Source organism: Streptomyces sp. NPDC042201 (assembly GCF_055582185.1).
In genome coordinates this window covers 230,687-344,364 of the sequence record NZ_JBVJDS010000006.1, presented here as the reverse complement: position 1 = coordinate 344,364, position 113,678 = coordinate 230,687, and the positions used below count along the sequence as shown (strand labels likewise).

Sequence of the window (113,678 nt, the reverse complement as noted above, 5' to 3'; positions counted from 1 at the left end):
TCATACGTGGTTGACAGCCGGTCGGCCGGCGCCCACGGTGGTGGCGAGCTGGTACTCGCCCAGGTCGAAGTGCTTGGTGCCGTTGCGGAACCGCCAGGTGTACGTGGGCCAGATCGACGGGTTGCGCCCGCTGCTGTCCAGGTACCAGCTCTTGCAGCCGCCGGCGCTCCAGACCGCGCGCGCCTGCCGCTTGTCGAGCTTGGCGTTGTACGCCTCCAGCGCCTCCGGCCGCACCTCGACGCTGGACAGGCCGCGCTTGTCCATCTGCTTGAGCGCGTCCATGACGTAGGCGATCTGGGACTCGATCATCACGGTCTGCGAGGAGTGCCCCAGCGTCGTGTTGGGACCGAGGAGCATGAAGAGATTGGGGAACCCGGCGATGGTCGTGCCGCGGTGCGCGGACATCCCGTCACTCCAGGCCTCCCGGAGCTGGACCCCGCCCCGGCCCCAGATCCGCCGTGCGACCGGACGGTCCGTGGCGAGGAAGCCGGTGCCCATGATGATGGTGTCGACCTCGCGCTCCTGGCCGTCCTTGGTGACGATGGACTTGGCCCGGACATGGTCGATGGAGTCGCTGACGATCTCCACGTTCGGCTGCTGGATCGCCGGGTACCAGGTGTTCGAGAACAGCAGCCGCTTGCACGCCACGACATAGTCGGGGGTGAGCCGCTTCCGCAGCCCCGGGTCCTTGACGCTCTTCTCCAGATGGTCGGAGGCCATCTTCTGGACCTTCTCCGCGACCTTGGGCCGGGCGAAGGCGAAGGCCAGGACCTCACGGCCCCACATGTTGAAGTTGCGCCGGAAGCGCTGGTAGCCGGGGAAGCTGCGCAGCATCTTCGTGTGGAACGCGGTGTTGGGCTTGTCGTTCTTGGGACCGACCCACGGAGGCGTGCGCTGGTACAGGTCGAGCTGCCCGACCTCGGGCTGGATCTTCGGCACGAACTGGATCGCCGAGGCTCCCGTACCGATCACGGCGACCCGCTTGCCGGTCAGATCGTGGTCGTGGTCCCAGCGGGCCGAGTGGAAGACCTTCCCCTCGAAGTCCGCCAGCCCCGGCACATTCGGGATGGACGGCTCGCTGAGGTAGCCGGCGCCGGCGACCAGAACCTGGGCGGTGTACTCGCCGCCCGAGGTCTCGATGTGCCAGTACCGGGTGTTCTCGTCCCAGCGCGCCGCGATCAGCTCGTGGTTGAAGCGGATGTGCGGGCGTACCCCGAAGCGGTCGGCGCAGTCCCGCAGGTAGTCGAAGACCTCGTCGCGCTTGGCGAACGTGCTCTTCCACTCCGGGTTGCGGGCGAACGAGAAGGAGTAGAGGTGGGCCTGGACGTCGCAGGCACACCCGGGATACGTGTTGTCGCGCCAGGTGCCGCCCACCTCGTCGGCCCGCTCGAAGACCAGGAAGTCGTCGATCCCCTGCTGGAGCAGCCGTACAGCCGTACCCAGGCCGGAGAAGCCGGTACCGATGACCGCGACCCGCAGGTGACGGGTGGGGCCCCGGCCGGCCGGCCCCTCCGTCCCGTTGCTCGCGCCGCCCCCGTGGGCGGGTTCGAGAATGCTTGTCACGGTGGCCTCCTCAGCCCCTGCGCTCGATGGTGACGCGGAAGTTGTTGAAGAACTTGTCCTCGAGCGTGTACGCGAAGATGTCGAGGTAGCGCTCGAAGCGGGCCACGACCTCCTCGCCCTCCAGGGCGACGGCCGTCTCACGGTCCGCGGCCAGCCGCTTCAGCCAGGCGCGGCACGCCATGGCGAAGGACTCCCGCTCGTTGGTGATCTCCACGATGTGGAAGACGCCCTCGGCGGCGGCCGTCAGCTCGTGGAGATGCGGGATGTGCATCCCCTCGAACTCGGAGCGCTGGAGGAACTTCAGGTCGGCGAGCAGCTCCCGGTTCATGGGCTGCGCCTCGGCCGTCATCGTGTGCAGGACGAACTTCGCACCCGGGTTCAGGGACTTGGCCACCTGGTTGAAGAAGAAGCGGTAGCGCTTGGTGCGCTCACGCGGCGGCAGGTTCGAGGAGACGAAGTGCTCCAGCGCGTTGATGCAGAACGCCGCGTCGTACTTGTCGTCCGTCTCGTGGTCCGCCCAGCTCTCCACCCGCGTGGTGATGCGCGGGTTGTCCAGGCCGGCGATGAACGCCTCCTGGGTGCGGCTCAGCGTGAGACCGACGGCCTGCTCCACACCGTGGACGGTGGTGAGGCGGTTGAGCATGGTGCCCCAGCCGCAGCCGACGTCCAGTACCCGGCGGGTGCCCGCGGCCCCGGCCAGCTCGGCGAACGTGTCGAGCTTGCGCTCCTGTGCCTCGTCCAGTGTCGCGACGAGGTCCTCGCCCTGCTCCCAGTAGCCGCCGGAGTACATCATGGTCGGACCCAGCAGGAGCCGGTAGAAATCGTTGCTCACCTCGTAGTGGTGCCTGACCGCGTCGACCTCGGGGTCTACGGATCTGGGGGCGACCGTTGTCATGCTCGACCTCTTTCCTGTCGTTCTCGTCGCTGCGCCGCTCGTTCCGACCGTTGATTCGGCCACGAGCAAACCGTGTCGCTCGCAACAGATGTGCAAGACGTCCGTGCGTCGGCGGTGTTGCGCCTGGGTTGCGCGGCCCGCGCTTCCATGCCTCTCGAAACCGGATGCACCGCGAGAGAGGACCGAAGCTCATGACGCTGCCCACCATCGAAGAACTGGCGAGCCAGCTCGAGGCCGTGTCGGGCGCCCAGGAGGTCAGCCCCGATGCACCGCTCCAGCACATCGCGGACGTGGACTCGCTGGACCTGATGGAGTGGCTGTACGGGTTCCAGAACCAGTACCCGGACATCCCCGCCGACGAGTCGCTGTTCGCCGACCTCGACGACACGACCACGCTGCGCCACGTGTACGAGCGGATCCTCGCGCTCGTTCCGCAGCCGGCGCAGGCGTAGCGAGACCGCCTGTGAACGGCTTCGACATCACCGGGTGGGGCATGGCCGTACCCGAACGCAAGGTCACCAGCGTGGAGTTGGCGGAGCGTTTCGGCGTCGACGAGAACTGGATCGTCAGCCGATGCGGTATCCGCGAGCGCCGAGCCGTGGGACCGGGACAGACAACCGCCTCACTGGCTGTCGAGGCCGGCCGGCGCGCACTGGAGAAGGCGGGCCTGACCGGCGGCGACATCGCTCATCTGATCGTCGCCACCGCCACGCCCGAGCAGCCCTCCCCGGCGACGTCCGCGTTCGTCCATCACGACCTGGGCATCGCCGGCGGGGCGCACGACGTCAACTCCGAGTGCGCGGGCTTCATCTACGCGCTGGTGTCGGCGATGGCGCTGATCGCCATCGACCCCCGGCCGATCCTGCTGATCGGCTCCGACACCCACACCCTGACGGCCAACCCCGCCGACCGTGACCTGTCCATCCTCGTCGGCGACGGTGCCGGCGCGGTGGTGCTCCAGCCGGGGCCCGAGAATCGGGTCAAGGCATGGAACCTCGGTGCGGACGGCTCCTGTGCCGGCAGTCTGAAGGTGCTGGCGGGCGGCAGCAGGATGCCGACCACCGAGGAGACGGTCCGTCAGGGTCTGCACTACGCGCAGATCAACGGCAACGAGATCTATCTCAACGCCGTGCGCTACACCGTCCGTACGGTCCGGGAGACGCTCGAGAGCGCCAAGGTCGACGCGGCCGACATCGACCATGTCATCCCGCACCAGGCCAATATCCGGATCATCAACTCGATCCTCAGCCACACGGGTCTGCGGAAGGAGGCACTGATCACCAATCTGGAGCGGTACGGCAACACCGCTTCCGCGTCCGTCCCGATCGCTCTCACCGAGGCGCTCGACGAGGGCCGGATCAAGAACGGCGACAAGGTGCTGCTCGCGGGCTTCGGGGCGGGCATGACCTGGGGATCGATGCTCATGGAGTGGGGCGGGGTGAGGAAATGAGCAACAAGCCGCAGGGCAGCCGTCCCGAGAAGCCGGTCGCCCTGGTCACGGGAGCGTCCGGCGGACTCGGACAGGCCCTGGCCCTGGAACTGGACGCGCTCGGCTGCCGGGTCGCGGTCCACTACAACAGCTCCGAGGCTCAGGCTCGGGCTGTTCAGGAGAAGCTCAGCAACGACTCGGTCGTCGTGACCGGTGACGTCGGCTCCTGGGACGCCGTCACCGCGATGTACGCCCGGATCAGCGAGGAGCTCGGTCCCGTCGACGTACTCGTCAACAACGGCGCCATCCGCAAGGACGCGCTGATGGCGATGCAGTCGCCGGCGGACTGGCAGCAGGTGATCCAGACCAATCTGGTCGGTTCGTTCCACACCGCCCGGGTGTCCGTGCCGTACATGCTCAGGCAGCGGTGGGGACGGATCATCAATGTGGTGTCGCCCTCCGGCCTGATCGCGACAGCGGGCCAGACGGCGTACTCCGCCTCCAAGGCGGGTCTCATCGGCTTCACCCGCACCCTGGCCGCCGAGTGCGGCCGGCGCGGGGTGACCGTGAACGCCCTGTCACCGGGCTTCATGATCACCGGTATGACGAAGGACCTGCCCGGCCGTGTCATCGAGGGGATGGAGGACAAGGCGCCCATTCCCCGCTTCGTGACGGTCGAGGAGGTAGCCCGCAGCGCCGGTCTCTTCCTGGACCAGGACTGTATGACGGGCCAGGTCATCAGTATCGACAGCGGCGTCTCGATCACCTGAGAGACCGCTCCGGTACCCGCAGGACCCGTTCGGCCGGTGCGCGTCCCTCAGCGCTCCGGTCGTCCGGCATGCCCCGGCAGCACGGCAGGCACTCGGTGCCCCGACCGGCCGGCAGGCGAAAAAAGTGGCGGCCCGGCTCAACTGCCGGGCCGCCCACGCATGTTCCCCCGCCGTCGGTCAGGCCACACGCCGGTCCGGCGCGGCTCGCGCCGGACTCACCGGGTGGGTGAGACAGCCGTCCGCCGTCAGTGAGCACGGCCGCGGCGCGGCGGGCCGGGGATAAGGGGCTTCGAACATGCCCATCAGCACCGGGTCCAGCCGCGTGACCGCCCTGGGTTCGGGACGCCGTTGCGGATCGGGAGTGCGCAGCAGCTCCAGATAGGCCGCCTCGCTCTCCGGCGCCGGGTCGATGCCCAGCTCCTCGGCGAGCACCTCCCTCAGCTGCTGGTACGTGCGCAGCGCCTCGGCCCGGTTGCCGGCCGTACGGTGCGCGGCCATCCGGCACCGGTAGGCGCTCTCCCTGAACGGCGCACGCCGTACGGCCTCTTCGGCGTACCGCAGCGCGTGGTGCTCGTCGCCCAGAGCGGCCGAGGACAGACTCGCGGTCTCCAGGGCGCACAGGCGCAGCTCATCGAGCCGCTCCCGCATGCTGTTGACCCACTCGCCCTCGTGCGCGGGCAGAAATGACCCGCGTAGATTTGACACGGCGGCCGCCGCGAGCTGCTGCGCCACGGCGTAGGAACCGGTCGCGAACGCCTCGGCGGCCTCGGTCGCCGCCGCCTCCGCGCACTCGATGTCGACGGCCGCGTCGTCGGGAAGGCGCAGCAGGTAGCGGCCGCCCTGGGCGACGAGCGGGGTGACGCCCGGCTGCTGCTGGGGGAAGGTGACGAAGGTACGGACCCGGCTGACGACACTGCGCAGGGCCGAGGCCCAGGTGTCGGGCAGGCCGTCGGGCCATACGGTGTCCGCCAGTTGGTCGCGGCTCGTACCGCCGGACCGTTCAAGGATGAGCCGGGCGAACGCGACTTGCGCCTGTGCGCTGGACAAATGCTGTGGCGGAACCCCTTCGGGTTCGATCGTGACGAGACCAGCAAGTCTGATGAGCAAGCTGTACTCCCCGGTGCGGTCGGCTGTCTGCCGGTTGCACCGGCGGCGGCTGCCGCCGGCGAGGTGTCGGAATCACGCCAGGGGGTCCGTCACATCGGGTCCTTGTGAAGGAGATCGGGACACGGTGTGCATGCCCCCTGCACAAGAATTGGACGATACCGGTCGGCCTTCTTGGTATGTCAACAGTGGCTGAGGAACATTCCCCGGGAATTGGGCGGAGGAAGGGATTCCGCTTCCCGGGCCGTGTCGCGTTCTTGTTGCGTTGACTGATTTCCGCATTTCAAGGTCGTGTTGCGCGCGGCTTGCGCGGCTGTCGTTGAATTGCGTCGCACTTTGAGTCCAGGGTTGAGCGGACTCCGGTAATTGTCCGAAACGTGGATGAGGAGACGCACGTGAACACATCCGGAGGATGGGAACGTCTGGCGCCGAAACTGGACGCGACACGTCGTCGTGTGCAGTCCCTCGAGTGGGAGCCCGCCCGACGTAACAGCTTCGTCACCTACACGGTCGAGCGCGACTCCGCGTACGCCGACCTCGACGGCGAACGCCTCCTGATGATGTCGGGCTACAGCTATCTGGGCCTGGCCGGCGACGAGCGGGTGGTCGCGGCCGCCAAGGCCGCGGTCGACCTGTACGGCACCGGCAACCACGGGGTGCGGGCGCTGGCGGGTTCGATCCCGCTGCACGAGGAACTGGAGGCTGAGGTCGCCCGGTTCGCCGGCCGGCCCGAGGCCCTGGTCTTCGGCTCCGGCTACGCCGCCAACGTCGGCACGGTCGGCGCCCTGGTCGGCGCCGGCGACACCGTACTGATCGACAAGTACGACCACGCGAGCATCGTCGACGGCTGCCGGCTGAGCGGTGCGACCGTCACCCGCTTCCGTCACAACGATGTCGACCACCTCGACCGGCGGCTCGCCGCCGCGAGCCCCGACGGGATCAGGCTCGTCATCGTCGACAGCGTCTACTCCATGGACGGCGACATCGCCCCGCTGCCCGAGCTGCGCGCGGTGTGCGACGCGCACAACGCCCTCCTGATGGTCGACGAGGCCCACGCGCTGGGCGTCATCGGCGCCACCGGCAAGGGCATCGAGGAGCACTTCGACTACACCGCGAAGGTCGACGTCAAGCTGGGCACCCTCTCGAAGGCCATCCCCTCCATGGGTGGCTGGGTGGCCGGGCCCAGCGAGCTGATCGGCCATCTCAAGTACGCGGCCAGGCCGTTCCTCTTCTCCGCGGCCCTCGGCCCCGCCCAGTCGGGCGCGGCGCTGGAGTCGCTGCGCATCCTGGAGCGCGAGCCCGAGCGCGTCACCCACATCCAGCAGGAGTCCGCGCGGTTCCGCCGCATGCTGAACGACGCGGGGATGCGCACCGGCGACAGCGAGACCGCGGTCGTCCCCGTCATCGCGGGCTCCGACGACGCCGCGTACGACTACGCGACCGCCTGCCGCAGGGCCGGGGTCATCGGACTGCCGGTGGTCACCCCCGCCGTCCCCAACGATCTGGCGCGACTGCGGATCGCCATCACCGCCCGCCACACCAAGGCCGACATCGACTTCGCCGCGGAGGCCTTCGTCAAGGCCGCCCACGAGTGCGGTCTGATCACGGCCTGACCCTCCGGGCCGGCTCCCCGCCGGCCATCTGTCCGCCCTCCGCCGTTCGCACGGGATACGGGATCCGAGATGCCAACCTCACCGAGGCACGCACAGTCGAAAGCACCTGTCGCGATCACCGGCATGGGCGTCGTCACCCCGGCCGGCTGCACCCCTGACGACCTGTGGGCCACGCTGCGCGCCGGCCGGTCCACCGCCGCCGAGCTGACCCACCTCGATCTGGACCGCCACCGGGTACGCATCGGCTGCCGGGTCCGCGGGCTCGACGCCGTCGGTCTGGTGCCGGCCAAGGACGCCCGCCGGATGGACCCGTTCGCCCTCTTCGGGACGACCGCGGCCCTCGCCGCCCACCGGGACGCCGGCTCGCCCGCCGCCGACCCGGGCCGTACCGCGATCGTCGTCGGCAACGCCGTCGGCGGCCGGGCCACCAGCGACGAGGAGTCCCGGCACTTCACCGAGTCGGGACCGCACCGGGTCAATCCGCTGATGCCGCTGATGACGATGCCCAACGCGGCGGCGGCCCAGATCGCGATGCGGCTCGGCTGGCAGGGCCCCGCCCTGACCATCGCCACCACCTGCGCCAGCGGGGCCGACGCCATCGGCCACGCGCTGATGCTGCTCCAGACCTACCGGGCGGACATCGTGCTGGCCGGCGGCTGCGAGTCCACCATCACGCCCGTCACCCTCGCCGGGTTCGGCAACCTCAACGCCGTATCGATGCGCAACGACGACCCGGAGCACGCCTCCAGGCCGTTCGACATCGACCGCGACGGCTTCGTGATGGGGGAGGGCGCCGGCTTCGTCGTACTGGAACGCCTCGACGACGCACGGGCGCGCGGCGCACTGACGTACGCGACCGTCGCCGGCTACGCGGCCACCTCCGACGCGTACCACCTCGCCATGCCGCTGCCGGACGGCGCCGCCGCCATCGGCGCCATGCAGGGAGCCATCGCCGACGCGGGCCTGGCCCCCTCCGACATCGTCCACATCAACGCGCACGGCACCTCGACGCCGCACAACGACCGCGCCGAAGCGACCGCCCTGGCCAAGGTGTTCGGCACCGACGGGCCGCCGGTGACCGCGAACAAGAGCGTCATCGGCCACCTCATCGGGGCCGCCGGCACCGTCGAACTGATCGCCACCGTGCAGGCCATGCGCCACCGCGAGGTCCCGCCCACCGCCAACCACGAACAGCTGGAGCCAGGCATGGAAATCGACGTGGTCCACGGCGCCCCGCGCGCCGTCGCATCCGGTCCCGCGCTGTCCAACTCCTTCGGTTTCGGCGGCCACAACTCCAGCCTGGTGGTGGCGCCGGTATGACGACCGCCCCCGCCCCCGCGGCGACGCGCACCGTCACCGCGGAAGAGATCGCCGCCTACCGCGGCGCGGTCCGCGCCGGCCTGGCCGCCGCGCCCGCCGAGCAGGCCTCCCCCGTCCACGCGTTCGTCCTCGCCCACATGGTGGCCGAGCGGACCGTGGCCGCGCTGACCGCGGACGAGCCAGGACCCGTCTCGGTCGTCCACCTCGGCCAGGACATCCGCTGCCGGCGGCTCGTGCTGCCCGGCGAAGAGGTCACCGTACGGCTCGATGTGCTCGGCGCCCGCCGCGAGGCACGCGGGGTACGGGTCGCCCTGCGCTCCCGGCTCACCGGCGACGGCGCGGGTGCCGGCCCGGAGGCCGGCGGCGAGGAGCCCTTCGCCGAACTGGTCACCAGCGCCCTGCTGGTCGGCGCCACCGTCCTCGAACCCTTCGGGGAGATCTCGGCGGGCGCCGCGGCTCCGGCGCCCTCCGGCGCGGGCGAGCCCGCCACCGTCGTCCATGAGCCGACCGTGGAGTGGATCCGCCGCTACGCCCAGGCCTCCGGCGACGAGAACCCGATCCACCTCGACCCCGAAGCGGCCCGCGCGGCCGGATTCGGCTCGGTCATCGCCCACGGCATGAGCGTGCTGGCCCTGGTCGTCGAGGAGGTCGTCGACCGGTACGCCGACGGCGACGCCTCCCGCGTGCGGGGCATCGGCGGCCGCTTCTCGGCGCCGGTGGCGCCGGGCGAGCCGCTCCGGTTCGACCTCCAGCCGGACGCGGCCGGCCGGGTCGTGCGCTTCACCTGCAGGACCCCGGCAGGACCCGCCGTCAAGAGCGGCTGGATCGAGCTGGCGGGAGCCGGGGACAGCGAAGGACACAGCGACGGAGGCGGCGATGACGACTGACGGCCTCGGCCTGGTGGGCGGATTCCTCTCCCAGGTCCGCGAGCGGCCCGACACGGTCGCGCTCCTCTGGAACGGCGAGGAGACCACGTACCGCGAGCTGTACGAGCACGCCGGACGCCAGCGCGAGCGGCTGGCCCAGCTCGGTCTCACCGCGGGCGAGCCCATCGGTGTGCTGGCCACCAAGTCCCCGGCGGCCATCGCCCTGGTGCTGGCGTGCCTGCTGGCGCGGCGCCCCTTCCTGCTGCCGTCGCCGGCGCTCGCCGACTCGCTGCTCGCGGACCTCTTCGCCCAGGCGGGCTGCCGCCGGGTGATCACCCCCGAGGGCGACGACGCCGGGGTCGTACCGAACCCCGAGGTCACCCCGCAGCCGCTGACGCCGCGCGAGGCCGCCGAGGTCTCGTTCATGCTCACCACCTCCGGCTCCACCAGCCTGCCGAAGATCGTGCCGCTGGGCCGGGACGCCGTGAACCGGTTCGTCGCCTGGGCCGGCCCGGCCTTCTCGATCGGGCCCGGCAGGACCGTACTCAACTACGCGCCGCTCAACTTCGACCTGTGCCTGCTGGATGTCTGGACGACGCTGGCGCGCGGCGGCCGTGTCGTCCTGGTCGACCCCACCCTGGCGGCCCGCGGCGGACATCTGCTCGACCTCCTCGTCCGCCATGACGTGGACGTGGTGCAGGCGGTGCCGATGTTCTACGGGCTGCTGCTCGACGCCGCCCGGCGGCGCGGCGAGACCCTGCCCGGCGTCGGGCACGTGATGTTCAGCGGCGATGTCATCCCCGACCGCACCTTCGCCGCACTGCCCGAGCTGTTCCCCAAGGCGCGGATCCACAACATCTACGGCTGCACCGAGACCAACGACAGCTTCGTCCACGAGGTCGACACCAGCACCACCGCGTTCCCGCCGGTACCGATCGGCGTCCCGCTGCCGGGAGTCGAGGCGCTGATCCTCGACGTGGACGGCGCGGCCGTCGAAGGCCCCGGCTCCGGCGAGCTGTATGTGTCCACGCCCTTCCAGGCGGCCGGCTACCTCGACCGGAGCCGGCACGCGGACAAGTTCACCAGCCATCCGCTGGGCCTCGACGACCGGAGCTGGTTCCGCACCGGCGACCTGGTACGGCGCGACGCGGACGGCCGGCTCCATCTCACCGGGCGCGGCGACCACCAGGTCAAGGTCCGTGGGGTCGCCGTGAACACGGCGGAGATCGAACGGGTCCTGCTGGACCATCCCGCGGTGCTCGAAGCGGGAGTGGCCGCCGTACCCGACCCGATCGAGGGCCGCCGGCTCGTCGCCGCCGTACAGAGCGCGCCCGGCAGCGGACTGAGCAGCCTGACCCTGCGCCAGCACTGCGCGCGCAGCCTGCCCAGGGCCGCCGTCCCCTCGACGCTGCGGATCGTCGACGAGCCGCTGCCGAAGACCGCCACAGGAAAGGTCGACCGCAAGGCGCTCGACCGTCTCCACGAGTTGTCAACAGCCAAAGGAAGGACGTCATGAGCCACGTCGGCACCATCAAGCAGTTCGTCATCGAGGAGTTCCTGCCGGACGTCAGCGCGCAGGAGCTGGCGGACGACCACGATCTGCTCTCGGACGGGGTCATCGACAGCCTCGGCGTGCTCAAGCTGATCGCCTGGGTCGAGCACCGCTTCGAGGTGGCTATCGGCGACGAGGACCTCGACCCGAACAATTTCCGCAGCGTCGCGGCGATCGACGCGTTCATCGCCGGTGCGCGCCGTCCCGAGGTGGCAGGTAGCTAGCGGTGCATGACGCACTCATCGGCCTGCTGGAGCAGCGCGCACCGGTAGGACGCGAGACCTGGCGGTCACTGTGGGACCAGCTCGGCGACGGCAGCCTCGACAGAGCGCAGGCCCTCGCCCTGCTCGCCTCCCTGGCCACCAGGTTTCCCGACCACGAGACGCTGCGCCATCTGCTGGACTCGCTCGCCGAGCGGCGGCCCGCCGAACCGGCGGGCCGCTGGGCCGGCACGGTCAACGTCGTGGGCACCGGCGGCGGACCGAAGACCTTCAACATCTCCACCGCGTCGGCGTTCGTCGCGGCCGCGGCCGGAGTACGGGTCGTCAAGACGGGCTCGCGCGCCTACACCAGCAGCCTCGGCTCCGTCGATCTGCTGGAGCGGCTCGGCGTCCGGCTGACCTCGTCGTACGAGCAGACCGCCGAGACACTGGACCGGCACGGGATCGCCTTCGCGGGACCGTTCGTCTACCCGGCCCAGCTGACCCGGCTGGCCAGGACCATCGTGCCGACGAGCATGAAGCCGTTCGGGCGCTTCCTCAACGCCCTCGGACCCTTCCTCGCCGATCTGCCCGTCACGGCGCAGGTCACCGGGGTCTCGGCTGTCGCGCCGCTGGCCGAGCTGCGCTCGCTCGCCGCGACCGTCACCGGGCGCACCCTGTGGCTGACCACGAACGACCGCGGAGCCGACGAACTGCTCGGCTTCGCCGACAACACCATCCACACCAACGACGGCCGCGAACTGCGCTTCCCGGCAGGCGAGCTGGTGGCGGCCGACGGCGGCTTCGACGACCTCCAGCCGGCCACCGACCCCGCGTCGGCGCCCGCGCACTTCCTGTCCGTCCTCTCTGGCACCGCCGGCGAGGTGGCCACCCGCACGGTCTGTCTCAACGCCGCGGCGCTGGCCGTCGCGAGCGGTCACATCACCGACTGGACCAAGGCCGTCGCCACCGCCCAGGAGGCGGTACGCGGCGGAGCGGCCCGCGATCTCGCCGAGCGCGTACGCGCCGAAGGACCGCGGCTGCTGACCCGTACGAGAGGGGTGTCCGGTGGATGAGCTCCGGGCCCCGGCCGGCACACCGTTAGCGGGACCACGCATGCAGGACCGACCCGAGGCGGTGACCCATGGCTGAATTCTTCGACCGCGTCCGGCCGGGCGAGGGACCGGGCCTGGCCCTCTTCCTCAACGCGGGGGATCCGCCGCTCGATGTCCTCGCCGACCTGGTGCTCATGCTCGACGAGGAAGGGGTCGACTGCCTCGAACTGGCCGTGCCCTTCCCGGACTCGGTCACCGACGGGCCCGTGATCCGCCGCTCGGCACGCCGGGCTCTCGACCTTGGCACCGGGCTCGACGAGGTCCTCGCCTTCATCGCCGACGTACGCCCGCGGCTGCGCCGGCTGCGGATCGCGCTGCTCGCCGACTGGAGCCACTCGCTCAAGCACCGCGACCCGGACGCCGTGCTCCGTACCATCGCGGCGTCGGGCGCGGACGGGCTGCTCGTCCACGCGCTGCCGCCGCGGCTGCGCACCGCCCACTACGCGGCGGCACGCGAGGCGAAACTCCCCATCGTCACCACCTGCTACCAGCAGAGCCCGCCGCCGACCATGGCGGAAGCGGCGGCCGAGGCCACCGCGTATCTCTATCTCGTCGCCCACTACGGACGCAGCGGCACCGCCCCGGTCGCGGGGCACGCCGCTCTGGCCGGCACGGTCGCCGCGCTCCGGGCGCACACAACGTCCCCGATAGCCATCGGCTTCGGGGTCAGGACCAGGCAGGACGTGGAAGCCGTCGGTGCCTGCGGAGCCGATGCCGTAATCATCGGCTCCGCAGGTGTCGCCCGGATCGAGCAGTCGCTCGACCAAGGGGGCGACGTCGTCGACGACTTCCGCGCGTTCGTCAGGTCCGTCTCGCCCACCCGTTCCACCACACCTGAGAGAACAGGGAGTTGAACATGTTCATCCGTGACCTGGACACCGTCAAGACGGTCGAGTGGGGCAATGGCCTGAGCCGCCGCTTCATCGTCGCCGCCGACGGCCTCGACTACAGCATCACCGACACTACCGTGCGTGCGGGCACCAAGTCCCGGCTGGAGTACCGCAATCACATCGAATCCTGCTACTGCATCGAGGGTTCGGGAGAAGTGATCGAGCTCGACGGTACCTCGCACCCCATCGTGCCCGGCCGTCTCTACTCCCTCAACGAGCACGACGCCCACTACCTGGTGGCCAGCCCGCACGAGGACCTGCGCCTGGTGTGCGTCTTCTCCCCGGCCCTCCAGGGCGACGAGGTGCACCAGCTCGACGAGCAGGTCTCCTCCGCGTACTGATCCGCCCCGAACCGCCGCTACTGATCCGTATACGGAAAGGCTCGCCGTGATCCGCTGGAACGCCGACCAGGCCGCACTGCGTGAGGGCCTGGCCCGGTGGGGCGAGGCGCTCAGCGCCGGCCACATTGAACAGGACGAACAGGCCACGTTCTCCTGGGACAAGTGGAAACTGATCCGGGAGACCGGCATCCTCGGCCTGCCCTTCGACGAACGGTGGGGAGGCCTGGGCCAGTCCCTGCTCACCACCATGTACCTGCTCGAAGGGCTGGGCGAGAACTGCCGCGACTCCGGGCTGAGCTTCTCGGTCACCACCACGATGGCCAGCACCGGCGTCCCTCTGGAGCAGTTCGGCACGGACGCGCAGAAGGACACCTATCTGGCGCGGATCTGCTCGGGCGAAGTGATCGGCGCCCATGCCATCACCGAGGCCGAGGGCGGCTCGGACGCCATGGCGATGACCACGCGGGCGGTACGGGACGGCGACCAGTTCGTCCTGACCGGCTCCAAGATCTTCGTCAGCAACGGACCGGTCGCCGATGTGTTCGTCGTCTACGCGCGTACGCGTCCGGACGGCGGCGCGCTCGGTGTGACCGCGTTCCTCGTGGACCGGGACACCCCCGGGCTCACGATCGGCAAACCGACCAAGAAAATGGGACTGCGGACCTCGCCGCTGAGCGAGCTGTTCTTCGACGAGTGCCGAGTCCCCGCGACCCAGGTCCTGGGCCGTGTCGGCGGTGGGTTCATCGTGCTCGACTACGTGATGAAGCGGGAGATCCTCTTCTCCTTCATCGTCAACGTGGGGGAGATGCAGCACCGGCTCGACCGCTGCGTCGACTACGCGAAGACCCGCCGTTCCTTCGGCAAGCCGATCGGCTCCTACCAGTCCGTCGCCAACAAGATCGTCGACACGAAGATCCGACTGGAGACGGCCAGGAAATGGCTGTACGACACCGGTGAACGCCTCGCAGCCGGCGAGAACGTCACGGTGGATCTGGCCATCGCCAAACTGGTGACGAGCGAGAGCAACGTGGCGACGAGCCTGACCGCCGTACAGATCTTCGGCGGTCACGGCTACATGACCGAGTACGGGCTCGAGAAAGACGTGCGCAACGCCGTGGCCGGCACGATCTACTCGGGCACCAGCGAGATCCAGTACAACCGCATCGCCTCGATGCTGGGTCTGGGCAAATGAGTCCGGAACCCGGCTCCAGGCTCCCGGCGGGACACTCGGCCGCACCCGAGACCCGCCGGGTTCTGAAGGTATGCGGGGCCACGGCCCCCGATGACATCGCGACACTCGCCGCCGCCGGAGCCGACCTGGTCGGCCTGTGGCACGGCATACCCGGCGGCCACGCCGAGCTGCCCGAGGAGCGGCTGACCGGTCTGGTCGCGGCGGCCCACGCCACCGGCCGGCTCGAACCGGTCCTCGTCACGTTCCTGAGCGACCCCGACACCCTTACCGGCCTGGCCCGCCGCACCGGGCTGCGCTGGCTGCAACTGCACGCCTACCAGCCGCCCGCCGTGGTGAAGGCGCTGCGCGCCGCCCTGCCCGACGCGGTCCTCGTCAAGGTCCTCCATCTGCGCGGCGGCAGCTGCCTCGAACGCCCCCTGATCGGCGCGTACGAACGGGCGGGCACGGACCTGTTCCTGCTCGACACCGCCACCGAGGACGGCCGTATCGGCAGCACGGGCCGCCAGCTGCCGGAACAGGACGTCCTGAGCCTGCTGCCCCGGCTCACCCGGCCGTTCCTGCTCGCGGGGGGCATCTCCCCGCACAACCGTCCCGACTACCCGCGCGTCACCGAGCACCCCGGGTTCCGCGGCATCGATGTCGACACCGCGGCCCGGGACGGACACGGGCGCTTCTCCGCGCCCGCCGTCACCGCTCTGGCCCGCACCTGGCGGACCGTCACATCCCTTGAGGAGAGCACATGACCGCCCGGTTCCTGGAAGCCCTGCTGGCCGCCGAACGCCCCCTGGTCATGGAGGTCAAACGGCGCGACGCGCACGGCTACGACCTGCTCGGCGGCCGCACCCCGGCCGCGATCGTCGAGTCGTACGAGACCGCGGGCGCGCCCTGCATCTCGGTGGTCACCGGACGCTGGTTCGGCGGCACCACCGCCCTGCTGCGCGATGTCGCCGCGCTCACCGACCTGCCGCTGCTCCAGAAGGACTTCATCACCCGCCGGGACCAGCTGGGTACCGCCAAGGAACTCGGCGCCTCCGCCGTGCTGCTCACCGCCGCGCTGCTGCCCAGGTCCAGCATGCGCACCCTGATCACCGCCTGCCTGTCCACCGGCCTCACCCCCTTCGTCGAGGTGACCGAGGAGGCCGAACTCGACGGCCTGCCGCACGCCGACGAATGCGTCGTCGCCGTCAACAACAAGGACATCAAGACGAAGGAGAAGGACCGGGGGGACATCGACCGCAGCCTCGCGCTGCTGCCGGCGCTCCGAGCCTCCGGTACGCGCTGCCCGGTCAGCGCCAGCGCGATCGACGGCCCGCTCGCCGCCGCGAAGCTGCTGGACGCGGGCTTCGCGGGCCTGCTGGTCGGCACCTCGCTGCTGCGCACCGAGAGCGCGAGCGCCTGGCTCGACACCCTGGACCGTGCCCGGACCCGCCCCGAGGCCAGGACGGTCTGACCGGCCCCGGCCCACCCCCGCTCCCCAGGAGAACCGCCAGCCATGACAGCTCCCGCCCCTGCCGCCGTCCCCGCCGGAAGCCTGCCCGCCGCCCCGGGCGCCACCCTGCCCGTCGAAGCGCCGCCGGTCGAAGCCGTGCCCGTACAAGCCGTGCCCGTACAAGCCGTTCCGGTCGAAACCGCGCCCGCCGGTGTCGCGCCCACCGTTCCCGACGGCGCCCTGCCCGCCGCCGAGGTGGCGCCCGCGGTCCGCCCCGTCACCCTCGACGCCGACGGCGTACAGGTGTCGGGTCTGCTCGCCGAGCCGGCCGGCGGAGAACCCCGTGCCGTGATCGTCGCCATCCACGGCCGCGGCATGTGCGCCGACTACTTCAACGGGCTGACCGATCCGGCCAACTCGCTGCTCACGCTCGGCGCGCGGCTCGGCCACTCCGTGCTGGCGCTGGACCGTCCCGGCTACGGCCTCTCCACTGGGCAACTGCCCGAGGGCCAGCCGCTCGGCGAGCAGGCGACCACCCTGCACGCCGCGCTCGCCGACTTCGCCCGCACCCACGAGACCGGGGCGGGCTTCTTCGTCGTCGCCCACTCCGACGGCGGCAAGGTCGCGCTGCACATGGCGGCGGAGGAGGCGGGCAAGGGGCTGATCGGCCTCGACATCAACGGCTGCGGCTGGCTGTACGCCCCCGAGGCCCGGCACTTCCCCGACACCCTCGGCGGCGGCGCCTCCAAGCTCAACTGGGGTCCGCTGCGGCTGTACGCACCCGGTACGTTCCGGGCGAGCCGCACCCTCCTGATGCCGGTGCCGAGGCGGGAGGCCGCCCAGACGGCGATCTGGCCCGCCCAGTACCCGCGCCTGGCCGGCCGGATCACGAACCCGGTCAGGCTCACCTTCGCCGAGCACGAACTCTGGTGGGAACTGGACGACGACGCGCTGGCCGCGATGCGGGACCGGCTGACCGCCGCCCCCCTGGTCACGGTGGAACGGCTGGCAGCCGCCGGCCACAACATCAGCATCGGCCGCGCCGCCCGCACCTACCATCTGCGGGCGCTGGCCTTCCTGGAGGAATGCCTGCTGCGCGAGCGGGACAGCCCCGCGCGCACCTGAATTCCGGCTTCAGAAGCGACGGTTACCGGGCTCCGCCATGCCGGTGATCAGTCCGTGGTCATGCCCGCGGAACCGCCGTACATCGCGGCTACTGTGTGCGGACCGTGCCCACCCACGCACCGAGCGACTCCAGGAAGGACCCCTGCCATGGCGGCAGAGACCGCAGACCGTCCGCAGTACCCCGGGCCCGGGCGGCGCGTCCTGCCGGGCGACGGCCGGCGCTCGTACTCCTTCGAGTTCTTCCCGCCGAGGACCGAGGCGGGTGAACGCACGCTGTGGAACGCGATCCGCCGTATCGAGGCGCTCGCGCCCTCCTTCGTCTCCGTGACCTACGGCGCCGGCGGCTCGTCCAGGGACCGCACGATCGAGGTCACCAAGCGCATCGCCGCCGAGACCACCCTGCGCCCCGTCGCCCATCTCACCGCGGTCGGGCACTCGGTCGCCGAACTGCGGCACATCATCGGCCAGTACGCGGACGCCGGCATCCGGGACGTCCTCGCGCTGCGCGGCGACCCGCCAGGTGACCCCCGGGGCGAGTGGGTCCGCCATCCGGAGGGCTTCGCCCAGGCGAGTGAACTGGTCTCCCTCATCAGGGAACTGGGAGACTTCACCGTCGGCGTGGCCGCCTTCCCCGAGCGCCACCCCCGCTCGGCCGACTGGGACAGCGACATCCGCCACTTCGTCGCCAAGTGCCGGGCGGGCGCCGACTACGCCATCACCCAGATGTTCTTCGACGTGGACGACTACCTGCGGCTGCGCGACCGGCTCGGCGCCGCCGGATGCACGACCCCGATCATCCCGGAGATCATGCCGGCCACCGACGTACGGCAGATCCGCCGCTTCGCCGAACTGAGCGACGCCCGCTTCCCCGACGCGCTGGCCCGGCGGCTCGAAGCGGCCCGCGACCGTCCCGCGGACGGCCATCGCATCGGAGTCGAGTACGCCACGGCCATGGCCGAGCGGCTGCTCGCCGAGGGAGCACCGGGGCTGCACTACATCACCCTCAACCGCTCCACGGCGACCCTGGAGATCCATCAGAACCTGGGCGTGGGCGGACGGCCCGACCGGACGCTCGCCGCCACCCCGTACTGAACCGCCGCGGCCGGGCCGCGGCCCGTTCCGTACCCGCTGGAGACCCGGTCGAGGATGCGTCCAGACGGCCTGGCAGGCCGTCGTAGCGGCTGTCTATGATCTCCGGGCTTGCCCTCCCGTGGACAGGCTCCGACGGGGGGAGCGGGAACACCGACAGCGGCTTGGACGCAGAGACATGGACCTGAGATCCATGGCTATGTACCGTCTCACCGCGCTGGACTTGACTGGTTCCATGACGTTGAGCAGGAGATGTGCCCAGGGGTCCGGACAGGCCGTGCGGACCGTCTGAGAACAGCGGGCGTCGACGGATCCCGGCAACGACACCGTGGCGGCCGCCGGATCACCTCGCATCGGACGGCTTCGACCACCAGACAAGGAACTCCCATGAGCTTCAACCCGACCGGAACCCCCAACCCCTACGCGGCCTACCCGCCGGCCCCCGCCGCCGCACCGCCCGTGCGCCAGAGCAAGGCCGCCGGACCGCTGCTGATGATCGCCACCATCACCATGGGGCTCATGGCCGGCCTCTTCTTCGCGTTCGACGTCTCGGTCATGCCGGGGCTGGCGAAGACGGACGACCGCACCTATGTGGCCGCGATGCAGAACTTCAACGCACTGATCGACGGCAGCGGTCTCTTCGGCATGGTTTTCGTCGGAGCGCTGCTGGCCACGGGGGTCGCGGTCGTCCTGGAACACCGTCAGGGCCGGCGCGGCGCCGCGCGCTGGGTCGGCGCGGCCGCCGTGCTCTACGTGGTGGCCCTGATCATCACGGTCAGCGTCAACATCCCGCTCAACAACGAGCTGGCCCAGGCCGGTGACCCGTCGAAGATCACGGACTTCTCCATCGTCGACAAGTTCAAGGACACCTGGGTGGCGACCAACATCCTGCGGACCCTGGTCTGCACGGCGGCGCTGGGCTTCCTCGCCCGTGCCCTGGTGCTGCACGGCCGCGGCACCACCGCCCCCGCGATGCGCCCGCACGGCGTCTGATTTCCGGCGGCCGCACCCGCCTCACGAACCGCGCCCGTCCTCCCGAGAGGTTCCCCCGGGGAGAGGCGGGCGCTTCGTCGTTCCCGCTCGGCCGAATGGCACAGGGACGGTGACGTGGGCCCGTGCTCCTCGTTGGCGTGGCGAATCAGGCCGTCGGCGCCCGCGGACCGGGCGCCGACGGCCTCCGAGGGACAACCGGAGAGAGCCATGACGACTGCCCACGCCCCCCACCCGAACCACACCCACCAGCACGGTGAGGGCTGCGGCCATGTGGCCGTCCCGCACGACGGCCATGTGGACTATGTGCACGACGGCCATCTGCACCAGGTCCACGACGACCACGTGGACGAGTGCGAGCCCCGCGACCACGCCCCGCACAGTGGTCATGCGCACCAGCACGGCGCAGCGTGCGGTCATGTGGCGGTGCCCCACGGAGACCATGTGGACTACGTGCACGAAGGCCACCGGCACGCCGAGCACGACGGTCACTGGGACGACCACTGAGCCGCCCTGTTCATGCGGATGGCCCCTGGAATCCCAGGGGCCATCCGGCTACGCGGCGTGGTACCGCGCGGTGCGCGCGGACGCGGGTCAGACCACCGGGGCGGGCGGCGCCGCCTTGGCGTCCTCCTGGGACTGCTTGCTCTCCTCCTGCTTGCTCTCCTCGATGAGGCGCTCCATACCGCTCGTCGTCTTGAGCGGCTTCTCCTTGATGAAGATCACCGCGACCAGTGCGAGAGCGGCGAACGGGACGGCGACCAGGAAGAGTTCCGCCGTGGCCAGCCCGTAGGCGTTCTCCACGATCTCCCGCATCGGCTCGGGCAGTTTGGACATGTCCGGTACGGAGGTCTCCCCGGAACCGCCGGAGGCGGCCTGGCCGGCCGTGCCCAGGCTCTTGGAGATCTCGGCGGTCACCTTGTTGGCCAGCACCGCGCCCAGCACGCTCACCCCGATCGTGCCGCCCATGGAGCGGAAGAACGACAGGACGGACGTGGCCGCGCCCAGCTCCGACGCGGGGACATCGTTCTGCGCCGCGAGGACCAGGTTCTGCATCAGCAGGCCGACGCCGATGCCGAGGACGGCCATGTAGACGCTGAGCAGACCGAAGCCGGTGTCCGTGTCGATGGTGGCCAGGAGCCCGAGGCCCGCCGTCATGATGACGCCGCCGGCGACCAGATAGACCTTCCACTTGCCGGTGGCGCTGATGATCTGGCCGGCGATGGTGGAGGACACCAGCAGACCGAGGATCAGCGGCAGGCTCATCAGCCCCGCGATGGTCGGGGACTTGCCCAGCGCGATCTGGAAGTACTGCGAGAGGAAGACGGTGCCGCCGAACATGGCCACACCGACCAGCAGGCTGGCGAGGGTGGTCAGCGAGACGGTGCGGTTACGGAAGATGGTCAGCGGGATGATCGGCTCGGGTACCCGCGCCTCCACGAAGACCGCGGCCACCAGCAGCACCGCACCCGTACCGGTCAGGGCGGCCGTCTGCCAGGACGCCCAGTCGAACTGATTGCCCGCCAGCGAGGTCCAGATGAGCAGCGAGCAGACGCCCGCGACGATCAGGAACGCGCCCAGGAAGTCGATCTTCACCTCACGGCGGACCGTGGGCAGCTTCAGCGTGCGCTGCAGCATCAGGATCGCGGCCAGCGCGAAGGGCACGCCGATGAAGAAGCACCAGCGCCAGCCCAGCCACGAGGTGTCCACCAGCACGCCGCCGACCAGCGGTCCTGCGACCGTACCGACGGCGAAGACGGCGCCGAAGATGCCGGCGTACTTGCCCAGCCGCCGGGGCGGGATGACCGCGGCCATGACGACCTGGGCGAGGGCGGTCAGACCGCCGGCGCCGATGCCCTGGACGACACGGCTGAAGATGAGCAGGCCGACGCCCTGCGAGAAGCCGGCGAGCAGGGAGCCGACCACGAACATGGCGAGCGACAGCTGCAGCAGCAGCTTCTTGTTGTAGAGATCGGAGAGCTTGCCCCAGAGCGGGACGGTCGCCGTCATGGCGAGCAGCTCGGAGGTGACGACCCAGGTGTACGACGACTGGGTGGCGCCGAGGTCGGCGATGATGCGGGGCAGCGCGTTGGCCACCACCGTGCCGGCCAGGATGGCGACGAACATGCCGGCCATCAGCCCCGACATGGCCTGCAGTATCTGCCGGTTGGACATGGAAGTCGGCGCCTGCTCAGGCGCCTCTGTTGCACTCAAGGTGTCCTTCTTCAAATCCATGGACTCGGATGCTCAGGAAAGAAAACAAGGGATCAGCAGTCGGAGGGAGATACCGGCGGTGACACGGGCCGGGCCGGCGCCGGCGGTTCGGGAAGTCCGGCCTCGAGATGGGCGAAGACGCGCTGGAACACGTCGGGGAAGGCCTCTGCGGGGGCCTGGGCGCACCAGTGCTCGACACAGACCCGTACGGCGGTCCCCGCGACGGCCGCGAGCAGCCGCGGATAGAGTTCGAGAGCCGCCGGATCGGGGCCGTCCGTCCCCCCTGAACCGAGCCGTTCCGCGATGGCGCCGGCCAGGTCGAGTTCCTGGGCCATGTGCGCGCCCAGGCCGCGGACCAGCAGATGCGGAGAACGCTTCAGCACCGTGGCCCGCAGTTTCCAGATCTTCTGGCGCTCCTCCACATCGGCCAGTTCGGTGGCCAGCGCCTCACGCACCACATCGAGCGGGGACAGGGCGGCCGGTGCCTCGCGCACCGCGCGCCGTACCCGCTCCCCGATCTCCGGGTCGAGCATGACGAACGCGTCGTCGTGGGTGTCGAAGTAGTTGAAGAACGTACGCGGCGAGACCCCGGCGGCCTCGCTGATCGCCTCGACGGTGACGTTCTCCGCGCCGTGCTCGGCGGCGAGCCGCACCGCGGCCTCCGCCAGGGCCGTACGCGTCGCCTGCTTCTTGCGCTCACGGAGTCCCGGCGCGCCACCTTCGGTTTTCACATCTTGCAGAGTATGCAAAAGTGCAGGATCTGCAAAATTAATGGCGCCCGGCGGGGGACGTAGCATGATCCGTATGGAGCAGCGTGTATTGGGCAGGACAGGAAGAGACGTCTCCGTCGTAGGACTGGGGACATGGCAGCTCGGCGCCGACTGGGGTGATGTGACCGAATCGGACGCGTTCGCCGTCCTGGACGCGGCGGTCGAGTCGGGGGTCACGTTCTTCGACACGGCCGATGTGTACGGCGACGGGCGCAGCGAGCAGCTCATCGGCCGGTATCTCAAGGACCGTCCGGACGCCGGGGTCTTCGTCGCGACGAAGATGGGCCGGCGCGCCGAGCAGCTGCCCGAGAACTACGTCCTGGACAACTTCCGGGCCTGGAACGACCGTTCGCGGGCCAATCTGGGTGTGGAGACCCTCGACCTCGTGCAGTTGCACTGCCCGCCCACGAGCGTCTACACCTCCGACGCGGTCTTCGACGCGCTCGACACCCTGGTCGCGGAGCGGCGGGTCGCCGCCTACGCCGTCAGTGTCGAGACCTGCGCCGAGGCGCTCGCCGCCATCGCCCGTCCCGGCGTCGCCAGTGTGCAGATCATCCTCAACCCGTTCCGGCTGAAGCCGTTGGAAGAGGTGCTCCCGGCCGCCCGTGAGGCGGGCGTCGGCATCATCGCGCGGGTTCCGCTCGCCTCCGGACTGCTGTCCGGCAAGTACACCAAGGACACGGTCTTCGCCGCCGACGACCACCGTACGTACAACCGGCACGGCGAGGCCTTCGACCAGGGCGAGACGTTCTCCGGCATCGAGTACGGGACGGGCGTCGCGGCGGCCGCCGAGTTCGCCGGGCTGGCTCCCGAAGGGGCCACCTCGGCCGGCACCGCGCTGCGCTGGATCATTCAGCAGCCCGGCGTCAGCAGTGTCATCCCCGGCGCCCGCTCCGTCGAGCAGGCCCGCGCCAACGGTGCGGCCGCCGCGCTCCCGGCGCTGGAACAGCCGGTTCTCGACGGAGTGCGGGAGCTCTACGACCGCCGCCTGCGAGCCTCGATCCATCACCGCTGGTAGGAAGCGGGGCACGGGCGGTGCGGCGGAGATGTCACGATTGTCGTCGTTCGAGTCGACTGAGCAGATTGCCTGATAATGGGAACAGGCGATGATGAGACAATTGCGGCCCGAGGGGCGGCACAGACGCAAGAGTTGCCGGTTTCTGTGGCTGTATCGCGCCGCGCACTGTAGCGTCTTGATCAGCTGTCGTGGTTCCGAAGTACCGCTCGCCCGTGACGTGCAGTCACGGGCGTTTGTGCTGTTCAGCGTCTCTGCGGACCAGGGCGATCACCTCCGGTTCCCGCGCCGTGCGGGAACCACGCGTCCCTCTAAAACGGAGACTGAACATGGCCAGTGGAACAGTGAAGTGGTTCAACTCGGAAAAGGGCTTCGGCTTCATCGCGCAGGACGGCGGTGGCCCCGACGTGTTCGCGCACTACTCGAACATCGCGACGTCCGGCTTCCGTGAGCTGCAGGAGGGCCAGAAGGTGACCTTCGAGGTCACGCAGGGCCAGAAGGGCCCGCAGGCGGAGAACATCCTCCCCGCATAACACAGCCGTCCGCCGAGCCTGCGAAGGCATGGACGACAGGGCGCCGGTCCGGTGGAATTCCCTTCCACCGGACCGGCGCCCGCCGCGTTGTCCGGCCGGTGCGGCCGGTGCGGCCGGTGGGGTCAGAGGGCCGAGGAACCCGCCGTGTCCCCGTCCTTGGCCCCACGGGCCGACAGCGGCGTGGCGATGTCCTCGAGCGACTTGCCCTCGGCGGCGACGGCGAAGAACACCGCCACCAGACCCGCGAGCACCATCAGCGACGCACCGACGCAGAACGCGATGACGGCGTCGGCGACGACTCCGCTCTCGGTCAGACCCGCGAACAGCAGCGGTCCCGAGATACCGCCCGCCGCCGTACCGATGGCGTAGAAGAAGGCGATCGACATGGCCCGGGTCTCCATCGGGAAGATCTCGCTGACCGTGAGGTACGCGGAGCTGGCACCGGCCGAGGCGAAGAAGAGGACCACGCCCCAGCACACCGTCATGGTCGTCGCGGTGAGCCAGCCGTTGCTGAAGAACCACGCGGTGACGAAGAGCAGGAGCCCGGAGAGGATATAGGTGCCCGCGATCATGGGCCTGCGGCCCACCGTGTCGAACAGCCGCCCGAGCAGCAGCGGGCCGAGGAAGTTGCCGAACGCGATGGCGGCGAAGAAGTAGCCGGTCGAGCCGCTGGAGACGTCGAAGAAGGTCACCAGGATCGAACCGAAGCCGAAGGTGATGGCGTTGTAGAGGAACGCCTGCCCGACGAAGAGCGAGAAGCCGAGAATCGCGCGCTTGGGGTAGTCGCGGAACAGCGTCCTGGCGATCTCTATGAAGCCGATGGAGCCCCGCTGTTCGATGGTGATGGCGCCCGCGGGCTCGGGCAGCTTCCGGCCGGTCTCCGCCTCGATCTCCCGTTCCGCGCCGGCGACGAGCCGGTCCGCTTCTTCCGCCTGCCCGTGGATGTACATCCACCGCGGGCTCTCCGGTACATGACGGCGGACCAGCAGGATGACCAGCCCCAGGACCACGCCCAGGGCGAAGGTGAGCCGCCAGCCGACGTCCTTGGGGAAGATGTCGGTGTTGAGGGCCAGGACCGACAGCAGCGCGCCACCCATGGCGCCGAGCCAGAAGCTGCCGTTGATGATGAGGTCCACGCGGCCGCGGTACTTACTGGGGATCAGTTCGTCGATGGCCGAGTTGATGGCCGCGTACTCGCCGCCGATACCGAAACCGGTCAGGAAACGGAAGAGGAAGAACCACCAGACCGAGAAGGACAGGGCCGTCGCGGCGGTCGCCGCGAGATAGACCGCGAGCGTGATGAGGAAGAGCTTCTTGCGGCCGTACCGGTCGGTGAGCCAGCCGAAGAACAGCGCGCCGGAGCAGGAGCCGGCCACATAGAGCGCGGCGGCCACGCCGGTGACCTGCGTGTCCGAGATCGGCAGCCCGCTGCCGTCCTCCGAGAGACGGCTCGCGATATTGCCGACGACCGTCACTTCCAGGCCGTCGAGGATCCATACGGTTCCCAGGCCGATCACGATCATCCAATGCCATCGTGACCAGGGAAGACGGTCGAGTCTGGCGGGGACCTTGGTGGTGACGGTCGCGATCCCCGTACCTCCGGACTGGCTCATGGTGTGCCTCCTGCCTGGCGACGACTCCTTCGGCGTCGAAGGTGCTGGCTGCGAGTACCCCATGATCAAACTTCATAAACAGGCGCTTTGCCTCCGCTGCCGGGCGCGCCGCCGTTCCTGACCGAGCCGCACATCGCCGCGCCGGCGGTGGCCGCGGCGCCGGGACGGGCTCCGCTCACCGTTCCGATCTGGTACCAGTACGAGCCCGGCGGCAGCATCTGGATCCTTACGACCTGGTGCACGATAGCCAGCGGGCTTCCGACGCCCTGCGACTCCGCCTCCGGCGTTGTCGTCAGTCGACGACGCTCCGCGTCGCCTCCCTCCTCCGCCTTGGATTCGAAGCCGCATGACGCCGCTCGCTGATCCACTGGCTATCGTGCACCAGGTCGTTACCGGACGGCATTCCCGCAAGGGGCCGCGCTCCCGGGCCGACGCCCGTCGGCGCGGTCAGGCCGCGGTTTCCTTCTCCCGCGGCGTGGCGCGCAGAAGGCTCTCGGGAAGCGCGAAATTCCAGGCCGTGACGACCGGACGGTCATGCTCCGTGCCGAGGCGCGAGACGGTCCCGGTGGCGAGCGTGAAGAGGGAGCCCGCGGCGGGCGCCAGCCCGAGGTAGCGCGCGGTGAGCACGCGCAGGAAGTGGGAGTGCGAGACCAGGGCGACATCGTCGTCCCCCGCGCGCAGGGTGTCCAGAGCCTCGGCGAGTACGCGGTCGGCGCGGTGCCCGACCTCCGCGGGGCTCTCCCCGGGATGGCCGTCCGGGCCGGGGACCACGCCGTCGGTCCACAGGTTCCAGCCGGCGCGCGTGCGGTGGATCTCCGTGGTGGCGATGCCCTCGTAGCCGCCGTAGTCCCACTCGCGCAGTTCCTCGGTGACGCGGGCGTCGCCGAGGCCGGCCAGCTCAGCCGTACGCCGCGCGCGCGTCATGGGGCTGACCAGCGTGAGCCCGATGGTGCGGTCGGCGAGCAGGGGCGCGAGGGTGCGGGCCTGCCCCTCGCCGCGCTCGGTCATCGGAAGGTCGGTGTAACTGGTGTGCTGCCCGGACCGGGACCAGGTGGTCTCTCCGTGCCGTACCAGGATCAACTCACCCATGACTGCCGCCCACTTCCCGCTCTCCGCGCTCTGTCACCGGAGCGGACCCTATGTGGTCCGCCAAGCCCAGTGTCCCCTGTCCCGGCGTCCCTGACCTGGCGGGAATGCCTCCGGGGGCCGTCGCGTTACACCGACGTACCACTTGATGGGAACGACATCCACCCCCAGTTCGACCAGGGGACGGTGTCGAGGAACAGCGTCTGGAGAACTTCATGGCACGCAGCGATGCCCGCCCGATCGTCACTCTCCGGTCCACGGCCGGCACCGGCCACACCTATGTGACGCGCAAGAGCCGTCGGAACGATCCCGACCGCCTCTACCTGCGCAAGTACGACCCCGCTCTCGGCGAGCACGTCATGTTCCGCGAGGAGCGCTGACCCACCCCGCCAGCGCGATGAACATCCGTCCAGCCCCCTCGTACCGAGGAAGGAATCCCGCATGAAGCCTCGTATCCACCCCGAATCCCGTCCGGTCGTCTTCCGGGACCGCGCCGCGGGAACCGCCTTCCTGACACGTTCCACCGCGGACTCGGCGCGGAGCGTGGAGTGGGAGGACGGCAATACGTACCCCGTCGTCGACGTGGAGATCTCCTCCGCGAGCCACCCCTTCTACACCGGAGCCACCCGCGTGGTGGACACCGCAGGACGGGTGGAGCGCTTCGAGCGCCGCTACGGCGCGCGCGGGAAGGCGCCGCGGAGCTGACCCGTACGGCCGTCTCGTGCGGCTGAACCGCCGGTCTGTGTGTGAGAGCCGGGCAGGAACCCCGATCAGGGTTCCTGCCCGGCTCTCGTCATGAGCGGCTGACCGGAGCCCGCACTCCCGGGGCAGGCGCGGATAGCGCGCTCCTGCAATAGGGCGCGCTTGCAACTAGTCGGCGCCTGCAAGTATTGTGTTCGCTCGTAAGGCGCACGTGCAATCTCCTGGGAAGGTTCTACCCATGCCACTCGCGCTCCTCGCGCTGGCCATCGGGGCATTCGGTATCGGCACCACCGAGTTCGTGATCATGGGGCTGCTCCCCGAGGTCGCCGCCGAGTACGGGGTCGGGATCCCCACCGCCGGGCTGCTGGTCACCGGCTACGCCCTCGGTGTGGTGCTCGGCGCCCCGGTGATGACCGTCCTCGGTACCCGGATCTCCCGCAAGCGCATGCTGATGCTGCTGATGGGGCTGTTCGTCGCGGGCAATGTGCTCTCCGCGCTCGCCCCCACCTTCGGGGTGATGCTCACCGGGCGTGTCGTCGCCTCGCTGGCCCATGGGGCGTTCTTCGGCATCGGTTCCGTCGTCGCCGCCGGTCTGGTCGCGCCGCAGAAGAAGGCCGGGGCCATCGCCCTGATGTTCACCGGCCTGACGGTCGCCAATGTCGTCGGCGTACCGCTGGGCACCTTCATCGGCCAGTCGGCCGGCTGGCGGGCGACGTTCCTCGTCGTCGCCGGACTCGGTGTCCTGGGCCTCGTGGGCATCGCCAAGCTGATACCGGAGCAGCCCCGTCCCGAGGGCGTACGGCTCCGCCACGAGCTGGCCGCCTTCCGCAATGTGCAGGTGCTCCTCGCCATGGCGATGACCGTGCTGGGCTTCGGCGGTGTGTTCGCGGCGATCACCTACATCAGCCCGATGATGACCGGGACCGCCGGTTTCGCGGACTCCTCGGTGACCTGGCTGCTGGTGCTCTTCGGCCTCGGTATGGTCGGCGGCAATCTCATCGGCGGCAGGTTCGCCGACCGGCGTCTGATGCCGATGCTGTACGTGTCCCTCGGCGCTCTCGCCGTGGTCCTGGCACTGTTCACCGTCACCGCTCACCACAAGGTCGCGGCGGCCGTCACGATCGCGCTGATCGGGGCGCTGGGCTTCGCGACCGTACCGCCGCTGCAGAAGCGGGTCCTTGACCAGGCGTCCGCCGCCCCCACCCTGGCCTCCGCCGTCAACATCGGCGCCTTCAACCTGGGCAACGCGCTGGCCGCCTGGCTCGGCGGCATGGTCATCGCCGCGGGGCTCGGGTACACCGCGCCCAACTGGGTGGGCGCCGCGCTGGCCGGCTCCGCACTCGTCCTCGCGGTCGTCTCCGGCGCCTTGGAGCGCCGTACGCGAGCCGGCGGCCGACGGGGCGCCGAAGCCCAAGCCGACGGCGACGCCGACGCCGACGCCGAGGCCGCGGCCGAGTCCGTGGATGCTCCGGAGCCGGGCCGGGCCACCGCGGCCCACGGCTGAGGCGCGCACCCCGGCCTGCCACAGCGCGCGTCGTGGATGACGTCGTTACGTTGGTAGTCGGTGTGTCCCTGTCCTCCCCGCGCCGCCCCCTCCCCCCGGCGCACCCGCAAAGAAAAGGAACACCATGACTTCCGTCCCCCATGTCGTACTCAACAACGGCGTCACGATCCCGCAGCTCGGCTTCGGTGTCTTCCAGGTCGACGACGCGCGGTCCACCGACGCGGTCCTGACCGCCCTGGAGGCGGGCTACCGCAGCATCGACACGGCCGCGGTGTACCGCAACGAGACCGGAGTCGGCCGCGCCATCGCCTCCTCGGGCCTGTCCCGCGACGATCTGTTCATCACCACCAAGCTGTGGAACGACGACCAGGGGTACGAGTCGGCCCTCGCCGCGTTCGACGCCAGCCTGGACCGGCTGGGCCTGGACCATGTGGACCTGTATCTCATCCACTGGCCCACTCCCGCGCGTGGCCTCTACCTCGACACCTGGCGCGCGATGGAGAAGCTGCTCGCCGACGGGCGCGCCCGCTCCATCGGCGTGTCCAACTTCCAGCCCGCCCATCTCCAGCGTGTCCTGGACGAGACCGGCGTGGCCCCGGCCGTGAACCAGGTCGAGCTGCACCCGGCCCTCCAGCAGGCGGAGCTGCGGGACTTCCACGCCCAGCACGGCATCGCGACCGAGGCCTGGAGCCCGCTGGCGCAGGGCGCGGTGCTCGAAGAGGAGGCGATCACCGAGATCGCGGGGCGGCACGAGAAGACGCCCGCCCAGGTGGTGCTGCGCTGGCACCTCCAGCTCGGGAACGTCGTGATCCCCAAGTCCGTCACCCCCGCGCGCATCCGCGAGAACATCGACATCTTCGACTTCGAGCTCTCGGCCGGGGACATGGACGCGCTGGCCACGCTCGACCGCGGGCTGCGCACGGGCCCGGACCCCGACGCCTTCAACTGACGGTGGCGCAGTTCACACGGTGCGGTGGCCCGGGGGCGGAACAGCCGACTGTCGTTGAGCGTTCATCCATATGTGATCGCGGGGGGACCGCGCCCCCGGGCCGCGATCACATGTGATCGGCCCCGGCTGGGATCCCCCGAACCAGCCGGGGCTCCCTCCTGTTCGGGGCTCCGCCGGCGTCCTACGGTGTGTCGTCCGGGTTCCAGTCCAGCAGGCGCACCTTCGCCACGGTCCGCACATGGCGCCGCATCGCGGCGGCCGCCGCCTTGCCGCGGCGGGTTTCGATCGCTTCGAGAATCGCTCGGTGCTGGGTCAACGACCGCTTGGGGCGGCCGGGTTGACGCAGGGATTCATTGCGGCTCTCGGTGATCTGCTCGGCGATGGAGCGCATGAACTCCGCGAGCAGGGTGCTGTGGGCTGCGGCGGTCACCGCCGCGTGGAAGCGCCGGTCGCCCTCCACGCCGTGCCCGCCCGCGCCGATCTCCTCGGCCATGTGGTGCAGTGCGTCGTGCAGCGCCGCGAGATCTTCCTCCGTGCGCCGCTCCGCGGCGAGTTCGGCGAGCTTGGTCTCCAGCGCCTCGCGCGCCTCCAGCACATCCGGCAGTCGGCGCTTGCGCTCCACCAGCCGTTCGACCGGCTCCGGATCGAGGCTGTCCTTCGCCAGATACGTGCCGCCGCCATGCCGCACCTCGACCAGGCCCTGCACTTCGAGGACGACGATCGCCTGCTTGACCGAGGCGCGACTGACCCCGAGCCGCTGGGCCAACTCCCGCTCGGGCGGCAGCCGGTCGCCCGCACCGAGATCTCCTTCGGCGACATAGCTGCGCAGCCGGTCGAGAACCTGCTCGTACAGCCGTGGCCGGGTCATCGGCCGTAGTGCGTCGGACATCCGGACCCCCCATCCCTGCCCAATATCTCCCGATCCCTGTGCCCTCAGCCTACCTCGGGCGGTCAAGTGGCTGAGCCAATTTCTGCGCAATCCCTTGACGCTCTCCGCGGTTGATGGTCAATGTGGTCCAGCCACTTGGCCAGTTGCCCAATCAGCCAGTTGGCCAGTTGGCCAATTCCCCCTGCACCAGGGAGACCCAGGAACGGGAGCCCCCGCCATGTCCGCCGAACTGATCTCGATCCTCGCTCTGGTGGTGGTCTTCGTGATCGCCACCACGCGCTCCATCAATATGGGCGCGCTCGCCTTCGCGGCCGCCTTCGCCGTCGGTGAGCTGGTCGCCGGCCTCGACGCCGACGGCATTTTCGCCGGTTTCCCCGGTGACCTGTTCGTGGTGCTCGTCGGTGTCACCTATCTGTTCGCGATAGCCCGCGCCAACGGGACCACGGACTGGCTGGTCCATGCCGCGATCCGGCTGGTCCGCGGCCGGCTCGCGCTGATCCCCTGGGTGATGTTCGCGATCACCGCCGTGCTGACCGCCATCGGCGCCGTCTCCCCGGCGGCCGTGGCGATCGTCGCGCCGATCGCGCTGAGCTTCGCCGCGCGGTACGGGATCAGCCCCCTGCTGATGGGCGCCATGGTCGTGCACGGCGCCCAGGGCGGCGGGTTCTCGCCCATCAGCATCTACGGTTCGATCGTCAACGGCATCGTGGAGCGCGAGAAGCTCCCCGGAAGCGAACTCACCCTCTTCTTCGCCTCCCTTGTGGCCAACCTCGTCATCGCCGGGATCGTCTTCGTACTCTTCGGCGGGCTCAAGCTCTCCGGGAAGCAGGAGGAGCCGGGGCCGGAGCAGGACCGGTCCGCCGGTGAGGCGGGCAAGGCCGGTGAGGCCGGTGAGAAGGGGCAGCAGGAGCCGGAGCGCGCGGCCTCCCGCCTCACCCCCGCCCGTATCGCCACCCTCGCCGCCCTGGTCGCGCTCGTCGTCGCCGTCCTCGCCTTCGACCTCGACGCCGGGCTCTCCTCCGTCACCCTCGCCGTACTGCTCAGCGCCTTCTGGCCGGAGACCAGCCGCAGGGCGGTCGGCGAAATAGCCTGGCCGACCGTGCTGCTGATCTGCGGTGTCCTCACCTATGTCGGCGTCCTGGAGGAGATGGGCACGATCGACTACGCGGGCCACGCCGTCGGCGACATCGGCATCCCGCTCCTCGCCGCCGTACTGCTCTGCTACATCGGCGCGATCGTCTCCGCCTTCGCCTCCTCCGTCGGCATCATGGGCGCGCTCATCCCGCTCGCCGTACCGTTCCTCGCCCAGGGCGAGATCGGCGCGATCGGCATGATCACGGCCCTCGCGATCTCCGCGACGGTCGTCGACGTCAGCCCCTTCTCCACCAATGGCGCCCTCGTGCTGGCCGCCGCTCCCGAGGTGGACCGTGAGCGTTTCTTCCGGCAGCTCATGGTGTACGGCGGGATCGTGGTGGCGGTGGTACCCGCCGCCGTCTGGCTTGTGCTGGTGGTGCCAGGCTTCGGATGACCGGTCAGACTCGTCGACAGCAAGGAGAACGACGCGTGTCCCCTCTCTTCCCGGCCCTCGCCGCCCGCTCGGACCGGCCCGCCCTCCGGTTCGGTGACCGGACCCTCACCCACGCCGAACTGGCCGACGCGGCCGGCGCCCTGACCGCCCGGATCGCCGGCGCGCGGCGGATCGCGGTCTGGGCCACCCCCACGCTGGGGACGGCGGTGGGCGTCGTGGCCGCACTGCTCGCCGGAGTGCCCGTCGTGCCGGTCAACCCCAAGAGCGGCGAACGGGAGCTGGCCCATATCGTCGCGGACAGCGAGCCCACACTCGTCGTGGCGGAACCGGGCGTCGTGCTCCCGCCGGCGCTGGCCGCGCTGGAGCGCGTGGACGCGGTGGCCGACGGCCCGTCGGCGCGGCCCGCGGCCGGATCAGTGACGGGGGAGTGGCCCGAGCCTGCCCCGGAGTCTCCCGCGCTGATCGTCTACACCTCCGGCACCACCGGGCCGCCGAAGGGCGCCGTCCTGCCGCGCCGCGCCGTCGCCGCCACCCTGGACGCGCTGGAGGACGCCTGGCAGTGGACCGCCGACGACGTACTCGTCCACGCCCTGCCCCTCTTCCATGTCCATGGACTGATCCTCGGCATCCTCGGCCCGCTGCGCCGCGGCGGCTCCGTGCGCCATCTGGGCCGGTTCGACACCGAGGGCGTCGCCCGCGAACTGTCCTCGGGCGCCACGATGCTCTTCGGGGTACCGACGATGTACCACCGCATCGCCGAGGCGCTCTCCGACGACCCCGCTCTGGCGAAGGCCCTGGCCGGGGCGCGGCTGCTGGTGTCCGGATCCGCCGCGCTGCCCGTCCACGACCATCAGCGGATCGCCGCCGCGACCGGCCGCCGGGTCATCGAGCGCTACGGCATGACGGAAACCCTGATGAACACCAGCGTGCGCGCCGACGGCGAACCGCGCGCCGGGACGGTCGGAGTACCGCTGCGGGGTGTGGAACTGCGCCTCGTCGACGAGGCGGGCGGCCCGATCGAGGCGTACGACGGTGAGACGGTCGGCGAGATCCAGGTCCGCGGCCCGAACCTCTTCACGGAGTATCTGAACCGGCCCGACGCGACCGAGGCGGCCTTCACCGACGGCTGGTTCCGCACGGGGGACATGGCGATCCGCGACCCCGACGGCTATGTCCGCATCGTCGGCCGCAAGGCCACCGACCTGATCAAGAGCGGGGGTTACAAGATCGGCGCGGGCGAGATCGAGAACGTGCTGCTGGAACATCCAGGGGTACGGGAAGCCGCCGTGACCGGAGAGCCCGACGCCGACCTCGGCGAGCGGATCGTCGCCTGGATCGTCCCGGCGCACGCCGAGGACCCGCCGTCCGCCGAGGAGTTGGCGGACCACGTGGCGGCGCAGCTCGCCGCGCACAAGCGGCCGCGCACGGTGCGCTATCTGGACGCGCTGCCCCGCAACGACATGGGCAAGATCATGAAGCGGGCCCTTCATGCCTGAGCGGATGACCGCGCGCGAGGCCGTCGCGGCCGTCGCCGACGCGGGCACGTTCACCGAACTGCCCGCGCCCCCGGGCACCTCGGCGCCGGACGGCCCGCTCGCCTGGGAGGGGTACGACGCCGCCCGCGCCCGCGCCCGGGACCGCACCGGTGAGGACGAGTCCGTCGTGTGCGGCACCGGGCGGGTCGGCGCCACCGACGCCGTGCTGATCTCCTTCGAGTTCGGCTTTCTCGGCGGCTCGCTGGGCGAGCGTACGGGCGACCGCCTCGAAGCCGCGTACACCCGGGCGCGCGAGCGGGGCCTGCCCGTCGTCTCGTTGATCGCGACCGGCGGCAGCCGTATGCAGGAAGGCATGCGCGCGCTGCTCCAACTCCAGCGGGTGGCACGGCAGTCCGCGCTGACCCGCGCGGCCGGTCTGCCCCAGCTGGCCGTGGTGCGCGACCCGACGACGGGCGGCGGCTGGGCGACCCTGGGCGCGGGCGCGGATGTCGTACTGGCCCTGCCGGGCGCCCAGATCGGCTTCGCGGGCTCGCGGGTGCGCCCCGCGGACGCCGATCCGTACGCCTACACCGCGGAGGCGCAGTTGGCCGCGGGCCATATCGACGCGGTGGTACGCCAGGAGGAGCTGCGCGCCGCCGTCGACCGCTGGCTGACGCTGCTGACCGGAGGGGTACGGGACGCCGGGGCCGCCGCGCCGCCCCCCGACGGTCTCGGCCGCGGCGGGCTCCCCGCCACCGGCTGGGACGCGGTGCTCCGGGCCCGTTCCCCGCGCCGTCCGCGCGCCGAGGCATATCTGGACGCGTACCTCACCCGGCGCGAGGCCATCGGCGGCGACCGCTGCGGTGGCACGGACCCCGGGATGCTGTGCGGCTTCGGGCTGCGTGAGGGCCGTACGATCGCGTTCGCGGCCCAGCGCGGCACCGCCACCCTCCCGGCGGGTTACCGCACGGCGTCCCGGCTGATCCGCCTCGCCGACCGGCTGGGCATCCCCGTGCTGACCCTCGTCGACACCCCCGGCGCCGCGAGCGACGCCGAGGCCGAACGCGCGGGAGCGGGCAGCGCCATCGCGGACCTCTTCGCGGCGGTGGCCACCGCCCGGGTGCCCCTCACCACGCTGCTGATCGGCGAGGGCGGTTCCGGTGGGGCGCTGGCGCTGTCGGCGCCCGGCAACACCTGGGCCACGAGCGACAGTTACTTCTCCGTCATCGCACCGGAGCTGGCCGCCGCCATCCTCAAGCGCCCCCCGGACGAAGCCCGTTCGACGGCCGGCCAGCTCCGGCTGCGCCCGCAGGACCTGGTGTCCCTCGGAGCCGTACGGGGCATCGTGCCGGACGCGGCCTCGTAGGCCGTGCCCGGACGGACGTGCGAACGTACGGACCTACGGACCCACAGAACAGGCGCCCGCCGCGCGGGCCCGGCCGGCCCGCGCCGTGGATTCTCATGGGCCTCTCACCAGCTTTTCAGACAGTGTGCTTAGAGTGAGAGCCGTGACGTATACGACTCCGCCCGGCTGGTATCCCGATCCAGGGCACACAGGTGACGCTCCCCGCCCGGAACGGTGGTGGGACGGGTCCGCCTGGACCGATGAAGTCCGCGCCACCTCTCCCGCGGCGTGGGGCCCGCCGACCGCGCCGCCCTACCCCGGGACACCACCGCCCGGGCCACGGAACCGCGGACGGCGGATCGCCGTCGGCGCCACCGCCCTGATCGTGGTGGCGGCCATCGCGGGCGGCTTCTATCTGCTCGGGCGCGACGGCGGAAGCGGCGGCACCGCGAGCCGCCCCGGTGTGTCCGAGGCCCCCTCGCGGCCAGGACAGCAGAGCCCGGCCCCCGACGAGCAGCGGGAGCGGGGCGGCCCCGGCGGCGGGGAGAGCGGCGCGCCCCGGCAGCCGCAGACCGAGGACGGCTACGCCACCGACGCGGCCAGCGGCATCGCCATTCCCGTACCGGACGGCTGGACCGGCGAGTCCGGGCCCATCGGCGCCGGGGTGACGACCGGGAAATACTCCTGTCCCGGGGATTCGTCCGAGACCTGTGTCCGGGGCGGCGTGTTCTCCGCTCCCGCCGTGGCGCTGAAGATCGAGGCCACCACGGCCAAGGCGTCCGCCGAGAAGGACATCGAGACCAACGCCAAGGAGTCCTACGGCGGCGCGATCTACGGTGACATCTCCTCGCACCAGCAGCTGAAGTCCGAGGCGGTCACCGTCGCCGGCCAGAAGGGCTATCTGGTCCGGTGGAAGGTCGTCACGAGCAAGGGCGACGACGGCTACGTGCAGTCGCTCGCCTTCCCCTCGCCCTCCTCCCCCGAACTGCTCGTCGTCGTGCGGTCCGGGTTCGACATCAACGACAAGGCGCCCGAACTGTCCGTCATGGACGAGATCACCAAGGGCATCAAGGCGGCCGCGGGCTCGGGCTCCGGTTCCGGCCAGGGAGTCTGACGACAGCCGATCCCCACCCCTTCATGGGCGGGCCGCACCACGCGGCCCGCCCTTCGCCGCGCCCGGGAGCGCCCCACCGGCCGTACACTCCACTCATGGGTTGTACACGTGCTGTGAGGGAGTGCCTGCGACAGGCCCCCTGCGCGCTGTGCTCGGCCGCCGCGGGCGCCCTCGTCGTGGGCCCGGTATCCGCACCGGAAGCCGGCTGCCGCGCTCTGCACGGTCACGGTTAGCACCCCCTTCGCCGCACGCCCGGCCCGTTCTCCGGCCGCCCGTGGAGTTCTCCCGCGGCCCGCTCCCTCCGGTAGCACCGTAGAAGCCTGCCCGCCGAGCCGTCCCCGGCGTCCGCCCCCCACCACTCACCGCGACGCTACGGCGTGCCGTCGGCGCCTCCTCGGCGACCGCCGGAAACCGCCGCGCGCCGCACCTTCGAGAGGATCCCTGTGAAGTTGAGCGACTTGCTCATCGGGCACGACCACGAGATTCTGCGGGGCGATCCGGAGACGGCGATCACCGCGGGCACCTGCTTCGACGCCCACCGGGTCGTACCCGGTTCGCTGTTCATCGCGGTGCCGGGCCATCGCGAGGGCGGCCCCGGGTCCATCGGCCCCGCCCTCGCGCGCGGCGCGGTGGCGGTGCTGGTCGACGCCGCGGAACCGGACGTTCCCCCCTCGGTGTGGGCGGGCACGGAGGTGTGTGTGATCCGGGTCAGGAACACCCGTACGACCGCCGCGGTCGCCGCCTCGCGCTACTACGGCGAGCCGGGCCGGGGGATGGACATGGTGGCCGTCACCGGCACCAACGGGAAGACCTCGGTGTCGTACATGGTCGAGTCCGTGCTGCGGCTCGCCGAGGGCGCCACGGTCGGGGTCATCGGGACCGCGGGCAGCCGGATCGGCGACGAACTGATCCCCATGCCGAGGTCGGTGCTGACCACACCCGAGTCGCCGGACTTCCAGTATCTGCTGGGACGCATGCGGGACCGCGAGGTGGGCACCGTGGTGCTGGAGGCCACGTCCATGGGCCTGTTGACGCACCGCGTCGACCACTCGTTCATCGACGTCGGGATCTTCACCAATCTGACGCAGGATCATTTGGACGACCACGGCACCATGGAGAACTACCGCGACGCCAAACTCCGGCTCTTCCAGGGCCTGTGCAAGCGCGCGGTGGTCAACGCCGACGATCCGGTGGGCGCGGGGATCGGCGCGCTGATGCCCGGGGCCGTCACGACGTACGCTCTCGACGCCGAGGCGGACTACCGGGCGACCGACCTGACCATGGACGCGCACGGGACGCGGTTCACCCTGCACCACGAGGGACGCAAGTACCCGGCGGCGATCCCGTTGCCCGGCCGCTTCTCGGTCGCCAACGCCCTGGCCACCGTGGCCGCCTGCCATCTGCTGGGACATGATCTGCACGGACTGGTCGGCGCGCTCGACCGGATGCCCCCGATCCCGGGCCGGTTCGAGCGCTTCGAGACCCCGCGCGGCACGTCCGTCATCGTCGACTACGCGCACTCTCCCGACTCGCTGGACAAGGTGCTGTCCACCATCCGTGACTTCGCCCGGGGCCGGATCATCACCGTCTTCGGCTGCGGCGGCGACCGGGACATCACCAAGCGCGCCCGGATGGGGGAGATCGCCGGGACGTATTCCGATCTCTGTGTCCTCACCTCGGACAATCCGCGCAACGAGGACCCCGAGACGATCCTGGACCAGATCACCCCGGGGCTCACGGCCACCTCCACCCGGTTCGAGCGGTTCGCCGACCGCCGCCGGGCGATCGGCTTCGCGCTGTCCGAGGCCGGCCCCGACGACATCGTGCTGATCGCGGGGAAGGGCAGCGAGCCGTACCAGATCGTCGGTGAACAGCTGATTCCGTTCAGCGACATGGCGACCGTGCGCGAACTCGCCCAGTAGGACGGCGTGGTGGAGGGCCGACGCGAGCCGCGCCGTCGGCCCGTCGGCCATTCGGCCGTCCATGACTCCATGCTCCGGCTCCTTGCCGGCGGAGTCTCTGCGATGCTGGCCGGGTGTCGCCCACCCCCAGCTCACCGGAACCGGTCACCCCCGATCCGCCCCGGGACGAGCCGAAGCCGCTGCTCACCCAGTCCTGGCTGGATCTGGCTTTTCTGCACTGGGCGGTCGATCCCGCGCAGGTGGCGCCGCTGCTGCCGTCCGGGACATGCCCCGACACCCTCGACGGGGTGACCTACGTGGGTCTGGTGGCCTTCCGTATGCACCGGATCGGCTGGCTCCGGCTCCCCGGTCTACCGTATCTGGGCACCTTTCCCGAGACCAATGTCCGGCTCTACTCGGTGGACGGGCAGGGGCGCCGAGGTGTGGTCTTCCGCTCGCTGGACGCCTCCCGCCTCCTTCCGGTGGTGGTCGGCCGCACCGCCTTCCGGCTGCCGTACGTGTGGTCCCGGATGACGATCGAGCGCGACGGCGGCTCTCTCACGTACACCAGCCGGCGGCGCTGGCCGGGGCCGCGGGGCGCGTGCAGCAGGATCGGGCTGCGGATCGGGGAGCGCGTCGAGGAGCCCAGCGCGCTGGAGCACTTCGTGACCGCGCGCTGGGGGATGCACAGCACGGTTTTCGGCCACCCGACGTATCTGCCGAACACCCACCCGCGCTGGCCGCTGCACCGCGCGGAACTGACCGAGTGCACCGAGGACCTGCTGACGGCGGCGGGGCTGTCCGCCCCGGCCGGGGATCCGGTGAGCGTGCTCTACTCGCCCGGTGTCCCGGTCCGCTTCGGGCGGCCCGCCCGCGCCGGCGGGATCCCGCCCGGCTGACCGCCGGCGACGTGGTCCGGGCGGATCCCGTGCCGACGCGCGGCGCGCACACTACGGGGGTGGAGAGTATGCCTGAAGAGGGACCGGCCCCGAGGGGGAAAGCGGTCGACGACCTGCTGCCGGCGCTGTTCGAACACGCCGCCGCGGGCATGTACGCCGTCGACGGCGAAGGTCTGGTGATCGCCTGCAATCCCTGGGCGGAGCGCGTGCTCGGCTATCAGCCGGGTGGCCTGATCGGACTGGACGCCCACCTTGTGCTGCACCCGGTCCGGGGGGACATGCCGAGCGGTCTGTCCGCCCAGCAGCCGGTCCAGAGCGTGGTGGCCGAGGGGCGCAGGGTGAGCGGCGACCACGGCGTGCTGCTGCGAGCCGACGGCACCGCGCTCGCCGTCTGGTGGACGGCGGCTCCGCTGCCCCGGGGAGACCATCAGGCCCCGGGCGCGGTGGTGGTCTTCCACGACACCCACGCCGAGCGGGCACGCAGCGAACGGCGCTCCGACCGCTACGCCCACAGCGAGCTGGCCCGTGAACAGGCCGAATACGATCTCGCGGAAGCCAGTTGGCTCAGCGAGCTGACCCTCGCCCTGGTCAGCACGCTGGAAGCCGAAGAAGGTCTGGCGCGGCTGGTCCGGCTCCTGGTACCACGGCTCGCCGACGCCGCGATGATCGATCTGATCGTCGACCGGGGCCGCGTCCGGCGGACCGCCTGGAGCCATCACGACCCGGACCAGGTGTCCGCCGCGGTGCTGGAGACCGATCCGCCCGGGTACGGGGAGAGCTCGACCGCCGCCCTGGCGCAGGTCCTGCGGGGCGGCCCCACCCAGCAGCTGACCGGTCCGTTCGACCCCCAGGACGCGCCGCTCACGGCGGCCGCCCCGCCCCCGGCCCCCGTCGACGCGCTCGGGCGAGCCACGACTGCGATGCTGGCCGGTCTGGAGGCCGTCCAGGCGCTGATCGTGCCGCTGCGTCTGCGTACCAGCACCTTCGGGGCGCTCACGCTGACGCGCGGCGCGGCCGGTCCGCCGTTCAACGACGCCGACCGGGTGCTGGCCGAGGAGGTGGCGCGGCGCACCGCGCTCGGGCTCGACAACGCCCGGCTGCACGCCCAGCAGGCCGATATCGCGGCCACCCTGCAGCGTGCCCTGCTCACCGACCTGCCGCCGGTGGAGACGCTGGAGCTGGCGGCCCACTACCAGCCGGCCGAACGTACCGCCGAGGTCGGCGGTGACTGGTACGACGCCTTCCGGCTGCCCGGCGGGGACCTGGCCCTGGTGGTGGGCGATGTCACCGGGCACGACATCCAGGCCGCGGCGCGGATGAGCGAATTGCGCAATATGCTCCGGGCGCTGGCGGTCGACCGCCCCGAGGAGGGTCCTGGCAGCATCCTGCAGCGGCTGGACACCGCACAGGCACATCTCCAACTGGCCGATTCGGCCACCGCCGTCCTGGCCCGGCTGCACGCCAGGGAGGACGGCACGTGGCGGCTCAGCTGGTCCACCGCCGGCCACCCGCCGCCCCTCCTCGTCACCGAGGACGGCACGGCCCGCTACCTCACCGAGGCACACGCGATGCTGATCGGCCTCCGTCCGCACCTCTCCCGGCCGACGGCCACGATCGAGCTGCCGCCGGGAGCCACCGTCCTGCTGTACACCGACGGGCTGATCGAGTCCCGGACCCAGGACATGGACACGGGCATGACGAGATTGCGCCAGCACACCGCCGCCCAGCGCGCCGAGCCGCTGGACCGGCTGTGCGTCGGCCTCGCCAGGACGCTCGGCGACACCCGCGACGACATCACCCTCATCGCCGCGCGTATCCCGCCGTTGTCCTGAATCCGGACAGGCGCCCGCGGGCGCCGGCGCACGGCGTGATGATTCGCTTGTCGAAGCAGTGGTACGGCGCGATGGCGGGAAGCGTTCATCACCTGAAGGTGGGCAAGACTCTTGCTTTTCGATGTCGGTACGGAGCGCGGGGTGCTCGGCGAGGGCGGACAGTCCTCACCACCGCCCCCGGACACCTCCTGATGTCACGGGGCTCACCTGGTACGACACCGCTGACCGGTCGCCCGGGCCCACGCCTGCCCACCGGGCGGGGACGCCTCCGCATACACCTCAACGGGGCGGATATTGCCTCCGCGCCAACAAATTCCTGACGGGCCGTTAGTTCCGGAACTTGACGCGACACCTTGACGCCCCCTGAGGCCAGTTCTAACGTCCGGCACTCAAGGGAGCCCGATACGGAACTCCCTGACCCCCCACCATCGGAGTCCCGCGCAGCCCGAGCCCCCGGCCCCACGCCGGGAGTCGGCCGCGCGCGGAACCCTCAACTCCCTTTGGAGCGCTCATGAGATCACTGCGGTCCAAGAACGGCCGCGGCGTCCGCAGAGGACGCCGGCCGGCCTTTCTCGCCGGCTTAGTGGCGGCCTGTGCCGTCGCCGCTCAGCTCGTCTTCGGCACCACGGGCGCCGTCGCCCAGGTGGACAGCGGCGCCACCCGGCAAGCCGCCCCCGCCAAGGCCAAGGCCGGTGCCGATGTCGTACGCGTCGCCGAGTTCCTGGCCGAGTGCAAGTTCAGCCACCGGCTGCCGGACGACCCGATCGTGCTGCCGGGCATGCCCGGTGCCTCGCACTCGCACAGCTTCTTCGGCAGCCACGTCACCGACGCCTACACCAACCTGGGCGATCTGAAGAGCTCCGAGACCACCTGCGACCCCAAGGTCGACCTCTCCTCGTACTGGGTGCCGACCCTGTTCGTGAACGACCAGCCCGTCGAGCCCACCGGCACGACGTTCTACTACCTGGGTGAGGGTGTCTCCGACGAGCTCATCGCCCGTACCCAGCCGCTGCCCGAGGGTCTGAAGATCATCGCGGGTAACGCCAGGGCGACAGGCCCGAACGACGGGGACATACGTGCCCGCTGGTCGTGCCTGCACGCGGGGCAGGTCAACCCGTCGAAGGACTTCGTCAACTGTCCGGCCGGCACGATGCTGGAGTCGTACCTCGACTTCCCGCAGTGCTGGAACGGCAGGGACCTCGACTCGGCCGACCACAAGAGCCACATGTCCTACCCGGTGAACAACGCGTGCCCGGCGACCCACCCGGTCCCGGTGCCCAAGCTGCGTCAGGTCCTGCGGTACCCGGTCAACGGCAACCCGGCCGGCTTCCGGCTCGCCTCGGGGCCCGGATACACGATGCACGGTGACTTCTTCAACGCCTGGCCCGTGGCGGAGATGGAGCGCCGCGTGCGTGACTGCATCAACCCGATCATCAAATGCGGCGCCAACGGGACTCCGTGATGGCGTGGGGCGGCGGCCGGTCGCACGCTGACGGGCCGTCGCCCCGTTCCGGCCGCCGGCCGGACGGGCGGGGCCGGGACCGGGGATTTTGTCCGGGCAGGAGCGTGCTGCCCGCGATGCTGGTGGCGCTGGCCGTGCTCGGGCCGATCGGCTGCGGCAGCGCGGGGACGTCCTCGGGCGACACCCCGCGGCGCACGGCTGCCGCGGACCCGGCGAAGGGCCGGGCGGCGCCGGCCGTCTCCGCGCCCGCCATCGAGGAGGGCGGCTTCAACGCCACCGACCGGGGATGGGCCCAGCTGATGGTGCCCATGAACGAGCGGACGCTGCTGCTGCTCGACCTGATCTCCGACCGCGCGAGCGACTCCGGCCTGTCGGATCTCGCGCGGCGTACGACGGTGACGCACCGGGCCGAGCTGACCCGGCTGCGCGCGGTCCTCAAGGAGGCGGGGGCGGCAGGAACCAACCCGCACGAGGGCCACGACATGAAGGGGATGGTGACCGACCAGGAACTGGGGACGGTCGCCGCGAAGCGGGGCAAGGCCTTCGACGACGCCTCCATGACGTATCTCCGCGAGCACCTGGAGCAGACCATCCTGGTGGCGCGCGGCGAGGAACAGTCGGGGGCCGCTCCGGCCGCCACGGGCCTCGCCGAAGAACTGCGAAAGCGACGCGCCGGGCAGCTGGAAGCACTGGGACTGCTGGGCGGCTGAGAAAGCGCCGTTCCCGGGCCGGGACCACCCCCAGCCGCCCGGCCCGGGCACGGTCACCTTCGCGGTGCTTTACCTGTTCTGCATGCGCTGTTCAGCTGTCCGACACCCCGCCTGTGCCGGGGCGACCACACGAGGGTGTGGCGTGAGTCACGGCAACGCAGGACCGGCGTCGGACAGGGACAGGTGTGAACCTTTCACCGCGTGCCCGCATCCGAGCCGGAGACCCGGCCGCTTTCGGGCAGCTATTCGAAGAGTACGCAGGAGCGGTATACCGCTATGCCCGCCGGGTCGTGGGCGACTGGTCCGCGGCCGAGGACGTGGTGTCGCTGACCTTCCTGGAAGCGTGGCGGCTGCGCGAAAAGGTACATCCGGACGGTGAGAGCCTGCGCCCGTGGCTGCTGGGAATCGCCACGAACGTCATGCGCAACACGGCACGGACGGCCAAGCGCCACCACCTCGCGCTCTCCCGCCTGCCGGAACCGGAACACGTACCCGACTTCGCGGACAGCCTGGTCGGCCGGCTGGCCGATTCCGAGGAACTGGCCGCCGCGCGCGTGGCGCTGGGCCGGCTCCGCCGCGCGGAGCGGGAGGTCTTCACGCTCTGTGTCTGGGAGGACCTCGACCACGCGGCAGCCGCAGAAGCCCTCGGCGTGGCCGTGGGCACCGTGCGCTCCCGGCTGTCCCGCGCCCGGAGCCGGCTGCGGAAACTCACCGAAGCGGAATTGCGCCGCAGCGGAAATAACACGCAACGCTCCGCCCGCCCCGGACAGTTCATGAGTGACCGCACTGCGGCGGTCACGCCGGCTCAGGAAGGAACCCGATGAACGTCTTTTCGCGACGGCTGTCCAGCGCGCGGCACGAGGAACCGACTCCGCTGCCCCCCGCGCCGCGGTACCCGGACCTCTCCTCCGGCCGGCACGGCCTTCTCAAGGAGCGCTTCATGGAGAAGATCATCCAGGAATCCGCCCCCGCGCCGGTGTTCGTTCCCGCGCCGGTCGCACGTCCTTCCTGGAAGCGGCGTACGGCGCTGGTGGCTCTGCCCGCGCTGCTCGTCGCCGGCGCCGTCACCGTGGCGGGCGTGGGCGGGGTCTTCGGGGAGTCCGCACCGACGGTGAGCGCGGCCGAGCACCGGGAGGCCGTGCGGCTGCTGGACCGTATCGCCCTGGTGGCCGCCGGACGGCCGGCCCTGACGGTCCGCGACGACCAGTACGTCTACACCAAGGTCAAGGGCTCGCGGGAGTTCCTCGGCAAAGGCACGGACGTCTTCGAGCGTGAGGACTGGCAGGCGGTCGACGGCAGGCGGAACGGTCTCGCCCGGGAAGTGTTCGAGCCGGGAAGCCCTTCGATCGACCAGGGGCCCGCGACGCGGAGAACGGTGCTGAACAGGGATCCGAACGCGACCACGTACCGGGAGCTGGCGGCGCTGCCCACCGACCCCGCCGCTCTGCTGGAGAAGATCAAGGCCGATACGAACGGCCAGGGCCCGAGCCGGTACGAGGGGGTCTTCGAGGCCATCGGCGCGATGCTGCCCCAGTCGACCCTGATCCCCGATCTGAACGCCGCCCTGTACCGGGCGACCGCCAGGATCCCCGGGGTCGTCGTGAAGGACGACGCGGTCGACGCCGCCGGACGCGAGGGGGTCGGCCTGACGTTCAGGACCGCGCGGGGTGACAGCGTCACCTGGGTCTTCGACCGGACATCGCTGACCTACCTCGGTACGGACAAGGTCGCCGCCCTGGGGGTCGGCATCGCCGACAGCACGGACCAGCCGCCCGCGTAGTCGCCCCGCCGGGCGTTTCCCCGGACAAACCCTCGCTGGGGTGAACCTGGCGGGGGCCCGGCCGGTGCGCTTGACTTCGAGCGCGCTCCAATTCGTAGCCTTCGAGGCATGACAACGCCTCAGCGCAAGATCGGATCAGGGTTCGGAGCGGACAGCACCGCGGCGGAGGTTCTGCGCGGGATCGACCTCAGCGGAAAACTCGCCATCGTCACCGGTGGCTACTCGGGCCTCGGCCTGGAGACGACACGCGCGCTCGCCGGGGCCGGGGCGCGTGTCGTCGTGCCCGCCCGGCGGCGCGCGACCGCCGAGGAGGCGCTCGACGGCATCGACGGGGCCGAGATCGACGAACTCGACCTCGCCGATCTCGACAGTGTCCGCGGATTCTCCGAGCGCTTCCTCGCCTCGGGCCGGAACGTCGATCTCGTCATCAACAACGCGGGGATCATGGCCTGCCCCGAGACGCGCGTCGGCCCCGGCTGGGAGGCGCAGTTCGCGACCAACCACCTCGGCCACTTCGCGCTCGTGAACCGGCTCTGGCCGGCGATCGTGCCCGGCGGGGCCCGTGTCATCTCGGTGTCCTCGTCCGGCCACCGCCTCTCGAGTATCCGCTGGGACGACATCCAGTTCGAGCACGGTTACGACAAGTGGCAGGCGTACGGCCAGGCGAAGACGGCCAACGCGCTGTTCGCCGTACAGCTCGACGCGCTCGGCCGTGACGCCGGGGTGCGGGCGTTCTCGCTGCACCCCGGCGGCATCCTCACGCCGCTGCAGCGCCACCTCCCGAAGGAGGAGATGGTCGCCGCGGGCTGGATCGACGAGGACGGCAACGCGCTCAACCCCGCGTTCAAGACACCCGAGCAGGGTGCGGCGACCCAGGTGTGGGCGGCGACCTCGCCCCGGCTCGCGGACCTGGGCGGCGTCTTCTGCGAGGACTGCGACATCGCCGAGCCGGCCGCGGCGGAAGGCCCCGCCGGCGGGGTTCGTCCGCACGCGACAGACCCGGAGCAGGCCGCGCGCCTGTGGACGCTCTCGGCCGAGCTGACCGGGGTCAACGCGTTCGCGGCGACCGTCTGAGCGGTCCCGGCCGTCCGGCCGCCAGCCGTCCGCCGCCGGTGATCACGTGGTCCGGCGGTGGACGAGCGTGGTGGGGAGCGTGAGATGGTGGCGTGCCTGGCCGGGGTCGTTGATCTCGTCCAGGAGGAGCCGGGTGATCGTACGCCCGATGTCCTCGGTCGGCTGGCTGACGCTGGTCAGGGGCGGAACGGTGTGGCGCGCGATGATCGAGTCGTCGAATCCGATGACCGCCACGTCCTCGGGGACGCGCCGCCCGCGCTCACGCAGCTCCGCCATCGCGCCCGCCGCCATGACGTCGGACGCGGCGAAGACGGCGTCGATGTCCGGGCGCCGCTCCAGGAGTTCGCGCATGGCGGCGCGGCCGCCGTCCTCGGTGAAGTCACCGGGCGCGACCAGCGATTCGTCCGGCTGCCCGCCCCGTTCCGTGTGGGCGTCGCGCCACCCCTGAAGCCGGCTGTGGCCGACGTCCATGTCGAGCGGTCCGGTGATCGTCCCGACGGTGGTACGCCCCTGCCCGAGCAGATACCGCACGGCCTGCGCCGCCCCGCCGGCATTGTCGGAGCGGACATGGCTGAGGGACTCGGCGGGCGTGCGCCGTCCCGCGAGGACGGTCGGGATCTGCAACTTCTCCAGGAGCGCGGGCAGCGGGTCGTCGCGGTGGACCGAGACCAGCAGCACACCGTCGACCCGGTGCGCCTCCACGAACCGGGTCAGCCGGTCGAGTTCGCGCTCATTGCGTACGAGAATCAAAAGCAACTGCATCTCGGTGTCGGCGAGTTCCGTGCTCACCCCGCGGATGACGGCGGAGAAGTACGGCTCCGAGGCCAGCCGGCTCTCCGACTCGGGGATCACCAGCGCGATGCTGTCGGTCCGGCTGGTGACCAGGCTGCGGGCGGCCGGATTCGGTACGTAGTTGAGTTCCGCGACGGCCGCCTCGACCGCTGCCCTGGCCTTCGCGCTCACGCCCGGGGAGCCGTTGACCACCCGGGAAACCGTCCCCCTGCCCACGCCCGCCAGCTGGGCGACGGCTTCAAGGGTTGGCCTCCGGCCTGGGCGTTTACGGCTGCTCATCACGTCTCCTGACTCTCGCTCCCGGTGCTGCCCCGAAGCGCTCACCAGGAGATTGTGCCGCGTGACCGGCATCCAAACGGCAAGGGACCACCGTCCGGACACATTCACGCAACGGAACCGACTTCGGCTCTTGACACGGCCCGGTATCTGCGGAGAGTCTTCCACAACCCGTTGGGAGCGCTCCCAGTTTTGATCGGAACGGGTCTCTCATCCAGTCGACCGTGAGCCGCAGCAGGCGCGCGCCTGAGCGCCGCTGCTAGGAGGAAGCATGGGCACCGCCCGTAATCGCTTCGGTTCCACCCTCGCATCCGTTACCGCGGCTGCAGTGTCCCTCGTCCTCGTCGCCGGCTGCGGAAGCGGCGACGACACGGGCAAGGCGCGCACCAAGGACGGCAAGACCGTCATCAGCATGGGCCTGTTCGGGGTCATGGGCTTCAAGGAGACCGATCTGCTGGACCGCTACATGAAGGAGAACCCCGGCATCCTGATCGAGGCCGATGTGGCCGGTGACGAGCAGACCTACTACACCGCGCTGCAGACGCACCTCGCCGCGGGCAGCGGTCTGAAGGATATTCAGGGCATAGAGATCGGCCGGGCCAAGGAGCTGGTGGACACCCGGGCCGACAAGTTCGCCGATCTGTCCAAGACCGGCAACCTCGATCACTTCCTGCCGTGGAAGTCGAATCAGGTCACCACCGGCGACGGCAAGCTGCTGGGCCTGGGCACGGACATCGGCCCGATGGCCGTGTGTTACCGCAAGGACCTCTTCGAGCAGGCCGGTCTGCCGACCGACCGCGCGGAGGTGGCGAAGCTGTGGGAGGGGGACTGGTCGAAGTACGTGGACGTCGGCCGGGACTTCAAGAAGCAGTCCAAGGACACCAAGGTCTCCTTCATGGACAGCTCCAGCGGGCTGTTCAACGCGATGATCTACGGCGATGAGAAGCAGTTCTACGACAAGGACGGCAAGCTCATCTACCAGGACAACCCGGTCGTCAAGGACGCCTGGAGCCTGGCGTCGGACGCCGCGGAGTCCGGACTCACCGCCAAGCTGCGCCAGTTCCAGCCGGGCTGGGATCCGGGACTGTCCAACAGCACCTTCGCCACCACCGTCTGCCCGGCCTGGATGCTCGCCCACATCAGCGAGAAGGCCGGTCCGGCGAACAAGGGCAAGTGGGATGTCGCCAAGGCCCCCAAGGGTGCCAACTGGGGCGGCTCGTTCCTCGGTGTGATGGAGAGCAGCCCGGTCAAGGAAGAGGCCAAGAAGCTCGTCGCCTGGCTGAGCGCGCCCGAGCAGCAGGCGTACATCTTCGAGAAGCTCGGCAACTTCCCGTCCTCGAAGACGGCGCTCGACATGCCCGCCGTCGCCAACGGCACCTCCGCGTACTTCAACAACGCGCCGATCGGCCAGATCTTCGGTGACGCGGCGAAGGAGATCCCGGACGAGCAGATCCTCGGGCGCAAGGACGGCTCGATCAAGGACACCTTCTCGGCGGGCCTGCAGCTGATCGAGGCGCAGGGCAAGAGCCCCGACGAGGCGTGGAAGACCACGGACGAGCGCATCCAGAAGCTGGCGCGCTGACCTGACGTGCGACCGTCCGGCGGCCGGCGTCCCTCAGCCGGCCCGGCCGCCCGGACGGTCACGCGTCCCACTCTCCCGGCCTGCTCACGGGTCATCCGCTCACGGATCACGTGCTCATGGCTCACCGATCACCTGCTCACCGATCACGTGCTCATGGCGCAACGGCTCACCGATCACCGCCTCACCGATCACTCCACGGAAGGAAGCCCGCGTGGCCACCTCCACCCCGGCAGCCCCCACGGGCGGGCAGCCGCACCCTGCTTCAGCCGGACTCTCCGGGAAGGGCGGCGCAGGCCGCGGCGGGGATCCCCGGCAGTCGCGGCGCAATATCCTCCACCGCCTGGACCTCGGAGCGGTGCCGTACGCCTTCATCGCCCCGTTCTTCCTCATCTTCGGCGCCTTCGGCTTCTACCCGCTGCTCTACACGTTCTGGATCTCGCTGCACCGCGTCGAACTCTCCTCGATGGACATGATGGAGTGGCGTGGCTTCGCCAACTTCACGGAACTCTTCGAGGACGACCGGTTCTGGAACGCGCTGAGCAACACCTTCACCATCGGCGTCATCTCCACCGTGCCGCAGCTGCTGATGGCCCTGGGGCTGGCGCATCTGCTCAACTACCGGCTTCGCGGTTCGGTCTTCTTCCGGGTCGCGGTCCTGACTCCGTACGCGACCTCCATAGCCGCCGCCGCGCTGGTCTTCACCATGCTCTTCGAGCGCGACTTCGGCATGATCAACTGGGTTCTCGGCTTCTTCGGCGTCGACAGCCTCGACTGGGAGAGCCAGAAGTGGCCCGCCCAGCTCGCCATCTCCTCCATCGTGATCTGGCGCTGGACCGGCTACAACGCCCTGCTCTATCTGGCCGCCATGCAGGCCATCCCGAGGGATCTCTACGAGGCCGCGGCCATCGACGGCGCCTCGCGCTGGCAGCAGTTCCGCACCGTGACCGTCCCCGGTATCAGCGCGACGATCATCTTCACGATCGTGCTCTCCACGATCGGCGCCACCCAGCTCTTCGGTGAGCCGCTGATCTTCGGCCAGGGCCCCAACGGCATCAGCGGCGGCGCCGACAACCAGTACCAGACGCTGGGGCTGCTGCTCTACGAAGAGGGCTGGAAGAACTACCAGATGGGGCGGGCGTCGGCCATCGCCTGGGCCATGTTCCTCATCCTCATCCTCGTCTTCGTCCTGCAGCGCGTCATCGCGCGCTTCACGTCCCGTACGTCCTGACCAGGGAGCAGCAGCCCCATGACCACCGATATCGCACAGGTCCGGGTGGACGCGCGTGACCGGACTCCCCAATCACCGCCGCCCGTCCGGCGCCGCTTCGGCCGCATGTTGCGTCCGGGCGCGGGCCGTCAGCACCACGCGGGCCCCCTCGCCTATCTCCTCCTCGGCTTCGCCGCGCTGGTCTCCCTCTTTCCGCTGTACTGGACGATGGTGGCCGCCTCCACCGACAACACCCGGGTCTCCCAGACCCCGCCGCCGTTCCTGCCGGGCCCGAACCTGTTCAAGAACCTCGCCACGGCGTGGCAGGACGCCGCGATGGGCCGGGCGATGGCCAACAGCCTGATCGTCGCGGGCGTGATCGCACTCTCGACGGTGTTCTTCGCGACCCTCGCCGGCTTCGCCTTCGCCAAACTCCGCTTCAAGGGCCGCAATCTCCTGTTGCTGCTGGTCATCGGCACGATGATGGTGCCGCCGCAGCTCGGGGTGGTCCCGCTGTTCATGATGATGGCCGACCTCGGCTGGGGACAGTCACTGCCCTCCGTCATCTTCCCGACGCTGGTCAGCGCCGTCGGCGTGTTCTTCATGCGCCAGTACCTGAAGGAAGCCCTGCCCGACGAACTCATCGAGGCGGGGCGGCTGGACGGCGCGCACTCCCTGCGGATCTTCTGGAGCATCGTCCTGCCGATAGCCCGGCCCCCGATGGCGGTGCTGTTCATGATCACTTTTGTGCACTCCTGGAACGACTTCTTCTGGCCCTTCATCGCCCTGGACATGACCAACCCGACCGTTCCTGTGGCCCTCACGCAGCTCAGCGCCGGCTATGTACGGGACCAGTCGGTGATCATGGCCGGCGCGCTGCTCGGCACGCTGCCGCTGCTGGCGATGTTCATCGTCTTCGGCCGCCAGATCGTCGGCGGCATCATGCAGGGCGCCGTCAAGGGCTGACGGGCGTCCAGGGCCGACGGGCCGACGGGGCGACGAGAACTGACTCCCCGTCACCATCCCTGCGACACAACGCTGTACGTACACCGTTCGAGATATGCGGAAGGACCCTTGTGGCCACCTCAGCACCCACCACCGGGCGAGCCCTGGACCCTGCGGCACCCCTGAGCTTCCCGCCCGATTTCCTCTGGGGCACCGCGACCGCCGCGTACCAGATCGAAGGCGCCGCCCAGGAGGACGGCCGTACCCCGTCCATCTGGGACGTCTACTCCCACACTCCGGGGCGGGTACGCAACGGCGACACCGGTGACATCGCCACCGACCACTATCACCGCTGGCGCGACGACATCGAGATCATGTCCGGCCTGGGCGTCGGCGCGTACCGCTTCTCGGTGTCCTGGCCCCGGGTCCAGCCCACCGGGCGCGGTCCGGTCTCCGCCAAGGGCCTGGACTTCTACCGCCGGCTGACGGACGGACTGCTGGAGAAGGGGATCCAGCCGGTCGTCACCCTCTACCACTGGGACCTGCCCCAGCACCTGGAGGACGCCGGGGGCTGGCCCGAGCGCGACACCAGCTACCGCTTCGCCGAGTACGCGGGCCTCGTCGCCGACGCGCTGGGGGACCGGGTGAAGACCTGGACCACCCTCAACGAGCCGTGGTGCAGCGCGTTCCTCGGATACGGCTCCGGTGTGCACGCGCCCGGCCGTACCGACCCGGCCGACTCCCTGCGGGCGGCCCACCATCTCAACCTCGGCCACGGTCTCGCGGTCCAGGCGCTGCGCGAGCGGCTGCCGGCCACCGCGCAGGTCTCCGTCACGCTCAATCTGCATCATGTACGGCCGCTGACCGAGAGCCCGGCGGACGTCGACGCGGCCCGCCGTATCGACGGCACGGCGAACCGGGTCTTCACCGGCCCCATGCTGACCGGCGGCTACCCGGCCGATGTCCTGGAGGACACCGCGGCGATCACCGACTGGTCGTTCGTCCGGGACGGCGACACCGCGCTCATCCACCAGCCGCTCGACTTCCTCGGCGTCAACTACTACTCGCCGACGCTCGTCTCCCACCACTCGGGACCGTCCGTCCACGGGTCCGACGGACACGGCGCGAGCGAGCACAGCCCCTGGCCGGGGGCGGACCGGGTCGCCTTCCACCAGACGCCCGGCGACCGGACCGCCATGGGCTGGACGATCGACCCGAGCGGTTTCTACGAGCTGCTGATGCGCGTACGGCAGGACCATCCCGACCTGCCCGTGATGATCACCGAGAACGGAGCGGCCTTCGACGACTACGCCGGCCCCGAGGGCGAGGTACGTGACCCGGAGCGGATCGCCTACCTGCGGGAACACCTCGCGGCCGTGCACCGGGCCATCGAGTCGGGGGCGGACATCCGCGGCTACTTCCTGTGGTCGCTGCTGGACAACTTCGAGTGGTCGTACGGCTATGGCAAGCGCTTCGGGACGGTGTACGTGGACTACGCGACCCAGCGCCGCATCCTCAAGTCCAGCGCCCACTGGTACGCGCGCCTGACCCGCAGCGGCAGCCTTCCGCAGGAGTGAGGAACCCCGGGCCGGCGCCCCGGACGCGGTCTCGTTCACGACGGGCGCGTCCGGGGCGCCGGCCCGGGGCGGGTCCGCGGCGGGGCTGGACAGGGGGACGGTGCTGTGCTGTTCTGCTCATGTCAATTACATGTCCACCCGGTCAATTCTGCGTTCCGTCCCCCCACCTCCCTCTTCAGCAAGAGGAGTTCGGATGCGAATCACCCACCGGGCCAGACCGGCAGGACGCCGGTCCAGGTCCGCTCTCGTGTGCGCCATGGCCATCGTGGCCTTCGTGCTCACCCTGGTGTCACCCTCGTCCGCCATGGCCGAGTCCAACGGCGGTCTGCGCATCATGCCGCTCGGCGACTCGATCACCGACGGCTTCAACGTCCCCGGCGGCTACCGGACCCGGCTCTGGCAGCGGGCCGCCGCCGATCACCGCGTCGACGACTTCGTCGGGTCCCAGTTCAACGGACCGCCCGAGCTGGGCGACCACGACCACGAAGGCCACTCCGGCTGGCGTATCGAGCAGATCGACGCCCAGGCCACCGGCTGGGTGCAGGCCACCAAGCCCCGTACCGTACTGCTGCACATCGGCACCAACGACATCGCCCAGAACTACGACGTGGCGGGGGCGCCCGCGCGGCTGTCCGCGCTGATCGACCACATCACCGCCGCCGCGCCGGACGCCGACCTGTTCGTCACCAACATCATCCCGTTCAGCGACGCCAACCTGGAGGAACGGGCACGGCCGTACAACGCGGCCGTGCCCGGTGTCGTCGCTCAATGGGCGAACCAGGGACGCAAGGTCCACTTCATCGACATGCACAGCGCCCTCGGCGTCACGGACCTCGCCGACGGCGTCCATCCCAACGCCGGTGGCTACGCCAAGATGGCCGACCGGTGGTACGAGACCCTGCGTACCGGCCCCTGGATCTGACGGCCGGTCCGTGCCCGCGGCGCATTGGATGAGCACGGCGCGCCGCGTGAGCACGGCGCGCCGCCCGAGCCGCGCCCGCCTGACACCATCGCGGGAGGAACCCGTACCGCCCGGCGCACCCAGCGCCGGGCGGTACCGGGCCCACCGCGGGTCGGGAAGCCACTGAGCGAAGGGCTGGGCGCACGTGCCGGACAACCAGGAGCGCGGGGCGGACGTCCTCGTCATCGGAGCCGGCGTGGCGGGCCTGGCCTGTGCCACCGATCTCAGCGGGGCGGGACTGTCGGTACGCGTCCTGGAAGCCTCGGACGCCGTCGGCGGCCGGATGCGGACCGACCGGCACGAAGGCTTCCTGCTGGACCGCGGCTTCCAGGTCTTCAACACCTCCTACCCCCAGGTGAAGCGGCGCCTGAATCTGCGCGCACTGCGCCTGCGGCCGTTCACCCCCGGCGCGCTCGTCCACACCGACCACGGCCGGCTGCGGTTCACGGACCCCACCCGGCGCCCGCGCGACGCCGCCCTGCCCCCCGGACAGGGCCTTGCGGGGGGCCGCGATCTGTTGGCGCTCGGGCTGCTGACCGCACGCGACATGCTCGGCCCCGTGGGCGGGCTGAAGCGGCGGGAGGACCGTACGACCCTGACCGCACTCGCCGACGCGGGAATCTCACCCGAGCTGGTCGAGACGTTCTTCAGGCCGTTCCTCTCCGGTGTGTTCCTGGAGGACGAGCTGGAGACCTCCTCGCGCTTCTTCCATCTCGTGTGGCGCAGCATGCTGCGCGGCAGCCTCTGTCTGCCCGCGGCCGGCATCGGGGCGGTGCCCGCCCAGCTGGCCGACCGGCTGCCCCCGGGAACGGTCAGCACAGGGACGCCCGTTCGCTCGCTCACGGACTCCGGTGTCCTGGCCGACGACGGTACGCACTGGGAGGCGGGCACCGTCGTGGTGGCGACCGGCCCCCGGGCGGCGGCGGTACTGCTCCCCGGGCTGGACATCCCGGATACCCGCACCGTGACGACGTACTACCACGCGGCCCCCGCCGCGCCGCTGCGCGAGCCGACCATCCTTGTCGACGCCCGCCGCCGGTTCCTGAACACCTGTGTGATCAGCGAGGTCGTGCCCAGCAGCGCGCCGGCCGGCCGGGCTCTCGTCTCCACCTCCGTGCTCGGCCCCGACCGGCCGGGCCGGGAGGCCGCGCTCCGTACCGACCTGGCCGATGCCTACGGCGCCGACACCGGCGGGTGGGAGCCGCTCGCCACGTACACCGTCGAGGACGCCCTGCCCGCCATGCTCCCGCCCTGGCCGCTGTCCAGGCCCACCCGGTTCGCCCCGGGGCGCTATGTGTGCGGCGACCATCGCGCCACCGGCTCGGTGCAGGGAGCGCTCGCTTCGGGGGCCCGCGCCGCCCGCGAGGTCCTGGCGGAGGCGGCCCGCCCCGGTGCGGTGCTCTGAGACTCACCAGGAGTTCCGAGCTGGCCCGCCGACGGTACGGTCGGCGGGCCGGCTCCCCGGGGAACGACGGAACGGTCAGCAGATGCGCGGCAGTTGCTCGCCCAGCGGGACATCCACGACCCGGGTGCCGCCGAGGCCGGTACTCGCCACGACGATGCCGGGATGATCCGCCGTGCAGGTACCGATCGCCACCGCCCCGATGCCCTGGGGATGCGCGCGCATCGCCGCGAGCACCGCGTCGGCGTGCTGCGGGGGCACGAACGCCACGAGCTTGCCCTCGTTGGCCACGTACAGCGGATCGAGACCGAGCAGGGCGCAGGCGTTGGCGACCGCCTCCGGCACCGGCAGCGCCCGCTCCCGGATGGTGATGCCGACCCCGGCGGCCGACGCGATCTCGTTCAGCGAGGTCGCCAGGCCGCCGCGGGTCGGATCCCGCAGGACGTGCAGATCGGCGCAGACGCCCAGCATGGCCCGGACGAGCGAGGCCAGCGGCGCCGTGTCGCTCTCGATCTCCACCCCGAACTCCAGGCCCTCGCGGACGCTCATGATGGCCACGCCGTGCACCCCGATCGGGCCACTCACGATGACCACATCGCCCGGCGCGGCGCGCTGCGGCCGGATGTCGATGCCGTCGGGGATCAGCCCGACGCCCGCGGTGTTGATGAAGATGCCGTCGCCGTGACCGGCGTCCACGACCTTCGTGTCGCCCGTGGCGATGACCACGTCCGCGGCCCTGGCGGCGGCTCCGAGCGCGTCGGCCACCCGGCCGACCGTGGCGAGTTCGACGCCTTCCTCCAGGATGAAACCGCAGGACAGATAGGCGGGACGGGCGCCCATCATCGCCAGGTCGTTCACGGTTCCGTTGACCGCGAGATCGCCGATGCTGCCGCCGGGGAAGAACAGCGGGCGCACGACGTACGAGTCGGTGGAGAAGGCGAGCCGCGCTCCGCCGAGGGTGAAGGTCGCGGAGTCGCCGAGCTCCGCCAGGTGCTCGCTGCGGAACGCGGGGGCGAAGAGATGCTCGACGAGTTCGGCGGACAGCTGTCCGCCGCCGCCGTGTCCCATGACGACCCGCTGATGGTCACGGAGCGGGGCGGGACAGGTCCACCCGGAGAAGTCGGGGGCGGCGGGCCGCGTTCCCGGCAGCACGCCGTCCACCTCGCGGATCCCGGTCGACTCAGCCAACGGAGGTCACCTCTTCCTGCGTACCGGCGGTGCCCGCCGTGCCCGGTGTGTCCAGCCTGCGGTACAGGTAGTACGCGGCGCAGGCGCCCTCGCTCGACACCATCGTGGCGCCGAGCGGATTGCGCGGGGTGCAGGCCGTGCCGAACGCCTCGCACTCGTGCGGCTTGATCAGTCCCTGGAGCACCTCGCCGCTGCGGCAGACGGTGGACTCCTCCGTACGGATGCCGGTCACCGAGAAGCGGTGCTCCGCGTCGTACCGGCGGTACTTGGGAGACAGCCGCCAGCCGCTGGCCGGGATCATGCCGATGCCGCGCCAGGCCCGGTCGGTGACCTCGAAGACGTCCTCCAGCATGGCCCTGGCCGCCGGGCTTCCCTCCGCCGTGACGGCCCTGGGGTAGGCGTTCTCGACGGTGTGCTCGCCGGCCTCCAGCTGGTGGACGGTGCGACGGATGCCCTCCAGGATGTCCAGCGGTTCGAAGCCGGTCACGACAATGGGCACGCGATGGCGCTCGGCGAGTTCGGGATACTCGCCGATCCCCATCACGGTGCAGACATGGCCGGCGGCGAGGAACGCCTGGACCCGGCAGTCGGGCGCGTTCATGATGGCGTCGATCGCCGGAGGCACGCGTACGTGCGACACCAGCAGGCTGAAGTTCTCGATGCCGAGCTTTCTGGCCTGGTAGACGGTCATCGCGTTGGGCGGGGCCGTCGTCTCGAACCCGATGCCGAAGAAGACCACCTGACGGTCCGGGTTCTCCCGGGCGATCTTGAGCGCGTCGAGCGGCGAGTAGACCACCCGTACGTCCGCTCCCTCGCTCTTGACCTTGAACAGATCCCGGCCGCTGCCCGGCACCCGGAGCATGTCGCCGAAGGAGCAGAAGATCACGTCGGGACGGGAGGCGATCTCCAGCGCCTTGTCGATGGTCTCCAGCGGGGTCACGCAGACCGGGCAGCCGGGGCCGTGGATGAGTTCGACGTCGTCAGGGAGCAGTTGGTCGATGCCATGGCGGATGATCGTGTGGGTCTGGCCGCCGCAGACCTCCATCAGGGCCCAAGGGCGGGTGACGGTGGCCCGGATGTCGTCGAAGAGCCGCGCGGCCAGATCGGGATCGCTGAATTCGTCGAGATACTTCATCGTCGGTTCTCCTTCGGGATATCGGGCTTCGGGGGCGTGGTGCCGGCGGGACGGTCGGCGCCCGCCTCCTTCGCGGCCCGGCCCCACGCGTCCCCGAACTCCTCCTCCAGGACGCCCAGATTCGCGAACAGCTCCAGCGTCCGCTTCGCGGACTCCTCGTCCAGCCGCTGGAGGGCGAAGCCGACATGCACGATCGCGTAGTCGCCGATCTTCATCTCCGGCACGTACTCCAGACAGACGTCCTTGACGACGCCACCGAAGTCGACGTGTGCCATCCGGGTGCCGTCGCGTTCCTCGATGTCCAGTACTCTGCCGGGCACGGCAAGGCACATGGCTCCTCCTTCACCAGGTCGTTGAGTCGTTGCGTCGTTCAGCGCGTGGTACCGGACGGGGCCGCCGCCCGAGCGGCTAGACCCGGGCGGCCACCATCAACTGGCCCAGCGCCAGGCCGCCGTCGTTCGGTGGCACCCTGCGGTGCCGCAGTACGGTGAACGCGTCGTCCTCCAGCCGCTCCGCGCAGCCGTCGGTCAGCAGGGCGTTGCAGAACACCCCGCCGGTCAGCGCGACCGTGGCCAGGCCCGTACGGTCACGGGCCGCCCGGCACACGTCGTGCACCAGACCGACCACCGCGCCGTGGAAGCGCGCGGCCACCGTCGCGGCGTCCACGCCCGCCCGTATGTCGTGGGCGGCGGCCGCCAGGACCGGCGCCGGGTCGGCCACCAGCGCCGCACGGTCGGCCCGCCCCGCGGGCACCAGGGCGAACCGGTAGCTCTCCCGCCGCCCGTCGGCCCCCGTCTCCCCGGCCGCGACCGCGGCGCTCTCCAGTTCCATCGCCGCCTGGGCCTCGTACTCCACGCGGTGGCACACGCCGGCGAGCGACGCGACGGCGTCGAACAGCCGCCCCATGCTGGAGGTGGGCACGCAGTTGAAGCCCCGTTCGAACTGCCGCTCCAGCAGCCGCCGTTCACCCGGGGCGCAGGCGGCGACGCACGGCAGGTCGTCGGACCAGGGCAGGCCCGCCGCCCGCAGATGGGACAGCGCCATGCGGTAGGGGTTGCGTACGGCGGAGTCACCACCCGGCAGCGGGACATACGCCAGATGGGCGAACCGCCGGAAGCCGTCGTAGTCCGCGAGCAGCACCTCGCCGCCCCAGACCGCGCCGTCGTCGCCGTAGCCGGTGCCGTCGAAAGCCACTCCGATCACGGGGGCCGAGCCGTCCAGGCCGTGCTCGGCCATCGTGGACGCCACATGCGCGTGATGGTGCTGTACGCGGCGCACCGGGCGGCCCGCCGCGTGGCGGCCGGCCCACTGGCCGGAGCGGTAGCCCGGGTGCCGGTCCGCGACCAGGACCCGGGGGGTGACCGAGGCCAGCGCCGACAGATGCGCCACGGCGGTCTCGAAGGCGGTGAGGGTCGCGAGGTCGTCCATGTCGCCGACATGGGCGGACAGCCAGGCGTATCCGCCCTCCGCGACGCAGAAGGTGTTCTTGAGGTCCCCGCCGACGGCGAGCGCCGGCTCCACGGGAAGGGGCAGAGCGACCGGCATCGGGGCGTAGCCGCGGGACCGGCGCACCGGAAGCTCCTGCCCGGCGCAGATCCGTACCACCGAGTCGTCGCACGGTACGTGGACCGGCCGGTCGTGCGTCAGCCAGGCGTCCGCCAGCCCTTCGAGCCGGCGCAGCGCCTCCTCGTCGTCGGTGACGAGGGGCTCGCCGGAGCGGTTGCCGCTGGTCATCACGAGGACCGGCGGGCCCGCCGGATCGCCGGGCAGGCCCAGCAGCAGATGATGGACCGGGGTGTACGGCATCAGGACACCGAGATCGGGACTGCCGGGTGCCACGCCGTCCGCGATCAGGGACACGCCGTGGGACCGGCGCCGCAGCAGTACGACGGGCCGGCGCCGGCCGAGCAGCAGGTCGCGTTCCTCCGGGCCGGTGAAGGCCAGCCGTTCCACCGTCTCCAGCGAGTCGGCCATCACGGCGAACGGCTTAGCGCCACGGTTCTTGCGCGCGCGCAGGGTCCGTACGGCGACGGGGTCGGAGGCGTCACAGGCGAGGTGATAGCCGCCGAGCCCCTTGACCGCGACGACGGCGCCCGCCGCGAGCAGCCGGCGGGCCCCGGTCAGAGCGTCCTCGCCGGTCGGCCGGGCAGCGGCGGCGGGGCCGGACGGGCCGGTGACGAGAGTGAGCCGGGGGCCGCAGGCGTGACAGGCCACCGGCTGGGCATGGAAGCGGCGGTCGGCGGGGTTCTCGTACTCGCGCGCGCAGTCGGCGCAGAGCGGGAAACCGGCCATGGTGGTCCGTGCCCGGTCGTACGGCAGTCCGGTGACGACGGTGAACCGGGGCCCGCAGTGGGTGCAGCTGATGAAGGGATGCCGGTAGCGGCGGTCGGCCGGGTCGGCCAGCTCGTAGAGACAGTCCGCGCAGGTCGCCATGTCGGGGGAGACCAGGGTGCGGCCGGTTCCGCCGGCCGAGGGACGGATGATGAACCCGCTGCCCCCGGTGGCCGGCACCGTGCTGTGGCGGACGGATTCCACGACGGCGAGCGGCGGCGCGCCGGTGGCCAGGCGCGCGCAGAACGCCGCCACGCCGGGGCCAGGTCCCTCCACCTCCGTCTCGACACCGTCGGCGTTGTTGGTGACCCAGCCCGTCAGGCCCAGCTCACGGGCGAGCGTGTAGACGAACGGACGGAAGCCGACGCCCTGTACGACACCGCGCACCACGACGCGACGGCGCTCGGGCACGGAGCCGGTGACCGGTCGGCTCATGGCGCCCCTGCCGCCCCGCGTCCGGCGGACGCGGGGTGTTCGTGGCCGTCGTGGCCCTCTTCGTCGTCGTGATGGTGGTGCAGATACCGCTCGTGCTGACCGGCCAGCACGGGCTGATGGACCGGGACTCCGTCGGCGCACCCGAGGATGAAGGCCAGCAGCTCGTCGACACCGCTGCCGGTGCGCGCCGAGGTCTCCAGCACCGGCACCCCCGGATTCACCTGCTGTACGTTCCGGTGGAACGCCTCGCTGTCGAACTCGACGGCCTCCGCGATATCGGTTTTCGTGATGACCACGAGATGGGCGAGGCCGAACGCCGTGGGGTACTTGAGCGGCTTGTCCTCTCCCTCCGTGACCGAGCCCAGCACGATCCGCAGGCTCTCCCCGATGTCGTACGACGCGGGACACACCAGATTGCCGACGTTCTCGACGAAGAGCACCCGGGTGTCCTCGGGGAGCCAGCCGTCCAGATGCCCGCGCAGCATGCCGGCCTCCAGATGGCAGAGCCCGTCGGTGAGCACCTGCTTGACGGGCGCCCCGGCGCGCGCCAGGCGCCGCGCGTCGTTCTCGGTGGCCAGATCGGCGGTCACGGCGGCGACGGACGTTCCCGCCGCGACGAACCGGGCGAGCAGCAGCTCCAGCAGGGCCGTCTTGCCACTGCCGGGACTGGACAGCAGATTCACCTCCGCCGTGCCCCGGGCGGCGAGATGCTCGCGCAGCTGCAGGGCACTGGCGTCGTTCTTGGCCAGGACGGCCTGACGCAGATCAACGACTCGGCACATGGCTTGCCTCCTCGGGCGTACCCCGATCGTCTCCGTTGACCGGACGGGCCGCATCCGAGGGATCCGCGAGGACGACCTCGGCGATCTCCAGTTCCCGTCCCGACAGCAGCTCGTCCAGCGGCCGCGCACAGGCGTCGCACCACAGCAGGGGCGGCATGCCGACGTCACTCTCCCGGCCGCATCCGGCACAGCGGGCCCGGCCGGGGACGGTGTCCACGTCCAGCCGGGCCCCGGCGAGCACGGTGCCCTCGCTCGCCAGGCCGAAGGAAAACCGGAGCGCTTCGGGTACCACGCCCGCCAGTTCGCCGATCCGCAGCCGCAGGGACGTGACCCGGCCGCCGCCGTTGGTCCGGACGGCTTCCTCCACCTGGGCGACCACAGCGGTGGCGATGGACAGTTCGTGCACGGGACTCACCTCGCTCCGGTGACATACGCGGTACGCGCGCCGCCCCGGCCGCACCCGGCCCGGACGGCGCCCGACGGCTGGCCCGGCCCGGCCGGGGTGGTTAGCGTGGAAAAGGGACGAGCGGCACCGTCGCACGGCCACGTCAGGAGACCGAGGCCATGACGACGAACGACACCGGACCACGCGCGCTGATGACCCCTGTCATCCTGCTGCTGCTCGCCGAGCGGCGAGGACACGGGTACGAGCTGACCCAGCGTCTGGGCGCCTTCGGCTGGGCCGAGGCCGAGTCCGCGCATGTGTACCGGCTGCTGCGCGGTATGGAGAAGTGCGGTCAGATCACCTCCCAGTGGCGGGCTTCGGCGTCCGGACCGGCTCGTCGCGAGTACGAGATCACCCCGGCGGGATCGATGAGTCTCGCGCTGTCGTTCGTCCGGCTGGGTGAGCTGCACAGCACGTTGCATCTGTTCCTGGAGCGCTACATCCAGTTGAACGGCCCTGACCTCGCCGGCAGCGACGTACGACAGCTGTCCGGGCATCCGCCCGCCACGGGATCCGTGTGACCGTGGCGGGGCAGGGCGCGGCGTCATCAGCCGGCCCGTTCCGTATCCGGGTTCGCGTCCGGCGTCAGATCCGTCGTCACATCCGGCGCATCCGCAGATAGCGGCGCAGGTCCGGTACGTTCTTCGCCGACCCGTACGCCACTCCGGCCGCGGCCACTCCGGCGCAGACCCACAGCCATGTCAGGTCCGAGTCCTTCGTGTGGTGGTGCGTTCCCTTCATCAGCGAATGCATGCGGCTCATCTCCTTCGTCTTCTGTGGTGACCAGGCCGAGGACCAGATCCACCGCCGGTTCGACGGCGGCGGCCACCGGCTCGCTCAGCCCGATGCCCTCCTCCGTGGTGAGCGGCTGGCAGCCCACGACCAGAATGTGTTCGGGGAGAGTGCCGCCCGCCTGGGCGTGCAGTTCCCCGACGAGGCGCAGCACCGCCGCCGGGTCCATGCCGTGCCCGTCCAGCTGGGCGGGCGACACGGGTCCGGTGCCGGCGGCGGGATCGGCGGGGTCGACGTCGATCACGTACACGGTGCCGGGGACGGCGCCGCGGTCGACCGTGTCGACGAGAACGAGCCTGCGGTAGCCGTCGAGCAGCCGGTACGCGAGATGGACGCCCCGGATGCCCGCGTCCATCACGTCGACGCCGGGCGGCAGCGGCCGTCCGGTCAGCCGGCGGACGGCCTCGACGCCGAACCCGTCGTCGCCGAGGAAGATATTGCCGATGCCCGCGACCAGGGTCCTGCCGTACGGGCGGTCCGGTGCGCCGCCGTGGAGCGGGGCGGAGTCCATGTCAGGTCCCTCCTTCCGGCTCGGGCGCGGGGGCGTCGGCGGGATCGACCTCGTCGGGGCGGAAGTACAGGAACCGGCCCTGCAGACGGCGGACATCGATGCCCGGATCCCCGTCGACCGTGACCGCGATATGGGTCTCGCCGTCGAAGTCCTGGAGCACCGCCTCGACCGTCGCCGTACGGCCCGCCAGAAAGATGTCCTGGGCGTCGGACCGGCGCAGCCCCGGCCGCAGTACGACCCTGCTGCCCACCCCGAGCAGCTGACCGTCGACGGACACGGTGTCCTGTCCCGGCGCGCTCGTCGCGTCCTGGGCGGGATCCCACCAGGGCAGCCCGGGACCGGTGGGCAGCCGCAGGCCGGCGGACGGCGCCGCCGCGCCCCGGTCAGGATCCGGGTCCGGCACCGGCTGCCGCCGCGGCTCGCCCGTGCTGTCGTTTCCGACATCGCCGCCGACACCGCCGCCGGCCTCGCCGGTCACCTCGCGCAGACCGCGGATCGCGCCGTGCAGGCGCTCCATGACCTCGGCCGGCATGCCGTCGACCAGATCGATCACGTCGGCGGCGCGTGCGTCCGTCCCGCGCGCTTCGCGCTTCTCCCGATCGGTGAGCGCGGCGGTCCGCAGCGAGAGGATCTCGTCGATCTCGGTGGCGTCGTAGAGCGGACCCGGGCTCTCCGCGGCGACCGAGGGGTGGTCTTCGAGAATGATCGGCGAGGACAGCAGTACATCGTCGCGGCCCTCGCCGCAGGCCAGCACCGGCCAGGTGTGTTCATTGCGGCAGGTACGCGCGGCCGGCTTCGCCCACTCCGGCGGATCCGTCATCGACAGGAACCGTCCGCCGGGCAGTCCCAGCAGCAGGTGCGCACCGATCAGGCTGTGGGGCAGGGCCGCTTCGCGGTCGCCGCTCTCCCGCCGGTCCGGCGCCCAGCCCGACACGTTCCGTACCGTCGCGGTCAGCCGCAGCGCCCCGTACGGTCCCGGCAGCGGCTCGGTGGCCAGCAGGATCTCGCCCGCCAGCGGCCGGGAGCGCCGCACCAGACGTCCGACGACATGTCCCGCGCCGTCGTGGACCGGCTCGTGCTCCACCCCGCCCGGCCGGTCGAACCGTACCGTGTGCCCTTCCCCGGCGAGCCGGTCGAGCGGCACCTCGCACTCGATCCGCTCCTCTTCGCCCTCGTCCCAGGGCACCAGCACCCGGTCGGCGAGTTCGAGTTCCGGTACCTCGCTCCAGCCCTCGCCGTCCCGCGAGGGGCACTCGACCGTACGGCGCCGTACCTGTAGGAAGCGCAGTTCGGCCAGGAGCCGGTCGGCCCGACGGGGTTCCAGGAGGCATTCGGTGCGCTGCTCGGTGTGCTCGCCCTGCGCGTCCTGCCAGGAGGGCGGCACCAACACCCCGAACTGCCAGCGCAGTTGGTTCTTCCGTGCGGAGGCACGGTACGGATACAGCACATAGCCCTCGAACAGCAGGGCATCGGCGACCCGTCGGGCCTCGTTGAAGCCCCCCGTCACCCGGTCCGCGGTGTCCTCCGTCATGACCGCCCTCCCTGTCCGGTACCCCGGCCGGCTCCCGGGCCGGATCCTTGGCCGACGGCCTGGCCGGCGCCGGTGCCGGCGCCGGTGCTGCCCGGAGCCGGCGCACCGGCGGTACGCAGCAGTTCGTCGAAGGCCCGCTCCCACGAGGGCAGCGCCCGCTCCGAGCGGAAACGGCGCAGGGACTCCAGGGTGTCGTCACGGATCCGCAGCCATCCCGAACCGGGGAAGTACTGCTCGATCAGGTCCTGCCAGACCTTCACGGGCATGCGGAAATTGGCCTCCTTGTGCCAGGCGACGGGCTCCGCCGTGAAGCCGCGGTCACCGGAGAAGACCGTGCCGGAGAACAGCAGCAGAAGCGGGATCTCGCCGTCCGCGAGAGCGCGGAAGTACTTGGCCGAGGCCACCTCCATGTCGTACGTGCAGGCCACCGGCAGCTCGATCTCGGTCGAGCCCGTGAACCCCGGTACGGTCACCGAGGCGTGGGCGAACTGGAGCGGCTTGAGGGTGGTGCTCCAGCGCTCGGGCTCGCCGAAGAGGTCACCGAGCATCTCCACCTCGGCCGGCGCGTAGCGCCGCTGGACGGGCTCGATCCGGATCTGGCAGCGCAGCGCGACCGCGTGGATCCTCGCGTCGTCGGCCGCCTCGATGCGCAGCCGGAAGAGCAGGGTCGGCCCCGTGCCGAACGGCTCGGGCCGTGCGCCGACGCAGGAGAACGTCAGATCGGTCATCGCCCGCCCTCCTCGCTGCTCTCCCGGGCCTCGTCCCCGGTTTCGTTCCCGGTTTCGTCCCGGGTCTCGTCCCCGGACCGATCCGTGGCCTGCTGATCCGCGGCGGCTTCCCGGAGGTCCGCGTCCTTCGGCGGCCTGGCCTTCGCCCGGACCCGGGCGAAGAAGTCCGCCAGATCCGCACGGGCCTCGGCTCCGCCGTCGAACCCCTGCCAGTGCAGCCGCATCCGGCCCACCAGCTCGTAACAGGTGTCGACCGGCACCAGATAGCACTCACCGCTGCCCTCGCCGGTGCCGCCCGAGGCGCCGGCGCCGCCGCGTTCCCGCCGTACGAGCAGCGCCTCGGTGTCGGGTCGCAGCAGGCCGGCCAGGAGGCTGTGGCCGAGCACGTCCCGCCAGGTGTCCGGGTCCAGCTCGCTTTCGGTGGCACCCGCCGGGCTGGGGTAGAACGCGGCCAGCCGGTCCAGCTCGGAGTTACGGAAGAAGAACGCGAGCCCGACGGGGATCTGCAGCCGGTTCCAGCTCTCCTCGTCCAGGGTGAAGTCCGGGTCGGCCAGGTACCGGTCGGGCACCGCCCTGAAGTGGCCCGCGCCCGCGCCGGGACGGGTGAAGAGCAGATAGCAGCCGGTGCAGGCGCACATCAGCGACCGCTTCCGGGTGTCCACCAGATGCCGGTGTTCCTCGGTCAGGGGCTCCGCGCACAGCTCGCACCGCTCCTGAGCGGGCGGCGGGCGGCGGGTGAATGCGCGCAGCCCCGCCGGCGCGGACACGGCGGCCGGGCCCCCGGCGCCGGAGGCGCCCGCGATGCGGGCGGGCCGGGCGGTCATGGACCCGCCGCCAGCAGGATGCCGGGCAGCGCGACCCGTACGGATCCGTTCTCCTCCAGCAGCGGTACGGGCTCCAGATGGCCGCGCTCGCCCTGTCCGGCCCGGCGGATGTCGTACTCCGCCGCGCAGGAGGGACAGCGCAGCTGTTCGCCGTCCACCGCGCCTTCGCCCAGCCGGCCCGCACAGACGGGACAGTGGTCGCGGTACGCGTAGAGATTGCCGGGCAGCCGGACCAGCAGCAGCGAGGCGCCCGCCACGTCGCACACCACGCTCTCACCGTCGGCCGACGGCGGCGGACCCGGCAGCGGATGCCACTCGGCCGGAGCGTCCCCGGCGGGTACGGAGGCCGGGGCGGACCCCGCGGGCGACGCACCGGTGGCGCCGTCCGGCGGCCCCGACATGATCTGGAGGAGCTTCGGCTGCGGAGCCTCCTCCACCACACCCTCGACCTCCACCAGCGAGATCTCGGGGGCGCGGCGGGCCACCGCCTCCTCGATCGTCCAGCGCACGGTCTGGGCGGAGGACGGGCACCCGTCGCAGCTGCCGCGCAGCCGCAGTCGCAGCGTCTGCCCGTCGGGCTCGCCGGCCGCGTCCGCGACGCCCGGCTCGATCCCGGCGATCTCCACATCGCCCGCGTGCGAGCCCAGGTACGGGCGGACCTCGTCCAGCGCCCGCCCCACCCTGGTCATCGTGGACTCGGGATGCAGATCGTGCAGGATCAGCAGCCCGCCGACGAGTTCGTCGCCGCCGAGCAGATCCAGCGGATCGGTGCCGTCCGGTGCGTCGCCCAGCAGCTCGACGACACGGGCCAGGCCGGTTCCGTAGAACTCGACGATGCTGCGCACGAGTTCGTCCGCGAGATCGCGTCCCGAGGGCCCCATCGACCTGCCGAGTTCGTCGAGCAGCGCGGCGATGTGCTCGCCGGCCTGCTGCTCCTTGGCCTTTGCTGCCATGTCACGGTGCCTTTCCTCCGGTGGGGACGGCCCCGGCGTGGCGGCCGTCCCCTGGATTCCGTGGAACCTGCGGCGTGCGGTCAGCCCGCCAGCCCGCTCAGCCCGGTGGGCAGATGGGTCTGCTGGACCGTCCGGCCGCCGCCGACGTACATATGGACGCCGCAGGGCAGACACGGGTCGAAGCTGCGCACGGCCCGCATGATGTCGATGCCCTTGAACGTGTCCGGGGGGTTCTCCTCGAAGATCGGCGTGTTCTGCACCGCGTCCTCGTACGGGCCCGGCGTGCCGTAGGAGTCACGCACGCTGGCGTTCCACGGCGTCGGCGGGTACGGGTGGTAGTTGGCGATCTTGCCGTCCCTGATCACCATGTGGTGGGACAGCACCCCACGGACCGCCTCGGTGAACCCGACGCCCAGGCCCTCGTCGGGCACCTCGAAGCTCTCCCAGGTCTGGGTGTGGCCGGTGCGCACCTCCTCCATCGCCTGCTCGGCGAAGTGCAGGGCGGCGGCGGCCACGTACGCCTGGAAGTAGGTCCGCGCGCGGTTGCGCTCCAGGGTGTTGCTCCACCGGGGGATCCGCCACTCCAGGCTGACCTCGGGCTTGGTCATCGTGCGCGGCAGATTGATCTTGACGCTGTGCCCGGTCGCCTGCACATAGCCGCCGATGTCGACCAGCCCCGACAGGGCGGTGGACCACAGCCGGGCGAGGGGGCCGCCGCCGGTGTCCAGCGCGAGATGGTCCGTACCGTCGAACCAGCGCGGCGACATCACCCAGCTGTACTTGTCCGCGAAGTCACGCTTCTGCGGGGCGGGGATGGTGTGCTGGTTCCACGGGTGGCGGGGGTCGATCGGGTTGCCCAGCGGGTCGCGCTCGACGAACAGCTCCTGGCCCGCCCAGTCGTCGTAGTACGAGCTGCCGAGCAGGATCCGGATGCCGAGGTTGATGTCGACGAGATCGTTGGTGATCAGCTTGCCGTCGACGATGATGCCGGGCGTGACGAACATGCGCCGGCCCCACTCGGACATGTTCCGGTACGTGAAGTCGCAGTACTCCGGGTCGTTGAGGGCGCCCCAGCAGCCGAGCAGCACCCGGCGCCGGCCGACCTCCTCGTACCCGGGCAGCGCCTCGTAGAAGAAGTCGAACAGGTCGTCGTGGAGCGGGACGACGCGCTTCATGAACTCCACGTAGCGCATCAGCCGGGTCAGGTAGTCCGTGAACAGCTGGATGGTCGCCACGGTCCCGACGCCGCCCGGGTAGAGCGTGGAGGGGTGCACATGCCGCCCCTCCATCAGGCAGAACATCTCCCGTGTGCTGCGGCTGACCTGGAGCGCCTCACGGTAGAACTCGCCCTCCAGCGGGTTCAGCGAGCGCATGATGTCGGCGATGGTGCGGTAGCCGTGGTCGGCCGCGTGGGGTGCCTCGGTGCGCTCGGCCAGCTCCAGGACGCCGGGGTTGGTCTCGCGGACCATCTTCTCGCAGTAGTCCACCCCCACCAGGTTCTCCTGGAAGATGTTGTGGTCGAACATGAACTCCGCGGCCTCGCCGAGGTTGATGATCCACTCGCCGAGGTGCGGGGGCTTCACGCCGTACGCCATGTTCTGCGCGTACACCGAACACGTCGCGTGGTTGTCACCGCAGATACCGCAGATGCGGCTGGTGATGAAGTGCGCGTCCCGCGGGTCCTTGCCCCGCATGAAGACGCTGTAGCCGCGGAAGACGGACGACGTGCTGTAGCACTCGGCCACCCGCTTCTGCTTGAAGTCGATCTTTGTGTGGATGCCGAGGCTGCCCACGATCCGGGTGATCGGATCCCAGGACATCTCCATCAGGCCGTTGCCGTCCTCGGCTCGCTTCGTCGTCGGCGCCATGGGCTGCGCACCTTCCTCAACGGTGGGGGGACTCGTTCTGCTGCGACGACCCGTGGATCACCACGGGGGGTGGTAGCCGGTCAGCACCTTCTCGCTCTTGCGGCGCCACTTCGGTTCCTTGTCGACCGTCCTGGCCGTGACACCGCGCAGTCTGCGGATGACCTTTCCGTACGCGCCGCTGGCCGCCGCCGAGACATGACCGCCCGGGGGCTCGTCCATGAACGGCATGAACTTGTCGGGGAAGCCGGGCATCGTGCAGGCGATGCAGATGCCGCCGACGTTGGGGCAGCCGCCGACTCCGTTGATCCAGCCGCGTTTGGGGACGTTGCACTTGACCACGGGGCCCCAGCAGCCGAGTTTGACCAGACACTGCGGCGAGTCGTACGCGGTCGCGAACTGGCCCTGCTCGTAGTAGCCGGCCCGGTCGCATCCCTCATGGACGGTCGCGCCGAACAGCCAGGTCGGGCGCAGCTGTTCGTCGAGCGGAATCATCGGCGCGGAACCGGCGGCCTGGTAGAGCAGATACAGCAGGGTCTCCGACGCGTTGTCCGGGTGGACCGGGCAGCCGGGGATACAGACGATCGGGATGCCCGCGGTGGACTTCCAGTCCCAGCCCAGATAGTCGGGCACGCCCATCGCTCCGGTGGGATTGCCCTCCATGGCGTGGATCCCGCCGTAGGTGGCGCAGGTACCGATGGCCACCACGGCCAGTGCCTTGGGCGCGAGCCGGTCGATCCACTCGCTGGTGGTGATCGGCTGTCCGGTCTCGGGGTCGTCCCCGAATCCGCACCAGTAGCCTTCGCTCTTGATCGCCTCGTTCGGAATGGATCCCTCGATGACCAGGACGAAGGGTTCTATCTCCCCGCGCTCGGCCTTGAAGAACCATTCGATGAAGTTGTCGGCGCCCTGCACGGGGCCGCACTCGAAATCGATCAGGGGCCAGTGCACGGCCACCTTGGGCAGTCCTGGCAGCGCGCCGAGCGCGATTTCCTCGATGCTCGGCTGGGTGGCCGCGGTGAGCGACACGGAGTCGCCGTCGCAGCTCAGGCCCGCGTTGATCCAGAGAATATGGACCGTGGGGGTTTCTTCCGCGGTATCCATCATCCCCTCCTCGTTGGGGATTCCGGCGAGGCCCCCAGAAGAGGAGCGCGCGCACGATGTGAGGAGCTTCCCTACCTGGATATCCGACGCGGACGCGCCAGGTAAGTGCGAGATGGTCCTATGAACGCGGTGCGGGGGTGGCCACGCTCCGTGGTCCAGCGACTCAGCCGCTCAGCGGAATTGCGGAATGATCAGATACAGCCCGTAGCCGACCGCTGCCGCACAGATGAGAAAACACAGTCCGGCGCCGGCCTTCGACAGCGTGGACGGCCGGTCGGTGTCCGCGCCGCTCCCCTCCCTCGACGCCAGGGCGCGGACGCCCAGCGAGAATACGATCACGACGCCCACGGTCGCCCCGAGGCTGATGACGACCACTTCCCCCAAGGAACTCCAGTTCAGATCCATGCGGCCCGCTCCCTTCAGGCATTCGCCTTGGCCGTGTGGGGCCGGACGGTCACGGTGTGGTCGTCGTTGACATTGCGCGCGGTGACCGGGTTGCGGCGGGAGACGATCACAATGAAGGTCGCCACCGCGGCGGCGGCCAGGGCGATGAGGATCGTGCCGACGGTGCCGCCGTGCACGATCACGAGGGCCGCGAGCGCGCCGACGGACGCGGCGGCGGGAAGGGTGACGCACCAGGCGACAGCCATCCGCCCCGCGGTGCGCCAGCGCACATGCGCCGGCTTCTTGCCGAGACCCGCACCGATGATGCTGCCGGAGCAGACCTGGGTGGTGGAGAGGGCGAAGCCCAGGTGGGCGGAGGTCAGAATGACGGTCGCCGCGGAGGATTCCGCGGCGAAGCCCTGCGGGGCGCGGATGTCGGTGAGGCCCCTGCCCATGGTCCTGATGATCCGCCAGCCGCCCAGATACGTACCCAATCCGATGGCCAGGCCGGAGGCGCCGATGACCCACAGCGGCGGCCCCGCCCCCTGGGCGAGCCCGCCCACGGAGATCAGGGTGAGCGTGATGACGCCCATGGTCTTCTGGGCGTCGTTGGTCCCGTGCGCCACGGAGACCAGCGAGGCGGAGGCGACCTGTCCGAGCCGGAACCCCCGGTTGACCGAGGACTCCCGGCCCCGGGCGGTCAGCCGGTAGGCGAGATACGTGGCCAGCAGCGCGGCGGCCCCCGCCACCAGGGGGGACACGACCGCCGGGATGATGATCTTCTCGATCACCTTGTCGAAATGCACCCCGTGCTGCCCCGCACCGACCCAGACGGCGCCGATCAGCCCGCCGAACAGGGCATGGGAGGAGCTGGACGGCAGCCCCACCAGCCACGTCGTCAGATTCCACAGGATGGCACCGATCAGACCGGCGAAGACCATGCCCGGCGTGACGAGGTTGTCGTCCACGATGCCGCCGGAAATCGTCCTGGCGACCTCGGTGGACAGAAACGCCCCCGCGATGTTGAGTACGCCGCTGATGAGGACCGCGACCCTGGGGCGCAGCGCACCGGTGGCGATCGACGTCGCCATCGCGTTCGCGGTGTCATGGAATCCGTTGGTGAAGTCGAACGCCAGAGCGGTCACGATCACCACTCCCACAAGAATCGTCATGTGGTCCATTCGCCTCATACAAGCGCAGCCGCCCCTACCTCAGGGAAAGGCTGTGGACAGACACCAGGTGCTTCCTCCCAAAGGCTTAGTGGATCAGCCGCGCAACGCGTCGGTGATGTGCTCGGACACCGCCTCGGCAGCGGCCTTCGCGTCCTTGCCGTTGAGCACGGCCGTCATGTACGGCTTGATGGGGTTGTCGACATCGACGTTCGCCCACTGCGGTGAGTTGGGCGTCGCCCGGCCCTGTGCGGCGCCCGCGGCCATCGCCGTAATGCCCGCGCCGCCACCGAGGGAGGCGGCGAGCTTCGCCTTGTTGGGCACGAAGCTCATGGTTTTCGCGTGCTCTATCTGCCACTTCTCGTCAGCCAGTGCCGCGACGACCTGGACCGCCAGGTACTGGTGCGAGCTGTTCTTGGGGACGATCAGATCGGAGCCGCCGGTGAGGACGTGTCCCGGCTTGTCGCCTGTTTTTCCCGGAACGGGGAAGAAGCCGAGTTTGCCCTTGAGCTTCGGGTTCTTCTCCACTATTTGCGCTGCCGCGCCAGGAGTGGAGATGATTTGGGCGACATTTCCCTTGGCGAAGACATCGGCCTGATCGGGATCGGTGTGGTCCTTGTCCTTGGGGGCGTCGCCGAGGGCCTGCAATTCCTTGTAGAAGGCCATTCCCCGGAGAGCGGCGGGCGTGTCGATCGTGCCCTCCCACTCACCTCCGGACTCGACGGCCAGCTCGCCGCCCTCGTCCCAGATGAAGCCGCACAGGGTGTACCAGTCCTGGCCGCTGAGGTAAATACCCTGGTTTCCGCCCTGGTTCAGCTGCGCGGTGTCCTCGAGCCACTCCGCCTGGGTGGTGGCCGGCTGCCCGATTCCGGCCCGTTCGAAGAGCTCCTTGTTGTAAATCACCACGACATTGGCCGCGTACCACGGGATTCCGTACTGTGCGCCGTTGATGATGCCGGGTTCGGCGAGGCCGGGGAGCCAGTCGTTGCCGCCGAGGTCCCGGACCGATTCCAGCGTGAGGTCGCGCAGATTGCCGCTGTCCGCGTAGGCCGCCACCTGGGTGTTGCCGACCTCGATGACATCCGGGGCGTCCTGGCTCTCCAGCGCGTCCGTCACCTTCTTGCCTATCCCGTCCCAGGGCAGGATCTTGATGTCCAGATTGACTGAAGGGTTCTTGTTTTCGTAGTTGGCGGTGAAATCCTCGACGAAACCGTCGGAGACACTGCCCTCCATCATCCAGATGGTGATGTCGGTCGAGTCCGCACTGCCCGGGAGTAAGCCACATCCGCTGCTCAATATGAGACAGGACGCGATCATCAGGGATCGGCCGGGCAAGCGGTTGTTCACGTGGATCACCTTCTGGGGGGAAAGTCGGCAAGGCTGATCGGCTTTGCGGTAAAGCACGGGGTGCCGTTCTCCGCCAGCCGGCCGTGGGGTTGTTCGAGTTCACCATAAAAGCCTTGCCGCGGGTGGCTTTCCTGTGCCACTTCGATCAATGCGCACAGATGCTTCACCGTTGTGCTACTGAAATAACCGAAGTCCGGCCTGAGCCGAAGACCCCGGCCGCCAGCCGTGACAACACCGCTTTACGCGGTGCGGCCGCCGAGCAACCGCTCCACGGCGGCCTGGGCGTTGACCCGGCCGGAACCGTACGTGATCACCAGGTTCCGGACCTGCGGCGGAACGGTGTGCGGCCAGCCGGTCAGCACGACGACGGCGTCGGGGCGCCGGGCCACCAGCTCGGCCAGCAGCTTCTCCTGTTCCGGGTCGCGGTGCGGCTCGCGTACGACGACAACGAGAGGCCGCCCCTCCGCCCCGTGCAGCGCGAGGCCGGCCCGCTCCGTGACCGTGCCCCCGGGCAGCACCCCGGTGGCCGTCAGCCCGGGCAGCGCCTCGGTGAGGAGCCGTCGCAGATGGGGTGCGCGGCTGCCCGACGCGTGATTGACCTGCTGGCGGAGGTCGACGAGGTGCGGCGCGGAGGCGAGGCGTACGTCGCCCCGCACCCGGAGCGCGGCGCGGGCCACGGAGAGCGGCAGACCGCTCTGCGCCGCTGGGAGTTGGGTGGCGCGCGCTTCGCCGATCCAGTGGGCGAGCTCCTGGGCCCTGCGGCCCGCTTCCGCCAACCGCCGCTCGGACAGCCGGCCGGTGGCGAGCGCGTCCAGCAGCGCGTCCCGGGCCGTGGTGTACGCGCTCTCGTCCGCCGAGGCGGCCGGGTTTCCCAGGCACAGCAGATCGGCGCCCGCGCGTACCGCCGCCACGCAGGCGGCGCCGAACCCGGGATCGCGGGCCACGGCGCGCATGTCCAGCGCGTCCGTGATGATCACTCCGGTGAAGCCCAGCTCTTCCCTGGCCAGCCGGGTGACCTCGGGGTTCAGCGTGGCCGGTGCCGGGCCGAAGGGCCGCGCCCTGATGTGCCCGGTCATCAGGCACCGGGTGCCCGCCTCGATCGCCGCGGCGAACGGCACCAGATCCCGCCGCCTGAGCAGGCCGAGGTCCGCGTCGAGCTCGGGCAGGTCGAGGTGCGAGTCGACGGAGGTGTCGCCGTGCCCCGGGAAATGCTTGGCGCACGCCGCGACACCGGCCGACTGGAGGCCCGTGACATAGGCGGCGGAGTGCCTGGCCACCAGCGCGGCATCGGCGCCGAAGGACCGTACCCCGATCACCGGATTGTCCGGATCCACGTTGACGTCGGTGTCCGGTGCGAGATCCAGGCCGATGCCGGCCCGCCGCAGGTCGCGGCCGATCAGCCGGGCCACCCGTTCGGTGACGGCCGGGTCGTCGACCCTGCCGAGCGCCCCGTTGCCGGGATACGAGGAGCCGGTCGCGGCCTCGATACGGGTGACGTCCCCGCCCTCCTCGTCGGCGGCCACGATCAGGTCGCCGCGCCGGGCGTACAGCGCCGCCGAGAGCGCGGCGGCCGTCGCCGGGCCGGGTACGTTGTGCGCGAAGTACACGACACCGGCGAGGCCCTCGTCGATCGCGTCCAGCAGCCATCCCGGCGGCTCGGTGCCCTGGAAGCCGGGCATGATGACGCCGTTGACCAGACGCAGCGCCTCGGGTGAGGGGCAGGTCATCCCTTGACCGCCCCGGCGGCGAGTCCTGAGGCCAGACGGCGCTGGACGATGATGAAGAAGACCAGCACCGGCAGGGCGATGAGGGTCGAGCCCGCCATGACCGGCCCCCAGGATGTCGAGTTCTCGCCGAAGAACTGGAACAGGCCCACCGCCGCAGTGTACTTGGAGCCGTCCTTCATGAAGGTGTAGGCGAAGACGAACTCGTTCCACGCGGTGATGAACGCGAACACGCTGGTGGCCACGAGGCCGGGCGCGGTGAGCGGCAGCAGGACCGACCAGAACATCCGTGGCCAGGAGCAGCCGTCGAGATAGGCGGCCTCCTCGACCTCCTTCGGAACCGTCGCCACGAAGCCCCGCAGGGTCCAGATCGCGAACGGCAGCGACAGCGCGATGTAGACAATGGTGAGTCCGACCAGGCTGTTGAGCAGCTCGTAGTCACGCATCTGCAGGAACAGCGGGATGACCAGTGCCTCCAGGGGCACCATCTGCACGATCAGGACCATGATCAGCACCGAGGTGCGGAACCGGAACCGGAACCGGGCGACGGCCACCGCGGCGAACAGTGCGAGCAGCCCGGACACGATGATGGTGCCCATGCCGACCAGGAACGAGTTCAGCAGGAATCCGCCGAAGTTCCCGTGATCGAAGATGAAACGGAAGTGCTCGGTGCTCACACCGCTCGGCAGCAGATCGGCGCCACGGGTGATGGCGTTCGGATCCAGTGCGGTGCTGACCATCCAGTACACCGGGAACAGGGTGAAGACCAGCAGCGCGAACACCGCGGCGCAGAGACCGATCCGCCCCGCGGTCGTCGTGCGGTTCACAGCTCGTCACTTTCCTTGAAGAGGGTACGGATGTAGACGAACGTGATCATCAGGAGCAGCAGGGTGAGCAGCACGGCGGTCGCCGCTCCGGCGCCGTAGTCGTTCTGTGCGAAGGCCCGTTGGTAGGACCAGACGCCGAGGTTGAACACCTCTTCGTTGCTGCCGCTGCCGCCGGGCATCAGATAGATCTGGGTGAAGACCTTGAAGTCCCAGATGGTCGACAGGATGGTGACCACGAAGAAGATCGGCTTGATGGTCGGCACGGTGATCTTCCAGAAGCGCTGCCAGGCGTTGGCCCCGTCGATCATCGCCGCTTCGTACAGCTCCCTCGGGATGGTCAGCAGACCCGCGAGGACGGTGATGGCGACGAACGGGAAGCCGTGGTGCACCACATTGAGGGTGGCGATGGCGTAGAAGCTCAGCCGGTCGGTGAACCAGTTGGTCGTCGCGGGGTCGATCAGGCCGAGTGAGCCCGCGAGCCTGCTCATCAGACCGTCCTCGGCCGCGAACAGCCACACCCATACGTAGGTGCCGGTGACGGCGGGCATGGCCCAGGCGGCCATGATCGCGGTCGAGCAGATGATCCGCCAGACGGGACCGAGCCGCTGCAGCAGCAGGGCGGCGAGGGTACCGAGAGCCACCGTCAGCGCCACACACGCCACCGCGAACACCACGGTGTTGGGCAGGACGGTCTCCCACAGCCGCGCGTCGCCGAGCAGGTCGCGGTAGTGGTCGAAGCCGGTGTACGTCCCGATGCCGCCGCCGAACTTGACCTCGTAGTCCTGGAAGGACAGGAGTACGACCTTGATCATCGGCCAGAGCAGCAGCCCGGCCAGCACCACGATGGAGGGGACGAGCAGTATCCAGGGACGCGCCGTGGCGATGAGTCGCTTGCGGCGCAGCGTCGGGCCGGGCCGCGGGCCGCGGGGCCGCGACGACTCCGTGGTGGAGGTCGTCGCGGCCCGCACGGCGTGCTCTGTGGTCTCAGGAGGCAAAGATCTTGTCCATCTCCCGCGCCGCCTGATCGGCGGCAGCCTGCACGCTCTTCTTGCCGGTCAGGATGGACTGCACCATCTTCTGCACGACCTGGGAAGCCTGGATCTCGCCGTAGGCCGGGGTCTTCGGCACGGTCGCGCCCGCTTCGGTCATCTGCTGGGCGAACGGCGCGACGAGCGGGTCGTTCTTCTCCTGGACCTTCTTCAGCAGGGAGTTCTGTCCGGGGAAGTAGTTCGACTGGTCGGACCACTTGGTGGCGAACTCGCCCGTGGTGACCAGCTTGACGAACTCCCAGGCCAGGGCTTGGTTCTCGCCTTTGAAGGTGCTCAGGTAGGAACCGCCGAGGAAGGACTTGCTCAGTCCGCCGTCCTGGCCCGGGATGGGCGCCGCGGCGAGCTTGCCCTCAAGGTCGGGAGCGGCCTCGACGAAGGCCTTCGGGGTCCAGCTGCCCGAGATGGACATGGCGATCTTCCCCTTCTGGAAGTCCGTCGCCACCTCCTTCTCGGTCCAGGTGGTGACCTTCGCGGGGGACAGGCCGTCCTTCTTGGCGAGGTCCGTGTAGAACTGGATGCCCTTCACCGACTCGGGGGAGTTGATGGCGGACTTCCAGGTGCCGCCCTCCTCCTTGGCCAGCTCGCCGCCCGCGCCCCAGACGAACGGAGCGGCGAACATCTCCGCGCCGCCCGCCACCGGGAACGGGATCATGTCCGGCTCCTTCTCCTTGAGCACCAGCGCGGTGTCGCGGAGTTCCTTCCAGGTGGTCGGCGCCTTGAGGTGGTGCTTGTCGAAGATGTCCTTGCGGTAGACCAGCGCGCGGACACCGGCGTACCACGGCATACCGAACTGCTTGCCGTCCAGGGTGCCGGCGTCGGCCAGGCCCTCGACGAGGTCCGTGCCCAGTCCGGACTTCTTCACCTCGTCCGTCACATCCACCAGGCCGCCGGTGTCGGCGAACTGCGGGATCCAGGTCGTACCGACCTCGGCGACGTCGGGAACCTGGCTCGGGCCGCCCTCGATCGCGGTGGTGAACTTCTTCTGGGCGGTGGCCCATTGCTGGTATTCAACCTTGACGGTGGCGCCTGTTTTCTTCTTGAAGGCGGCGGACACCTCGTTGAAGAAGGGCCTGGCGTCCGGGTTGGTCCCTTCCATGATCCATACCGTCAGGGTCTTGCCCTTGCCCGACGAGGCGTCATCGCCCGAGTCCCCGCCGCCACAGGCGGCAAGACTGAGTGTCATGGCCATGACTGTGGCACCGATGGCATATTTCCGCATGGTTGCTCCCGAGCGAATCGTAGGACCAGAGGTAAGCGCGACGAGTGGATGGGTCTCAGGACAGGGGCACTCATCGCGAAGATGAAAACCGTGCCTTCGGTGCGGGCGGCCCGTGGGGCCGACCACCGGGACTGCCGTCTCGCGTTCGAGGACAAATCGGCCGGGCGGGCGGGTTGTTCATCCAGCTATGCGAAACGCGCACAGAGCATAGAACGATTCTTCAGTTCTCACCAGCAACCCGCGAACCGGCGGCCCGGTGTGACGTGCGCGTTCCACCGGCGTAACGCACCCTTGATCGCGAGTGGTTGACGATGAGGGAAATGCCTGACTTCGGGCGGCCTGGGGGGTGCGGTCGATTCGCCGGATCCGTCGGTGAGGCGGCTTCTCTTCCGTAGGTGTGCGCCGGTCCTCCGCAAGTGATCGGCGCTCTCCGGCCGGAGGGGAGATCGATTCTTTTGTGTGCAGTCGCAATGGCCTGTGACTCCGCCGTCCCGTGTCCCACCAGCGACGACATGGGTGGCTCATGCATCAGTCGGGACACGGCGTCGGCAATTTTGACACGCCCTTGACAAATTAACGCGGCGTTGCCAACATGCAAAACTCTCGCGAGATTCTGCAAATACCTTGATGCCGCATCGGAACCTCTCCGTCAGATCGGTACGGCTGCTTCCCGGGTGACGGGACATCACCCGGGCGCAGGCTCTTCCCCCAAGTGACACGGCAGCGTGGTCGACGCGCGCCCATGCCTGACTCACCCCCGCCAGGTCAGGAAGGAAGCTCCATGTCAGGAATATCAGGACAGAGACAGACGTGGTTGAGATGGCTCACCGTCGTGGTGCTGGTCATCGCCGGAGGTGTGGTCGTCGGACCCGCCGCCGGAGCCCCGGCGGTCATTCCGACCGCCGATTACCAGCAGGTTCAACTCGCCGTGGGCGGCGCCGAGCTGGGAGAGGCGATGTCACTCGCGGTCCTTCCGGACCGCGCGGTCGTCCACACGGCCCGGGACGGCACGGTCCGGTTCACCGACGCCGCCGGCAACACCAAGACGGCCGGCAAGCTGGACGTCTACACGCATGACGAGGAAGGGCTCCAGGGTGTGGCCGCGGACCCGGCCTTCGCCACGAACCGCTATCTCTACCTCTACTACTCGCCCAAGCTGACCACCCCGGGCGGGGACGCGCCGGTGACCGGCAACGCCGCCGCCTTCGAGCCGTGGAAGGGTCACCTCAACCTCTCGCGGTTCACCCTGAAGACCGACGGCACCCTCGACATGGCCAGCGAGAAGGTCGTCCTCGAAGTGCCCAACGACCGGGGCCAGTGCTGCCACGTCGGCGGCGACATCGACTTCGACGCCGCCGGGAATCTCTACCTGACCACCGGTGACGACACCAACCCGTTCGACTCGAGCGGCTACGCGCCGATCGACGAACGGGCCGACCGCAACCCGCAGTTCGACGCCCAGCGCTCCTCGGGCAACACCAACGACCTGCGGGGCAAGGTCCTGCGGATCAAGCCGACGGCCGCCGGTGGCTATACCGTCCCGGCCGGGAACCTCTTCGCCGCCGGTACGGCCAAGACCCGTCCCGAGATCTACGCGATGGGCTTCCGCAACCCCTTCCGGATGTCGGTCGACAAGGCCACCGGCATCGTCTACCTCGGCGACTACGGCCCCGACGCCGGTGTCACCGACGGCGGTCGCGGCCCCAGCGGCCAGGTCGAGTTCAACCGGATCACCGCGCCCGGCAACTACGGCTGGCCGTACTGCACCGGTACGAACACCGCGGCGGAGACGTACGGCGAGTACACCTTCCCGAGCGGTCCCGCCGGGGCGAAGTACAACTGCGGCGCGGGCCCGGCCAACAACTCGTTCCGCAACACGGGTCTGCCCACGCTGCCCGCGGTGAAGGCCAGCTGGATCAAGTACGGCGGCGACGCGGGCTCCCCGCCCGAGTTCGGCGGCGGCTCCGAGTCGCCCATGGGCGGCCCCGTCTACCGCTACGACGCCAATCTGAACTCGAACGTCAAGTTCCCGCAGTCCCTCAGTGGCCGCTTCTTCGCCGCCGAGTACGGCCGCAAGTGGATCAAGGCGATCGAGGTGAAGGCCGACGGCGCCCCCGGCGTCATCGAGAGCTTCCCGTGGACCGGCACCCAGGTCATGGACCAGGCGTTCGGCCCCGACGGCGCGCTGTACGTCCTCGACTACGGCACCGGCGCCAACAACCAGGCGCTCTACCGCGTCGAGTACATCGGCGGCAGCAACCGCAACCCGATCGCCAAGGCGGCAGCCGACAAGGTGTCAGGGCCCACCCCGCTCACGGTCGCGTTCTCCTCGGCGGGCAGCTCCGATCCCGAGGGCAAGGCCCTCACGTACGCCTGGGACTTCGGTGACGGCACCAGCTCCACCGCCGCCAACCCGAGCCATACCTACTCCGCCAAGGGCACCTTCAGGCCCACGCTCACGGTCAGGGATCCGGAGGGACTGACCGGCAGCGCCAGTCTCGTCGTGACGGCCGGCAACACCGCGCCCTCCGTCAATCTCACGGCGCCGAAGGACGGCGAGCTGTTCTCGTTCGGCGACACCGTGCCGTTCTCGGTCACCGTCAGTGACCCCGAGGACGGGGCGATCGACTGCTCCAAGGTCAAGGTCGCCTATCTCCTCGGCCATGACGAGCACCGCCACCAGATCACCCAGGCCAACGGCTGCTCGGGCAATCTGTCCGTCCCGGCCGACGGTGAGCACGACAGCGCCGCCAACATCTACGGAGTCTTCGACGCCGAGTACACCGACGCCGCCGGGCTGACCACGCACAGCGCGCGCATCCTCCAGCCCCGCCACCGCCAGGGCGAGCACTTCTCGGCCCAGAACGGCATCCAGGTGGCCGCGCACGGCACCGCGGAGGGCGGCAACACGATCGGCTTCACCGACAACAACGACTGGATCTCCTTCAAGCCGTACGCGCTCGGCAATGCCAACAAGATCACCGCCAGGGTCTCCTCCGGAGGCGTCGGCGGGACGATCGAGGTACGGGCGGGCTCGGCCACCGGCACCCTGCTCGGCACCGCGACCGTGGCACCGACCGGCGGCTGGGAGAACTTCGTCGACGTATCGGCCAACCTGACCAACGCACCGTCCGCGAGCACCGAGCTGTTCCTCGTCTTCAAGGGACCGACGGGCCAGGGCAACCTGTTCGACCTCGACGCCTTCACCTTCGCCACTGGCAGCGGAGTCACCAGCCAGACGGTGGAGGGTGAGTCGTACAGCTCGTTCCTGGGCGTCCAGGCCGCCGATCACGCCGCGGCCAGCGGCGGCAAGACGCTCGGCTACATCGAGAACGGCGACTGGGCGGGGTACGCCTCCGTCCCCACGGCCGGGACCAAGACCTTCAGCGCGAAGGTCTCCTCGGCCGGAGCCGGCGGCACCATCACGATCCGCTCCGGATCCGCGACGGGCGCCGTGCTCGGCACCGTCGCCGTCCAGCCCACCGGCGGCTGGGAGACCTTCGCGAATGTCTCCACCGCCCTGACCGGCACGGCATCCTCCGGGGCGCTGTTCCTCACCTTCACCGGCGGCGCCGGTTCCCTGTTCGACATCGACACGCTCACTCTCACCAAGTGACGTACGGGAAAGGGACAGTGATGCGCACACAGCTCCGGCGAATACCGTCGGCCGCTGCCTCGGCCTTCGTCGTCGCCCTCGCCCTCGTCGGGGCGTTCGTGACACCCGCCGCGACCGCACAGGCCGCCGATCCCGCCTACAAGGTGCTCGTCTTCTCCAAGACCGCCGGCTTCCGCCACGACTCCATCCCGGCCGGCACGCAAGCCATCCGTGACCTCGGCGCGGCCAACAACTTCACGGTCACCGCCACCGAGGACGGCGCCGCCTTCACCCCGGCCAACCTGGCCGGCTTCAAGGCGGTGGTGTTCCTCAGCACCACCGGCGATGTGCTCAACGACACCCAGCAGTCGGCTCTCCAGGGGTACATCGACGGTGGCGGCGGCTACCTCGGCGTCCACGCGGCCGCCGACACCGAGTACGGGTGGCCGCAGTACGAACAGCTCGTCGGCGCCTGGTTCAAGAGCCACCCGGCGATCCAGCAGGCCACCGTGAAGACCGAGGACCGGGCGAACCCGGCCACCTCGCATCTCGGCCAGACCTGGTCCAGGTCCGACGAGTGGTACAACTACCGCACCAACCCGCGGGCCAATGTCCGGGTGCTGCAGAGCCTCGACGAAGGCAGCTACAGCGGCGGGGAGATGAGCGGCGACCACCCCATCACCTGGTGCCATCCGCAGGGCAACGGCCGGTCCTTCTACACCGGGCTCGGCCACACCGCGGAGTCGTACGCCGACCCCGCGTTCCGCTCACTGCTGCTCGGCGGTATCCGCTACGCGGCCGGCTTCGCCAAGGCCGACTGCCGCGCCGAGACCGGCTACACGAGTCTGTACAACGGCTCGACCACCGGCTGGTCGCAGGCGGGCCCCGGCAGCTTCACCAACACCGATGCCACCCTGACCTCTCAGGGCGGCATGGGCCTGCTCTGGTACCGGTCCAAGGAGTACTCCTCGTACTCCCTGAAGCTGGACTGGAAGATGCCCGGAGACGACAACTCCGGTGTCTTCGTGGGCTTCCCGACCTCCGACGACCCCAACTCGGCGGTGAACCAGGGGTACGAGATCCAGATCGACGCCACCGACACGGCCGACAAGACCACCGGCTCCATCTATGGCTTCAAGTCGGCCGACATCGCCGCGCGGGACGGCGCGCTCAACCCGCCGGGGGCATGGAACACGTACGAGATCCGGGTGGAGGGGGAGCGGCTCCAGGTCTTCCTCAACGGCGTGAAGATCAACGACTTCACGAACACCGACCCGGTCCGGTCCCTCAAGCAGGGATACATCGGGATCCAGAACCACGGCGCGGGCGACGACGTGTCCTTCCGCAACGTCCGGATCAAGGAGCTCGGCGCCATCACCACCCCGTCCACCTTCGAGGGTGAGTCCTACACCTCGTCCCAGGGCGTCCAGGCCGCCGACCACGCGCCCGCCAGCGGCGGCAAGACCCTCGGCTACATCGAGAACGGAGACTGGGCCGGCTACAGCCAGACTTCGCTCGCGGGGGTCAAGACCTTCAGCGCGAAGGTCTCCTCGGCCGGAGCCGGCGGCACCATCCAGGTGCGCTCCGGCTCGGCCACCGGACCGGTGCTCGGCTCGGCCACGGTCCGCAACACCGGCGGCTGGGAGACCTTCCAGACCGTCTCCACCCCGCTGACCGGCACACCGACCGGGCCGGTCTTCCTCACCTTCACCGGCGGGGCGGGCTCCCTGTTCGACATCGACACCTTCACGCTGGAGAAGTAGGCGGCATCAGCTCCTGTCCCAGGTGGGCCCCGGATATCCGATCCGGGGCCCACCTGGCTTAAGGCGGCGGATACGTGTCTGCCACCGGAGCGTGGTGGCGACGTCGTCTTCCGGCCACCCCCTCCTGCGAGCCTCCACAGATGCTCGCCCTGAACGCTGATGTGGACCCGTACCGCTGCAGGACACTGGGGCTCGCGGGGTCCGTCGCGCTCATGGCCGGCGGGCTGACCGCGGGCGCGCTGCCGGTAGGGGAAGCGCTCCTTCCCTCGTCGGGACGCGCCGCACTGGGCCTGGTCCTCGCGTACTTCGGACTCGTGCTGCTGATCGCGGCCTGGTGGTGGCTGGGCCGCGCGGTGCGCCGCCCCCGGCCGCCGGCTCCGCGCGAGTTGCTGACCACCCTCGCGGTATGGGCGGCGCCGCTGCTGCTCGGGCCGCCGCTGTTCAGCCGGGACGTATACAGCTATCTCGCGCAGGGGGCGATGGTCGACGCGCGGATCGACGTGTACGCCCACGGCCCGGCGCATCTGGGCGGGCCGCTCGCGACCGAGGTGGCGCCGGTATGGCAGCACACCCCGGCCCCGTACGGCCCGGTGTTCCTCGCCGTCGCCGCGAAGGTCGCCGCTCTCGCCCGCGTCGACGTGCCCACCGGAGTACTCGGCATGCGGCTCGTCGCGCTGCTCGGTGTCGCGCTGATGATCGCCTTTCTGCCCGCGCTCGCCCGCCGCTGCGGCGTCGAACCGTCCGCCGCCCTCTGGCTGGGCGCGCTCAACCCGCTCGTGCTGCTGCACCTCGTCGCGGGAGCCCACAACGACGCCCTCATGCTGGGGCTGCTCGGGGCCGGACTCGTGGCGGCGCTCGGCGGGTGGCCGGCCAGGGCCGCGGTCCTCATCACGCTCGCCGCACTGGTGAAGGCGCCCGCGGCGCTGGGCCTGCTGGCGGTGACCGCGCTGTGGTCGGCCCGGTTCACGGGCCGGGCCCGTACGGTCCGAGCCGCCACGCTGACCTGTGCCGTCGCGCTGGCCACCACCGCCGTGGTGACGGCGGCGGCCGGCACGGGCTACGGCTGGCTCGGAGCCCTCGCCACCCCTGTCTCGCCCGACAACTGGTCGCTCACCAGCGGGCTCGGCCGGCTCAGCGGCGCGCTGCTGGACGCCGCCGGGAGCGGGCTCGCCGACCTGGCCGTACCGGCGTGGCGCCGGCTCGGCCTGCTGGCCACCGCCGTGGCCGTCGCCCTGCTCTGGCTGCGCCGGGCGGGCCCGGGTGCTGTCCGGCCGCTCATCGCCGGAGCCGGGGCTGGGGCCGGGGCCGGGGCGGGAGCCTCAGGGAAGGCCCTCGGCCCGGTCTACGCGCTGGCGCTCTCCCTGCTCGCGGTCTTCGTACTGGGACCGGCGTTCCGGCCGTGGTACGCGCTGTGGGGGCTGTTCCTGATCGCCGCGGCCGCGCCCGACGGTCGCGTACGGCGCTGGGCCGCGGCCGGCAGCGGGATCCTCGCCCTGGGCCTGCTGCCCAGCGGATCCCCGCCGGACGGGACGCAGTTGACGCTCGCGGTGACCGGCGGCGCGCTCGCCCTGCTCGCCCTGTGGTGGATGCTCCGGATGCCGGAACCGGGAACCCTCCCCGCCCGGACGGGGGCCCTGTCATGAGGTGGCCGCGCCGCGTCCTGGCGACGCCCCCGAGACGCGTGAGCGTGGCGGTGTGCCTGGTGGTGGCCACCGCCGTCTTCCTCGCCACCGTGCCCCTGCACCGGGACTTCTTCGACGTCGGTGTCTACTACGGCACGGTCGGTGACTGGGTTCACCACGGCGGCGGGATCTACGACTATCTCCGCCCCGGCACGACGTACGGCTTCACCTACCCGCCCTTCGCGGCGGTGTCCATGCTGCCGATGGCCCTGGTCTCCTGGCCCGTGGCCGTCGGGATCAGCATCGCGCTGAGCGTCGTCGCCTCCGCGCTGCTGCTGCACTGGCTGGCCGGCCCGGTCATCCGGCGCGAAGGCTGGTGCCGGTGGTTCGCCTTCGTCGTGGCGGGCTGCCTGTTCGCCCTGCTCGAACCGGTCCGCGACACCTTCAGCTTCGGCCAGGTGAACCTGCTGCTCGTCGCGCTCGTCTTCGCCGACGCACGGCTGCTGGCCACCGGGCGCGGCCGCTACGCGGGCATCGGCATCGGCCTCGCGACCGCGATCAAGCTCACGCCCGCGCTGTTCATCGGCTATCTGCTGATCACCGGGCGCAGACGGCAGGCCGGCGTGGCGGCGGGCACGGCCGGCGCCGCCACGCTGCTCGCCGCCCTGGCCGACCCCGCGGCCTCCCGGACCTTCTGGACCGACGCCCTGTGGAACACCGACCGCGTCGGCTCGCTCAGCTACGTCTCCAACCAGTCGCTGCAAGGCGTACTGGCCCGCCTCCAGCCCGACCATCCCGGCCGGGCGCTGTGGCTGGTGTGTGTCCTGGCGGTCCTCGCGCTCTGGGCGTACCGCGCCCGCGCGGCCGTCCGCGACGACGGCGACGACCGGGCCGGGTTCGCCCTGACCGGCCTGGCCGCCTGCCTGGTCTCGCCCGTGACCTGGGTCCATCATCTGGTCTGGCTCATCCCCGCCCTTGTCGTATTGACGGACACCGCGCTGCGCCGCGGCCACCGGGAGCGCCGGCTGCCGCTCGCGCTGTGCGCCGCGGTGTACGTGGTCCTGTGCAGCAGCGTCGTCTGGCTGTGGCGGTGGGACTCGACCGGCGCCGATGCCGTCCTCGGCGCGAACACCTACGTCTGGATCACCCTCGGACTGCTGCTCGTACGACCGGGACGGTACGGCCGGCGGATCAGTTCCGTTCCCCGGCGCGGGTCGGCGCCGGCCCGGCGGGCGGGGAGGGGCGTGGACCGAACGGCTCTTCGGTCAGACATTCGGCCTGTATCCTCCTCAACATGCCAGCTGCCCCTTCCTCGCAGTCGGGCCGTGTCGCACCCCCCGCCCAGCGCGGGCTCCTGACCGAGCGCATCGCGCGTCAGATGGAGCACGACATCCGGTCCGGAGAGATCGCCGTGGGGGCCAAGCTGCCTTCGGAGCGCGAGCTCGCCGTCCAGTTCCACGCCAGCCGGAATGTGGTGCGCGAGGTGCTGCGGCGGCTGGAGGCCCAGCACCTGATCCAGGTCGCGCCGGGCCGGGGGTCGTTCGTGTGCGAGCAGACGTCCCAGCAGGCGCGCAACTATGACGCGCTGTACCGCGCCGGGCGGCCCACGGTCCGCCAGCTCATCGAGGCGCGTGTCCCGCTCGAGGTGGAGACCGTCAGGCTGGCGACGGCGCGTGCGACGGCGGAGGACATCTCCGCGATCCGGGCGGCCAGGGACGCGCTGGAGACGGCGACCGACTTTGTCCGCAAGGCCCAGGCGGACGTCGACTTCCATGACGCCATCGCGGCGGCGAGCGGCAATCCCGTACTCCGGATCATGCTGTCGTCGATCAGCGGGATGATGTTCGAGATGATGCTCCGCTCGAACTCCGATCCGTCGATCGGCGAGCCGGGCACTCCGCACCACCCCGAGATCTTCGAGGCGATCGTGGCGCGCGATGTCGAGTTGGCCTGTGAGCGCATGCGTGAGCATCTCACCCTTGGCCTGCGTACCTACGGTCCGGATCTCGATCTCAATGTGAACGTGATGGCGCGTCAGCACATCGAGACGTTGCTCGGCGAGCCGCACGGCCGCGGTCAGAACTGACCGTAATGCCCTAATTTCTCCCCCGGTTGAACCGACCTGGCTCTCCGTGGCGTGCCCGTTTACGTCGGGTGATGTCGGACGTCCCAGGCTGGTCAGGGCGCGATGTCTGCTGTTACGGTCCATCTGGTCCTACCAGTTGGACCAGTTAAATCGGTACGCATCACATCAGAAAGACGAGGACAACGATGTCCACGAGCAGCCAGTTTCTCAGCCGGCGCTCTTTCGGCAAGCTGGCCGCCGGTGTCGCGGCCGCGGCGGGCGTGGCGTCGCTCAGCGCCTGCTCGACCCGCGGTCGCACCGCCTCCCCGGACGCACCGCTCAGGATCATGGCGATCAACCACGTCTGGTCACAGGCGATCAAAGGTCGTATGAGCGAGTTCGAGGACCGGATCGGACGCAAGGTCTCCATGGCCCTGCTCACCGCGGACCAGCTCGCCAGCAGCTACAACGTCAAACTCAACGCCTCCGCCACCGACGTCGACGTCATGATGGTCCGGGCGCTCCAGGAGCAGCTGGTCTTCGGGCACAACGGCTGGCTCACCGATCTCACCGACCGGGTCGAGAGCGACCCGGCGTACGACTGGTCCGACTTCCAGCAGGCCCCGCGCGAGGCGTCGGTCACCGCGGGCAAGGTCCTGAGTGTGCCGGTGGTGACCGAACGCCCGGCCCTCTACTACCGCAAGGACCTGGTCGAAGGTCTCGGCGGTCCGCCCCGCACGCTCGACGACCTGATGGCCATGTCGCTGGACCTCACCAAGCGTGACAAGGGATTCTTCGGCTACGTCGGGCGGGGACAGCGCAGCGGCGCCGTCACCCAGTGGTCGAGCTTTCTCTACTCCTTCGGCGGTGACTTCGTCGTCGACGGAAAGTCCGGTATCGGCACGCCGGAAGCGCTCGCCGCGTACAAGTACTACGGCAAGCTGCTCGAACGGGCCGGTCCGCCCGGTGCCACCAACATGAGCCTCGAACAGGCCCTGCCGGTCTTCGCCCAGGGCAAGGCGGCGTTCTTCATCGACGCCGACGCCGTCTACAGCAACTTCCTCGACCCGAAGATCTCGACCGTGGGCAAGACCGTGGGCTTCGCCCCGTTCCCGGCCGGTCCGGCCGGCTCCCGGCCGCACAACATTCCGTCGTGGAGTCTGGGAATCAATGAGTTCTCCCTGCTGCGTGACGACGCCTGGGAGTTCATCCAGTGGGCGTCCGGCCCCGAGATGGCGGCCGAACTCCAGGCGGCGGGAATCCCCAGCGCCCGCCAGTCCGCGTGGTCGGACGCCAAGACGCTCGCCACGTTCCCGCCGGAGCTGGCGGAGGCCATGCGGCTCAACGCGGAGCGGGGCGTCGGCCGTGACCGGCCCTCGGTCCTCCAGGTCGGCCGGGCGCGGGACATCATCGGCCGTCCGCTGGTAGCCGGGATCCTCGGCGACTCCGTGGAGCCGGTCGTCCGCGACGCCGACGCCGAGTTCGCCGATTTCCTTGTCCGCGACAACCGCCACCGGGAGTCCTGATGTCCACCACCGAGGTCTCCACGACGGCACCCGGCCGACCGGCCGGCGCGGCCCCGGGCGTACGGGGCCCCCGGGCCCGGACCCCGCGGACGTTCGAGCAGGCCAACCGGCGTCTGAAGTGGGCGATGCTCGCACCGGCGCTGATCTTCGTGGGTCTGATGATCATCTTTCCGCTGGTCTTCACCCTCAACCTCAGCTTCACCGACGCCTTCGGCGCGGTGAACGCCGAGAAGGGCTATGTCGGCCTGCGGAACTTCGCCGACGCGCTGGGTGACTCGCGCCGTTTCTGGCCCGCCGTCCAGCGCACGGTGATCTTCACCGTCGGCGCCGTGGTGGTGGAGACGGTGCTCGGCCTCGCCCTGGCGATGCTCATGCGCAAGCCGTTCCGCGGCATGCGCTGGGTGCGCACGGTCCTCATCATTCCGCTGCTCACCACACCGGTCGCGATCGGCATCCTCTGGCTGCTCATCCTCGACCCCACCAACGGCATCGCCAACCACCTGCTCGGCTCCCTCGGGCTGCCCCCGCAGGAGTTCCTCGGCTCGGTGAGCCAGTCGCTGCCCACCCTGATGTTCATCGACGTCTGGCAGTGGACACCGATGATGACCTTGCTCCTGCTCGCCGGCCTGACCACGCTCCCGGAGGAGCCAGAAGAGGCGTCCCTCGTCGACGGTGCCAACAGCTGGCAGCGGTTCCGTTACGTCATCCTGCCGATGCTCGGCCCCACGCTGGCCACCGCTCTCGTGCTGCGCTCCGTCGACGCTCTCAAGACCTTCGACATCCTGTACGCCACGAAGGGCCCCGGCGGAGGTTCGGACTTCGAGGCGGAGACCCTCAACGTCTACGCCTACGGCCTCACCTTCGACTACCAGGAATACGGGCTCGCCTCCGCCGTCCTGGTCCTGTTCACGCTCTTCATCATCGGCGTCGTGGTCCTGCTCCGCCGCCGCGCCGGAAGGAAGTCCGCATGAGCGTCACCGTCTCTTCCTCCCCGCAGGGGACCACCACCGGTCCGCGCCCGCCCGCGTCCGTCCGTGGCCGCAGGCGCAGGAACTGGTCCTGGCTGCGGGGAATCGCCATCACCGTGGTGGCGCTCATCTTCGCGCTGCCGGTCATCTGGATGTTCGCCGCGGCGTTCAAGACGAACGTCCAGGTGACCGATCCGAGCGTCGGGCTGTGGTTCTCTCCCACGCTGGAGAATTTCCGCAGTGTCCTGGAGGCCGGCCAGATCCTCCGGTCGATGGGCAACTCCCTGATCGTCGGCCTCGCGTCCACCGTGCTCTCCGCGATCATCGCCGTACCGGCCGCCTGGGCGGTGGGACGGTTCCGGATGCGCCGCGCCGGCTCCCTCATCCTGGTGGCCCGCATCATTCCCGCGATCTCGCTGCTCGTCCCCTGGTACTACGTGTTCGCGCAGGCGGGCCTGGTCGGCTCCTACACCGTGCTGGTCCTCAGTCATATGTTCGTCTCGGTCCCGCTGATCCTGTGGATCATGATCAGCTTCTTCGAGGGCCTGCCGGTCGAGCTGGAGGAGGCCGCGCGTACGGACGGACTGTCCGCGTTCGGCGCCTTCTGGCGCATCTCGCTTCCGCTCGCGGCGCCGGGCACCGCCACCGCGTCCCTGCTGGCGTTCGTCTTCAGCTGGAACAACTTCATGTTCGCGCTGATCTTCGCGGACGAGCACACCCAGACCGTGCCCGTGACGCTGTTCAACTTCATCTCCTACGCGAGCACGGACTGGGGTGGCCTGATGGCCGCCGCCACCCTCATCACGCTGCCGGTCCTCCTCGCCGCACTCCTCGGACAGAAGTACCTCGTGGCCGGGCTGACCTCAGGTGCTTCCAAGGGCTGAACCACCGCCCACGACAGCCGGGCCGCCCGTCCGCCCCGTTGTCCTCTCCCCACCGCCGTCCACTGTTCGCACCGCAAGCCAGGAAGAGCGTATTCATGAAGATCGTCGACGCGAAGGTCGTCGTCACCAGCCCCGGCCGTAACTTCGTCACCCTCAAGATAACGACCGACGAAGGCATTTCCGGTCTCGGCGACGCCACGCTCAACGGGCGGGAACTCGCCGTCGCCAGCTACCTCCAGGACCACGTGGCACCCCTGCTCGTCGGCATCGATCCGCACCGCATCGAAGACACCTGGCAGTCGCTGTACCGGGGCGCGTACTGGCGCCGCGGCCCCGTGACGATGGCCGCCATCGCCGCCGTTGACGTCGCCCTGTGGGACATCAAGGCCAAGGCCGCCGGCCTTCCCCTCTACCAGCTGCTCGGCGGCGCGAGCCGCGAGCGCGTCGGAACCTACGGACACGCGAACGGGCAGGACATCCCCGAGCTGTTCGACTCGATCCGTGCCCGGATGGCCGAGGGCTACCCGGCCATCCGGATACAGACGGGCATCCCGGGCCTGAAGACCGTATACGGCGTCCATCACAGCGCCGGCCCCGCCGGGGCCGCCGTCGTGCCCCACCAGCAGGCCCGTCCGGTGGTGGAGGACTGGGACACCGCGGCCTACCTGCGGCACATACCCACGGTCTTCGAGGCGGTCCGCAACGAATTCGGGCCCGAGCTGCCCCTGTTGCACGACGCCCATCACCGTCTGACGCCGATCCAGGCGGCGCAGCTGGGCAAAGACCTCGAGCCCTACCGTCTCTTCTGGCTGGAGGACTGCACGCCCGCCGAGGACCAGGACGGTCTGCGCCTGGTCCGCCGGCACACGACCACGCCGCTCGCGATCGGCGAGGTCTTCAACTCCGTATACGACTATCAGACGCTCGTGAGCGAGAAGCTGATCGACTACGTGCGCTCCGCGGTCACCCACTTCGGTGGTGTCTCGCCGCTGAAGAAGCTCTTCGACTTCGCCGCGCAGCACCAGATCAAGAGCGCCATCCACGGGCCGGAGGACATCTCACCGGTCGGTATGGCCGCCGCCATCCACCTCGATCTGGCGATCCACAACTTCGGCATACAGGAATACGCGGGGTACACGCCGCTGACCGACGAGGTGTTCCCGCACGCGTACACCTTCACCGACGGATATCTGCACCCCGGCGAGGCGCCGGGCATCGGCGTGGAACTCGACGAGGACCTCGCCGCCGCTCACGGATACGAGGCCGCCTACCTGCCGGTCAACCGCCTCCTGGACGGCACCGTCCACGACTGGTGACCGCCGTGTGGTGAGGACGGGGAGCGTCAGGACCGGCCGAAGAGCTGGGTCCAGTACGTGCCCGCCGGGCCGCCGCCCGCGAAGCCGACTCCCAGGTGGGTGAAGTCCTCTCCGAGGATGTTCGCCCGGTGGCCGGGGCTGTCCATCCAGCCCTGGACCACCTCGCGGGGGGTGCGCTGGCCGCAGGCGATGTTCTCGCCGATGGACCGGTGCCCCGACCCCGCGGCGGCCGCCCGGTCCCAGGGCGCGCTGCCCTCGGGCGAGGTGTGTGCGTAGAAGGCACGCTCGGCCATGTCGGCGCTGTGGGCCTGCGCCGCTGCCGCCAGCCGCGCGTCGCCGGCCAGCGGGCGCAGTCCGGCGGCGGCGCGTGCGGCGTTGGTGAGGGCGAGCACCTCGGCGGTGGTGCGCAGCAGGCCGTCCGCGGTGAAGGGGCGGGCCCACAGCGCCGTCCAGTAGAAGCCGCCGGAGCGGGCGTCGACGGCATGGGCGATTCCCGCGTCGGACAGCGCCGCGTCGTACAGCGGGCCCCGGGTCGCTTCGGCGGTCAGGCAGTAGTCCATGAACTCCCCCGGTGTACGGGGGCCGGAGACCAGCTGCTGTTCGATACGGAGGTAGCGGTAGCCGCCGGCGGTGATCCGCTGGAAGACGGAGATTCCGTCGGGGCTCTCCGCGCTGAGCCGCCGCTGCTCCGCCATGACCGCCGCGTGCGCCCGCGCCGCGGCCGAGAGCCGGCTCTCCATGGTCACGGGAGGCAAGCCGGCCCTGAGCCGTTCGGCCCGGACGAGTGCGGCGAATCCGGCCTCCGTACCGCTCGCGGGGGCGGCCGGCGGGGGAAGAGGCGCGGGGAGAGGCGCTGGGGGAGCGGTGGCTTCCTCCGTGACATCGACGCCGAAGTCGCAGGCGACGCCGGCCAGCCCGTCCGCGTACCCCTGACCGAGGGCCCGCAGCTTCCACGCGGCGCCGCGGCGGTAGATCTCCGCCAGCAGCAGGACCGTCTCGTGCGTCGGCCGCGCGGGCGTGAACCGGGCGAGGACGCCCACGCCCTCGCCCGTAACGGTCAGCGTCGGGACCGGCAGGCGGCCGAGGGGAGTGCCGGGGTCGGCGGGGCTGATGGCCACGGTGACCCGGCTCGCGCCGGCCCGCAGCCGCCGCGGGTCGATGCCGGCGCCGCCGGCGTGCAGCCGGGCGCCCGGAGCGGAGCGCTGGTTGTAGAACACGAAATCGCCGTCACCGGCGACCTTCCCGCTGTCGCCGGTGATGAGTACGGAGAGATCGAACGGCCCCGGCACCTGGAGCGACAGCGCCACGTCCGGCAGGGGCAGATTCCCGCCGGGAACCAACTCGCGCATCGCCACCGCCCGTCCGGCCCGGGAACAGCACCGGCCGTGTGCGGTGCTGCCCTGTGAACGTCGCGGGAGGGCGCGGCGGTTCCGCACGGCGGTCGCCCACGGTGATTCCGGTGGCTCCCGACGGCGTCCGCCCCGCGCCGGGGCCGCTTCCCGTGGAGTACGTCACACCGAGCCGATAGACTCGGACGGGCATGAAGCCAAGACCGCCAGGACAGTGAGCGGTCCCGAGGAGTGCGGCAAGGAGCCCGCCGGGCCGGGCACGAGACCTCGCGTCATCGCCCCGGTCGCGGAGCGTCGGGCTCCGGTGACGACGGCTGCGCCGGCAGCGCCGCAAGAACGCGCGACGGAACGAACCGCCCGGTCATCGCGCTGCCTCCTCAGCAAACTGAACGTACAGTTCGCTTAGGAGCATGATCATGCCCGTAACCCTGCAGCCCGCCCGCGCGTCCGGCACCTTCGTTCTCGGCGGCGATCTGCCCGTCACCCGGCTCGGCTACGGCGCCATGCAGCTGACCGGCCCCGGCATCTGGGGAGACCCCAAGGATCCGGCGGAAGCCGTACAGGTCCTGCGCCGCGCCGTCGAGCTGGGTATCACCTTCATCGACACCGCCGACTCGTACGGTCCCTTCACGGCCGATCTCCTGCTGAAGAAGGCGCTCCACCCGTACCCCGACGAGCTGGTGATCGCCACCAAGGTCGGCTTGACCCGCGCCGGGCCGGACATCTGGCAGCCGGTCGGGCGCCCGGAGTATCTGCGTCAGCAGGTCGAGCTGAATCTGCGCCACCTCGCCCTGGAGCGCATCGACCTGCTCCAGCTGCACCGCGTCGACCCGAAGGTGCCGCTCGCGGAGCAGGTCGGCGAGCTCGCCGCGCTGCAGAGCGAGGGCAAGATCCGGCACATCGGGCTGAGCGAGGTCTCCGTCCCCGAGGTGGTGGAGGCCGGGAAGACCGCGCGGATCGTCTCCGTACAGAACCGCTTCAATCTCGCCGACCGGGCCGCCGAGGACGTGCTGGAGCACGCGCAGGCGCACGACATGGCGTTCATCCCGTGGTTCCCGCTGGCCACCGGCGCCCTGGCCGGTGCGGACAGCCCGCTGACGAAGATGGCGGCCGGCCGGGGGGTGGCCCCCTCGCAGCTCGCGCTGGCCTGGCTGCTGCGGCGCTCGCCGGTCATCCTCCCGATCCCCGGCACCTCGTCGGTGGCCCACCTGGAGGAGAACATCAAGGGCGCGACCCTGGAACTGACCGACGACGAATACGCGGCGCTCTCCCGCGCGGCCGACTGACCCAGCAGGAATCAGCAGCACACCTCAGGAGACGGCAGGACCCAGCAAGGAGGTAGCCGCCATGAGCACATGGCTGATCACCGGAGCCTCGCGCGGATTCGGTCTGGAGATCACCAGGGAGGCGCTCGTCCAGGGACACCAGGTCGCCGCCACCGCGCGCGACACCGCCGCGCTGCACGCCGCGTTCCCCGACGTGGGCGACGCGCTGCTCAGCGTCCCGCTCGACGTGACGGACGAGCAGCAGGCACACGCGGCGGTGCGGGCGGCCGTCGACCGCTTCGGCGGGATCGATGTCCTGGTCAACAACGCGGGCCGGGGCGTACTGGGCGCCGTCGAAGAGATCTCCGACGGGGCGGCGCGCTCGGTGTTCGACACCAATGTGTTCGGCTCGCTCAACGTCCTGCGCGCCGTTCTGCCGGTGATGCGCCCCCGGCGCTCCGGGCATGTCATCAACATCAGCTCGGTCGGCGGGTTCACCGCGGGGTCCGGCTGGGGCGTCTACGCCGCGACGAAGTTCGCCATGGAGGGCTTCTCCGAGGCCCTCCAGCAGGAACTGGCCCCTCTCGGCATCCAGGTGACGATCGTCGAGCCGGGCCGCTTCCGTACCGACTTCCTCGACGCGTCGAGTCTGCACACCGAGGAGACCGCCCTCCCCGACTACGCGGCGAGCGCGGGAGCCACTCGCGAAGCCTCCGCCGAGGGCAACCACGCCCAGCCCGGCGACCCGGTCAAGGCCGCCCGCATCATCGTCGGGCTCGGACAGGACCCGGCCGCGCCGCTGCGCGTGCAGCTCGGGGCGGACGCGGTGGCCCGGGTGGAGGCCAAACTCGATTTCGTACGGGACGAGTTGGCGGCCTGGCGGGGGCTCTCCCTCTCCACGGACCACGACGCGACCGCCGCCTGAGCACGGCTGCCCTCCGTTCCGGCTCAGTCGTGATTGTGGGTCGATGACGTGTCGGCGGGGGGAACCGAGCGCCCCCCGTCGTTCCCGCTGAGGACGACGGCGAGAAGCGCGGCGACGATCCCGGCCGCGGCGAGCCGCCCGCCGAGGCGCAGGCCCCAGCCCGTGCCCGAGCCGGTGTGGGCGCTGGGCCTGGACAGGCGCTCGGAGCGGCGTGCCGGGCGCAGCAGCCGTACGAGCAGGAGCGCGGCGATGGGCAGTTGCAGCAGCCAGACGCTGGTGCGGAACCAGCCGTCGTACCAGACGTTCGTTCCGTACAGGAGGGTGTGCCACACGCTCAGGACGTAGACGACGATGACGAAGCGGTGCAGGACGCGCCAGGTCTTGGGGCCGATGCGGTGCCTGATGTAGAAGAGCAGTCCCAGCGGAACGGCCAGATAGAGGGCGGCCTGCCCGAGCGGCATGGCGATCTGGCCGGTACCCGAGTCGTAGCCGCCCGGTACGAACGCCTCGACGAAGGCGGTGTACAGCCGGGAATTCCAGCGCGCGGTGTCATGGCGCACCAACTCCGCGGCGAACAGCAGGGCATGGGCGGCGATGAGAGCGATCGTGTTGAGGCTCGTGGTGCGGTGCAGCCGCTCCAGGCGCGGGCCGGACAGCGGCAGCCACGCCGGGCGGGGCCCGGAGAGCAGCAGCCCGAGCAGGACCGTGGTCCAGGCCCACAGGAGGGCCGCCCAGCCGAACGCCTGGCTGAGGAAGTACATCCAGAAGCCCCCCGCGTCCGCCATGAACGGCATGACGGACACGGTTGATGACGTCTTCGCGCGGATACGGGCGTAGAGAAGGGCGAATACGGCGGCGGTCACCACCAGGGCGATGAGACCGTCGGGTATGGATGCCTTCAGATCCGACCTGAGCGTGGGCCGGGGCTGCTGCCGGCCGGTGGCGGAATCGGGGCGGCTGGCCGGTTCGGGGGCGGCGGGCGCGGGGGACGGCTTCATCTGAAGGGCCTTCTCGATGGCGTCGGCGGGTCGGCGGGTGCGCGGGCATGCGGGTCGGCGAGTGTGCGGGTGTGCGGGCGTGTGAGCGTGTGAGCGTGCGGATCCAACGAGGCGCGTTATCCGAGGAGTCGGGCCCCGTACCGGGAAAGTTCCCCGCGCCTCCATGTGACATGGATCACATCATCTGACTGTCGTCCTATAGCGGGCGAACCGTCGACGTATCCGGATCGGCAGCTCTTTTCCGATGCTCCGTCACGGGTGACACGATGACGCCCATGAGAGCCGGGCCCGCATTCCGCCTCACACGCGCCGTGGTCTTCGCGGCCGTGTGCGTAGCGGTGTCCGGACTCGGGCACGCGCTCCAGTCAGGGGCTCCGCTGCCCTGGCCGGCCCTGGCCCTCGCGCTGGTCGCGGCGGGCGGCGCCGGATGGTGGCTGGCGGGGCGGCGGCGCGGCGCCCTGGTGGTCGCCGGCGTGAGCGCGGCGGGACAGGTGTTCCTGCACGCCCTGTTCAGCTGGATCCACCTGTGTCTGCCGCACAGCGGTGGGTCCAAGGCGATCTCCATGCCGGGCGAGGGCCACTCCGGTATGGCGGCGGCGCACACCGGCCCGGGCATGGGCGAGGGTCCTGCCGATCTCATGGCCCTCGCGATGGCCTACGACGGCCACTCCCTGACGTCCGGCATGGCCGTGGCCCATATGGTCGCGGGACTGCTGTGCGGATGGTGGCTGTGGCGTGGGGAGACGGCGGTCCTCCAACTCGGCCGCTCGCTCGCGCTGTTCGTCTGTGCCCCGCTGCGGCTGGCCCGGCGGATGCTGTCCCACACCGGATCGCCGCCACCACGGCCGCGGATCCGCGCTCCGCGCCGGCCTCGTCGCCGTCTGCGCCATCGCGTCGTGGCGCACGGCACCTCTCGCCGCGGTCCGCCCCTTCTGCCGTCCTGTCCCTGACCTTCCGCTCCGTCCCGTCTCCGGCGCCCTGCCGGGCCCGGCCGTGGCCGAAGGTCCGCTCAGGCACGTGCGCGTGCCTGTTCACAGGCCTACCGGTGGCCCGCGGCGGCGCCGCGGGAGCCGGTCAAGGAGGGGCTCGCGCCACGACGGCGCGGCTCCGCGAGGACGCGAAGGACCGTGTGCGATGTCCCCTGCTCCGACAACGAACTTACGCAGAGTCAGATCCGACGGCCACGATACGCAGATCACCGCGTGGGCCCTGGCCGCGGGCGGCGGTGACCGGGAGGCCGCCGAGCGTTTCGTCCGCGCGACCTACGACGACGTACGGCGGTTCGTCGCCCATCTGAGCGCCGATGTGCCCGGGGCCGACGACCTGGCGCAGGAAACCTATCTGCGGGCTCTGACCAGCCTGGCGAAGTTCGCCGGCCGGTCCTGCGCCCGTACCTGGCTGCTGTCGATCGCCCGGTGCGTCGTCATCGACCGCTACCGCAGCGCCGCCGCCCGGCCCCGGGTTGCCGACACCGCGGACTGGCAGCTGGCGGCCGAACGCGCCCAGCCGCGCCATCTGCCCGGCTTCGACGAGACCGTCGCGGTGTTCGACGCGCTGGACACGATGGACCCGCCGCGCCGGCAGGCGTTCGTGCTGACCCAGCTGCTGGGCCTGTCCTACGTGGAAGCCGCCCGCGTCGCCGACTGCCCGGTCGGTACGGTCCGCTCCCGCGTCGCGCGGGCCAGACGCGACCTCGCCGCGGTGTGGCAGGCGGACATGGACCCCCGGTTCGTGCCCGGCCCGGCGCTGTCCCTACCGCCAGGTCCTGTCCGGCCGATCGTCGCGGGCCCGCGACGCCCGGCACGGCACCTCGCCGCGTTGTCGGAGTCGTCCAAGTACGTCCAGTACGAGGACGATCCTCCGCCTTGCGATGTACCGCACCAGACGCCGCGGGCTGATCCACGAAGATCGACCGGACAGGACCTGGTCCGCACCCCGTCGGCGTAACGCCGCGCCCTGGTCCGGGCCCCGGTTCGCGCGCCGGTCCGTGCCCCGGTCCGCGCCGTCATCGAGGACGGCGCGGACCGGCGGGCCCGGCCGGGAGCCCGTCCCCGGACCGGCTGCGGAAGCCGGCGTACCCGCGCCGCGCCAGCGGGATCAGCAGGACGGGCAGCACCAGACACTGGAGGGACACCGCCAGCCAGAAGCCCCGCTCCATTCCAGCCCCTTCGGCCGCCCCGTACAGCTGACCCCCGATCACTCCGCTGGCGAACGCGCCGATTCCGGCGGCCAGCCGCTGCCGGCCGAAGACCACGGCCAGCGCGGCGGACGACCGGGCCAGCGCCTCCAGATCGTTCTTCAGGAAGAGGACGATCTCGCCCAGGCAGATCAGCGCGGCGCCCGCGCCGATGCCCGCGTGCCCACCGAGGCCGGTGACCGCCGTCCCCGCGGCCATCGCGCCGAATCCCACCCGCATCGCCCGCCGGTAGGAGAGCCCGGCGATCCACCGGGACAGCGCCGGCTGCGCGATCACCAGGAGGCACGCGTAGGCCATCAGTACGACGCCGTAGAACGACGCCGACGTACGGGGGACGGCATAGACCGCGAGATAGTGCTGGAAGAACATGAAGACGTACACACTCACGACGGTGACCGTGAAGGGCAGCACCCCCTCGCCGGGACGCGCGGCAGGCGCGTCGGGCCCGCCGGCCGGGGCGGGGCCCGTGACCGGGACCGCGGGCAGCAGCACGGCATGCCCGAGCCCGACGACGGCGAACAGCACGGTCACACCGGCGAACAGGACCCCCGGCGAACCCAGCACGAACGGCGCCGCCGCAGGAGGCCCCAGCGCGATGCCCGCGTTGAACGCCGAACCGCTCGCGGACAGCAGCCGGGGCCGCTCCGCCTCGTCGGCCCCCGCCACCAGATACGCCTTGTTCGCGGGGAGATACAGCGCCGCCCCGCACGAGACCAGAAACAGCGCGCCGACCGCGACCGCCGGACTCTCCAGCCCCGGCAGGAACGCGGCGAACCCCGCCGTACGCACGGCCAGCGCCACCAGCATCGTGGACCGCAGCCCGATCCGCTGAGCCAGCGCCGCGCCCACCACCCCGCCGGAGAACTGCACCAGCGAGGCGACGGCGAGCACGGCACCGACCGTGCCGAGGCCGAGCCCGAGACGCTGGTGCAGAAGCACCGACATGTACGGCAGGACGGCGAAGCTGCCCAGGGTGATCAGGAACGAGCCGGCCAGCAGGAACAGCCGCGGACCTGCCGGCCGCCGGCCGCCGGCTCCGGTCCCGCGCTCACGGCCCACCGTCGGCCACGAGGACGGGACGCACACTCCCCGCCGCGCTCGCCGCCCGGTGCAGAGCGAGCTCCGCCGTCGCCGCCTGGGCCAGCACGATTCCGGTGCAGCCACGCTGATCGTCCACGCTGCGTATCTCGTCGCCCGGCGCCTTGGTCGGGTACCAGCGCACCGCGCCCGGGTACGCCCCGAGTCCGTCCAGCCCGTGCCAGCCCGCGAGGACGCCCGGACGGTCCGGGTGGACGAGCACGAATCCGCTGGCGGGACCGGTGTGGTCGAGCGCGGCGTCCATGAGCCGGGGACGGCGTCCGAGCGCGGTGTCGATCATGGCCTCGTACACATTGGTCTCCAGGGAGCGGCACAGCGCCTCCCCGACCAGCGCCCCGCCGATCCTCCGGTTGATCTCCACCAGCTGCGGGCCCTCGGCGGTGAGAATGAACTCGACGTGGGCGAATCCGCTGTCATGACCGGCCGTGCGCAGGACGGCGCCGGCCCACTGCTCGATCTCGCTCAGCTCACCGCGGGGCAGCGCCACGGGGAACGCGGCGGCTTCCTCCCGTACGGCCGGTTCACGCGAGGTCTGCCGGCTCAGCACGCCCAGCAACCGGATGTCCCCGTCCCAGCTGAGTGTCTCCGCGCTGTAGAGCGGCCCGGCGAGAAAGGGCTCCGCGAACAGCTCGCCGGCGAAGACGCACCGCCCTGCCTCGGCGAGCGCGGCGCGCAGCGCCCGCTCGTCCCTGACCACCCAGACATTGCGGGACGAGGTGCCCGCCGAGTCCTTGAGGACGGCCGGCAGACCGATCGTACGGAGCACCTCGGCCGCGCCGTCCAGGTCCTGGCCGGCCGGCTCGACCGGCACGGCGGGGCCCTTGCTCAGACCGCGGCGGTACAGCAGATCGCGGACGCGTGCCTTGTCGCGCAGCAGCCGTACCGCGTCCGGGTCCGGCCCCGGCAGCCCGAATTCGGCCGCGAGATCGGCGGCCGGGAGACTCCAGGTGTCCGTGGTGTTGATGAGACCGGCCAGATCCGGCAGGGCGGCCAGCGCGCGCCGGGTCGCGGCCGTGTCGAAGGTGTCGACATCGATCACGGACAGCGCGCCGTCCGGCAGGGTGTCCAGTTCGTGCCGGTACACGGACCGGTCGCAGGTGAGCAGAGACAGCCGGTGCCCGGCGTCGGACGCGGCGGCGGCCATCCGGGCCAGCCCGAAGGACAGCGATTCCAGCGCGGCGATGGTCACGACGACTCCTCGGCCGGCACGACGGATTGCGGATGGGAGCGCCGGGCCCACTCCATCACCGACCACGGGGGACGCAGATCATCGAGGGTGTGGATCCGCTCCGGGCGTACGGTGCGCGGGTCCAGGGCCTCGGCGTGCCGGGCGAACACCCGCTCCGCGTAGCGGTGTCCGGTGTCCGCGCCGATGACGAGATGCAGCCGGCCGGGGTCGCGCTCCGCCTCCCACGAGCCGACCAGATGCGCGGCCCCCGTGGAGAGCCCGGCGAAGACGGCGTGCTCCCGCAGGAGGCCGACCGCGCCGGCCATGGCATGGCGGAAGTCCACCCAGTGAAGGGTGTCGTACAGATCGTGCCGGACATTGCCGAAGGGGATGGAGCTGCCGATGCCGGCGATGATCGCCTCGGGATCGCTGAAGCGCTCGCTGCCGAACGTGACGCTCCCGAACGGCTGGATCCCCACCAGCCGCACCGCGCGCCCCGATCCGCGCAGCGCCCGCACCAGCCCGCCGGTCGACGCGCCCGTGCCCACGGCGCCGACGACGGTCAGCTCACTGCCCGGCAGCGCCTCGGTGACCAGATCGGCGAACTCCCGGTAGCCCGCGTAGTGCACCACGTCGTGGTACTGCCGCATCCAGTGGAAGTCCGGCCGCCGGGCCAGCAGTTGCCGTACATGCCGCACCCGCCGCTCCTGGTCGAGCCGCAGGCTCTGGGACGGCGGCATCTGATCGACCGTCGCGCCCAGCACCTCCAGCTGGGCACGCATCACCGCGTCGACCGTCGTGGACGCCACGATGTGACAGCGCAGCCCGTAACGGTGGCAGGCCATCGCGAGCGCCAGCGCGTAGATGCCGCTCGAACTGTCGATGAGCGTCTGGCCGGGAACGATGCGGCCGCGCCGCAGCAGCGTACGGACGGCGCCGAGCGCCGCGTACACCTTCATCGTCTCGAAGCGGGCGAGCACGACATTGCCGCTCAGCCGGATCAGATCCGGGGCCTTCATCGCGTCGGTGATGTGTTCGTGTATCCGGGCCGGGGCGACGGCCGGGGTGGTCGGGGCGCTCATCGCAGGGCACCCCGCGTCCCGGGCGGCAGGCTGCTGAACTCGTGGTGCGGCGACATGACTGACCGATCCTCCTGAGCTCCGGTTACCGAGTCACACTTCTTCGTCCCCCGGACGATCAGCCGACGGGAGTGCTGGTCGTACGCGGCGCCGTCGAAGCCCCCGAAGCACTCCACGTCGGTGAACCCGGCCGCCACGAACAGATCGTGCAGTTCGGCGGCGCTGTAGAGGAAGGACGTGAGGGAGGCGGTACGCGCGCTCGCGCCGCGCACCAGCGTCCAGTCGGTCCGCAGCCGCCGCCAGCTGTCGAAGACGACATCACGCTGGACGACATACGAACCGTCCGGGAGATCCACGGCCTGCGGGCGTCCGATCCAGCCCGCGAGGACCTCCTTGCCCATCACATCCACCAGGAGCCGCCCGCCGGGGGCGAGGGACGCGTGCGCGTTGCGCAGCACCCGCAGATTGTCGTCCGGATCGTCGAAGTAGCCGAACGACGTGAACACGTTGAGTACGACGTCGAAGGAGCCGGGTTCGGCGTATTCGAGCATGTCCGCCCGGACAAGCCGTACGTCGGCGCCGGCCTCCGCGCACGCGGTCCGCGCCCGGTCGAGCATGGAAGGACTGAGGTCGACCCCGGTGACGGCGTACCCACGGCGGGCCAGCGGGAGAAGGAAGAGGCCGGGGCCGCAGCACAGATCGAGCACCCGGGCACCGGGCGGGAAGTCCAGCAGGGGTGATGTCTCCACGAGGCCGGCGACCGCCTCGCCCCGGTCGGCGGAGAACATCGTGGGTGCGAAGTCGGACCAGAGGGAGTCGTCCTCGTACCACCGCACACCGGCTGCCCTCCATCTGAGCCCCAACGGCCCCTGGGACGCGCTCCGTCACTTGCCTCGTGTCAGTAGTCGGCTGTCAACCGCCCTGGGTTCCCGGCGAGTTGGACGCGAGTTCCGCGCCGGGGAAGCACGAGGAGGACGAAGCCCCGCCGCCCGGACCACGGTGGATCCGGACAGCGGGACAGGGGTCGTACGGCAGCTCAGCCGGCGGGACGGATAGCCGCGGCGAGGGCGGCGCGCACCGACGCGGCGCCGGCGCTCGCTCCCGGGTCGTTCATGTCGATGCCCGGCCCCTGCTGGTTGCGCGCGTACGGAACGACATAGGCCGGGGTGTCGCGCTGGAAGCGCCAGCTGTCGGCGAGGGTGCCCGCGTCGACCGTGTCGTAGCCGAGGAGATCGAGCAGCCGGGTGGCGGCGGCCTTCGCCTCGGGGTCGTCGCCCGCGATCGGGAGGGCCGACCGGTCGGCCGCCCCGCCCGGCCGTGCCAGCGCGGCCAGGTGCTTGAAGAAGATGTTGTTGAACGCCTTGACGACCCGGGAGTCCGGCAGATGGTGCTGGAGCAGCCCGCTGGTGGTGGTCTCCTCCGCGTCCAGCTCGGGGATCCGCCCGTCACGCTCGGGGTAGTAGTTGTTCGTGTCGAGGACGACTTTTCCGGCCAGCGGCGCGACCGGCACCTGGCGGTAGTTCTTCAGCGGGACGGTGACCACGACCCAGTCCCCGGCGGCCGCCGCCTCCGCGGGGGTCGCGGCGCGCGCCCGCGGCCCCAGCTCCGCCACCAGGCCGGCCAGGGTCTCGGGCCCCCGGGAGTTGCTGAGGACCACCTCCAGCCCGGCGGCTGTGCCGAGCCGCGCGAGAGTGCTGCCGATGTTGCCACTGCCGATCAGTCCGAGAGTGCTCATACGGGTGGCAGCCCGGCACACGGCGGAGGTATTCCCGCCGTCCGCCGTGCGGCGTGGTCCGCCGGGTTCTCGACGGGTCGGGCCGGACGGTCAGGCGGGAATCTCCCGGTCCGTCCAGGCGGGGCTCAGCCGCAAGTGCTTGATCGTGCGGCGGTGGTGGGTGAAGGCGATGTGCAGCGTTCCGTCGCCGGACCGGGTGACGGACGGGTAGGACAGTTCGCGGTTGAGCCCGTCGCGGGAGTTGTTCGTGAGGCAGTAACCGTCGCCGGTCTCCAGATCGCGCCGCACCGGCCAGGTCCGGCCGCCGTCCGACGACACGGAGAGAGTGAGCGGGGCGCGGGGGGCGCCCCAGAAGGCGGCGCCGGCCGGATCAGCGGTGTCCGCGCCGCCGCCGCTCAGCCCTGCGTCGTCGATCTCGTCGTACAGCGAGGCGCGGCGCTCGGTGGCGTCGGCGGCGCTGCTGGGGTTGTGGACCAGAGCGAGACGGCCGTCGTCCAGCGGGACGAACTGGAGCGAGGAGTTGTTGTTCGGGACGGACAGTGGCTCCGGCGCCGTCCAGGTCTGCCCGTCGTCGTGCGACGTACAGCGGTGGACGGCATCCGCCCGGCGGCTGCGGAACAGCGCGAGCAGCGAACCGTCGGCCAGCGCGTGGACGTTCATGTGCACGAGACCGGTGGAGACGGGCACCGGCCGCTCCTCCCAGGTCCGTCCTGCGTCGTCGCTGACCATGACCGAACTGGTGTCGTGGCCGCCCGACCACCGCTCACCCGGCACGGTGACGCAGCGGAACACCGGCAGCAGCCAGCGCCCCGACGGCAGTACGGTGACCGGCTGGCGGACGAAGATCCCGCCCTCGGCCGTGGCCGGGAACAGGACCCGGGAGGGGCCCCAGGTCGCGCCGTTGTCACCGCTGACGCGCAGTCGCACCTCGGCCGTGTCCTGGTGGCCGGCTCGCTGCGCGGTGTGCAGTAGCCACAACTCGCCCGACGGCGCGGGGAACAGGACGGGGTTCTGCTCGGAGCGGCCGGTGTCGTCGGACAGCCGGACCGGCGCGGACCAGGCGCCGGCGCCTGGGGCGAGCCGGGCGAACCATACGGAGATGTCCGCGACGCCTTCCTGCGTTCCGGCGAACCAGACGCAGCCCAGGTCCCCACCGGGCAGTACCGCGAGATTCGCGGCGTGGTTCTGCGGGGCGGGCGCGGCCAGCCGGGCTTCGGCGCGGCCCGGTTCGGTGGGATGCGGGCGCAGGACGCCGTCGGCGGTGGCAGGAGCCGTGGTCACCGCGCCTCCCCGGAGCGGCGGGCGGCCGCGAGGTGGCTCCCCGCGGCCTGCTCCAGATGGACCAGGTCACTCGAGACGGTGGCGAAGGTGAAGCCCTCGGCCAGGCGCCGGCCGGCGCTCGCCCCGTCCGGGTTGTGGATGCCCGCGGCGATGCCGGCGGCGGCCGCCGCCTCGCGCACCGTGACCAGCGCGGCCTCGAAGCGGTCGGCGACCGCCGGATCGCTTGCCGTGGCGCCGCCGATGGCGATCCGCAGGTCGGAGGGGCCGATGTAGACGCCGTCGAGACCTTCCGTGGCGCAGATCGCGGCGACATTGGCGAGGCCGTCCGCGGTCTCGATCATCGCGAGGACGACGGTCTGCGCGTGCGCGTCGGCCGGGTCGGGCCCGATCCGCAGGCCCGAGCGCATCGGGCCGTACGAGCGGCGCCCGAGCGGCGGGTAGCGGACGGCGGCCACCGCGTCGGCCGCGTCCTGGGCGGTGTCGATGAGTGGGACGATGACACCGGCGGCCCCCGCGTCCAGCGCCCGGCCGATCGGCGCCGCGTCGTTCGCCTCGACGCGCACCAGGCCCACGGCGGTGCTCCCCTTGGTGTCGATGGCGGTGAGGGAGGCGAGCAGACCCGCGTAGTCGATCAGGCCGTGCTGCGCGTCCAGCGCCACATAGTCGTAGCCGAGGCGCGCGAGGCGTTCGGTGGAGACCGGGGAGTCCAGGACGGACCAGTAGCCGATGAGCTGTTCGCGGGCGCGCAGTGCGCCGGCGAAGGCGGCGGGCGTACCGGACGGGACTCGGGGCATGAGGGCTCCTTCGAGGTGGGAGTGGGCGGGGCGGCGGCGCGGTCAGCGGTTGTACGCGGGCATCGGGCCGCGCAGCCGGGCACCGACCTCGTCGCAGGCCGCCGTCACCTCGGCGGGCAGCGGACCGGCCTGCGCGGCCACGATATTCGCCCGCAGGTGCTCGGTCCGTGAGCCGCCGAGCAGCAGCGCGTCGGTCGAGGCGCGGTCCAGCAGCCAGCGCAGCGCGAGGTCCGTGAGGGGGATGCCCGCCTCGCCGGCGATCCGGGTGAGCTCCCCGACGGCGGCGAACAGCCGCTCGTCCCAGTACCGCTCCCGGTACATCGCGGCCAGCTTGGAGTCGCCGAACCGGCCCGACCCGGGGGTCTGTCCAAAGGTGTGACGGCCGGTGAGAAGACCGCCGCCGAGCGGGTTGTAGACCATCGTGCGCAGCCCGGTGACGGCCGCGTACTCGACGTACTCCTCCTCGATACGGCGCGCGAGGAGATTGTGCAGCTGCTGGGCGACGACGGGGCGGGGCGCCCCTACCTCGTCGGCAGTGCGCACGAGCTCGGCGATCTGCCAGGCCGCGTGGTTCGAGACGCCGAGGGCGAGGATCTTGCCCTCGGCGATGAACTCGGCCACGGCGGACAGGGTTTCGGCGAGTGGTGTGGCCCGGTCCGGCTGGTGCAGATAGAAGAGATCGACGTGGTCGGAGCCGAGGCGCCGGAGGCTGCCCTCCAGCGCGGCCCGCATTCCGGCGGCCGACAGCGGGGCGTGCGCGCCCTGGTCGGGGTGCGGGATACCGGCCTTGGTCGCCAGGACGACCCGGTCGCGGCGGCCCGGCAGCAGCGCGGCGAGGATGCGCTCGCTCTCACCGCCCGCGTAGCCGTTCGCCGTGTCGACGCCGGTGATCCCCGCGTCCAGCGCCGCGTCGAGCATGGCGGCGGCGCCCGCGCGGTCGACCGTGTCGCCGAAGGTCATGGTGCCGAGGACAAGACGGGACAGCGGGACGGGGATGTGCGGCAGATGGATGCCGGTGGTCACGGGCGAGTGCCTTCCGGTGCGGTGGTGAGCAGGTGCCGGGGCTTCACGCCACGGACCGCGGTGGGGTCGAGGGCGGCGCGGCGCAGCGCCCGGGTGTAGGACTCGGCGGGCGAGGCGAGGACGTCGGCGGTCGGCCCGCTCTCGACGATCCGGCCGGCGTGCATCACGACGACATCCGTACTGATCGCACGGACCACCCCGAGGTTGTGGGCGATGACGAGATAGGCGATACCGGTCTCGGCCTGGAGCTCCCGCAGCAGTTCGAGGACTTGGGCCTGTACGGAGACGTCGAGGGCGGAGGTCGCCTCGTCGCACACCAGCAGGTCCGGCCGGGAGGCGAGCGCGCGGGCTATCCCGATCCGCTGGCGCTGGCCGCCGGAGAACTCGGGCGGGCGGCGGTGCAGGGCCGAGGACGGCAGTCCGACCCGGTCGATCAGCTCGGCCGCGCGCCGCGCGCGTTCCGCCTTGTCGCCGACGCCCGAAAGGCGCAGCGGCTCCGCCACGATCTGCTGGGCGGTCAGATGCGGGTCGAGTGAGCCGTACGGATCCTGGAAGACCATCTGCACGCGCCTGCGCAGCGGGCGCAGCCGCCGCTCCGGCAGCGTGGCGATGTCCGTACCGTCCAGGACGATCCGGCCGGAGGTGGGCCTGAGAAGCCGCACGAGGGCGCGGGCCAGGGTGGACTTGCCGCACCCCGACTCGCCGACGACGGCGAGCGTGCCACCGCGCTCCAGCTGGAAGCCGACCTGGTCGACGGCGCGGAACGGGCCGTGCGCGGTGGGGTACTCGACGACGAGGTTCTCGACGGCGAGCAACGGGCGGCCGGCGGCCTGGCCACTCTCTGCGGCGCTGTTCACGGGGGCGCTCCCGGCGAGGGCGTTCACCGGGCAACTCCCTGCGGGGCGGCCTCGGACCGCGGGTCCTCGTCCCACGGACCGAGCCGCGGTACGGCGGCGAGCAGGTCGCGGGTGTACGGCTCGGCCGGCCGGTCCACGATCTGCTGAGCGGGTCCTGACTCCACGAATCTGCCCTCCTTCATGACATGGATACGGTCGGAGACGACCCGGGCCACTCCCAGGTCATGGGTGATCATCAGCATCCCGATGCCCTCCTGTTCCTGGAGCTCCATCAGCAGGTCGAGGACGCTCGCCTGCACGGTGGCGTCCAGCGCGGAGGTCGGCTCGTCGGCGATCAGCAGCCGCGGTTCGCCGGCGAGCGCCATGGCGATCAGCATGCGCTGGAGCATGCCGCCGGAGAACTGGTGCGGATACGCCTTCCAGCGGGTCGCCGGCCGGGGGATACGCACCTGGGTGAGGAGATCGATCCCTCGGTCCCTGGCCTCGGTGCGGGACAGTTCCGGATGGCGCAGCCGCAGCGCGTCGCCGAGCTGGCGGCCGATCGTGTGGACCGGGCTGAGGGCCGTCATCGGGTCCTGCGGGATCAGCGACACGGCGCGCCCGCGCACCTCCCGGGCGGCGCCGGGGTCGGCCACGACGTCCCGGCCGGCGATGCGCACGGTGCCCGAGAGCACCGCGAGGCCTTCCGGGAGCAGCCGCAGCACGCCCATGGCGGTGGTGGACTTGCCGGATCCGGACTCGCCGATGAGCGTCACGGTCTCGCCCCGGCCCACGGTGAAGCTCACGCCGTCCACGGCGCGTACCACCCCGTGCGCGGTGATGAGTTCGATCTGCAGGTCCTCGACGTCCAGCAGGGGGATGTCCGTGGTCATGGCTCAGGCTCCCTTCTTGGCGCGTGTGATGCGCGTTCCGCGCGGCACGCGCGCGCCGCGCGGTGCCTTCACCGTGCGGGTACGGTCGCGCAGCCCGTCGCCGACGAGGTTGACGCCGACCACGAGGAGGGCGATGACCAGTCCCGGCAGGGTGACCAGCCACCACGAGGTGGTGATGTAGTCCTGGCCGTCGGAGATGATCCGGCCCCAGGTGGCGAACGGCCGCTGCGGGCCCGCCCCGAGGAAGCTGAGCGCGCTCTCCAGCAGGACGGCCTGCGCGAGCAGCAGCAGGACGACGAGGCTCGCCGGACGGATGATGTTGGGGATGACGTGCCGGCCGAGGACCGTCCAGCCGCGCAGGCCGAGGACCCGGGCGGCCGCCACGTACGGTTTCTCGCGTTCCACGAGGACGAGCGAGCGGGTGAGGCGCGCGACCTCCGGCCACTGGGCGACCGCGATCACACAGGTGATGACGGTGACGGAAGGACCGAACAGGGCGACCACGAGCAGCAGCATCATCAGCAGGGGCAGCGCGAGCTGGGCCTCCAGCAGCCGGGAGATGACCGCGTCGACCCAGCCGCCGAAGAATCCGGCCGCCGAGCCCGCCGCGATACCGATCAGGCCGGAGACGAGGACCGCGAGGATGCCGACGGTCAGGGAGACCTGGCCGCCGTGCAGGATGCGGGAGAGCAGATCGCGGCCGAGCTGGTCGGTGCCGAACAGGTGTCCGTCGCTGAGCGGCGGCAGCCGCCGGCGGGACAGGTCCTGCGCGTTGGCGCCGGGCAGGGGCAGCAGGCCCGCCAGCGCGACGGGCAGGACGACGAGTGCGGTGCAGACCGTGCCGGCCCACAGCTTGAAACGGGCGCCACGCCGTTGCCGGGTGGCGATGGCGCGGGCGAGATCGCGCGCGGTGACGGCGCTCGGCCTGGCGCCGGAGGAAGAGGCGGTACGCAGGGCGGTGGTCATGTCTCAGGCCGCCTTTCCGAGGCGCACCCGCGGGTCGAGCAGCGGGTAGGCGAGGTCGACGAGGAGTTGGACGAGGATGGCGAGGGTCGCGGTGACCAGGACGGTGGCCTGGATGAGCGGATAGTCGCGGGTCTCCAGGGCGCGGACGACGAGCGAGCCGACGCCGGGCCAGCCGAAGACGACCTCGACCACGACGACACCGTTGAGCAGGGCCGCGAAGCGGGTACCGATGGCGGTGAGCAGCGGCACCCCCGAGTTGGCGAGGGCGTAGCGCCAGGTGAGGGCGCGCTCGGAGAAGCCGCGTGAGCGGGCGACGGTGAGGTAGGGGGAGCTGAGTGCGGTGGTCATCTCGCGCCGTACCAGCCGGGAGATGAGCGCCAGTTGCAGGACGGCGACGGTGGCCGTCGGCAGGACGAGACCGCTCCAGGAGGTGAAGCCGGAGGCGGGCAGCACCGGCAGCAGCACCGCGAAGACGGTCAGGAGCATCACGCCGGTCCAGAAGTCCGGCATGGACTGCCCGGTGATGGTGAGCACGTTGGCGCCCAGCTCGCGCTTGGTGTCGGCGCGGCGCGCCATCCACACGCCGAGCGGTACGGCGACGACGGCGGTGACGGTGATCGCGGAGACGGCGAGCGTGATCGTGTACGGCATCCGGTCCAGGACCACGTCGAGGGCCGGTGCGTGGAAGGAGTAGCTGGTGCCGAGGTTTCCGGTGAGCAGGTCGCGCAGGAAGATGCCGTACTGCGTGAACAGCGGCTGATCGAGGCCGAACTGGCTTCGGATACGGGCGAGATCGGCGGTGGTCGCGGTGGGGCCGGCGTACGCGGCGGCGGGATCGCCGGGGGCGAGACGTACCAGCAGGAAGACGGTGGTCAGGGTGAGGAAGACGGTCAGCAGGCTCTGGCCGAGCCGGCGGGCGAGATACTTCGGCACGGCTCAGCCCTCCAGCCGCACGGCGGACAGGTCGTAGGAGTTGATCGGCAGGAGCGACATGCCCCGGACGCGGCTCCGGCGCGCGAGCAGGGTCTTGGGCGCGAAGGCCCAGAGGCTGGGCCAGGTGTCCCAGATGGCGTGCTGCACCGCGGCGAGCCGCTTGGTGCGCTCGGCGTCGTCCACCTCGGTGGCGGCGTCCGAGAGCTGTCGTTCGACCCGCGGCACGACATATCCCATGAAGGCGTCGCGGGTACGTTCCTTCGCGGCCGTCCCTCCGTACATGCCCTGGAGCGTGGTGAGGGCCTGGCCGGTGGGGCTGCCGTAGCCGTTGCCGATGACATCCCAGTCGCCGGCCCGGCCCTGGCGCCAGGTGAGGATGTCGCCGCCGGGCTCGAACTGCTGGAGTGAGGCGCGCACCCCGACCTCCTGGAACATGCTCTGCACGGCCTCCATGACCGAGGCGTCGGCGGCGAACTCCCCGGACTCCCAGATGATGTTGATACGGAGGTCAGCGGCGCCCAGCGACCTCAGGAGCGAGCGCGCCTTGCCGGGGTCGTACGCGTACGAGCCGGTCCGCACCGCGCCTTCGAGGGCGAGCGGCACCACGCCGCCGGCCTCCTCCGCCGCGCCGTTCAGCACATCCTCCACGAGGGCCCTGCCGTCGATGGCGTAGGCCAGCGCCTGCCGTACCCGGGTGTCGGCGAGCGGATGCCCGGCCGGCTTGCGGAAGTTGTAGAAGAGCTGGCACATGCGGACGCCCGCGGTCTCCTCGACCTCGACGCCGGGCAGCCCGGTGAGCTGCTCGGCGGAGTCCGGGGTCAGGGTGTCGACGACATCGAGTTCGCCGCTGCGCAGCGCGACGACCCGGCTGGACTCCTCGGGGACGAACCGGACGCGCACCGTGTCGATCGTCGGCCGCGTTCCCCAGTACTCCGGATTGCGGGCGAGGGTGTACTCGCCGGCGCCGGCGTTCGCCCTGAGGACGCGGTACGGACCGGAACCGAGACCGCTCCGCAGCTCCTCGGGCCGGTTGGCGGCGGCCGGGGTGATGTGGATGTTGGCCATCAGCCGGTCGAGTACCGGCACGGGCTTGTCGGTGTGCAGCAGGAAGGTGCGGGGCCCCGTCTTCTCGACGGTGGGCAGCTCGGGGAAGAGGCCGAGCAGAAAGGAGCCGTTGACCTTCCCGTACATCCGCAGGGCGGTGGCGACGTCCTCGACGGTGACGGGGCTGCCGTCGGAGTAGCGGACGCCCTCGCGCAGCCGCACCGTCCAGGCGGTGGGCCGGGCCATCTCGAACCGGTCGGCGAGGATGAGCTGCGGTTTCATGCCGGGACCGATACGGGTGAGCGCCTGCCGCACCGCGCGCTGCACGGTGACCGCGGCGTCGAACTGGTTGAGCTTGTTGTCGAGGCTCACCAGGGAGCGGTTCAGACCGAGGGTGAGCGTGCCGGGGCCGGGAGCCCCGGTGGGGCCCGCGCAGGCGGCCAGGGGGCCGAGAGCCATGCCCGCGCCGCCCGCGGCACCCCAGCGCAGCAGGGTGCGGCGGCTGAACGGCTCACGCGGGGGAGTGTCGGGGGGAGCGCTCTGAGGAGTAGGGGTCATCGTCGACCTTCTCGGGGTTCTGGGAGGCGACCGGCTCGAGCCGCGGGTGTCCGGTCCGTCGGGCACCCACAGGGGTCGCGCCGCAAAAGCTGCCACGGTTGCGTGTTTCGCGCAAGAGGTCTCGCGCATTTCGCGCAGCATGTGTCATCATCGAGCACCGAGGCAGCCCGCCCGGGCCGCCCGAGGAGGTATCCGTGTTCCTCACGCCCCACAGTGAGCACGCACCGCGCCGGGTGCTCGCTCTCGCGGACGATCTGTCCGGCGCGGCCGAGACGGCGGCCGCGCTGCGCCTGCCGGGCCGGATCGTCCTGGGCCCGGCGGTGGCGTCGCCGCCCGCCGAGGGTGAGGCGCTCGTCCTCGATCTCGACACCCGGCAGCTGGACGCCGACGCGGCCGCCCGTATCGTCCGCGCGAGCGTGCGGGACGCCGTGGACGGCGCCGTACTGATGAAGAAGACGGACTCCCTGCTGCGCGGCAACCTCGCCGCCGAGACCGCCGCCTACGCGGAGGGGGCCGGCGGACTCGTCGTCGCCCCCGCCCTGCCGGTGGCCGGCCGGACCGTCCGTGACGGCATCGTTCACCTGCACGGCGTCCCGCTGCACGCCACGGACGCCTGGCGCGCGGAGAGCCGTCCCGCACCGCGTTCGGTGGCGGCCGCGCTCGGCGCCGCCGGTACGGAGGTGGTGCCTCTCAGGGCCGTACGCTCGCCCCTCGGGGAGCTCGCCGACCGGCTCCACACCCTCGCCGAGGCGGGGCTGATATCCGTGTGCGACGCCGAGACGGACGCCGATCTGGACGCCATCGCGACGGCGGCGCTCCATCTGGGTTCCGGTGTACGGCTCATGGGGACGGGCGGGCTCGCCGCCGCCCTCGGCCGCGTACTCGGCGCGGCGGGCACCCCGCCGGCCGGCCCCCGGGCATCACCCGACGGAGCGGCTGCGGCGGCGGGAGCTCTCGCGGCGGACGGCCCGTCAGCCGGCCCCGGACCCGCGGCGACCCGGCCGCTGCTCGTTGTCGTCGGCACCGCGGAACCCACCGCTGTTGCGCAGATCGCGCAACTGACCGCCGCCGGCGCCCGGCACATCGTCCTGCCGGCCGACCTCCTCGCCCGGCCCGGCGCGCGGCTCCCGCTCGCCGTCGACCCGGACGGCATCACGGTCGTCAGTATCGGCGCCACCCAGGGCATCAGGATCGATACGGCCCGCCGCATGGCGGCCGGTCTGGGCCGGGCCGTCGCCGCGCTGCCGTACCCCATCGACCTCGTCCTCACAGGCGGTGAGACCGCACGGCGCGTCCTGGACGCGCTCGGTGTCACCCAGCTGATCCCCGTCGGGGAGATCCACCACGGAGCCGTGCACTGCCGCACGCCCGACGGCCGCCGCGTCGTCACCCGTCCCGGAAGCCACGGCGACACCGGCTCCCTGCTGCGGATCGCCCGCGCCCTCCGGCCGCGGCACCCCTTCGTACCGGCAGAACCCCCCACGCCGGGCGCCGAGTTCATCGCGTCCGCGCACCCGCAGCCCGTGTCCTACGTACCGCAAGGAGAAGCCCTGTGAACGCAGCCCCTACGACCGCCTCCGTGGAGCAGACCGATACGGCCGGCCGGCCGCTCCCGGTCATCGCGGTCACCATGGGCGACGGCGCCGGCATCGGCCCGGAGGTGATCGTCCCCGCGCTGCTCCACGCCGACACCGTACGGCGCTGCCGCCCCGTCGTCGTCGGCGACGCGGAACGTCTGCGCCAGGCCGCCCGCATCCTCGGCGCCACCTGCGAGATCGTGGCCGTGGAGAGCCCCGCGGAGGCGGAGTTCAGCCCCGGCCGCATCAATGTCATCGACCTCGGGCTGCTCCCCGCCGACCTGCCCTGGGGCAAGTTGTCCGCCGTCGCGGGCGACGCGGCGTACCAGTATGTGCGGGTCGCCGCCGAACTCGCCGTACGCGGAGACGTGCAGGGCATCTGCACCGCCCCGCTCAACAAGGAGGCGCTGCACGCGGGCGGTCATCTCTACCCCGGCCACACCGAACTCCTCGCCCATCTCACCGGTGTCGAGGAGGTGTCGATGATGCTCTCCACGCCCACGGTGAAGGTCATCCATGTCACGACGCACATCGGTCTGATCGACGCGGTCAACCGGATCGAACCCGGCCTGGTCGAGCGGACCGTGCGGCGCGGCCACGAGGCGATGCTGCGGGCCGGCGTCGAGCGGCCGGTCATCGGGGTGTGCGGGATCAATCCGCACGCGGGCGAGAACGGTCTGTTCGGCTACGGCGAGGAGGAGGAGAAGATCGTCCCGGCGGTGGAGGTCCTGCGCGCCGACGGCATCGACGCCCGCGGACCGCTCCCCGCCGACACCGCCTTCTTCCTCGCCGCACGCGGCGACTACGACCTGATCGTCGCCATGTACCACGACCAGGGCCACGGCCCCGTCAAGGTCATGGGCATCGAGGCGGGCGTCAACCTCACGGTCGGGCTGCCCGTGATCCGCACCTCCGTCGACCACGGCACCGCCTTCGACATCGCCGGTACGGGGCGGGCCGAGGCCGGTAGCATGGTCGAGGCCCTGCGGCAGGCCGCCGAGATGTCGTCCGCTCCTGCCCGTTGACCACCGGTTCGTCTGCACCAGAGGACAGAAGACTGATGTCTGCGATCGGATCCCAGGCCCGGCGCGACCGAATCGTCCATCTCGCCACGACCACCGGGCTCGCCAGTGTCGAGGAACTCTCCCAGCTGTTCGGAGTCACGGCGTCCACCATCCGCCGTGACCTCGCCAAGCTGACCACCGACGGCCAACTGGCCCGCACCTACGGCGGAGCCATGGCGCTGGCCGCCCATCC

General features: G+C 70.8%; 103 protein-coding genes and 1 pseudogene (1 of these 104 cut by a window edge). 59 read left to right on the top strand and 45 right to left on the bottom strand.

Going from position 1 to position 113,678, the window contains the following annotated elements; genetic code table 11:
* Both ACZ6MZ_RS17420 and ACZ6MZ_RS17415 read right to left on the bottom strand, forming a co-directional pair.
* The gene (locus tag ACZ6MZ_RS17420) at window positions 1-1,563 is read right to left on the bottom strand and encodes a flavin-containing monooxygenase (protein ID WP_389790687.1); all 1,563 of its coding nucleotides are present in this window, start codon (window positions 1,561-1,563) and stop codon (window positions 1-3) included.
* Between the two features lie 10 nt (window positions 1,564-1,573).
* Entirely contained in the window at window positions 1,574-2,458 is an 885-nt protein-coding gene (locus tag ACZ6MZ_RS17415) for a class I SAM-dependent methyltransferase (protein WP_384188445.1), read from the bottom strand.
* 191 nt (window positions 2,459-2,649) lie between these two features.
* Between ACZ6MZ_RS17415 and ACZ6MZ_RS17410 the strand changes: the two genes are divergently transcribed.
* From ACZ6MZ_RS17410 to ACZ6MZ_RS17400, 3 genes are read left to right on the top strand one after another with little or no spacing between them, the layout of a single operon-like run.
* Window positions 2,650-2,910 carry a hypothetical protein gene (locus ACZ6MZ_RS17410; RefSeq protein WP_046502425.1) on the top strand — a complete coding sequence of 87 codons (261 nt, stop codon included), beginning with the start codon at window positions 2,650-2,652 and terminating at the stop codon, window positions 2,908-2,910.
* 11 nt (window positions 2,911-2,921) lie between these two features.
* The gene (locus ACZ6MZ_RS17405) at window positions 2,922-3,908 is read left to right on the top strand and encodes a 3-oxoacyl-ACP synthase III family protein (protein WP_384188447.1); all 987 of its coding nucleotides are present in this window, start codon (window positions 2,922-2,924) and stop codon (window positions 3,906-3,908) included.
* Window positions 3,905-4,657 carry an SDR family NAD(P)-dependent oxidoreductase gene (locus tag ACZ6MZ_RS17400; protein WP_384188448.1) on the top strand — a complete coding sequence of 251 codons (753 nt, stop codon included), beginning with the start codon at window positions 3,905-3,907 and terminating at the stop codon, window positions 4,655-4,657. The genes ACZ6MZ_RS17405 and ACZ6MZ_RS17400 overlap by 4 nt, the downstream gene beginning before the upstream one ends.
* Before the next feature lie 177 nt (window positions 4,658-4,834).
* On the opposite strand, the gene ACZ6MZ_RS17395 is transcribed toward ACZ6MZ_RS17400, so the two are convergent.
* Window positions 4,835-5,704, bottom strand: a complete 870-nt coding sequence (locus ACZ6MZ_RS17395) for an AfsR/SARP family transcriptional regulator (protein ID WP_389790689.1) — start codon at window positions 5,702-5,704, stop codon at window positions 4,835-4,837.
* A 452-nt stretch (window positions 5,705-6,156) separates the two neighbouring features.
* Between ACZ6MZ_RS17395 and ACZ6MZ_RS17390 the strand changes: the two genes are divergently transcribed.
* From ACZ6MZ_RS17390 to ACZ6MZ_RS17320, 15 genes are all read left to right on the top strand, one after another.
* Window positions 6,157-7,374 carry an aminotransferase class I/II-fold pyridoxal phosphate-dependent enzyme gene (locus tag ACZ6MZ_RS17390; protein WP_386875220.1) on the top strand — a complete coding sequence of 406 codons (1,218 nt, stop codon included), beginning with the start codon at window positions 6,157-6,159 and terminating at the stop codon, window positions 7,372-7,374.
* A 69-nt stretch (window positions 7,375-7,443) separates the two neighbouring features.
* Window positions 7,444-8,694: a beta-ketoacyl-[acyl-carrier-protein] synthase family protein gene (locus ACZ6MZ_RS17385; RefSeq protein ID WP_384188453.1), complete on the top strand. Its 1,251-nt coding sequence runs from the start codon at window positions 7,444-7,446 to the stop codon at window positions 8,692-8,694.
* The gene (locus tag ACZ6MZ_RS17380; RefSeq protein WP_469352715.1) at window positions 8,691-9,581 is read left to right on the top strand and encodes a MaoC/PaaZ C-terminal domain-containing protein; all 891 of its coding nucleotides are present in this window, start codon (window positions 8,691-8,693) and stop codon (window positions 9,579-9,581) included. Before ACZ6MZ_RS17385 ends, ACZ6MZ_RS17380 begins: the two co-directional genes overlap by 4 nt.
* Window positions 9,571-11,076: an AMP-binding protein gene (locus ACZ6MZ_RS17375; RefSeq protein WP_389790691.1), complete on the top strand. Its 1,506-nt coding sequence runs from the start codon at window positions 9,571-9,573 to the stop codon at window positions 11,074-11,076. Before ACZ6MZ_RS17380 ends, ACZ6MZ_RS17375 begins: the two co-directional genes overlap by 11 nt.
* Window positions 11,073-11,336 carry a phosphopantetheine-binding protein gene (locus ACZ6MZ_RS17370; protein WP_384188458.1) on the top strand — a complete coding sequence of 88 codons (264 nt, stop codon included), beginning with the start codon at window positions 11,073-11,075 and terminating at the stop codon, window positions 11,334-11,336. The genes ACZ6MZ_RS17375 and ACZ6MZ_RS17370 overlap by 4 nt, the downstream gene beginning before the upstream one ends.
* Window positions 11,337-11,338: 2 nt before the next feature.
* Window positions 11,339-12,388 carry a hypothetical protein gene (locus tag ACZ6MZ_RS17365; protein ID WP_384188460.1) on the top strand — a complete coding sequence of 350 codons (1,050 nt, stop codon included), beginning with the start codon at window positions 11,339-11,341 and terminating at the stop codon, window positions 12,386-12,388.
* 68 nt (window positions 12,389-12,456) lie between these two features.
* Window positions 12,457-13,281, top strand: a complete 825-nt coding sequence (gene trpA / locus ACZ6MZ_RS17360) for a tryptophan synthase subunit alpha (RefSeq protein WP_384327675.1) — start codon at window positions 12,457-12,459, stop codon at window positions 13,279-13,281.
* Window positions 13,282-13,283: 2 nt separating this feature from the next.
* Entirely contained in the window at window positions 13,284-13,658 is a 375-nt protein-coding gene (locus ACZ6MZ_RS17355) for an ectoine synthase (RefSeq protein ID WP_384188464.1), read from the top strand.
* Window positions 13,659-13,704: 46 nt separating this feature from the next.
* Window positions 13,705-14,850, top strand: coding sequence for an acyl-CoA dehydrogenase family protein (locus tag ACZ6MZ_RS17350; RefSeq protein WP_389790693.1), 1,146 nt, complete (start codon window positions 13,705-13,707; stop codon window positions 14,848-14,850).
* Window positions 14,847-15,593 carry a phosphoribosylanthranilate isomerase gene (locus tag ACZ6MZ_RS17345; protein WP_386875209.1) on the top strand — a complete coding sequence of 249 codons (747 nt, stop codon included), beginning with the start codon at window positions 14,847-14,849 and terminating at the stop codon, window positions 15,591-15,593. The genes ACZ6MZ_RS17350 and ACZ6MZ_RS17345 overlap by 4 nt, the downstream gene beginning before the upstream one ends.
* Window positions 15,590-16,300: a beta/alpha barrel domain-containing protein gene (locus tag ACZ6MZ_RS17340; protein WP_389790694.1), complete on the top strand. Its 711-nt coding sequence runs from the start codon at window positions 15,590-15,592 to the stop codon at window positions 16,298-16,300. Before ACZ6MZ_RS17345 ends, ACZ6MZ_RS17340 begins: the two co-directional genes overlap by 4 nt.
* A 42-nt stretch (window positions 16,301-16,342) precedes the next feature.
* A complete protein-coding gene (locus ACZ6MZ_RS17335) occupies window positions 16,343-17,404 on the top strand; it encodes an alpha/beta hydrolase (RefSeq protein WP_469352711.1) in 1,062 nt (353 codons plus the stop codon).
* Between the two features lie 147 nt (window positions 17,405-17,551).
* Window positions 17,552-18,496, top strand: coding sequence for a methylenetetrahydrofolate reductase [NAD(P)H] (gene metF, locus ACZ6MZ_RS17330; protein ID WP_389790696.1), 945 nt, complete (start codon window positions 17,552-17,554; stop codon window positions 18,494-18,496).
* Window positions 18,497-18,880: 384 nt separating this feature from the next.
* A complete protein-coding gene (locus ACZ6MZ_RS17325) occupies window positions 18,881-19,486 on the top strand; it encodes an anthrone oxygenase family protein (protein ID WP_384327666.1) in 606 nt (201 codons plus the stop codon).
* Between the two features lie 207 nt (window positions 19,487-19,693).
* Window positions 19,694-19,990: a hypothetical protein gene (locus tag ACZ6MZ_RS17320; protein WP_384188476.1), complete on the top strand. Its 297-nt coding sequence runs from the start codon at window positions 19,694-19,696 to the stop codon at window positions 19,988-19,990.
* A gap of 87 nt (window positions 19,991-20,077) precedes the next feature.
* Here ACZ6MZ_RS17320 and ACZ6MZ_RS17315 read toward each other — a convergent pair whose 3' ends face one another.
* Together ACZ6MZ_RS17315 and ACZ6MZ_RS17310 are read right to left on the bottom strand one after the other, a co-directional pair.
* The gene (locus tag ACZ6MZ_RS17315) at window positions 20,078-21,658 is read right to left on the bottom strand and encodes an MDR family MFS transporter (protein WP_469352933.1); all 1,581 of its coding nucleotides are present in this window, start codon (window positions 21,656-21,658) and stop codon (window positions 20,078-20,080) included.
* A 92-nt stretch (window positions 21,659-21,750) separates the two neighbouring features.
* Complete coding sequence (locus tag ACZ6MZ_RS17310) at window positions 21,751-22,446, bottom strand: TetR/AcrR family transcriptional regulator (protein ID WP_389790697.1); 696 nt, start codon at window positions 22,444-22,446, stop codon at window positions 21,751-21,753.
* 46 nt (window positions 22,447-22,492) lie between these two features.
* Here ACZ6MZ_RS17310 and ACZ6MZ_RS17305 point away from each other — a divergent pair, with 46 nt between their 5' ends.
* Window positions 22,493-23,485 (top strand): aldo/keto reductase, encoded by a 993-nt coding sequence (locus tag ACZ6MZ_RS17305; protein WP_469352707.1) that lies wholly within the window; start codon window positions 22,493-22,495, stop codon window positions 23,483-23,485.
* A 326-nt stretch (window positions 23,486-23,811) separates the two neighbouring features.
* Window positions 23,812-24,015 (top strand): cold-shock protein, encoded by a 204-nt coding sequence (locus tag ACZ6MZ_RS17300; protein WP_327232769.1) that lies wholly within the window; start codon window positions 23,812-23,814, stop codon window positions 24,013-24,015.
* Between the two features lie 122 nt (window positions 24,016-24,137).
* Here ACZ6MZ_RS17300 and ACZ6MZ_RS17295 read toward each other — a convergent pair whose 3' ends face one another.
* Together ACZ6MZ_RS17295 and ACZ6MZ_RS17290 are read right to left on the bottom strand one after the other, a co-directional pair.
* Entirely contained in the window at window positions 24,138-25,628 is a 1,491-nt protein-coding gene (locus ACZ6MZ_RS17295; RefSeq protein WP_384188481.1) for an MFS transporter, read from the bottom strand.
* Window positions 25,629-26,075: 447 nt separating this feature from the next.
* Window positions 26,076-26,717, bottom strand: coding sequence for a histidine phosphatase family protein (locus ACZ6MZ_RS17290; RefSeq protein ID WP_469352705.1), 642 nt, complete (start codon window positions 26,715-26,717; stop codon window positions 26,076-26,078).
* 212 nt (window positions 26,718-26,929) lie between these two features.
* Here ACZ6MZ_RS17290 and rpmG point away from each other — a divergent pair, with 212 nt between their 5' ends.
* The 4 genes from rpmG (at window position 26,930) to ACZ6MZ_RS17270 (ending at window position 29,869) form a co-directional block, all read left to right on the top strand.
* Complete coding sequence (rpmG, locus tag ACZ6MZ_RS17285) at window positions 26,930-27,094, top strand: 50S ribosomal protein L33 (protein ID WP_384188483.1); 165 nt, start codon at window positions 26,930-26,932, stop codon at window positions 27,092-27,094.
* Between the two features lie 61 nt (window positions 27,095-27,155).
* Window positions 27,156-27,419, top strand: a complete 264-nt coding sequence (locus tag ACZ6MZ_RS17280; RefSeq protein ID WP_389790701.1) for a type B 50S ribosomal protein L31 — start codon at window positions 27,156-27,158, stop codon at window positions 27,417-27,419.
* A 235-nt stretch (window positions 27,420-27,654) separates the two neighbouring features.
* Entirely contained in the window at window positions 27,655-28,920 is a 1,266-nt protein-coding gene (locus ACZ6MZ_RS17275; protein ID WP_469352702.1) for an MFS transporter, read from the top strand.
* A gap of 124 nt (window positions 28,921-29,044) precedes the next feature.
* Window positions 29,045-29,869 (top strand): aldo/keto reductase, encoded by an 825-nt coding sequence (locus tag ACZ6MZ_RS17270; RefSeq protein WP_469352701.1) that lies wholly within the window; start codon window positions 29,045-29,047, stop codon window positions 29,867-29,869.
* Window positions 29,870-30,050: 181 nt separating this feature from the next.
* On the opposite strand, the gene ACZ6MZ_RS17265 is transcribed toward ACZ6MZ_RS17270, so the two are convergent.
* Window positions 30,051-30,758, bottom strand: a complete 708-nt coding sequence (locus ACZ6MZ_RS17265) for a FadR/GntR family transcriptional regulator (protein WP_384188489.1) — start codon at window positions 30,756-30,758, stop codon at window positions 30,051-30,053.
* 217 nt (window positions 30,759-30,975) lie between these two features.
* On the opposite strand from ACZ6MZ_RS17265, the gene ACZ6MZ_RS17260 reads away from it, so the two are divergent.
* From ACZ6MZ_RS17260 to ACZ6MZ_RS17205, 12 genes are all read left to right on the top strand, one after another.
* Entirely contained in the window at window positions 30,976-32,286 is a 1,311-nt protein-coding gene (locus ACZ6MZ_RS17260; RefSeq protein WP_389790704.1) for an SLC13 family permease, read from the top strand.
* Between the two features lie 35 nt (window positions 32,287-32,321).
* The gene (locus ACZ6MZ_RS17255; protein WP_389790705.1) at window positions 32,322-33,782 is read left to right on the top strand and encodes an acyl-CoA synthetase; all 1,461 of its coding nucleotides are present in this window, start codon (window positions 32,322-32,324) and stop codon (window positions 33,780-33,782) included.
* Window positions 33,775-35,127 carry a carboxyl transferase domain-containing protein gene (locus ACZ6MZ_RS17250; RefSeq protein ID WP_469352698.1) on the top strand — a complete coding sequence of 451 codons (1,353 nt, stop codon included), beginning with the start codon at window positions 33,775-33,777 and terminating at the stop codon, window positions 35,125-35,127. Before ACZ6MZ_RS17255 ends, ACZ6MZ_RS17250 begins: the two co-directional genes overlap by 8 nt.
* A 142-nt stretch (window positions 35,128-35,269) precedes the next feature.
* A complete protein-coding gene (locus ACZ6MZ_RS17245) occupies window positions 35,270-36,220 on the top strand; it encodes a DUF2510 domain-containing protein (RefSeq protein WP_389790707.1) in 951 nt (316 codons plus the stop codon).
* A 443-nt stretch (window positions 36,221-36,663) separates the two neighbouring features.
* Window positions 36,664-38,142, top strand: a complete 1,479-nt coding sequence (locus ACZ6MZ_RS17240) for a UDP-N-acetylmuramoyl-L-alanyl-D-glutamate--2,6-diaminopimelate ligase (protein WP_469352696.1) — start codon at window positions 36,664-36,666, stop codon at window positions 38,140-38,142.
* A gap of 113 nt (window positions 38,143-38,255) precedes the next feature.
* On the top strand, window positions 38,256-39,020 hold the full coding sequence (locus ACZ6MZ_RS17235) for a YqjF family protein (RefSeq protein WP_469352694.1): 765 nt from the start codon (window positions 38,256-38,258) through the stop codon (window positions 39,018-39,020).
* 68 nt (window positions 39,021-39,088) lie between these two features.
* A complete protein-coding gene (locus tag ACZ6MZ_RS17230; RefSeq protein WP_469352932.1) occupies window positions 39,089-40,852 on the top strand; it encodes a SpoIIE family protein phosphatase in 1,764 nt (587 codons plus the stop codon).
* 511 nt (window positions 40,853-41,363) lie between these two features.
* Window positions 41,364-42,314 carry a DUF1996 domain-containing protein gene (locus tag ACZ6MZ_RS17225; protein WP_469352693.1) on the top strand — a complete coding sequence of 317 codons (951 nt, stop codon included), beginning with the start codon at window positions 41,364-41,366 and terminating at the stop codon, window positions 42,312-42,314.
* A gap of 104 nt (window positions 42,315-42,418) precedes the next feature.
* A complete protein-coding gene (locus ACZ6MZ_RS17220) occupies window positions 42,419-43,024 on the top strand; it encodes a DUF305 domain-containing protein (RefSeq protein ID WP_469352691.1) in 606 nt (201 codons plus the stop codon).
* Between the two features lie 185 nt (window positions 43,025-43,209).
* Window positions 43,210-43,848 (top strand): RNA polymerase sigma factor, encoded by a 639-nt coding sequence (locus ACZ6MZ_RS17215; RefSeq protein ID WP_469352689.1) that lies wholly within the window; start codon window positions 43,210-43,212, stop codon window positions 43,846-43,848.
* Complete coding sequence (locus ACZ6MZ_RS17210) at window positions 43,845-44,804, top strand: CU044_5270 family protein (protein ID WP_469352687.1); 960 nt, start codon at window positions 43,845-43,847, stop codon at window positions 44,802-44,804. Before ACZ6MZ_RS17215 ends, ACZ6MZ_RS17210 begins: the two co-directional genes overlap by 4 nt.
* 108 nt (window positions 44,805-44,912) lie before the next feature.
* Window positions 44,913-45,878 (top strand): SDR family NAD(P)-dependent oxidoreductase, encoded by a 966-nt coding sequence (locus tag ACZ6MZ_RS17205; protein WP_469352685.1) that lies wholly within the window; start codon window positions 44,913-44,915, stop codon window positions 45,876-45,878.
* 42 nt (window positions 45,879-45,920) lie between these two features.
* Here the strand turns inward: ACZ6MZ_RS17205 and ACZ6MZ_RS17200 are convergent, their stop codons facing one another.
* Window positions 45,921-46,949 (bottom strand): LacI family DNA-binding transcriptional regulator, encoded by a 1,029-nt coding sequence (locus ACZ6MZ_RS17200; RefSeq protein WP_386875189.1) that lies wholly within the window; start codon window positions 46,947-46,949, stop codon window positions 45,921-45,923.
* A gap of 268 nt (window positions 46,950-47,217) precedes the next feature.
* Here ACZ6MZ_RS17200 and ACZ6MZ_RS17195 point away from each other — a divergent pair, with 268 nt between their 5' ends.
* The 6 genes from ACZ6MZ_RS17195 (at window position 47,218) to ACZ6MZ_RS17170 (ending at window position 54,623) form a co-directional block, all read left to right on the top strand.
* Window positions 47,218-48,528 carry an ABC transporter substrate-binding protein gene (locus tag ACZ6MZ_RS17195; protein WP_384188513.1) on the top strand — a complete coding sequence of 437 codons (1,311 nt, stop codon included), beginning with the start codon at window positions 47,218-47,220 and terminating at the stop codon, window positions 48,526-48,528.
* A 211-nt stretch (window positions 48,529-48,739) separates the two neighbouring features.
* Window positions 48,740-49,756 (top strand): carbohydrate ABC transporter permease, encoded by a 1,017-nt coding sequence (locus ACZ6MZ_RS17190; RefSeq protein ID WP_384327639.1) that lies wholly within the window; start codon window positions 48,740-48,742, stop codon window positions 49,754-49,756.
* 18 nt (window positions 49,757-49,774) lie between these two features.
* Entirely contained in the window at window positions 49,775-50,701 is a 927-nt protein-coding gene (locus ACZ6MZ_RS17185) for a carbohydrate ABC transporter permease (RefSeq protein WP_384188515.1), read from the top strand.
* Window positions 50,702-50,811: 110 nt separating this feature from the next.
* Complete coding sequence (locus ACZ6MZ_RS17180) at window positions 50,812-52,257, top strand: GH1 family beta-glucosidase (protein ID WP_469352682.1); 1,446 nt, start codon at window positions 50,812-50,814, stop codon at window positions 52,255-52,257.
* A 193-nt stretch (window positions 52,258-52,450) separates the two neighbouring features.
* Complete coding sequence (locus ACZ6MZ_RS17175) at window positions 52,451-53,179, top strand: SGNH/GDSL hydrolase family protein (RefSeq protein WP_469352681.1); 729 nt, start codon at window positions 52,451-52,453, stop codon at window positions 53,177-53,179.
* 184 nt (window positions 53,180-53,363) lie between these two features.
* Complete coding sequence (locus ACZ6MZ_RS17170; RefSeq protein ID WP_469352679.1) at window positions 53,364-54,623, top strand: NAD(P)/FAD-dependent oxidoreductase; 1,260 nt, start codon at window positions 53,364-53,366, stop codon at window positions 54,621-54,623.
* Window positions 54,624-54,698: 75 nt separating this feature from the next.
* On the opposite strand, the gene hypE is transcribed toward ACZ6MZ_RS17170, so the two are convergent.
* From hypE to ACZ6MZ_RS17140, 6 genes are all read right to left on the bottom strand, one after another.
* Window positions 54,699-55,688: a hydrogenase expression/formation protein HypE gene (gene hypE, locus ACZ6MZ_RS17165; RefSeq protein WP_469352930.1), complete on the bottom strand. Its 990-nt coding sequence runs from the start codon at window positions 55,686-55,688 to the stop codon at window positions 54,699-54,701.
* A gap of 112 nt (window positions 55,689-55,800) precedes the next feature.
* Complete coding sequence (gene hypD, locus ACZ6MZ_RS17160) at window positions 55,801-56,943, bottom strand: hydrogenase formation protein HypD (protein ID WP_469352677.1); 1,143 nt, start codon at window positions 56,941-56,943, stop codon at window positions 55,801-55,803.
* The gene (locus tag ACZ6MZ_RS17155; protein ID WP_384188524.1) at window positions 56,940-57,275 is read right to left on the bottom strand and encodes a HypC/HybG/HupF family hydrogenase formation chaperone; all 336 of its coding nucleotides are present in this window, start codon (window positions 57,273-57,275) and stop codon (window positions 56,940-56,942) included. The genes hypD and ACZ6MZ_RS17155 overlap by 4 nt, the downstream gene beginning before the upstream one ends.
* 76 nt (window positions 57,276-57,351) lie before the next feature.
* Entirely contained in the window at window positions 57,352-59,709 is a 2,358-nt protein-coding gene (gene hypF, locus ACZ6MZ_RS17150) for a carbamoyltransferase HypF (RefSeq protein WP_469352675.1), read from the bottom strand.
* Window positions 59,706-60,491, bottom strand: coding sequence for a hydrogenase nickel incorporation protein HypB (gene hypB / locus ACZ6MZ_RS17145; RefSeq protein ID WP_469352673.1), 786 nt, complete (start codon window positions 60,489-60,491; stop codon window positions 59,706-59,708). Before hypB ends, hypF begins: the two co-directional genes overlap by 4 nt.
* On the bottom strand, window positions 60,475-60,897 hold the full coding sequence (locus tag ACZ6MZ_RS17140) for a hydrogenase maturation nickel metallochaperone HypA/HybF (RefSeq protein ID WP_386875175.1): 423 nt from the start codon (window positions 60,895-60,897) through the stop codon (window positions 60,475-60,477). The genes hypB and ACZ6MZ_RS17140 overlap by 17 nt, the downstream gene beginning before the upstream one ends.
* Before the next feature lie 158 nt (window positions 60,898-61,055).
* Here ACZ6MZ_RS17140 and ACZ6MZ_RS17135 point away from each other — a divergent pair, with 158 nt between their 5' ends.
* A complete protein-coding gene (locus ACZ6MZ_RS17135; protein ID WP_469352672.1) occupies window positions 61,056-61,457 on the top strand; it encodes a helix-turn-helix transcriptional regulator in 402 nt (133 codons plus the stop codon).
* Between the two features lie 26 nt (window positions 61,458-61,483).
* Here the strand turns inward: ACZ6MZ_RS17135 and ACZ6MZ_RS17130 are convergent, their stop codons facing one another.
* The 14 genes from ACZ6MZ_RS17130 to ACZ6MZ_RS17065 all read right to left on the bottom strand — a co-directional run bounded on the left by ACZ6MZ_RS17130 (window position 61,484) and on the right by ACZ6MZ_RS17065 (window position 76,927).
* Entirely contained in the window at window positions 61,484-62,239 is a 756-nt protein-coding gene (locus ACZ6MZ_RS17130; protein ID WP_469352670.1) for a hydrogenase maturation protease, read from the bottom strand.
* A gap of 1 nt (window position 62,240) precedes the next feature.
* Complete coding sequence (locus ACZ6MZ_RS17125; protein WP_469352668.1) at window positions 62,241-63,770, bottom strand: hypothetical protein; 1,530 nt, start codon at window positions 63,768-63,770, stop codon at window positions 62,241-62,243.
* The gene (locus ACZ6MZ_RS17120; protein WP_469352666.1) at window positions 63,767-64,498 is read right to left on the bottom strand and encodes a DUF6084 family protein; all 732 of its coding nucleotides are present in this window, start codon (window positions 64,496-64,498) and stop codon (window positions 63,767-63,769) included. The genes ACZ6MZ_RS17125 and ACZ6MZ_RS17120 overlap by 4 nt, the downstream gene beginning before the upstream one ends.
* A complete protein-coding gene (locus ACZ6MZ_RS17115) occupies window positions 64,495-65,322 on the bottom strand; it encodes a DUF5947 family protein (protein WP_469352665.1) in 828 nt (275 codons plus the stop codon). The genes ACZ6MZ_RS17120 and ACZ6MZ_RS17115 overlap by 4 nt, the downstream gene beginning before the upstream one ends.
* Window positions 65,319-66,275, bottom strand: coding sequence for a NifU family protein (locus tag ACZ6MZ_RS17110; RefSeq protein WP_389791551.1), 957 nt, complete (start codon window positions 66,273-66,275; stop codon window positions 65,319-65,321). Before ACZ6MZ_RS17110 ends, ACZ6MZ_RS17115 begins: the two co-directional genes overlap by 4 nt.
* 80 nt (window positions 66,276-66,355) lie before the next feature.
* Entirely contained in the window at window positions 66,356-68,143 is a 1,788-nt protein-coding gene (locus ACZ6MZ_RS17105; RefSeq protein ID WP_384188538.1) for a nickel-dependent hydrogenase large subunit, read from the bottom strand.
* A gap of 57 nt (window positions 68,144-68,200) precedes the next feature.
* Window positions 68,201-69,247 (bottom strand): NADH-quinone oxidoreductase subunit B family protein, encoded by a 1,047-nt coding sequence (locus tag ACZ6MZ_RS17100; protein WP_384188539.1) that lies wholly within the window; start codon window positions 69,245-69,247, stop codon window positions 68,201-68,203.
* A gap of 168 nt (window positions 69,248-69,415) precedes the next feature.
* A complete protein-coding gene (locus ACZ6MZ_RS17095; RefSeq protein WP_389791554.1) occupies window positions 69,416-69,649 on the bottom strand; it encodes a hypothetical protein in 234 nt (77 codons plus the stop codon).
* A 14-nt stretch (window positions 69,650-69,663) separates the two neighbouring features.
* Window positions 69,664-70,809 (bottom strand): inorganic phosphate transporter, encoded by a 1,146-nt coding sequence (locus ACZ6MZ_RS17090; protein ID WP_469352662.1) that lies wholly within the window; start codon window positions 70,807-70,809, stop codon window positions 69,664-69,666.
* An 84-nt stretch (window positions 70,810-70,893) separates the two neighbouring features.
* Window positions 70,894-72,144, bottom strand: coding sequence for an extracellular solute-binding protein (locus tag ACZ6MZ_RS17085; protein ID WP_469352660.1), 1,251 nt, complete (start codon window positions 72,142-72,144; stop codon window positions 70,894-70,896).
* 239 nt (window positions 72,145-72,383) lie between these two features.
* Window positions 72,384-73,871 carry a glycoside hydrolase family 3 protein gene (locus ACZ6MZ_RS17080; RefSeq protein WP_469352658.1) on the bottom strand — a complete coding sequence of 496 codons (1,488 nt, stop codon included), beginning with the start codon at window positions 73,869-73,871 and terminating at the stop codon, window positions 72,384-72,386.
* The gene (locus ACZ6MZ_RS17075; protein WP_384188547.1) at window positions 73,868-74,695 is read right to left on the bottom strand and encodes a carbohydrate ABC transporter permease; all 828 of its coding nucleotides are present in this window, start codon (window positions 74,693-74,695) and stop codon (window positions 73,868-73,870) included. The genes ACZ6MZ_RS17080 and ACZ6MZ_RS17075 overlap by 4 nt, the downstream gene beginning before the upstream one ends.
* Window positions 74,692-75,663 (bottom strand): carbohydrate ABC transporter permease, encoded by a 972-nt coding sequence (locus tag ACZ6MZ_RS17070; protein WP_469352657.1) that lies wholly within the window; start codon window positions 75,661-75,663, stop codon window positions 74,692-74,694. Before ACZ6MZ_RS17070 ends, ACZ6MZ_RS17075 begins: the two co-directional genes overlap by 4 nt.
* A gap of 16 nt (window positions 75,664-75,679) precedes the next feature.
* Window positions 75,680-76,927 (bottom strand): sugar ABC transporter substrate-binding protein, encoded by a 1,248-nt coding sequence (locus tag ACZ6MZ_RS17065; RefSeq protein ID WP_389791563.1) that lies wholly within the window; start codon window positions 76,925-76,927, stop codon window positions 75,680-75,682.
* Between the two features lie 817 nt (window positions 76,928-77,744).
* Here ACZ6MZ_RS17065 and ACZ6MZ_RS17060 point away from each other — a divergent pair.
* The 5 genes from ACZ6MZ_RS17060 to ACZ6MZ_RS17040 all read left to right on the top strand — a co-directional run bounded on the left by ACZ6MZ_RS17060 (window position 77,745) and on the right by ACZ6MZ_RS17040 (window position 86,029).
* On the top strand, window positions 77,745-80,579 hold the full coding sequence (locus ACZ6MZ_RS17060) for a carbohydrate-binding protein (protein ID WP_469352655.1): 2,835 nt from the start codon (window positions 77,745-77,747) through the stop codon (window positions 80,577-80,579).
* Between the two features lie 20 nt (window positions 80,580-80,599).
* Window positions 80,600-82,321 carry a ThuA domain-containing protein gene (locus ACZ6MZ_RS17055; protein WP_469352654.1) on the top strand — a complete coding sequence of 574 codons (1,722 nt, stop codon included), beginning with the start codon at window positions 80,600-80,602 and terminating at the stop codon, window positions 82,319-82,321.
* Window positions 82,322-82,461: 140 nt separating this feature from the next.
* A complete protein-coding gene (mptB, locus tag ACZ6MZ_RS17050) occupies window positions 82,462-83,964 on the top strand; it encodes a polyprenol phosphomannose-dependent alpha 1,6 mannosyltransferase MptB (protein ID WP_469352652.1) in 1,503 nt (500 codons plus the stop codon).
* Window positions 83,961-85,301, top strand: a complete 1,341-nt coding sequence (locus tag ACZ6MZ_RS17045; RefSeq protein WP_469352650.1) for a glycosyltransferase 87 family protein — start codon at window positions 83,961-83,963, stop codon at window positions 85,299-85,301. Before mptB ends, ACZ6MZ_RS17045 begins: the two co-directional genes overlap by 4 nt.
* The gene (locus tag ACZ6MZ_RS17040; protein WP_389791572.1) at window positions 85,238-86,029 is read left to right on the top strand and encodes a FadR/GntR family transcriptional regulator; all 792 of its coding nucleotides are present in this window, start codon (window positions 85,238-85,240) and stop codon (window positions 86,027-86,029) included. The genes ACZ6MZ_RS17045 and ACZ6MZ_RS17040 overlap by 64 nt, the downstream gene beginning before the upstream one ends.
* 160 nt (window positions 86,030-86,189) lie before the next feature.
* On the opposite strand, the gene ACZ6MZ_RS17035 is transcribed toward ACZ6MZ_RS17040, so the two are convergent.
* The gene (locus ACZ6MZ_RS17035; protein WP_384193170.1) at window positions 86,190-86,366 is read right to left on the bottom strand and encodes a hypothetical protein; all 177 of its coding nucleotides are present in this window, start codon (window positions 86,364-86,366) and stop codon (window positions 86,190-86,192) included.
* Between ACZ6MZ_RS17035 and ACZ6MZ_RS17030 the strand changes: the two genes are divergently transcribed.
* The 4 genes from ACZ6MZ_RS17030 (at window position 86,356) to manD (ending at window position 90,702) form a co-directional block, all read left to right on the top strand.
* A complete protein-coding gene (locus ACZ6MZ_RS17030) occupies window positions 86,356-87,534 on the top strand; it encodes an ABC transporter substrate-binding protein (protein WP_469352928.1) in 1,179 nt (392 codons plus the stop codon). The genes ACZ6MZ_RS17035 and ACZ6MZ_RS17030 overlap by 11 nt on opposite strands.
* Complete coding sequence (locus ACZ6MZ_RS17025) at window positions 87,534-88,505, top strand: carbohydrate ABC transporter permease (protein ID WP_384193153.1); 972 nt, start codon at window positions 87,534-87,536, stop codon at window positions 88,503-88,505. Before ACZ6MZ_RS17030 ends, ACZ6MZ_RS17025 begins: the two co-directional genes overlap by 1 nt.
* The gene (locus ACZ6MZ_RS17020) at window positions 88,502-89,386 is read left to right on the top strand and encodes a carbohydrate ABC transporter permease (protein ID WP_469352648.1); all 885 of its coding nucleotides are present in this window, start codon (window positions 88,502-88,504) and stop codon (window positions 89,384-89,386) included. The genes ACZ6MZ_RS17025 and ACZ6MZ_RS17020 overlap by 4 nt, the downstream gene beginning before the upstream one ends.
* Window positions 89,387-89,481: 95 nt before the next feature.
* Complete coding sequence (manD, locus tag ACZ6MZ_RS17015; RefSeq protein ID WP_469352646.1) at window positions 89,482-90,702, top strand: D-mannonate dehydratase ManD; 1,221 nt, start codon at window positions 89,482-89,484, stop codon at window positions 90,700-90,702.
* A 26-nt stretch (window positions 90,703-90,728) separates the two neighbouring features.
* On the opposite strand, the gene ACZ6MZ_RS17010 is transcribed toward manD, so the two are convergent.
* The gene (locus ACZ6MZ_RS17010; protein ID WP_469352644.1) at window positions 90,729-92,051 is read right to left on the bottom strand and encodes a CAP domain-containing protein; all 1,323 of its coding nucleotides are present in this window, start codon (window positions 92,049-92,051) and stop codon (window positions 90,729-90,731) included.
* A gap of 416 nt (window positions 92,052-92,467) precedes the next feature.
* Here ACZ6MZ_RS17010 and ACZ6MZ_RS17005 point away from each other — a divergent pair, with 416 nt between their 5' ends.
* The gene (locus ACZ6MZ_RS17005; protein ID WP_469352642.1) at window positions 92,468-93,337 is read left to right on the top strand and encodes an aldo/keto reductase; all 870 of its coding nucleotides are present in this window, start codon (window positions 92,468-92,470) and stop codon (window positions 93,335-93,337) included.
* A gap of 61 nt (window positions 93,338-93,398) precedes the next feature.
* Window positions 93,399-94,241, top strand: a complete 843-nt coding sequence (locus tag ACZ6MZ_RS17000; protein ID WP_389791583.1) for an oxidoreductase — start codon at window positions 93,399-93,401, stop codon at window positions 94,239-94,241.
* Window positions 94,242-94,264: 23 nt separating this feature from the next.
* Here the strand turns inward: ACZ6MZ_RS17000 and ACZ6MZ_RS16995 are convergent, their stop codons facing one another.
* Window positions 94,265-95,239 carry a ferric reductase-like transmembrane domain-containing protein gene (locus tag ACZ6MZ_RS16995; RefSeq protein ID WP_389791585.1) on the bottom strand — a complete coding sequence of 325 codons (975 nt, stop codon included), beginning with the start codon at window positions 95,237-95,239 and terminating at the stop codon, window positions 94,265-94,267.
* Window positions 95,240-95,514: 275 nt separating this feature from the next.
* Here ACZ6MZ_RS16995 and ACZ6MZ_RS16990 point away from each other — a divergent pair, with 275 nt between their 5' ends.
* Together ACZ6MZ_RS16990 and ACZ6MZ_RS16985 are read left to right on the top strand one after the other, a co-directional pair.
* The gene (locus ACZ6MZ_RS16990; RefSeq protein ID WP_469352640.1) at window positions 95,515-96,189 is read left to right on the top strand and encodes a hypothetical protein; all 675 of its coding nucleotides are present in this window, start codon (window positions 95,515-95,517) and stop codon (window positions 96,187-96,189) included.
* 184 nt (window positions 96,190-96,373) lie between these two features.
* Window positions 96,374-96,952 (top strand): annotated as a pseudogene (locus ACZ6MZ_RS16985) (sigma-70 family RNA polymerase sigma factor); the annotation flags it as partial.
* Window positions 96,953-97,244: 292 nt separating this feature from the next.
* Here the strand turns inward: ACZ6MZ_RS16985 and ACZ6MZ_RS16980 are convergent.
* The 13 genes from ACZ6MZ_RS16980 to ACZ6MZ_RS16920 all read right to left on the bottom strand — a co-directional run bounded on the left by ACZ6MZ_RS16980 (window position 97,245) and on the right by ACZ6MZ_RS16920 (window position 110,844).
* A complete protein-coding gene (locus ACZ6MZ_RS16980) occupies window positions 97,245-98,495 on the bottom strand; it encodes an MFS transporter (RefSeq protein ID WP_469352639.1) in 1,251 nt (416 codons plus the stop codon).
* Window positions 98,485-99,723, bottom strand: coding sequence for an ATP-grasp domain-containing protein (locus ACZ6MZ_RS16975; protein ID WP_469352637.1), 1,239 nt, complete (start codon window positions 99,721-99,723; stop codon window positions 98,485-98,487). Before ACZ6MZ_RS16975 ends, ACZ6MZ_RS16980 begins: the two co-directional genes overlap by 11 nt.
* Window positions 99,720-100,784, bottom strand: coding sequence for a pyridoxal-phosphate dependent enzyme (locus ACZ6MZ_RS16970; protein ID WP_469352635.1), 1,065 nt, complete (start codon window positions 100,782-100,784; stop codon window positions 99,720-99,722). The genes ACZ6MZ_RS16975 and ACZ6MZ_RS16970 overlap by 4 nt, the downstream gene beginning before the upstream one ends.
* Window positions 100,781-101,617, bottom strand: coding sequence for a class I SAM-dependent methyltransferase (locus tag ACZ6MZ_RS16965; RefSeq protein WP_469352633.1), 837 nt, complete (start codon window positions 101,615-101,617; stop codon window positions 100,781-100,783). The genes ACZ6MZ_RS16970 and ACZ6MZ_RS16965 overlap by 4 nt, the downstream gene beginning before the upstream one ends.
* Before the next feature lie 200 nt (window positions 101,618-101,817).
* Complete coding sequence (locus ACZ6MZ_RS16960; RefSeq protein WP_469352631.1) at window positions 101,818-102,516, bottom strand: NADPH-dependent F420 reductase; 699 nt, start codon at window positions 102,514-102,516, stop codon at window positions 101,818-101,820.
* 90 nt (window positions 102,517-102,606) lie between these two features.
* Window positions 102,607-103,797: a sialidase family protein gene (locus tag ACZ6MZ_RS16955; protein WP_469352629.1), complete on the bottom strand. Its 1,191-nt coding sequence runs from the start codon at window positions 103,795-103,797 to the stop codon at window positions 102,607-102,609.
* Window positions 103,794-104,591 (bottom strand): HpcH/HpaI aldolase family protein, encoded by a 798-nt coding sequence (locus tag ACZ6MZ_RS16950; protein WP_469352627.1) that lies wholly within the window; start codon window positions 104,589-104,591, stop codon window positions 103,794-103,796. Before ACZ6MZ_RS16950 ends, ACZ6MZ_RS16955 begins: the two co-directional genes overlap by 4 nt.
* A 42-nt stretch (window positions 104,592-104,633) precedes the next feature.
* Complete coding sequence (locus ACZ6MZ_RS16945; protein ID WP_389792877.1) at window positions 104,634-105,614, bottom strand: aldo/keto reductase; 981 nt, start codon at window positions 105,612-105,614, stop codon at window positions 104,634-104,636.
* Window positions 105,611-106,471 (bottom strand): ATP-binding cassette domain-containing protein, encoded by an 861-nt coding sequence (locus tag ACZ6MZ_RS16940; RefSeq protein ID WP_469352624.1) that lies wholly within the window; start codon window positions 106,469-106,471, stop codon window positions 105,611-105,613. Before ACZ6MZ_RS16940 ends, ACZ6MZ_RS16945 begins: the two co-directional genes overlap by 4 nt.
* A 23-nt stretch (window positions 106,472-106,494) precedes the next feature.
* Window positions 106,495-107,343: an ABC transporter ATP-binding protein gene (locus tag ACZ6MZ_RS16935; protein ID WP_389792882.1), complete on the bottom strand. Its 849-nt coding sequence runs from the start codon at window positions 107,341-107,343 to the stop codon at window positions 106,495-106,497.
* Between the two features lie 3 nt (window positions 107,344-107,346).
* Window positions 107,347-108,309 (bottom strand): ABC transporter permease, encoded by a 963-nt coding sequence (locus ACZ6MZ_RS16930; RefSeq protein WP_389792884.1) that lies wholly within the window; start codon window positions 108,307-108,309, stop codon window positions 107,347-107,349.
* A 3-nt stretch (window positions 108,310-108,312) separates the two neighbouring features.
* Complete coding sequence (locus ACZ6MZ_RS16925) at window positions 108,313-109,242, bottom strand: ABC transporter permease (RefSeq protein WP_384327552.1); 930 nt, start codon at window positions 109,240-109,242, stop codon at window positions 108,313-108,315.
* A 3-nt stretch (window positions 109,243-109,245) separates the two neighbouring features.
* Window positions 109,246-110,844, bottom strand: coding sequence for an ABC transporter substrate-binding protein (locus ACZ6MZ_RS16920; protein WP_469352622.1), 1,599 nt, complete (start codon window positions 110,842-110,844; stop codon window positions 109,246-109,248).
* A 194-nt stretch (window positions 110,845-111,038) separates the two neighbouring features.
* Between ACZ6MZ_RS16920 and ACZ6MZ_RS16915 the strand changes: the two genes are divergently transcribed.
* The 3 genes in view from ACZ6MZ_RS16915 to ACZ6MZ_RS16905 are tightly spaced (at most 35 nt apart) and all read left to right on the top strand, a layout consistent with a single transcriptional unit that may run on beyond the window.
* Entirely contained in the window at window positions 111,039-112,400 is a 1,362-nt protein-coding gene (locus ACZ6MZ_RS16915) for a four-carbon acid sugar kinase family protein (protein ID WP_389792888.1), read from the top strand.
* Entirely contained in the window at window positions 112,397-113,446 is a 1,050-nt protein-coding gene (gene pdxA, locus ACZ6MZ_RS16910; protein ID WP_384193299.1) for a 4-hydroxythreonine-4-phosphate dehydrogenase PdxA, read from the top strand. The genes ACZ6MZ_RS16915 and pdxA overlap by 4 nt, the downstream gene beginning before the upstream one ends.
* Before the next feature lie 35 nt (window positions 113,447-113,481).
* Window positions 113,482-113,678: the beginning of a DeoR/GlpR family DNA-binding transcription regulator gene (locus tag ACZ6MZ_RS16905; RefSeq protein WP_469352620.1), read on the top strand. 601 nt of this gene lie beyond the right edge of the window; only the first 197 of its 798 coding nucleotides appear in the window; it begins with the start codon at window positions 113,482-113,484; its stop codon lies off the right edge, out of view.

Coding starts and splice junctions, on each gene's coding strand:
- ACZ6MZ_RS17415 (WP_384188445.1), bottom strand. CDS start 2,458: ATGACAACGGTCGCCCCCAGATCCGTAGACCCCGAGGTCGACGCGGTC.
- ACZ6MZ_RS17410 (WP_046502425.1), top strand. CDS start 2,650: ATGACGCTGCCCACCATCGAAGAACTGGCGAGCCAGCTCGAGGCCGTG.
- ACZ6MZ_RS17400 (WP_384188448.1), top strand. CDS start 3,905: ATGAGCAACAAGCCGCAGGGCAGCCGTCCCGAGAAGCCGGTCGCCCTG.
- ACZ6MZ_RS17385 (WP_384188453.1), top strand. CDS start 7,444: ATGCCAACCTCACCGAGGCACGCACAGTCGAAAGCACCTGTCGCGATC.
- ACZ6MZ_RS17380 (WP_469352715.1), top strand. CDS start 8,691: ATGACGACCGCCCCCGCCCCCGCGGCGACGCGCACCGTCACCGCGGAA.
- ACZ6MZ_RS17375 (WP_389790691.1), top strand. CDS start 9,571: ATGACGACTGACGGCCTCGGCCTGGTGGGCGGATTCCTCTCCCAGGTC.
- ACZ6MZ_RS17370 (WP_384188458.1), top strand. CDS start 11,073: ATGAGCCACGTCGGCACCATCAAGCAGTTCGTCATCGAGGAGTTCCTG.
- trpA (WP_384327675.1), top strand. CDS start 12,457: ATGGCTGAATTCTTCGACCGCGTCCGGCCGGGCGAGGGACCGGGCCTG.
- ACZ6MZ_RS17355 (WP_384188464.1), top strand. CDS start 13,284: ATGTTCATCCGTGACCTGGACACCGTCAAGACGGTCGAGTGGGGCAAT.
- ACZ6MZ_RS17345 (WP_386875209.1), top strand. CDS start 14,847: ATGAGTCCGGAACCCGGCTCCAGGCTCCCGGCGGGACACTCGGCCGCA.
- ACZ6MZ_RS17340 (WP_389790694.1), top strand. CDS start 15,590: ATGACCGCCCGGTTCCTGGAAGCCCTGCTGGCCGCCGAACGCCCCCTG.
- ACZ6MZ_RS17335 (WP_469352711.1), top strand. CDS start 16,343: ATGACAGCTCCCGCCCCTGCCGCCGTCCCCGCCGGAAGCCTGCCCGCC.
- metF (WP_389790696.1), top strand. CDS start 17,552: ATGGCGGCAGAGACCGCAGACCGTCCGCAGTACCCCGGGCCCGGGCGG.
- ACZ6MZ_RS17325 (WP_384327666.1), top strand. CDS start 18,881: ATGAGCTTCAACCCGACCGGAACCCCCAACCCCTACGCGGCCTACCCG.
- ACZ6MZ_RS17320 (WP_384188476.1), top strand. CDS start 19,694: ATGACGACTGCCCACGCCCCCCACCCGAACCACACCCACCAGCACGGT.
- ACZ6MZ_RS17315 (WP_469352933.1), bottom strand. CDS start 21,658: ATGTCCAACCGGCAGATACTGCAGGCCATGTCGGGGCTGATGGCCGGC.
- ACZ6MZ_RS17305 (WP_469352707.1), top strand. CDS start 22,493: ATGATCCGTATGGAGCAGCGTGTATTGGGCAGGACAGGAAGAGACGTC.
- ACZ6MZ_RS17300 (WP_327232769.1), top strand. CDS start 23,812: ATGGCCAGTGGAACAGTGAAGTGGTTCAACTCGGAAAAGGGCTTCGGC.
- ACZ6MZ_RS17295 (WP_384188481.1), bottom strand. CDS start 25,628: ATGAGCCAGTCCGGAGGTACGGGGATCGCGACCGTCACCACCAAGGTC.
- ACZ6MZ_RS17290 (WP_469352705.1), bottom strand. CDS start 26,717: ATGGGTGAGTTGATCCTGGTACGGCACGGAGAGACCACCTGGTCCCGG.
- rpmG (WP_384188483.1), top strand. CDS start 26,930: ATGGCACGCAGCGATGCCCGCCCGATCGTCACTCTCCGGTCCACGGCC.
- ACZ6MZ_RS17280 (WP_389790701.1), top strand. CDS start 27,156: ATGAAGCCTCGTATCCACCCCGAATCCCGTCCGGTCGTCTTCCGGGAC.
- ACZ6MZ_RS17275 (WP_469352702.1), top strand. CDS start 27,655: ATGCCACTCGCGCTCCTCGCGCTGGCCATCGGGGCATTCGGTATCGGC.
- ACZ6MZ_RS17270 (WP_469352701.1), top strand. CDS start 29,045: ATGACTTCCGTCCCCCATGTCGTACTCAACAACGGCGTCACGATCCCG.
- ACZ6MZ_RS17265 (WP_384188489.1), bottom strand. CDS start 30,758: ATGTCCGACGCACTACGGCCGATGACCCGGCCACGGCTGTACGAGCAG.
- ACZ6MZ_RS17260 (WP_389790704.1), top strand. CDS start 30,976: ATGTCCGCCGAACTGATCTCGATCCTCGCTCTGGTGGTGGTCTTCGTG.
- ACZ6MZ_RS17250 (WP_469352698.1), top strand. CDS start 33,775: ATGCCTGAGCGGATGACCGCGCGCGAGGCCGTCGCGGCCGTCGCCGAC.
- ACZ6MZ_RS17230 (WP_469352932.1), top strand. CDS start 39,089: ATGCCTGAAGAGGGACCGGCCCCGAGGGGGAAAGCGGTCGACGACCTG.
- ACZ6MZ_RS17225 (WP_469352693.1), top strand. CDS start 41,364: ATGAGATCACTGCGGTCCAAGAACGGCCGCGGCGTCCGCAGAGGACGC.
- ACZ6MZ_RS17210 (WP_469352687.1), top strand. CDS start 43,845: ATGAACGTCTTTTCGCGACGGCTGTCCAGCGCGCGGCACGAGGAACCG.
- ACZ6MZ_RS17205 (WP_469352685.1), top strand. CDS start 44,913: ATGACAACGCCTCAGCGCAAGATCGGATCAGGGTTCGGAGCGGACAGC.
- ACZ6MZ_RS17200 (WP_386875189.1), bottom strand. CDS start 46,949: ATGAGCAGCCGTAAACGCCCAGGCCGGAGGCCAACCCTTGAAGCCGTC.
- ACZ6MZ_RS17195 (WP_384188513.1), top strand. CDS start 47,218: ATGGGCACCGCCCGTAATCGCTTCGGTTCCACCCTCGCATCCGTTACC.
- ACZ6MZ_RS17185 (WP_384188515.1), top strand. CDS start 49,775: ATGACCACCGATATCGCACAGGTCCGGGTGGACGCGCGTGACCGGACT.
- ACZ6MZ_RS17175 (WP_469352681.1), top strand. CDS start 52,451: ATGCGAATCACCCACCGGGCCAGACCGGCAGGACGCCGGTCCAGGTCC.
- hypE (WP_469352930.1), bottom strand. CDS start 55,688: ATGGGACACGGCGGCGGCGGACAGCTGTCCGCCGAACTCGTCGAGCAT.
- hypD (WP_469352677.1), bottom strand. CDS start 56,943: ATGAAGTATCTCGACGAATTCAGCGATCCCGATCTGGCCGCGCGGCTC.
- ACZ6MZ_RS17155 (WP_384188524.1), bottom strand. CDS start 57,275: ATGTGCCTTGCCGTGCCCGGCAGAGTACTGGACATCGAGGAACGCGAC.
- hypF (WP_469352675.1), bottom strand. CDS start 59,709: ATGAGCCGACCGGTCACCGGCTCCGTGCCCGAGCGCCGTCGCGTCGTG.
- hypB (WP_469352673.1), bottom strand. CDS start 60,491: ATGTGCCGAGTCGTTGATCTGCGTCAGGCCGTCCTGGCCAAGAACGAC.
- ACZ6MZ_RS17135 (WP_469352672.1), top strand. CDS start 61,056: ATGACGACGAACGACACCGGACCACGCGCGCTGATGACCCCTGTCATC.
- ACZ6MZ_RS17130 (WP_469352670.1), bottom strand. CDS start 62,239: ATGGACTCCGCCCCGCTCCACGGCGGCGCACCGGACCGCCCGTACGGC.
- ACZ6MZ_RS17125 (WP_469352668.1), bottom strand. CDS start 63,770: ATGACGGAGGACACCGCGGACCGGGTGACGGGGGGCTTCAACGAGGCC.
- ACZ6MZ_RS17120 (WP_469352666.1), bottom strand. CDS start 64,498: ATGACCGATCTGACGTTCTCCTGCGTCGGCGCACGGCCCGAGCCGTTC.
- ACZ6MZ_RS17115 (WP_469352665.1), bottom strand. CDS start 65,322: ATGACCGCCCGGCCCGCCCGCATCGCGGGCGCCTCCGGCGCCGGGGGC.
- ACZ6MZ_RS17110 (WP_389791551.1), bottom strand. CDS start 66,275: ATGGCAGCAAAGGCCAAGGAGCAGCAGGCCGGCGAGCACATCGCCGCG.
- ACZ6MZ_RS17105 (WP_384188538.1), bottom strand. CDS start 68,143: ATGGCGCCGACGACGAAGCGAGCCGAGGACGGCAACGGCCTGATGGAG.
- ACZ6MZ_RS17100 (WP_384188539.1), bottom strand. CDS start 69,247: ATGATGGATACCGCGGAAGAAACCCCCACGGTCCATATTCTCTGGATC.
- ACZ6MZ_RS17095 (WP_389791554.1), bottom strand. CDS start 69,649: ATGGATCTGAACTGGAGTTCCTTGGGGGAAGTGGTCGTCATCAGCCTC.
- ACZ6MZ_RS17090 (WP_469352662.1), bottom strand. CDS start 70,809: ATGGACCACATGACGATTCTTGTGGGAGTGGTGATCGTGACCGCTCTG.
- ACZ6MZ_RS17080 (WP_469352658.1), bottom strand. CDS start 73,871: ATGACCTGCCCCTCACCCGAGGCGCTGCGTCTGGTCAACGGCGTCATC.
- ACZ6MZ_RS17065 (WP_389791563.1), bottom strand. CDS start 76,927: ATGACACTCAGTCTTGCCGCCTGTGGCGGCGGGGACTCGGGCGATGAC.
- ACZ6MZ_RS17060 (WP_469352655.1), top strand. CDS start 77,745: ATGTCAGGAATATCAGGACAGAGACAGACGTGGTTGAGATGGCTCACC.
- ACZ6MZ_RS17055 (WP_469352654.1), top strand. CDS start 80,600: ATGCGCACACAGCTCCGGCGAATACCGTCGGCCGCTGCCTCGGCCTTC.
- mptB (WP_469352652.1), top strand. CDS start 82,462: ATGCTCGCCCTGAACGCTGATGTGGACCCGTACCGCTGCAGGACACTG.
- ACZ6MZ_RS17045 (WP_469352650.1), top strand. CDS start 83,961: ATGAGGTGGCCGCGCCGCGTCCTGGCGACGCCCCCGAGACGCGTGAGC.
- ACZ6MZ_RS17040 (WP_389791572.1), top strand. CDS start 85,238: ATGCCAGCTGCCCCTTCCTCGCAGTCGGGCCGTGTCGCACCCCCCGCC.
- ACZ6MZ_RS17030 (WP_469352928.1), top strand. CDS start 86,356: ATGGCGATCAACCACGTCTGGTCACAGGCGATCAAAGGTCGTATGAGC.
- ACZ6MZ_RS17025 (WP_384193153.1), top strand. CDS start 87,534: ATGTCCACCACCGAGGTCTCCACGACGGCACCCGGCCGACCGGCCGGC.
- ACZ6MZ_RS17020 (WP_469352648.1), top strand. CDS start 88,502: ATGAGCGTCACCGTCTCTTCCTCCCCGCAGGGGACCACCACCGGTCCG.
- manD (WP_469352646.1), top strand. CDS start 89,482: ATGAAGATCGTCGACGCGAAGGTCGTCGTCACCAGCCCCGGCCGTAAC.
- ACZ6MZ_RS17010 (WP_469352644.1), bottom strand. CDS start 92,051: ATGCGCGAGTTGGTTCCCGGCGGGAATCTGCCCCTGCCGGACGTGGCG.
- ACZ6MZ_RS17005 (WP_469352642.1), top strand. CDS start 92,468: ATGCCCGTAACCCTGCAGCCCGCCCGCGCGTCCGGCACCTTCGTTCTC.
- ACZ6MZ_RS17000 (WP_389791583.1), top strand. CDS start 93,399: ATGAGCACATGGCTGATCACCGGAGCCTCGCGCGGATTCGGTCTGGAG.
- ACZ6MZ_RS16995 (WP_389791585.1), bottom strand. CDS start 95,239: ATGAAGCCGTCCCCCGCGCCCGCCGCCCCCGAACCGGCCAGCCGCCCC.
- ACZ6MZ_RS16990 (WP_469352640.1), top strand. CDS start 95,515: ATGAGAGCCGGGCCCGCATTCCGCCTCACACGCGCCGTGGTCTTCGCG.
- ACZ6MZ_RS16970 (WP_469352635.1), bottom strand. CDS start 100,784: ATGAGCGCCCCGACCACCCCGGCCGTCGCCCCGGCCCGGATACACGAA.
- ACZ6MZ_RS16960 (WP_469352631.1), bottom strand. CDS start 102,516: ATGAGCACTCTCGGACTGATCGGCAGTGGCAACATCGGCAGCACTCTC.
- ACZ6MZ_RS16950 (WP_469352627.1), bottom strand. CDS start 104,591: ATGCCCCGAGTCCCGTCCGGTACGCCCGCCGCCTTCGCCGGCGCACTG.
- ACZ6MZ_RS16935 (WP_389792882.1), bottom strand. CDS start 107,343: ATGACCACGGACATCCCCCTGCTGGACGTCGAGGACCTGCAGATCGAA.
- ACZ6MZ_RS16930 (WP_389792884.1), bottom strand. CDS start 108,309: ATGACCACCGCCCTGCGTACCGCCTCTTCCTCCGGCGCCAGGCCGAGC.
- ACZ6MZ_RS16920 (WP_469352622.1), bottom strand. CDS start 110,844: ATGACCCCTACTCCTCAGAGCGCTCCCCCCGACACTCCCCCGCGTGAG.